Source organism: Pseudoalteromonas distincta (assembly GCF_000814675.1).
Taxonomy (GTDB): Bacteria; Pseudomonadota; Gammaproteobacteria; order Enterobacterales; family Alteromonadaceae; genus Pseudoalteromonas; species Pseudoalteromonas distincta.
The window spans coordinates 1-106,631 of sequence record NZ_JWIG01000023.1; the positions used below are offsets into that span (position 1 = coordinate 1).

The following is a 106,631-nucleotide window of genomic DNA, read 5'->3' on the forward strand; positions in this document are numbered from 1 at the left end:
TTACGGACAGTGCCTGGTGGGTAGTTTGACTGGGGCGGTCTCCTCCTAAAGAGTAACGGAGGAGCACGAAGGTTGGCTAAGTACGGTCGGACATCGTACGGTTAGTGTAATGGTAGAAGCCAGCTTAACTGCGAGACAGACACGTCGAGCAGGTACGAAAGTAGGTCATAGTGATCCGGTGGTTCTGAATGGAAGGGCCATCGCTCAACGGATAAAAGGTACTCCGGGGATAACAGGCTGATACCGCCCAAGAGTTCATATCGACGGCGGTGTTTGGCACCTCGATGTCGGCTCATCACATCCTGGGGCTGAAGTCGGTCCCAAGGGTATGGCTGTTCGCCATTTAAAGTGGTACGCGAGCTGGGTTTAGAACGTCGTGAGACAGTTCGGTCCCTATCTGCCGTGGGCGTTTGAGAATTGAGAGGGGTTGCTCCTAGTACGAGAGGACCGGAGTGAACGAACCGCTGGTGTTCGGGTTGTCATGCCAATGGCATTGCCCGGTAGCTACGTTCGGAACTGATAAGCGCTGAAAGCATCTAAGCGCGAAGCAGGCCTCGAGATGAGTTCTCACTAGACTTTTAAAGTCTCTGAAGGGCCGTTGAAGACTACAACGTTGATAGGCAAGATGTGGAAGTGGTGTGAGCCATTAAGCTAACTTGTACTAATTACCCGTGAGGCTTAACCATACAACGCCAAACGCGTTTTATGCGACAGTTTGACAGAAGTTAATATAACTAAAGTAGAAATTACTTAGAAAAACTTAAAAAATATTATCAGATATTTTCCAAATTCAGTTAATACGCAGAAATACGTATTAACGCCCAAATTTGCTTGGTGACAATAGCGTTTTGGACCCACCTGACTCCATGCCGAACTCAGTAGTGAAACGAAACAGCGCCGATGATAGTGTAGCATTTGCTATGTGAAAGTAGGACATTACCAGGCTTCAAATTGTAGAGAGCCCGAATCTAACGATTCGGGCTTTTTTACGTCTGCAGAAAAGTGAAATGTGCGCAATTAACATACACTCATATCGGGTCACAAAGAGAGTGTAGCATTTCACTGTGGCTCTCCACCGCTGTGGGGACTACGACATCCTATTGCGTAGCGCACAGGCTTCAAATTGTAGAGAGCCCGACTAGAAATAGTCGGGCTTTTTTACATCTGCAGAAAAGTCAAATATGGGGAAGTAACGGACATTACATACTCGATTCTTCTCCAATTCATCTAAATGTACGAGTTGAGCGGAATAGCTCATTATTCCAGTACTAAAGTTAATAACCAAATTTAAAGGCTATTTAAAATAGTCCATAAGCTTGGGTTTCTTCACTTTCGGATTCTTCTATTTGAGTTGGTTTAAATATTACGCTTGGATCAATTAATACACTGTGTTTTTGGGGGAGCTTGATTAATCCTCGCATCATATTTTTAGTTTGTGGGTCTAGATCAAAACCGACCTCAGTGAGCTTATCTAGTGGTTTAATGTCTTCTTTTTTATAGTCGATATTATCTTCGACTTTATCTACCAATAACCCTACATGTGGGTTTAAGCCGTCTTTGGTGGTGAAAACAATAATAGGTTTATAGTCTAAGGTTATTTGCTCTTTAGCTGATTCAAATAAACGCTCTAGCTGAATTAGGTTACTACGCTTAATTTTTTCGAGCAGAGCTGATACTTGTTTATAATCGCTTTGATTATGAGCTGATATAGCTTCCTTTACCGTTTCTAGCAATGATTGGAAAGGTTCGTTAAGCCGAGACATTGTTAGTTTTAAGTCTTCATTATCGGTGTTGAACTCTTTGTAAAACAGAATAAAATCTTGTAGTTCTGCATCATTGCTTGAAATAGAAGCCGAGCTATTTAATAAGTTACTTTGAAGGGTATTGAACCAGTTTAATAGTTTTTCTTGCCATATTCTTAGTTGTTTTAGTATATGCGCATTACTTTGTTCGGTTGAGATATTATTTAAAATAATACCTAAATCAAAAACAGGCGTTGGTATATCCATATAATCTTTAACACCAATAAAGCTTTTATTATTGTTGGGTAAAGTTGTTAGATTATTGTCAAAGCGCTCTGTTAATAAAATATCGAGTATTTTAAGTGAAATTGTTTTGCAGCCCACTTTAAAGTTTATTAATTCCATGCCTTTATCTTAATTTACCTATTAATGTTTTAAGGATAGAACAAATTAAATAAATAGCTTAAAGATGGATAAAATTTAACAGTGATAGGGCAACTAAAAGCTATTAGATGGTACTTGTGAGGTTTTTTATGGCACGTTTAAATTGATTCTCAAGCTGTTTTTTTCCTAATAAACCTAAGTGTTGAATCATTTTTTCATTACTTTCATTTTGAAGCACTAACTTTATTAAAAGTTGTTTATCCGACTCTGTTAATTGAGATATACAAGAAGGTGACTGGCTCAGTAACTGCCAAAGAGTTGCAGAGATACTAAATTGAGTGAAGTTACTTTTAGTGAGCAGCGCTAGTCGCTCGTGAGTCTCTAGGCTTATTAACTCGTCGCGAAATCCTTCAATTAGGATATTCACGAGTTGCCAATCTAGTGTTTTAAAGTGTGTTAAAAGCCCATAAAAAAAATCGTTTTTAAACTGCTTTTTCAAAGGTTGAATAATTGTACTTTTGTCACTTAAGCATTTAACCACAAGCGCCGAATGTTCAGCGGTGCTTTTATCGCGTTGATAACCTAATTTTACAGTATCAAACCCTCGGTTTTGCCAAAAATTAAGTAACTGCGCTGTTGCCCCAAAGCTTGCACCAAGCCAACTACATTGGCTTTTTACCTGCGATTCGCAAAAACTAAGTAGCTTTTTACCAAGTCCTATATTGTGGGAACTCGGATCAATCGCTATTCGTACAACGCGAGCGCTCAGTTGCGTTAAACAGTCATTATTAAAGCTAAGTTGTGAGAGTGCTTGCGCCATTAAATGCCCTTGCGGACGGCGCTCTCCACTTATAATCTGTAGGGCAAGTTCTTCACTCAAACCACCTTCTATGGCGATTAAGCATACGCCAACTAATTGATTATTAATTTTGCTAATAAATAGTCTTTGCGATGGTGCGTCTAGTAGTTGGCGTAAGTCGTTGACACTACTTTGATAGTGAGCCAGTGCAAGTAGGGCAATAACTTGCTGCAGTAAAGGCTCATTGTTTACAAGGGATTGCTGAGTTATTTCGCTATGTACTGGCTGCTCTAATTCATTACTACTTAACTCTATATATTGTGCATCGAGTGCTAGTAGTGTGCGAATGTGTTGCTCAAGAGGATCGTGTTTAGCAAAGCGCAGTGGCTCATCAAGTGTTACAACTTTAGAGGCTTTATAGTGTGCTTTAATATAGTTACTAAAGCGAATGGTATAACCCCTACCATTGCCTTCATACCCAACCAGAGTGCTTGCAAATACTATACGAGGGTAATGAGCTAGCATTTGTAGTAATAACGGAACAGGAATTGCTGCAGCTTCATCAACGAGTAGTAAATCGCACTCAGGTAGTGTGTTTAATAACGCGTCAGGTGCAACGTAGTGCAAATTGGCGAGCTGTTTATGTTCAGCGTTGTATTGAAGGCTTAACTCTTGGGCTAAATGTTTAAAGCTGCTATGGGTCGCTTTAAACTGAGTGCTGCAAATAATTACTTTTTTATCAGTTAGTTTTGCCGTTGCTAAGCCAAGTGCTGCCGACTTACCTCTGCCTCTATCGGCATTAATGAGTAAAGGCCTGTTGGCACGACCGTTAGCTACTTTTACTATTTGCTCAATACAGTTTTGCTGTGGCTCATAATCAATTTTATTATGCATTACATAGCTAGCGTTATTACTAATACAGCCATTTTTTTCACTAAAGTGAAAAGCGGGCAACGGTTTAATAATAGTCGCGAAACGCTGATTAAATATGCTGTAGTTAATGCTCTGACCGTGTGATTGCACTGTACTCAATGCTGGATCTTGCCAAGAGGCTAAATCATCCAGTTCAGGCAGTAATAAAAACAGTATACCGCCTGCTTTAACGGTGCCGGCAAGTGCTGCAAGTTTATCAGGGTGCAAACCACTAAAGCCATCGTAAACAGCATGAGCAAATTCTTGCCCTAAAATTTGGTGTGTGCGAGTAGGCCAGTACGAATCTTTAATCGCGCACTGCTTGGATACAACAAGTGTATTGTTTTCATCTATTAATGAGTTAAGTATTTCATAACACCAAGTTGAGCTGCCAGTAATTAGCACCAGCTGACGATGATACGCGCCAGCTAGTTGTTGTTTTAATTCATTTAGGTGTGTTTTATACCGCTTGTAATCGTGCATAAGCCGTTACTAACCATTTGCTACCAAGGTCGTCAAAGTTAACTTGTACGCGAGATTGCGCGCCACTGCCTTCGTAATTAAGTACGGTACCAACACCAAACTTAGCATGCAAAACTCGTTGCCCTAAGTTAAAGCCACTGTCTTCAAATGCTGCATGGCTAACTGATGCGCTAAAACGCCCGGCGGCAGGTGGACGAGAAACCTGTGTTTTAATACGGATTTCTTCTACGCAGTCTTCAGGGATTTCGCGTAAAAAGCGAGATGGGCTATGGTATTTTTCTTGCCCGTATAAGCGGCGACTCTCAGCATGGCTAATGTATAACTTATCCATTGCTCGTGTCATGCCTACATAACAAAGGCGGCGCTCTTCTTCTAAGCGACCCGACTCTTCGTTGCTTTGCTGAGAAGGGAACATGCCTTCTTCTACGCCTACCATAAACACTAGCGGAAACTCTAAGCCTTTAGCTGAGTGAAGCGTCATCATTTGTACGGCGTCTTCGTGTTCTTCTGCTTGTCCTTCACCTGACTCAAGTGATGTATGCGCTAAAAAGCCTTGTAGTGGTGAGCTGTATTCTTCGTCTTCAGGTAGCTCATACTGATCACACGCACTAATTAGCTCTTCTAAGTTTTCTACGCGAGCACGGCCTTTTTCACCTTTTTCGGCTTGGTACATTGCCATCAAGCCTGAGGTTTGAATTGTGTACTTAGCTTGCTCATGCAAAGTTAGGTCGCTAATTTTATCTTCTATTTGTTCAACGAGTTCTACAAACTTACTTACTGCACCAGAAGCACGACCAGATAAATGCTGTTGTTCTACAATTGCTTTGGCGGCATACCAAAGCGGTAACGATTCTGCTCGTGCACAATCGCGTATATGGCTCAATGTTTTATCGCCAATACCGCGTGCTGGCGTATTAATTACACGCTCAAACGCGGCATCGTCTTGACGATTACCTACTAGGCGTAAGTACGACAACGCATCTTTAATTTCTTGTCGTTCGAAGAATCGCATACCACCATAAATACGGTATTTTAAGCCTTCTTGTAGCATGGCCTCCTCGAGTACACGAGATTGCGCGTTACTACGGTATAAAATTGCGGCATCTTGTAGGGCATTACCTGCATTTAACCAGCTTCGTAGTTTGCTACTTACAAAGCGTGCTTCGTCTAATTCATTAAATGCTGCATAAATAGAAATTGGCTCGCCATCGTTACCGTCGGTCCATAAGCTTTTACCCATACGCTCTGAGTTATTTTGAATTAATGCATTAGACGCTTTCAAAATAGTTGCTGTTGAACGGTAGTTTTGTTCAAGACGAATGGTTTCTGCGCTAAAGTCAGTCAAAAATCGTTTAATATTTTCGATTTTAGCACCGCGCCAACCGTAAATACTTTGGTCATCGTCGCCTACAATCATGATACTGCTTGTATCGCCTGCAAGTAACTTTAACCATGCATATTGAATGGTATTTGTATCTTGGAACTCGTCTACGAGCATATGTGCAAAGCGTTGCTGGTAATGACGTAGTAACGTAGGGTTATTTTTTAACACTTCGTAGCTGCGTAGTAATATTTCGGCAAAATCTACTAGGCCTGCTCTATCACAGGCCTCTTGGTAGGCGGCGTAAACACGCAGCATCATTTGCTCGTTAATATCGTATGCTTGAATATCTTTAGGGCGAAGTGCTTCATCTTTTTTAGCGCTTATGTACCAGCCAAATTGTTTAGCAGGCCATTTTTTATCATCGATATTCATCGATTTTAATAAGCGCTTGATCATCCGAAGTTGATCGTCAGAGTCTAAAATTTGAAAGGCTTCAGGTAAGTTAGCTTCACGGTGATGAGCACGTAAAATACGATGCGACAAACCATGGAACGTACCAATCCACATACCACCTACAGGGGCTTTTAGTGTTTCTTCAACGCGGCTACGCATTTCTTTAGCCGCCTTATTAGTAAAGGTTACGGCAAAAATACTGTAAGCAGATGCTTGCTCAACTTGCATAAGCCACGCAATACGATGAACTAACACTCGTGTTTTACCAGACCCAGCACCTGCTAATACCAGCATGTTTTGTAGTGGGGCTGCAACGGCATCGCGTTGTTTGTCATTTAAGCCATCGAGTAATTGTGAAACGTCCATCGTTACGCCTTTTTAATCAATATTGTGGGCAGTATAACAGGTGTTTTTGTTAGGCTAAATAAAATACTGTTTTTATAAACAGCTATTTATAAAATAGCCTTAAAAACGAGTAACTTGATAATTTTTTGAACAAACAAAAAAGCGTAAACGCACAATAAAAATTGCTAATTTGACCTAAAGTTAGCAAAATTTACTAACTCTCTAAATCTAGGCTAATTTAACTATTTGATTTGTAAGCTTTAATAAATTGGCATAGAGTGTGTAGGTAAATAATTATAAAATCAAATAAATACAGAGGTTAGTATGGCAGATCAAGGTTCTGGCGGTAACGTAATCGCAGCATTATGTAATATATTTTTTCCTGGTTTAGGGCAGTTAGTGCAAGGGCGTATTTTAGCGGCTATATTTTTTGCACTCGCTATTATAATAAGTTACGCACTAATTTATGTGCTTGTAGGCTTTGTACTTGTGCCTATTATTTACTTATGGTCGATTATTGACGCAGCGCGTTATAGATCGCGAAGTTAACGGCTTTAAAGTTGAGTAAAATAGCGCCCTTGTGGCGCTATTTTACTTTATATGTCCTGTGGTTTGCGGGCGTTTACGTATATAATTACGCAATTAAAGATTTACAGGCAAACCCTATGGAATATCAATTTATTCGCGACCCTATTAGTGGGCTACGCATTAAAATAAGCAGTGAACACGCTATTATTGGTCGCTGGCTAAACGAAGAAATAGGCAAAGACAAAGTAGCTATGGTGCAAGCGCTTATTGCATCGGTGAGTTCAAGCTATGAGCCGCTAACGCTAAAAGGCCAAGAAATAGATTTAATATTAACCAAAGACGAAGCACTATTTGAAGCCCATGCGCTTCATCAAGATAGCGAAGACCTAATAGCGTATCAAGATGACGATTTAGCGCTTGAAGAAAATGGTTTAAGTAGTGGTTGTGGCTTTGAAGATTTCATTGATTTAATTGATTCATGGGCTGAATTTAGCGGCTCAAAGTAAACTACATATTAAGATAGTGCTGATGCGTTAAGCTTCCTTTATCTGTACTATTACACTAATCAAAAACGACAGGAATGAATATGTCTGCCAATTTAAACAAGCTAGTAGTTATGCTAGAAATGCAAAACGCCATGAACACTAAAGTACATGAGCAATGGTTTACTCAAGGGTTCGAATGGTACCGCGCTATTTGGGTTGAGTGCGCTGAAATGCTGGATCATCATGGTTGGAAATGGTGGAAAAAACAAACACCAGATACTGAACAAGTTATTTTAGAGTTGGTTGATATTTTTCATTTTGGTCTATCGCTTAGAATTGACGGAAAAACTAGCTACGAAGACTTAGCAAAGCAACTTGAAGCTGAGCTTAGTAATGCTCAACAAGCGGATGACTTTAAACAAACGCTAGAAATATTAGCGGCTTCCGCTGTTGCAGATAAAACGTTTAATGCCGCTGCCTTTGCCGGCTGTATGGCGCAAATGGGTATGGATATTGATGATTTATATCGCGGCTACGTAGGTAAAAACACGTTAAACTTTTTCCGCCAAGATCATGGCTACAAAGACGGTAGCTATATTAAAGAGTGGAACGGGCAAGAAGATAACGAGCATTTAGTTGAAGTAGTTAAAAGCCTTGATACAAAACATGCAGATTTTGCAAAGTTAGTATACCAAGGCCTTGAAGCCCGTTACCCAAAAATCTAGCCCACGTAAACTGAGTTAAATAATCTTACGATAGTCGGTAACACTCAGGTAATCGGCTATTTCGTTATGTGGTTGTTGGCTATCAGGGTTAGCAACTGCAAGTAAGTGCTCGATGCCGTATTCTCGTGCGGCATTCAATACCGGCACACTGTCATCTACAAACAAAGTGCGCTGCTTATTAAACCCTAAGTCTTTTTGTACTTGGTGCCACAAACTTTGCTGCTCTTTACTTACTCCATATTCATGAGTAGACACTACACCATCTAGGTAGTTATCAATTGCTGTATGCTCAAATTTCAGCATGACACTCTCAGGGTGGGCGTTGGTAAGTAAAATTAACTCTTTGCCTGCTTTTTTAAGCTCGGTTAAAAAATGAGGTACGTCTTCGCGCATTTTAATTAAATGCTGAGACTCTCGTTTAAGCTCCATTATAGGCAAGCTTAATTGCTGCTCCCAATAATCTAAACAATACCACTGTATTTGACCGCTCACAGCTTGATAGCGTTTTAAAATATCTGCTTTAGCTGCATCTAGGCTAATGCCTCTAGCTAATGCGTGTTGCGCAGGGATAACGTTAAGCCAAAAATGACTGTCGTAATGTAAATCGAGTAATGTTCCATCCATGTCGAGCAAAACGGTATCGATTTTTGACCAATTTAACATAGGAATTTCAACTTATAAGGTTTATTATTGAACTAACTGCCATGATAGCAAATTAACGCCAATGACACAGAAAAAGCACCCAACACCACCACAAATCCTCAGTAACAATGTTGTTGCTAAAAGTCGCCTGTTTACTGTGGAGTCTTTAGAGTTAAAGTTTTCTAATAACGAAGAGCGCCAGTATGAGCGAATTCGCGGCGGTGGCCGGGGAGCAGTGATGATTGTTCCGTTAAATGCAGATAATGAGTTACTACTTGTACGTGAATACTGTGCGGGCACAAACAATTACCAGTTAGGTTTTCCTAAAGGCTTAATTGATCCGGGCGAAAATCCAGAGCAAGCTGCTAACAGAGAACTTAAAGAAGAAATTGGCTTTGGTGCTGAGTATTTTAAACCATTAAGAACAGTAACAATGGCGCCGAGTTACTTTAATGCCACTATGCATATTTTATTTGCTAAGCAATTATACCCACAGACCCTTATTGGCGACGAACCAGAGCCGCTAGTTGTTGTTAAGTGGCCATTAACTCAGTGGCAGTCATTATTAGACCAAGAAGATTTTACCGAAGCACGCAGTGTTGCAGCTTTGCTATTATTAGATAAGTATTTAGCGTCTGGAGCTGCCGATGAATAAATTAATCGAACCGTGCATTGAATTAGCTGAGCGTGCTGGCGATGCAATTATGGCCATTTATAAAAAAGGCGATATTGGCCAACAAGAGAAATCAGATAATACGCCTGTTACCAAAGCTGATTTAGCAGCAAATGACGTACTGGTTGCTGGATTAAAAGCACTTGCACCCGATATCCCAATTATGTCGGAAGAAACACCTATACCAGCACTCGCCGACAGACAGGACTGGCAGCGTTATTGGTTGCTCGATCCGATGGATGGTACAGGCGAATTTATTTTAGAAAGTGGCGACTTTGCAGTAAACATTGCATTGATTGAAAATAATCATCCTGTGCTTGGAGTTATTCATTGGCCTGCAAAAGGTGTGACTTATTTTGCTACAGCTAAAAATGGTGCCTTTAAACGTGAAAACTCAATTGATAAGCAAATATCTGTAGCGCCGCCAGAGAGCTTGACGCTTGCAGTGAGCCGCCGCCAAAAAATAGAAGCGGTGAGTCAGTATTTAAATAGTCAGTTTACAACGATTGCTATTGGTTCGTGTTCTTTAAAAGCCTGTACTGTTGCAGAGGGCAAAGCAGATTGTTTTTTAAGAATTGGTCCAACGGGAGAGTGGGATACAGGTGCTTCACAAGTTATTGTTGAAGAAGCCGGTGGTTGTATTACCGATGCAGAATTTAACCCGCTAACGTACAACCAACGCGAGAGTACTGAGAACCCTGACTTTATAGTAATGGGACATCCAGACTGGGAATGGCAAAAAATGATTAATCCGCATCAAAGATTGAGCGCAGAATAGTAATTTGGTTGCTTTTTGTTCGGTTGAACAACTTTAATTAGTTTAGGTCTTGCATTAAATGTTTATTCCTATATAGTAGCGCTCTCTTCAAGGCAGGCTCGTAAATATTACGAAAATGTTTTAAAGAAATTACAGGCGCGGGATGGAGCAGTCTGGTAGCTCGTCGGGCTCATAACCCGAAGGTCGTCGGTTCAAATCCGGCTCCCGCAACCAATTTCCTTAGGGATTGAGGTTACTGTAAACTCTAACTTAAGAGATAAAATAAAGTAGTCGATAGACTTAAAATATACAGGCGCGGGATGGAGCAGTCTGGTAGCTCGTCGGGCTCATAACCCGAAGGTCGTCGGTTCAAATCCGGCTCCCGCAACCAATTCTTTAATTGGAAGCCAAGTTGTAATGTAAGCAACTTTAAACAAGTCTACAAATTTCAGGCGCGGGATGGAGCAGTCTGGTAGCTCGTCGGGCTCATAACCCGAAGGTCGTCGGTTCAAATCCGGCTCCCGCAACCACTGAAATAAATAAGAATGAAACGGCACGCTTAAAGCGTGTTTTTTTATGTCTAAAATTTAGTGTGTATATTGTGGCTCATAACCCGAAGGTCGTCGGTTCACCTTTTATAAGTTCAGGCTTCCGCAACCACTGAAATAAATAAGAATGAAACGGCACGCTTAAAGCGTGTTTTTTTATGTCTAAAATTTGGTGTGTATATTGTGGCTCATAACCCGAAGGTCGTCGGTTCACCTTTTATAAGTTCAGGCTCCCGCAACCACTGAAATAAATAAGAATGAAACGGCACGCTTAAAGCGTGTTTTTTTATGTCTAAAATTTAGTGTGTATATTGTGGCTCATAACCCGAAGGTCGTCGGTTCACCTTTTATAAGTTCAGGCTCCCGCAACCACTGAAATAAATAAGAATGAAACGGCACGCTTAAAGCGTGTTTTTTTATGTCTAAAATTTAGTGTGTATATTGTGGCTCATAACCCGAAGGTCGTCGGTTCACCTTTTATAAATTGGCTCCCGCAACCACTGAAATAAATAAGAATGAAACGGCACGCTTAAAGCGTGTTTTTTTATGTCTAAAATTTAGTGTGTATATTGTGGCTCATAACCCGAAGGTCGTCGGTTCACCTTTTATAAGTTCAGGCTCCCGCAACCACTGAAATAAATAAGAATGAAACGGCACGCTTAAAGCGTGTTTTTTATGTCTAAAATTTGATGAGTGTGGTGATTTAGCTTATAGGTTAAAGATCATCTGCACTGCATGAGGCATTCACTTCTCATAAGCGTAAGCTCCCGCCCCCTGAGATACACTTTAAAATGTTATAAACTTCTTAAAATAAATCGTTATTACTTAAAACCTTGTTTGGTTTGTGTTAAAACGGCACAAATATTTTTAGGTTGTTACAAATATGACTGAACTTTACCACTGGTTTGATTTAATAGGCATTGCGGTGTTTGCTGTATCGGGCACTTTGCTAGCGTACGAGAAAAAAATGGATGGCTTTGGGGTCGTAGTTTTAGCGACAGTAACTGCTATTGGTGGTGGTACAGTGCGAGATCTAATTTTAGATGTTCCTGTGTTTTGGTTACACGATCAAAGTTACTTTTTTGCCATACTCGCTTCAGTATTTGTTACAACACGCCTTATAAATAAACAAAAGCCGATACCTCATTATATTTTACAAACAGCGGATGCGTTCGGGTTAGCTTTTTTTGCAGTAATGGGGGCGCAAAAAGCACAGCTTGTTGGTATGCCCGATATGACTGCGGTAATTATGGCTGTAATTACAGGCTGCTTTGGTGGATTAATTCGAGATGTGCTTGCACGCGAGATCCCTATGCTATTAAAGGGTGAGCTTTACGCTATTACCTGTATAGCGGGTGGTACTGTTTATACGCTTGGTATTAGTTTTTCGTTAGCAACCGAAATGGCGATGGTATTAGGCATGTTAATGACCTTATTACTTCGTTTAGCCGCTATAAAATGGCAAATCACATTACACGTTTTTAAATATCCTGACTAAACTGGTGTAATCACACCATTTACTAGGATAAGGAATGTCGTTAGCTCGTATATTTTCTCGTGCTCAAGTGGGTATAAATGCCCCTGAAGTTATTGTAGAAGTTCACCTAGGAAATGGTTTACCCGCTTTTCATATTGTAGGCCTGCCCGAAGCGTCTGTTAAAGAGTCGAAAGACAGGGTACGTAGCGCACTCGAAAACTCACAATTTGGTTTTCCCGATCAACGAATAACTGTAAATTTAGCCCCAGCCGACTTGCCAAAAGATGGAGGGCGGTTTGATCTGGCTATTGCGGTGGGAGTTTTAGTCGCCTCTGGGCAAATAGTGTGTCCTGATATTCATAAGTACGAGTTTTATGGTGAGCTTGCTCTTAATGGTGAAGTGCGTGGTGTAAACGCTATTTTACCTTCGGTACTTGCTGCTAAAGAAGAAGATCGCTGCTGCTTTTTACCTCTTGCAAACGACAGCCTAGCAAGCCTAGTTAATGGCGTTAAACGCAAAGCCGTAAGCTCTATTCAAGAAGTATGGGGCGACCTACTTAATCAACAACCCTTGCCATTAAATATAGAGTACCCCGACTGCACGCAAGCCCCTGACTTTTTGCTCGATTTAAGCGATGTTAAAGGTCAGCCCGGCGCCAAGCGAGTATTAGAAATAGCCGCAGCTGGCGGGCATAATTTACTATTTTTAGGCCCTCCAGGTACTGGTAAATCAATGCTGGCCCAGCGAATGGCTACAATTATGCCTACTATGTCGGACGATGAAGCTATTTCAACAGCTGCGCTTTACTCTATTATTGGACAATCCATAGATTTAACTAATTGGCGACAGCGGCCATTTCGTAATCCGCATCATACGTGCTCAGCTGTTGCTTTGGTGGGGGGCTCTTCAAATCCCAAGCCTGGTGAAATTTCGCTGGCACACAACGGTGTGCTCTTCTTAGATGAGTTACCGGAATTCGAGCGTAAGGTGCTTGATTCACTGCGTGAACCAATGGAGACCGGCACAGTAACTATTTCACGTGCAGCTAGGCAAATGGAGTTCCCAGCGCAGTTTCAGCTTATTACAGCATTAAACCCAAGCCCAACGGGGAGCCATACTGATAAGCGGGCAACTCCCGATCAAGTTATGCGTTATTTATCACGCGTGTCGGGGCCTTTTATTGACCGTATTGATTTGCAAATAGAACTACCTCGTTTAACGAGTGTTGAGCTACAAAGTACCAAACCAGAGGAAACCAGTGCTGAGGTTAGAGCAAGAGTTGAGGCTGCTTATTATGTGCAGCTAAAACGCCAAGGTAAGGTTAATGCGAGACTTAATAATAAAGAAATGAGTGTGCACTGTGAACTTGCGCCTGCAGAGTTGCAATTTTTAGCTAGAGCAAGCGAGAAGTTGTCTTTATCGCCACGCTCTTACCATAGAGTAATTAAAGTGGCGCGGACTATTAGTGATTTAAAAGGCGCTGAAAACATTAGTTTAAATGAGCTTAAAGAAGCACTTAATTACCGCGCATTTGAGCGCCTTATTGCGCAATTAACTAAGTATTAAATAGAAAGCATATAGCCTTTACCGCGTACGGTAACGATGCGTTTTTGATCTTTTTCGTCATTTAATTTTTTACGTAAACGACCAATAAGCACATCAACAGTACGATCGTTTGGACTCCAATCGGGCTGGCCTATTTCTTCTGATATTTTTTCACGGGATGTGGCTTTACCTGCATTACTAATTAAACAAATAAGCACTTTATGTTCGGCTTCAGTTAAGCGTGACTCAACGCCCGCAGCAGTAATTAATGTGCGGTTATCAGGATGAAGCTTAAAGTCAGCATATTCTATAAACTCTTCGCTTTCGTCGTCTTCTAGGTTAACGGCAACACGCTTATAGAGCGCGCGCATGCGAAGCTCTAACTCAAGTAAATCGACGGGCTTACAAATATAGTCATCAGCACCTTGTGCAAGGCCAGCAATACGATCGGCTTGGGAGTCACGACTCGATAATACAATAACGCCAATATCGGTCAGTGTGTTTAATTCTTTTGCGAGCTGAAGCCCGTCGCGCTTTGGTAAGACAATGTCAATTATAGCTAATGATATAGCACCGCGCAGGTTTACCCGCTGCCTTACAATGTTAAGTGCATCAGCGCCAGTGGGGTCTACCTCTATTGTAAATTCGGTATCTGCAAAGTGATTTTGGATGCGTTTAACGAGTAGTTCATCGTCTTCAACCAATAAAACATTAATAGCCATAGTACTTTATTTTGAATGCTTATAGCTCTGTATGGTAGCACCAATAGGTAAATGCTGAGAAGGGGGTTTATTAGTTTTAAGTAACTTAATATTTCAAAGGGGTATAAGACGTTATTAGAGGATGAGGTTAGCACCTTTAGACTAATTAAAAGGTGCTAAATAATTAATTCTACTATTAATAAATCTGTATTAAGTCGTTATTTTAAAGGTTCAGGCTCAGTCATTTTTATACATTGAGTCCCACCATTGAGGCTCGTTTTTTAGCTTTTTATCAAAGTATGCGAGCATGGTGTTCCACCAATCAAATCGTTTATCGCGTGCAAAAATTTGGTGGTCGGCGCCTTTGTATTCGATTAACTCTACGTCCTTATTAAGCAGTTTAAGCGCAGTGTACATTGTTAAGCTTTCGCCAACAGGTACATTGGTATCGCTATCACCATGAAGAAGTAGCATAGGTGTTGTTACTTTGTCGGCATGAAATACAGGGCTATGTTGGCTGTAAAGCTCAGGGTTATTCCATGGGAAGCTATTTTTTGATGCTTCGCCAGAATATAAGTAGCCCCACCAACCTTCACCCCAATACGAGGTAATATTAGAAATACCCGCATGAGCTATTGAAGCACTAAATATATCGGTTTTAGTTGCCAATAACATGGTCATGAAGCCACCGTATGATGCCCCTAAATTTCCTACCTTTTCACTATCAACATAGTTGTATTTCTTTAAAAAGGCTTGCGTGCCTTCGATAATATCGTCTGCAGTGTAGTCGCCCCAGGCATTAACATGCTGCGCTGAAAACTTTTGTCCAAACCCTGTTGCGCCAGTAGGCTGTACTACATAAACAACGTAGCCATTTTCTGCCCATAAGTTAAACGGATAACGACCTGTAAAACCACGCGTAACTGGTGAAGTGCCGCCGTAGTAATACACGAGCGCCGGGTGCTTTTTAGTTTTATCTAAATTGCTAGGAATATAAACGCGGCCAGTTATTTCAACCCCATGTTTATTTTTAAAATTAAACTCCTCTAATGTAGGGAGTCGTGTATTTGCATAGCTACTTGGTTTTGAATCCCATATTAAATCTGTTTTATTTTTACTTACGTTCAAGCGCTTTAGTTGTTGTGGCGCTAAAGCGTTAGTGCCACTTAATAAAATTTCGGTATTACGGTCGTGTGAGTAACTAAATTGTTCAACAATATCTAATCCCGTATTTAACTTTTTAAAGCGCTGTTTACTTAAATCGAATAGGTAAAGTGGTTGAGTGTCTTGCTCTGTTACTTTAATGAGCGCATCGCCGTTTTCTAAAACGTGCAGTTGGCCAATAGCGGGGTCGAATTGTTTACTGAGTGCTTTTACGTTTTTACCGCTTTCAGTAAGTAGGTAAAGTTGCCCGTCGTAGTTATTAGCAAGCATTGCTTTTGGTAGTGCTCTGCCTGCGCCATTTTTAAAGTCAGGGCCTGCAACTACATAAACATCTTTATTTGCGTATTTGGCTAAATTAAACGTTTTGAATTTACCAAGCGATGAAAGCTTGTTTGATTTTAAATCGAGTTCAACTAACTCTGTCTCTGGGTGAGTTGATGCTTGCATTGCCATTACTGGGCGGCTCATTAATACTTTGCCACGGTTACTATTTGAATCTTCAAGGCTGTAAGAAAGAGGACCTTGGCTAAGTGCTTTTGTTAAACCACTTTTAGTATCAAGCATATAAATTTGGCTGATGGAACGTGCATACGACCAGCGATCTTGCAGACCTTTATAGTGCTTGGTTAAGCTGTTAGTGCTCTCAGGTGATTTAGACCAGCTAAACAAAAGACTGGTGTCGTTATAAAAGGTAAAGCCATTAGCTCCTTCTAAATCGTTTGCTAATGTTTTTATTGAGAAGTTTTTACGGTTAAGTTGTTTAAGCTCACCATTTAACAAATACACTAAATATTGGTTATCTGGACTCCAAATAATGTTACTTGGTTGGCCTGCTTCAAAGCGATAAAGCGTTTGATTGTCTGAATCTTTAAGTACAGTAACTGTATTTGCTTGATTTTGTGTTTTATCGCTATAAGTGCGAGTGGTAGTAACGTACTGCTTGGCATTAGGTGCGAGTGATAATTGGCTAATGGTAGGAGCATCAAACATTTGTTTTGCAGATAAACGTTTTATGTGTGAAGTGCTGAGCGTAATTTTATCAACCTCGCTTTTAGGTGCAAAATCAAGCGTTACATCGTGCCAATTAGTTACTTGCTGGGCTACTATTAAAACAGTGTGAGTACTGTTATTTAAAGCTAACTTATAGCTATTTTTATCGCCTGTTTGTAGTTCGCCATTAATAAATAACTGACCTTGCTCAATCCCTTTTAAGGTAAGCGTACCTTGCGTAAAGCGGGTTGTTTCAATATTAAATTTTAGTGCCTGTAACCCACCTAAAGTGAGCGCATTGATTTTATTAAATGGCTGCCAGTTTTGTTTTTTCCCAAATACAGAAAAACTATCTGTGTCTGCTTGTAGTTGTGGCAATAGGTTGTTAATAATCGCACTGCCATGAGGTGTCTGAAAAGGCTTTAACTGCATATCTTCGGCAAGTGGGCCGATAAACTGAATTTTTGATTTATCCAATGGTGCAGCTATTGCAGCAAAGCTTAAGCTGCTAAGCGTTAAAAGAGCTGCTGCGTACTTAAATAGCTTATTTTGATAACACCATGGTGCGCTAAATTTCATTATTATGCCTATTATTATTGGAAGTTTGGCCAAATATAGCATGTATTGTTACCATGCTCACATATCCAATATAGAGGAGAGAAAGTGACTTTACTGATAGTTTATATGGTAGTGGCGATTGTTATTTCGTTTTTATGTTCTGTGATGGAGGCTGTGTTATTAAGTATTTCGCCCAGCTATGTTGCATCACTTAGAAAAAAACACCCTGAGCTTGCTAAACAGCTCGAAAAGCTTAAAAACAATATAGATCAGCCTTTAGCTGCTATTTTAACTTTAAATACAGTTGCCCATACAGCAGGTGCAGCGGGAGTTGGTGCACAAGCGGCTGTCGTTTTTTCCGATGCGGCTGTAGGTATTGCATCAGCCATTATGACATTTCTTGTATTAATTCTTTCTGAAATTATACCTAAAACCTTGGGGGCTAATTACTGGCGAGCTTTAACCCCAAGTGTTACCTACGCTTTGCGGTTTTTAGTTATATCGCTAAAGCCTTTTGTATGGTTTGCTCAAAAGCTAACAAATTTAATGGGTCCAAAGCACGATGAGGCTTACTATATTCGTCAAGAGATAGAGGCAATGGCAGATATAGGCACGGAGTCGGGAGCATTACATCAAGATGAATCTGATATTATCCGTAATTTGTTGCATTTTAAGCATGCAAAATTATGTGATTTAATGACGCCGCGAACTGTTATTTTCAAAATCCATAAAGATTTAACAGTTAATCAGTATTTAAATGAACATGGATCGTCATCGTTTTCTAGAGTGTTGGTATTTGATAAAGATGCCGATGATATCGTTGGGTTTGTGCATAAAAACGATATTATGCTGGCATTTCACCGCTTAGGCACCGATTACAAAATTAGCAAATTGATTAAGCCTATTTATACGGTGCCAACCTCTCAGAACGTATCGTCGTTACTGCAAACACTTTTAACAAAGCGCACTCATATATGCTTAGTTGTTGATGAGTACGGTGACGTGCAGGGTATTGTAACGTTAGAGGATATGATTGAAGCTTTAATGGGGCTAGAGATTGTAGATGAGCGAGACCAATCTACTAATATGCGCGCAGTAGCAAGGCAGCGTTGGCACAAACGCTTAGCAAGCAGTGCGCATATAGTTAGTGAAGAAGATAAACACACTCGGGGTGATAATTAGCTAACAGGCCCCGAGTAAATATTAGTACCGCTTTAAGCGGGGCTGCCATCAGTTTTTAGCCAATCTTTAGCCCAAGATATAAATTCGTCTTGTGGTTTAGGGCGACTAAATAAAAAACCTTGTATGGCTAGGTTTCTTCTATAGTGCCTTAAATAATCGAGCTCTTCTGGGCGTTCAACGCCTTCTGCCACTAAATCTAAATGATCTTTATTCGTAATATTAAATAACGAACTTACAACCACTTGAGAAAATAAATCTGTTTCTATATGGCTAATGAGTGAACGGTCTATTTTAATTTCAGTAAAAGGAAGGTTTCGAAGCTGGTTCATATTAGTAAAGCCAACACCAAAGTCGTCTAGCGATATACCAAAGCCATGCATTCTTAATCTATTTAGTGTTTCTAATTGCATGAGGCTTGAGAGTGCATGTTGTTCTGTTATTTCTATAATTATATTACTAGGCGTGAGTTGGTTTAATTCTAAAATGAGCAGTAATTTATTTGGGCAGTTTAGGTCATCGAGCTGGGTTGGCGATAAGTTAAAGGCCATTTTAAAATCATGACCTAGTTGTGCTGTCATATTTTTGAATTCGCTGGTGGCCTTTTCAAAAAGAGAAAATGTAATTTGATTAATTAAGTTGTGTTGTTCGGCAGTATTTATAAAACGGCAAGGTAAAATAATATTGCCATCTTTACTTGATAAAATACGCGCTAACACTTCAACGCTTTCAATTTTATTGTTATCCGCGTTTATTTTTGGTTGGTAAAAAGGCGTTATTTCATCGTTTTTTAATGCATCAATAAGCTCATCTTTTGAAATGGCTGGCTCTTTTAATAAAGTGTGGCTGTTTAATTGCGCCACTTTAATAAGTAACCTACTAACCTGAGACAGTTGAACTGGCTTTGGAATATTACCAATGAGGTGAGCGTTATGTTGTTTCGCGAGATTGGCAGCTAAGCTAATAACTTTATGGTCCATTTCAGAAACAATTATTATACCGCCTTGATAATGTAGCTCTCCTAAGTGGCGGATTAATTCCATGCCGTCCATTTCGGGCATATTGAGATCAGTAAAAATAGCATCAAAGTAGTTGATATCCTCTTTAACTTTTTCAAGCGCTTCTTTTGCATTTAGGCACGTAGTTATAGTGTTGGATATACCCAATTCGTTAAGTATAGCTTCCATAACGATCAAAATTGCTTTTGAATCGTCAACAACTAAAATATTAGGCACTATCTTCTTCACTGTTATCCCTTTCAATGTATCGCTTGGAGTTACTATAAAAGTAGTAGTGTTTTTTTATTTTGTCAGTATCAAATGCTTTTATTTTGAAAATAGTTACCTAGCACCTTCCCTCGTGTTTTTAAGCTGATTAGGTATACTAGCGCCATTGTTTTAAACGGTCTTAATTATGATAAGAATAGATCTTACTTTAGCCGAGCAACCATTTTCGCTTATGGTGTCTGGGCAAAAAATTGTGCAGGTATTTCATGCGCAACAAGCCATTACCTTTGATAACCCTCGTGAAAACTACTATCAGTTTACTTACGACAACAAAAAAATAGGCATCGATACAGGGGCAGTCGAAGAGCAAAGCATTTCGCTTTTTGTAGATGATCAATTTGCAACACAACTAGCGCTACCAGCACCTACAAATGGCTCACCTAAAAAAGGCTTTTTAGGGCTAGCTGCATTAGGTTTTAAGCTTTTTAAAAGCGCTAAGGTAATTAAAGTAGTGCTTGCAGGGGCTTCTGTTGCAGGCTATGCGTGGTTATTTAGTATTGAATTTGCACTAATGCTAATTGGTTGCTTAGTGGTACACGAATACGGCCATGTGCGAGCAATGAAATACTTTGGCATAAAAACCAAAGGTATTTACTTAATCCCGTTTGTTGGTGGGCTTGCTGTAAGTGACGATAAAATAACGACTCGTTGGCAAGATGTCGTTATATCATTAATGGGGCCTGCATTTGGTTTAATTACCTCAGTGCTGGGTGTCGTTTTGTATTACGCCACCGAGATGGACATATTTGCAGGTGTAGCGGTTCTTAGTGCGTTATTAAATTTATTTAACTTGTTACCTATCTTACCGCTTGATGGCGGGCATGTATTAAAAAGTATTAGCTTTTCAATGCGTTCATGGATTGGCTTAAGTGTATGTTTACTCGGTGTACTGTTTGGTTTATGGCTGAGCTACACATTTGGCTTAATGTTACTGGTATTCTTTTTGTTTGTAGGTGCGCTGGAAATTGTATTTGAATGGCGAGGCCGACATTACTCCCATTTAATACCACTAGATAAATACGGACAAGGTTTTTCAGCGGCTATGTATGCACTGGTAGTTGCAGGCCATGTGGCAGTGATGATGCATTTTGCAGATTCTGACAATCCAATACTGAGTTTGCCGATGACGATTTTATCTAGCTAACAATAAAAAAACAGCATGGTAAGTTTGAAAAATGCTCAACCTGCTGTTTTTTTTGCTCGGTTGTTGTTGTTTTTAAAGGTTTTTGTATTTTTATTGTTGTTTTTTTGTAACTGAAGATGTAACGTACGGATATAAAGTTGTTCAGGGATTGTTCAGGGGTTGTTCAGGGATTGTTCAGGGATGTTGTTTAGAAAGGAAGCTGTCGCTCAGCAAAGTGAGCGTTTAACAGGGGCGATTACCCTCGCGCAACCGTTATCCATAAAATTAACTGTGTCTATTTTGGCTTGTGTGGCCGTCGCAGTCATTACATTCTTATTCACCGCTGAATACTCTCGTAAAGAAACCGTGCGCGGTTTTTTAATGCCTAATAAAGGGGTTATCCAAAGCTTTGCTAATCAAGGTGGTATGATTGAGCAGCTATTTGTACAAGAGGGTGATGCCGTTAATAAAGGTCAGCCGTTGGCGACTATTATTGTGCAGCAAAATAATAGCCAAGGTATTGCCTTAAGTACCCAGCTTGTTGAGCAGCTAAGTATGCAAATACAATTGCTTAATGACGAGATAGCACAAAACCACACCCTACAAAAGCAAGAGTCACTTAACTTGCAAGCGCAAAAGCATGCGCTAACTAATGAGCAAGTTGCATTACAAAGTCAACTTGCTCTGGCTGATGAAAAATTAGGGCTACTTAACCGCCAACAAAGCAACCTTAATAAACTTAATAAAAATGGCTTTTTATCAAATATTGAACGTGAGCAACAACAGCAAGCTTTGTTAGATGTTAAGCAAGAAAAACAAAACCTAGCGCGCTTGCTTATGCAGCAAGAAAATCAATTAAGTCAACTTAGTTTTAATATTGCTAACGTGCCCCAGCAGTATACTTTGCGTATAAATAGTCTTAAACGCCAACAAGCGGATATTCAAAACCAACTCACACAAATTAAAAGTAACTATCAATATACCATAACAGCCAGTAACAGCGGTGTTGTTACTGGCATTCAAGTGGTTGAAGGCGAAACACTTACCCAAGCCAAACCACTGTTGCATATTATTCCCGAAGGATCAGAGCTAGTAGCAGAGTTACTGCTACCAACACGTTCAGCAGGCTTTATACAGCTAGGTAACGATACGCGCCTGCGTTTTGATGCTTTCCCTTACCAACGCTTTGGTTTTATTAACAGTAAAATTAGCCGTATCGACAAGGCGCTCATTACTCCAAATGAAATACGCCTGCCTATCACCCTGCAAGAGCCAGTGTACCGTTTGCGAGCGACACTCAGCCAACAACAAATGCAGGCCTATGGTAAGGCGTTTGAGCTGAAAAGTGGCATGTTGTTTGAGGCAGATATTATGTTGGAGCAGCGCACATTAATCGAGTGGTTACTCGAGCCACTGTACAGCCTAAAAGGGCGCGTAAGTTAAGTGTAGCGTTTTATGAAATAAAGAAAAATTTGAAAGTTTTGGTGGTTTGCTAAATGCAAACAACCGAAAAAGACGGCCAGCTTTAGTTAACTTTAGCGAGCAGCTAAAGCCAGCCTATTAACCGCCCACCTAATTATAAAGGCTGGGCATATTAACAACCCGATAGCTTAACTAAAAAGCATCGGATTTATGGAGTATAACAAAATGCGTGAATTAAACGTAAAAGAAATTCAAGAAGCGAATGGTGGTTTTGGACCTGCAGGTGCTGGTTTGGGAGCTGTAATTGGTGCTGCTGGTTATTTAGGAAGTGCAGCGACTTCGGGCAATTTTAGTTGGGGTGGTTTAGGTGCTGCTACCGCTGCTGGAGGGTTATCTGGTGCGGTTGGTGGGCCGATTGGTTCAGCTGCAGCAAGGTTCCTTCTACCAAGAATCTCTTTCATGGGTGGCGCTGCTTCAAACGTATAATAAATAATTAGCATAGCTATTCTTATAGCTATGCTAAAAAGGACAGCTATGAAAGTATATAATGCAAGTCTTTTTGCTCTTATCGTATTCTTACCAATAGGAGTAGTTACAGATCACATAGAACTTTTTATTGCCCTGATTATGTCGTTATTACCAGTAAATATAAAATATGGAAATCGTAGCATAACCGATTTACAAAATGATAAAACGGCTTTTTCTGGAGTTAAAATCCTTATTTGGCCGCCTATTATCTTATTTTTCTTGATACTCACACATAACAAATGGGCTGGATATATTGATTTTTATTTGTAAATTATAACTTCAAACAGAACTGTAATTAAATAACGATTAATAAAAGTATAAGCTTTTGAGGATTATTATAACTCATAGGAATTTGAATTTTTATAGTTGTTACTTCAAACCTTACAGCACATGTATAAGTTTCATCAAGGAATACTTGCTTCATGGATAGCTTGAACTTTTCTGTATTAAAATCAGTACCTCTTATCCTCCAATCCGAAATAGCTGAGTGCGGCCTAGCCTCTATTGCTATGGTGGCAAGTTATCACGGTCATAGGCTGGATATGCCAGCCATGCGTAAGCGCTTTTCGGCTAATTTAAAGGGGATGAACTTACAACAGCTGATTGAGTTGGGTGATAACTTAGGGTTAGCTAGCCGTGCGTTACAATGCCCGCTTGAGGAAGTCCATAAACTACAAACGCCGTGTATTTTGCATTGGGATATGAATCATTTTGTGGTATTGACCAAAGTCTCTGGTAAAGGATCTTCAGCTAAGTTTGCTATAAACGACCCAGCTGTTGGTAAACGCAGTTTAAATAGTAATGAGTTTAGTAAACACTTTACCGGTATTTGTTTAGAGCTGACTCCAACCAGTCAGTTTGAAGCCAAACAAGAACAAGCGCAGATGAAGTTTACCCAACTTTGGAGCACCATGAAGGGCTTAAAAGCAGGGTTACTAAAACTGATTGCGTTGTCACTGGTATTGCAGCTATTTGCCTTGATGACCCCTTATTATATGCAGTGGGTGGTGGATGAAGTACTAATTAGTTTTGATGAATCGTTATTAACGGTACTCGCTATGGGGTTTGCGCTGATTGCGATTATTTAGGTGGTGACTAATGCGGTGCGAAGCTGGTTAATTTTACGGCTTTCCAGCCTTTTGAATATGCAAATGGGGGTTAATTTACTCCGGCACTTATTGCGGCTACCGATGAATTATTTTGAGTCACGCCATGTTGGCGATATTGTATCGCGCTTTGGCTCCTTGGCACAAATACGTGAACGCATTACCACAGGATTTGTCGAAACACTGGTCGATGGCGTGATGGCTATTACCGTATTGATTATGATGCTAATTTATTCGCTAAAACTCACTGCGGTAGTTGTTGGCGCAATTGTGCTTTATACCTTAGTGCGTTTGGCGCTGTATCGGCCGCTACATCAAGCCACTGAAGAAATGATTCAAAACTCTGCCAAAGAGCAATCCAACTTTTTAGAAAACATTCGTGGTATGCAAACTATAAAACTGTTTGGAAATGAATCGCAGCGCCAAGGTATTTGGCAAAACCGTTATGCAGAGGTAATAAACAGTGAAATTCGTTTAGGGCGTTTAAACATTAGCTTTGATTCATTTAACAAGCTGTTATTTGGCCTTGAAAATGTATTAGTGATTTACTTTGCTGCATTACTAGTTATGAGCAATAGCTTGTCTGTTGGTATGGTACTGGCGTTTATTGCTTATAAAAACCAGTTAACCAGCCGCTTTGCCAACTTAATTGAACAAATCATTCAATTCAAAATGATGCGCTTACACTTAGACCGTATTGCAGATATAGCACTCACGAAACAAGAAGTTAATCGTGACGGTGAAATGGCCTATACAGGTGATGACGAAGGTAAAGTGAGAGGTCAGCTTACGCTCGAAAATATTTGCTTTAGTTACAGTGAAGAGCAAGTGCCGATTTTAAACAATGTTAATTTAACGCTGAATTCCGGTGACTCGATTGCGATTACAGGGCCATCTGGCACGGGTAAAACTACGCTAATGAAAATTATGCTGGGGTTATTACAGCCGACCTCGGGTAAAGTGCTGCTGGATGGTAAAGATATCACCCAGCTTGGCCTTAAAAACTACCGCAAACAAATAGCTGCAGTAATGCAGGATGACACATTGTTAGCTGGCTCAATCGCTGATAACATCAGTTTTTTTGACCCTCAGCCGAATTATTTAAAAATAGAGACGTGTGCTCGTCATGCGGCTATTCATGATGATATTACCAAAATGACTATGGGTTATAACTCATTAGTAGGTGATATAGGATCAAACTTATCTGGCGGTCAAGTACAGCGTTTACTCCTTGCTCGCGCATTGTATCAATCGCCCTGCGTGTTGTTTATGGATGAAGCAACTAGTCATTTAGATAAAGACAACGAGGCGAAAATAAGTGAGCAAATTCAGCACTTACCAATCACACGGATTATGATTGCTCATCGCCAAGAAACCATTAACATGGCCAGCAAAGTCTATCAACTGAAAGAGGGTAGGTTGGTGGAGCTACAACAGCAGAGCGAGAGTGCATAAAACAATCAAGGCGTGTGTATTACACGCCTTTTTATTATGTTTACAGTTAATAAAAGCTCAATACCAGCGATATAAAAACCCCAGTTACAAACAACTGCACAACACAAAACCCCATAATATCTTTTGCTTTTAGGCCTGCTATAGCCAATACGGGCAACGCCCAAAAAGGTTGAATTAGGTTAGTCCACGCATCACCCCATGCAACAGCCATTGCAACGCGCGATATATCAGCACCTAGCTCTTGTGCTGCAGGTATTACAATAGGTGCTTGTACTGCCCATTGCCCGCCACCTGAGGGTACAAACATATTAACGAGTCCTGCACTTAAAAAACTAAAAAATGGCAAGCTATCAGCATCCGCAACGGCAATAAAGCCACGTGATATCTGTTGTGCTAATCCACTATCAACCATTACCGCCATAATGCCAGCATAAAAAGGAAATTGAATAACAATGCCAGCCCCGCTTGGAATTGCTTGTTGCAGACTATTAAGTAAATTATGGGGTGTTTGATGCAGCGTAATAGCTAAAAACAAAAATACAGCAATAACGCTATTAAGGTTTAAGTTTCCGCCAGTAATAAAAAAGTAATAACCTAAATATGCCAAACCTAATAAGCCAATTGCCATACCGAGTAGTTTACTTTGTTCCAAATGTTGGGCGGGTCTGGTTATTGTAGTGGGCTTAGGTGTTGTCTCTTGTAAAAGAGCTGGGTCGATATATACGCTTTCTTGCTCGCTTGGCAGCATATAGCGATTAACGAGCGGCATAATAATGAATAAACCAACTAATATGGCTATATTAAAGCCCGCAAATAAAGTGTGCTCTGTACTAATAATACCAATGCTGGCCTCTGAGAAGTGACCATCGGTTGCGATAGTTAAAGGAATCGAACCCGCTAATCCGCCATGCCATACAACAAAACCTGAGTAAGCGCTGGCTACTAATAATCGATAATCAACACGAGTATGTTTAGCAATTGCTTTGGCAAAAAGGGCACCAATAACTAAGCCAAATCCCCAATTTATCCAGCTCGCTAAAAGCGAAATAAGCGTTACCAATATAATTGCTTTAGGTGCTGTATTTGCGAGTGTTGCTAGTTTTTCTAATAACTTACTTATAGGTGGCGTACTTGCCAACATATAGCCTGTAATTAACACTAGTAGCATTTGCATAGCAAAGCTTAATAAGTTCCAAAACCCACCTCCCCACGCTTGTAATACTTCAATGTTAGTTGCGGTTGTAAATAAGCTCGCACTAATAAGGGTAATTATTGTAAGTAAAATTACAAATATAAAAGGGTCGGGAAGATAGCGCTCTACAATTTTAGTAAAAGGGCGGGCTATTTTATTAAGCATAAGCACAACTGTTTTGGTTATTTTTAAGCGCTAATTAATCATGAAAAATCACCATTGGCAAACAGCATTTAGTCTAATATTTGCGGTTAAAAGCTTAAACATTGCTTAAAAGCATCGCTTACAGTAACGTACTGTTTATAGATAATTTACTAACGAAGACTTTGTATTATGCCGGTGATATTTAAAAGGCTAGCGTTACTTGTTCGCGCTCATATAGATCAGTTGAGTTGGCAAGCAGTGGCATTAGCTATTTTGACTCATATGCTATTAACATGGAGCTTACTATTTATAGCGAATGAGAAAGCGTTAACCTCGCTTACTACTTTTTTTTACTATTACACAGTAACAACATCAACAGTGGGGTATGGTGACTTTAGTCCAACTACTGATCTTGGTCGTTGGGTGGTTGCATTAATACAAATTCCATTTGGTTTAGCTTTATTTGGTGTTTTGCTAGGAAAAGCAGGACAAACTGTTACTTACTTAATTAGGCGCGCTATGACTGGTGATAAAAACTTTGCCCACAGTAACCACCATATTATTATTTTTGGTTGGCACGACACTCGTACAAAAAAGATGATTGATTACATTTTGGCAGATACGAAACGTACAGACCGTCGTATTTTACTCGCGGTAACAGAGCAAATGGATCATCCTTTTTTAGCTAACGAAAGCGTTGATTTTGCACGTTTAACGAGCTTTACTAATTTAGCTGAGCTAGAGCGGGTTGCTATTCGTAGTGCTGATAAGGTGATTATTGATGGTCAAGATGACGATCAGACATTTACAACAGCCCTGCGCATTAGTCGCTTAGTAAAAGATGATTGTCATATAAGTGCTCACTTTTTAGATGAAACTAAAGTTGAGATGATGTTAGAGCATTGCCAAAATGTAGAATGTAGTAGTGCAAAATCAGCTGAGATACTCGTACGCTCAATGCAAGATCCAGGTTCGAGCCGTGTGCAAGAGGAGCTGCTATCTACTTTGCATGGTGATACACAATTTAGTTTGAAAATACCAAGCGGCTGCAAAGATATGGAGTTTGGTACTTTGTTTCATCATTTTAAGCTTGAGCATGATGCAATACTGTTGGGTGTTGCTCATAATTTAAGTGCGCAAAATATGGATTTAAATCCACCATTAGATTACAAAGTAAGTGAAGGCGATATTCTGCACTATATATCGGTAGATCGAGTATTAAGTAGTGAAGTAGACTGGTCGAGCCTAGAAAAATAATGAATGAAGTTGTATTTTTAATTGTTGTTTTAAGTGCTTATATATTACCTGTCGTTATTGTACTCAACAGTAAGCGTACACAGGGTCATGAAAAGAATGGCTGGCTAATGGGAATAATTATATTTTCTTGGTTAGGGTTAATGATGTACTTTGCCATTGTGCCCAAGTATGGGCACAAAAAGAAAAAGGCCAAATAGAGTAGTTGGCCTTTACAGCCGCTTTTACTGGCGTAACTACTCTTCTAGTTGCTTAATTTTATGCTCAATTAAAGGATCGTCAGGTACAAGTTGTTGAGCAACTTCTAATAACTGAATGGCATCATTAGGATGCTCGTCTTGATGCTTAAGGGCAACATCTATTAATGGCTGAATATCAATTTTTGCCTGATGTTCCTGTACGTGAACTTCTTTTTCATCAATCAAAATATTATGAGCTTTGCTTAATAGTGTTTGACGGTGAGCTGAGTTTACATTCGCTTTATTAAGGCTTTTGTAATAATCCTCTTTAAAGCGTAAGGTTTTAGTTTGCAGACGAAACTGCGCAATATCAATTTGCTGATGCTGGATAAAATCGACGGCTACTTGCTTATAAAATCCAAACTTATTCAAATATGTGGCATGTGTGCCATGTCCCATACCAAATACTCGTAAGTGAGTTAACTGCTTATAGCGCTTAGCGTGCATTCGGTCTATATGATTAGTAGGATCGTAAATAATATAGCCTTGGGCATCTCCTAAATCTAGATCGTGATAATCTTGCTGCCAATCAAACTGCTGAGCTATATCGGTACTAGAGCGGTCATCCCACGGTACTAATTCTTTATTTTTAGTACTTACCGGATGGAAGAACAACACCTGATTTAGCTTTAATAGTTTAGCAAAAGCGCCAACAGCAAATCCGCCACGACTTAAACCATAGCCAAGTCGACAATTAAACGGCGTAAGTAATGTTGATAATTGCTCGAGAAAAAAGATTAAATTACGATTACGAAACCAATTACTTTTACCTAAATGCTGAAAAGCGATTACGTTTACGTTTTGTTTTTGAGCTAAGTGATAACCCCATGGTGCAAAATCAGGGTGAAGATCTTGCTCTTGCACGTTAGTGCCTGCGGGTGAAAAGGTAAAAAGCAGGGGGTTATTAACGTCAACAAAATTATACTTAACAAATACATCGCCGAGTAAATCATTACCCGTCATGGGTAATCGAGTTTGTTGCTCATTGCGCGGGAGAGTTAACCATTCATCTAACCAATACAGTAATTTCATTAATCCTCCAGCTATAAGTCAATATAGATCATATCAAACTCAATGAAATTAGGTCAAACCGATAGGGTGTTACTGCGCCATTTTGATTATTTCATCCCAGTCATTTTTAGTAACAGGCATTATTGATAGTCGTCCGCCCTTTTTAAGTGCGATTTCAGTAATATTGTCATTGGCTTTAATATCTTTAAGGCTAATTAATTTTTTTAAATGGCTTTGATAAGTAACCTCAACAACAACCCAACGTGGTTTGTCGCTGGTGGCTTTTGCATCGTAATAGTCGCTGCTTAAATCAAATTGAGTGGGGTCTGGGTAGGCTTCTTTGGTAACCTCGGCAATGCCGGCTACGCCCACGTGTTTGCAGCTTGAATGATAAATCATGACTGAATCACCGACTTTGACGTCGTCACGCATAAAATTTCGTGCTTGGTAATTACGCACACCTTCCCAAAGAGTCGTTTGTTTTGGTGCGTTTTTTAAGTCATCTAATGAAAACGCATCGGGTTCAGTTTTAAATAGCCAGTAAGCCATAACAGTATTCCTAACAAATATTTACTTCCCACTATTGTATAGTATCATTTGGACACTAGGGTAATGAGGAAGAAATAATGAGCCAAGTATTAGATGATTTATTGTCGTTGTTAACACTTGAAGAAATTGAGCAAGGTTTATATCGAGGACAAAGCCAAGATTTAGGCTTTGGTGCTGTATTTGGTGGTCAAGTAATGGGGCAGGCGCTTTCTGCTGCCAAAGAAACCCTACCTGAAGGGCGAATAGTTCATTCATTACATTCTTACTTTTTACGCCCAGGCGATCCGGCTAAACCCATTGTTTATGACGTTGAAACTATTCGTGATGGTAAGAGCTTTAGTACGCGCCGAGTCAAAGCAATTCAGTACGGTAAACCTATTTTTTATATGACCGCGTCATTTCAGGGTGAAGAAAATGGGTTGTCGCATCAAGCGACAATGCCTGATGTTCCCGCACCTGAAGAATTACGTTCATCGCTTGAGTTTTACCAAGATAACGCTTCGCATATCCCAGAGGTTATCCGTAATAAGTTTACCCGTGAAATGCCTATTGAAATGCGACCGGTTACTTTTCATAACCCGTTTAAACCAGAAGTTATGGAGCCGGTAAAGCATATTTGGTTTAAAGCTAATGGTGAAATGCCGGACGATCAGCGTATCCATAATTACTTATTAGCGTATGCGTCTGATTTTGAGTTTTTACCAACTGCATTACAACCTCATGGTGTATCGTTTATGCAGCCAAATATGCAAGTAGCTACTATTGATCATGCAATGTGGTTTCATCGTCCATTTAGAATGGATGATTGGATTTTGTATTCAATTGATAGTCCAAGTGCGAGTAATGGGTGTGGTTTGGTACGGGGGCAGTTTTTTGATCGCCAAGGCAACTTGGTTGCCTCAACAATGCAAGAAGGGGTTATGCGTCAACGCTAACCCCTTCTGTAAATGCATTGCTAGTTACACTGATCTTGTACTATATCGCTGATTGACTGCCAAACGCGTGCTGGCAGTAATGTTTTAAGGTGTGCGTAGGTTTCACATAGTTGTGTGCTACCTACTAAGCCCTTATCACCCTCTGTTATTAATGACTCGCCACGTAAGTTTTCGATAAAACTAACAAGTACTTTTTTGTCAAAAAACTCAGGTGTTTTTATGCCGTGCAGTGTACCTAAACGTTGTGCGAGTACTTGGCTTTCTCTTTCAAGTTCTGCTTTTTCAATGCCATCACTTGTTTGAATAAAACCAATTACAATAGCGTAACGTTGTAGAGTAAAGCTAAGTGCTCGTCCAAGCATTTCAAGCTTAGCTAGGCAGTCATTACTGTTCGTTATATGAATGTTATCGCCATCAAACTCAATTAAATTTTGATCAGCAAAGTTAGCTAAAATACGCGTTATATAGTTTTCATCAAGAGGCTGTAAATACCACTCTTTAGCAAATAGCGGATAAAATGTTTTTACAAGTTGCTGGCATTGAGCAATCGTAGTGCTGTGTTGTTTAAATAGATGTAGTGCAATTAAGCTTGGTACTGCAAACAAGTGCAAAATATTGTTTCGGTAGTAATTAAACAGTACTTTTTCTTTATCGCTAATCGTAATAATTTCGCCAAACTCATCACTGATAACTTCAAACTTATTAAGCTTTAATGCATGCGTTAGTAATTGCTCTGGTGTTTCGTCTGGTGTAGTTACTTTATTACTGTAGCTTGCATCACGCTGTAAGCGCAGATAAAAATCAAGCTGAGCTAATAGCTTTGGTTTACTCAATGCTTGCTTATCATTAACCAGCAATATCATCGCTAGTAAGTTAACCGCATTAAGCGCCGCTGCATTATTAATTTTAACCATTACTTGGTCGGCAAGTTTAGTTACTTGTGGTGCTAACCATTGTGGCTTTTGCACGTCAGTTGGGTGTATTGAATCACGCCAATCAGGTTGGTTATCGTTTAAGTATTGGTTAATAGAGATTGGATCGCCAAAGTTTAAATTACCACGACCGTAGTTCTTAAGGTTTTTGATTGCCTTAAAAATACCAAATATAGATTCGCCTTTTTTATCTTTACCATCCAGCTCTTTAAGGTAGGTGTTAATTTCCATGACGTGCTCGTAGCCAATGTACACAGGTACAATAGATATTGGTCTGTCTATTCCGCGTAGCATTGCTTGTAATGTCATAGATAGCATGCCCGTTTTAGGCGGCAGTAAGCGTCCAGTTCGGCTTCGACCGCCCTCCGTGTAAAACTTAACAGAGTAACCTTTAATAAACAGTTGGCTTAAATACTCTTTGAATATGGCAGAATAAAGTTTATTACCTGCAAACGAGCGACGAATAAAAAACGCACCAGAGCGTCTAAATATGCCTCCGGCAGGGAAAAAGTTAAGATTTATACCTGCAGCTATATGCGGAGGTACTAAACCTAAATGATAAATAGAGTAAGTAAGCAGTAAGTAATCCATATGGCTGCGATGACAAGGCATATAAATTATTTCATGGCCTTTATCTGTTAGTTCATGAATTTGTTCGGCGTGTTTAATATCAATACCATTATAAAGCTTATTCCATAACCAAGTTAAAAACCTTTCGGCCACACGTATCATTGCTTCAGAGTAATTAGCGGCTATTTCATCAAGTAGCTTAAGTGCATTTTGACGAGCTTCTGTTTGGCTAATGTTTTTAGCGTTAGCTTCATCTTGAATTGCTTTTTTTATAGTAGGTGACGCTAATAATGAATTAAACAATTGCTCACGAGATGGCATTTTAGGGCCTGTAGCAGCTAGCTTTTGGCGCTTAAAGTGAACACGCGCTACGCGTAATAATTTATGAGGTAACTCACTTACGTCGGCTTTTTCATTGACTAAAAGTGATAAGTCGAGTGGTTGGCTAAAGCGAATAAAGTTATCGCGCCCTGAAAATAACACCACAAAAAACTTTCTAAACCAGCTTGGAGTAAGAGAGTGTGTAATTAAAGTACGTAGTCCTGGCTTTTCTTTACCTGGATCGCGCCCCCATAAAATAGTAACAGGCACCACTTGTACGTTTTGCTGACCGCTTTTTATTAAGTACTCAATAATTTGCTTGCCTTGGGCTAAAGCATTGGTTGGTTTTGCTTCATCACCAAATAACGGTGGAGGATTTTTAATACCAATAAAACGGTCTAAATTTTGAGTCCCTAGCACTTGCTCTTCTGTTGGGCTAGGTAGGCCATTCTTTTTACAAACATGCGCCAGCGCGGCTAAATCAAAACGTGAATTTAAACGCACTATGTAAAATGTAGGGTACTCAGGGTTTAGATCATACTGTTTAATAGGATTTTCTGGCAGCACTTTGCTTTTCACAAATAAGCGACTAAATCCAGCAGACATAACATTTAAACAATAATTAAAAATACGCATCGACTCACCATATTGAGAGTATTAAGGGCAAAATTAGCGCAACAGGATACCATAATATCTAAAAATCCCTTAGTTTGCGCAATTAAGATGTTTAGTTGTTTGTTGACTAGCATCAAAAGCATTAGTTCAAGTATAGCTATTGAACATGTATGGACGCATATTTAATCAAATTAGTATTCATTACATTGTTTCTAAATAGTTGTTGCATTTATCACCAATACCTCTATAATACGCAGGCTTTCAAAATTCCTCTGGGAATTAGAAAGGATAAATTAAGCTTGGATTTCAAGCTAATAAACAGGAGTTCCGATTTGGAACTCAACGTAGATATAATCAAACAGCCGACATCTTAAGTTTTAAGATTGTTTCGGTCGTTTTTTTATGCTCTTTTATATGCTCTTTATATTGAGGTTAAGAATGTCAAATCAACGCATTCGTATTCGCCTAAAAGCTTTTGACCACCGTTTGATTGACCAATCAACGGCAGAAATCGTGGAAACTGCGAAACGCACTGGCGCACAAGTACGTGGTCCAATCCCACTACCTACACGCTTTGAACGTTTTACTGTACTAACTTCACCGCACGTTAATAAAGATGCGCGTGATCAGTACGAGATCCGCACCCATAAACGTCTGATAGACATCGTAGAACCAACTGACAAGACTGTAGACGCGCTTATGCGTTTAGATCTTGCTGCTGGTGTTGATGTTCAAATCAGCCTGGGTTAATCGAAAGATTAGAGAGGTTTTAGGAAAATGGCATTAGGTCTAGTCGGTCGTAAAGTGGGTATGACACGAATCTTCACTGAAGATGGTGTATCTATCCCTGTGACAGTTATTGAAGCGACACCTAACCGCATTGCTCAGATCAAATCTGACGCAACAGACGGTTATAACGCGCTTCAAGTAACCGCAGGCACTAAAAAAGCAAGTCGTGTAAACAAAGCTAAAGCGGGTCATTTCGCTAAAGCTGGTGTTGAAGCGGGTCGCGGTCTGTGGGAATTCCGCCTTAACGGTGGTGAAGGCGATTTTGAAGTAGGCGCTGAGCTTACTGTTGAATTATTCAACGAAATCAACAAGGTTGACGTAACCGGTACTTCTAAAGGTAAAGGTTTCCAAGGTGGTGTTAAGCGCTGGAATTTCAGCATGCAAGACGCTACACATGGTAACTCTCTATCTCACCGTGCTCCTGGTTCAATCGGTCAAAACCAATCACCTGGTAAGGTGTTTAAAGGTAAGAAAATGGCCGGTCATATGGGTGCTGAGCGTGTAACGACTCAAAACTTAGAACTAGTTCGCGTTGACGCTGAGCGTAATTTGCTTTTAGTTAAGGGTGCAGTACCTGGAGCTATTGGCGGTGACGTTATCGTTAAACCAGCTGTTAAAGCATAAGTCCTGGAGATTTAGTGATGGAATTAGCAATTAAAGACGCTTCTGGCGGTCTTGAAGTTTCTGAAGCTACTTTTGGACGTGAGTTTAACGAAGCATTAGTACACCAAGTAGTTGTTGCATACGCAGCAGGTGCTCGTCAAGGTACTCGTGCTCAGAAGACACGTTCTGAAGTAAGCGGTGGTGGTAAAAAACCATGGGCTCAAAAAGGTACTGGCCGTGCACGTGCCGGTACAATCCGTAGCCCAATTTGGCGTTCAGGTGGCGTTAGCTTTGCAGCTAAACCACAAGACCACAGCCAAAAAGTAAACCGTAAAATGTACCGTGGTGCGATTAAAAGCATCTTATCTGAATTAGTTCGTCAAGAGCGTTTAATCGTTGTTGAAAGTTTTGCTCTAGCAGCACCAAAAACTAAAGAACTAGTTGCTAAGCTTAAAGAACTTGAGCTTAAAGATGTTCTTATCGTGACTGAAGAAGTAGATGAAAATCTTTTCTTATCGGCACGTAACCTTTATAAGGTTGACACACGTGATGTAGCTGGTATCGATCCTGTAAGCTTAATTGCTTTCGATAAGGTACTTATTACAGCCGCTGCTGTTAAGCAACTTGAGGAGGCGCTAGCATGATTCGCGAAGAACGTCTTTTAAAAGTGATCCTTGCTCCACATATCTCTGAAAAAAGCACAATTGCTGCTGAAGAAAACAATACTATTGTTTTTAAAGTAGTAAATGACGCAACTAAAGCTGAAATTAAAGTAGCAGTTGAGAAGCTTTTTGAAGTAGAAGTAACGGGTGTTCGCACACTTAACGTTAAGGGTAAAACAAAACGTACTGGCGCACGTTTCGGTCGTCGTAGCGACTGGAAAAAAGCTTACGTTACTCTTAAAGAAGGCAGCGAGCTAGACTTTGTCGGCGGCGCCGAGTAATAAGGGGATAGAATTATGGCACTTCAAAAGTGTAAGCCTACTTCTGCGGGCCGTCGTCACCTAGTTAAAGTGGTTAACTCTGATCTACATAAGGGTAAGCCATACGCACCACTTTTAGAGAAAAACTCTAAATCAGGTGGTCGTAATAACAATGGTCGTATTACGGTTCGTCATATCGGTGGTGGTCATAAACAACATTACCGTTTAATCGATTTTAAACGTACTAAAGATGGCATTCCAGCCACTGTTGAACGTTTAGAATACGATCCAAATCGTAGCGCAAACATCGCTCTTGTATTATATGCAGACGGTGAGCGTCGTTACATTATCGCACCAAAAGGCTTAAAAGCTGGCGATGCAATCCAGTCTGGTGTTGATGCACCAATCAAACCTGGTAATGCATTACCAATGCGTAATATGCCTGTAGGTTCGACTGTTCACAACGTAGAATTAAAACCAGGTAAAGGTGCTCAAATCGCACGTTCTGCTGGTGCATACGTTCAAATCCTTGCTCGTGATGGTCAGTATGTAACATTACGTCTTCGTTCAGGCGAAGTTCGTAAAGTTGAATCTGATTGTCGTGCGACACTAGGTGAAGTAGGCAATGCTGAGCATATGCTTCGTTCACTTGGTAAAGCAGGTGCAAATCGCTGGCGTGGTATTCGTCCGACAGTTCGTGGTGTTGCCATGAACCCGGTAGATCACCCACACGGTGGTGGTGAAGGTCGTACATCTGGTGGTCGTCATCCTGTGTCTCCATGGGGTAAGCCGACTAAAGGTGCGAAGACGCGTAAGAACAAGCGTACGGATAAATTTATAGTACGTCGTCGTACTAAGTAATATTGAGGAATAGCCATGCCACGCTCTCTCAAGAAGGGTCCTTTTATAGACCTACACTTGCTGAAGAAGGTAGAGAAAGCTTTGGAAAGCGGTGAGAAAAAGCCAATTAAAACTTGGAGCCGTCGTTCAATGATCATACCTAACATGATCGGATTGACCATTGCTGTCCATAATGGTCGCCAGCACGTACCAGTTTTCGTTTCTGACGAAATGATCGGTCACAAACTAGGTGAATTTGCACCAACTCGCACTTACCGTGGCCATGCTGCGGATAAGAAAGCGAAGAAACGATAAGAGGGGAAGATAAATGCAAGCATTAGCTAAACATAAATTCGCCTCTGGTTCGGCGCAAAAAGCACGTCTAGTTGCAGATCAGATCCGCGGGTTACCTGTAGATCGCGCACTAGAAATCCTGGCGTACAGCCCGAAGAAAGCGGCTGTATTAGTTAAGAAAGTACTTGAGTCTGCTATTGCTAACGCAGAGCATAACGAAGGTGCTGACATTGATGAGCTTCGTATAACAACGATCTTTGTGGACGATGGTCCTACAATGAAACGTATTATGCCTCGTGCTAAAGGACGCGCAGATCGCATCCTTAAGCGTACAAGCCATATCACTGTTATGGTTTCAGATAGCTAGGAGTATAAGTAATGGGACAAAAAGTTCATCCTACTGGTATTCGCCTAGGTATATCTAAACCTTGGGTTTCTACCTGGTACGCGAGTTCAAAAGATTTCTCTGCACAGCTTTTTGGCGATCACAAAGTTCGTACATTCCTTACTAAGGAATTAAAAACGGCTTCTGTGTCTAAAATCGTTATTGAGCGTCCAGCAAAATCAATCCGAGTAACAATTCACACGGCTCGTCCGGGTGTTGTTATCGGTAAAAAAGGCGAAGACGTAGAAAAATTACGTCAAGCGGTAACTAAAATCGCTGGTGTACCTGCTCAGATTAATATCTCTGAAGTACGTAAACCAGAACTAGATGCACAACTAGTAGCAGACGGCATTGCCTCTCAACTAGAACGTCGTGTTATGTTCCGTCGCGCTATGAAGCGTTCGGTACAAAATGCAATGCGCATCGGTTCTAAAGGGATTAAAGTTGAAGTTAGCGGTCGTCTTGGCGGCGCTGAAATCGCACGTTCAGAATGGTATCGTGAAGGTCGTGTACCTCTACATACTCTTCGTGCTGATATCGATTACGCAACTTCTGAAGCCTTAACCACTTATGGTATCATTGGTGTTAAAGTTTGGATCTTCAAAGGCGAAGTTATTGGTGGTTTACCACTAGTACAAGAGCAAGAGAAGCCAGCTAAACGCGCACCAAAGAAAGCCAAGAAAAGTGCTAAGTAGAGGTAGCGAGTAATGTTACAGCCAAAACGTACAAAATTCCGTAAAATGCACAAAGGCCGCAACCGCGGTTTAGCGCAAAACGGTAACAAAGTAAGCTTCGGTACTTTCGGATTGAAAGCAACTGGCCGTGGCCGTATGACTGCTCGTCAAATCGAAGCAGCTCGTCGTGCTATGACGCGTCACGTGAAACGTCAAGGTAAAATCTGGATTCGTGTCTTCCCTGACAAACCGATTACAGAAAAACCTCTTGAAGTTCGTATGGGTAAAGGTAAAGGTTCTGTTGAATATTGGGTTGCTGAAATTCAGCCTGGTAAAGTACTTTACGAAATGGAAGGTGTTTCAGAAGAGCTTGCTCGTGAAGCGTTTGACCTTGCTGCTCGTAAACTGCCATTCAAAACAACTTTCGTAACTCGGACGGTAATGTGATGAAAGCTAGCGAACTAAAAGATAAAAGCGTAGAAGAGCTTAATGCTGAACTTCTAGGACTACTTCGTGAGCAATTTAATATGCGCATGCAAGCTAGCACTGGTCAGTTAGCTCAGACACACACGCTAAGAACAGTACGCCGCGATATCGCGCGTGTAAAAACAGTTATTAACCAGAAGGCAGGTCAATAATGAGCGATAAAATTCGTACTCTTCAAGGCCGTGTAATCAGCGACAAGATGGAAAAATCTTTCACTATCGCTATCGCACGTTATGTGAAGCACCCAATCTATGGGAAATTCATTAAACGTACGACTAAGTTACACGTACATGACGAAAATAACACAGCAAAAGCGGGTGACGTAGTTACTATCCGTGAATGCGCACCAATTTCTAAGAATAAATCTTGGACTTTAGTAGACGTTATTTCTAGTCCAAAACAAGCTTAATTTTTAATTAAGTTAGTTTTGTAAAAAAGCCCTGGCATTAGCCGGGGCTTTTTGTTTTCTGGAACTGCCTTGTCTTGAAACGTGTTTACACATTTAGGACTTATACCAATCCGCAATAATACTTAATCATTTTGCGGGGCTAAACGTGTAGCTACCTGCGTTAAAAAATGTTCATTTAGAACAACTAAATAGCGAATTTTTTGCCTAGCTATCAACACGTTTTTCCAGCCTCAAAATAGATCACTTAATTAAGCGAATTGGTATTATTTTATGAAAATTCTTAAAACTAAAGACGTTAAGTTAGTTGGTATTATCTTTTTATCAGAAATACAAAAGCATGCAGGGTAGTTATTCTGGTTTGTGTCATCAACTCCGTTGTTGTTATATATTTTTGGTATCAGAACTAGTGGTTGAATCACAAAAGTTTGATTATAAGCTTACATATCTCAGTAACTTTAATACTTGCTATAGGCATCTCAGCCGTAGCGTTACTTTTCTCTTACTTTATTTCAATGTTACAGTTTTAAGGTATCGAAAATAGATATTCAAATAGAACTTTAATCATTCGCTTGTGTGGTTTTTTTATGTCTAAAACCTCAATTTATCGCCTTAAATGAATATTCTGGTATGATTAGCAAATATGCGCTTTTGAATGAATTTTTGAGGTAATAATGACGCGTAGTTTTGAATTTCATTTAACTGATGAGATTGCCACGGTTGCAATGGGTAATCGCGTTGCTGATATTATAGAGCAAGGTGCGGTTATTTATTTACGTGGTGATTTAGGTGCTGGTAAAACAACGTTTACACGAGGTGTAGTGCAAGGCTTTGGCCATACAGGTAAGGTTAAAAGCCCGACCTATACACTAGTAGAACCTTATGAGCTTGAGCGTGCAAATGTTTATCATTTTGACTTATACCGCTTAGGTGATCCTGAAGAACTCGAATACATGGGAATACGCGATTATTTCTCAGCAGACGCAATTTGTGTTGTTGAATGGCCTGAAAAGGGTGGTGAATTTATTCCTGTGCCTGATTTAGATATTACTCTAAGCTATGTGGGTAACGAACGTAAAATTGTTATAAATAGTGCGAGTGAGCGCGGTATAGCAATTGTCGAAAAACTAAATAATCAATAATAATATAGTTAAGGCAGTAATTATCCAATGAGCCGAGGTGTAGTTAAACTTTTTATTTATTTTATGGTTATTACCATAAGCTTGCCGCTATGGGCTAAAAATACAATCAATAGTGTGCGTGTATGGCCGTCTCCAGATAGTACGCGCGTGGTATTTGATTTAAATGATAAGCCCGACTTTAGCTATTTCATGCTTAAAAACCCTAGCCGCCTAGTGATTGATTTAGAAAATACTAGCGAGTTAAAAACATTGCCAGGTGTGCCCCCGAAACATCAAATAGTAAGCAAATTACGTTACTCAAAACCTAAAAATAAACAAAGCGTACGTTTAGTATTTGAATTAAGTGCGCCAATAAAGCCAGTGGTATTTGCCCTCGCACCTACAGGCCCTTATAAAAATAGACTCGTTGTTGATTTATACAATAAAAGCCAAGCTACTACAGTTGTTTCTCCTGCTCAAACAGCCGCTAAAAACCGTCAACTAAGCCAAGAGCGCGACATTGTTATTGCAATTGATGCGGGGCATGGCGGCGAAGATCCTGGTTCAATTGGGCCATCAGGCACCTACGAAAAAACAGTTACACTGCAAATTGCGAAACGTTTAGAGCGCATGATTGATGGCGAACGTGGCATGATTTCGCGCATGGTACGAAGCGGTGACTATTTTGTAAAATTAAATACCCGTACTAATCGAGCCCGTGAAAAAAAGGCAGATTTTTTTGTTTCTATTCATGCTGATGCATTTACAAGCCCTGGGCCAAATGGTGCCTCTGTGTGGGTTTTATCATTGAGACGTGCTAATTCAGAAATAGGTAAATGGATAGAAGATAAAGAAAAACACTCCGAGCTTTTAGGTGGCGCTGCTGATGTAATGAAAGATGCCGCCAATGAAAAATATCTAGCACAAGCGTTGCTTGATATGTCGATGGACCACTCTATGAAAACTGGCTTAAATGTAGCTGACGAAGTGGTTAAAGAGCTTCGTAAGGTTGCCAAACTGCATAAAAAAGATCCCCAGCATGCGAGCCTTGCAGTACTAAAATCACCAGATATTCCATCTATTTTGGTAGAAACGGGGTTTATATCTAACCCGCGAGAAGAAAAGCTACTTAAAAGCCCTAATCATCAAGAGCGTTTAGCTAAAGCTATATTTACTTCAATTAAAAATTATTATTTGAAAAATCCACCGGATGATTCTTTATTTGCTAAATTAAAGTCGCAATATCCAACAAAGCATAAAGTACGCCCCGGTGAATCTTTAAGTATGTTAGCGAGTCGCTATGGCGTTACAGTCAATAAATTAAAACAAGTTAATAAGCTTAGTTCCAATACCTTATTTATTGGACAAGAGCTCGATATACCTCAAAGTTAGTCATTATTATTAGCGCAATGTTTGCTAGGAAGTCTCATGAATATTGAAATATTACCCGCGCGTTTAGCCAACCAAATTGCCGCAGGCGAAGTGGTTGAGCGCCCAGCGTCGGTAGTAAAAGAGCTTGTTGAAAATAGCTTAGATGCTGGCGCAACGCGTATTCAAATTGATATTGAGCGCGGCGGCCACAAACTTATTCGTATTCGTGATAATGGCGCAGGGATAAGTAAAGATGAGCTAACGCTCGCACTTTCTCGCCACGCGACAAGTAAATTAAAATCACTTGATGACCTTGAAAACATTTGCTCACTTGGCTTTAGAGGGGAAGCACTTGCGTCAATTAGTTCTGTGTCGCGTTTAACGCTGAGCTCAAAACCAAAAGAGCAAGAAGCAGCTTGGCAAGCTTTTGCAGAAGGCCGCGACATGGCCGTTCAAGTAAAACCTGTAGCGCATCCCGATGGCACAACCATTGAAGTAAAAGATTTATTTTTTAATACTCCAGCACGTCGTAAATTTTTACGCACCGAAAAAACTGAATTTAGCCATATTGATGAGTTGATAAAGCGTATTGCGCTTAGTCGCTTTGATGTCTCTATTACACTAACTCACAACGAAAAAGTAGTAAGGCAGTATCGTGCCAAAACTGATCCCTCTCAGGCTATAACACGCGTAGCACAAGTTGCAGGCAAGGCCTTTGCCGAGCAAGGTTTGCATATTCAATCAGGAGAAGGCGGTTTACAGTTGCATGGTTGGGTGCTGCCTGTAGGCTCAGCGAATACGACTCAGTACACTTATGTGAATAATCGCATGATGCGCGATAAGCTTATTCTGCATGCTATACGCCAGGCATTTGAAGAAGTAAGTGGAACACAAGAATTACCCGGTTTTGTCATTTATATTGATATTGACCCACGACAGGTTGATGTAAATGTTCACCCTGCTAAGCATGAAGTGCGTTTTCATCAAGGGCGGTTAATTCATGATTTTATATTGCAAGCTATTAAGCAGGTAGTCGTGCCATTGCAAGGCGAATTCACTAACGAATCAGCGAGCACAGAAGCAGAATTCACGCCAGCGTTCATTGAGTCAACGCATAGCAGTGCTAATAATATAGAAAGCGAAGGAGTGTTTGATTACCCTAAATCGCAATTACAGCCCTCTTACTCTGGAAGTGCTGGTAGCTCAAGTTCGTCCTCAGGTACTAGAAGTATTGGCGGTGCATACCGTGCTGCACCAAGTACGAGCCATCATGACGTAAATGCGTTTTATCAAGGAGTGAGTGAGCAACACGCCGCGCATTTTGATAATGCAGCCAATATATCTGCAGCACAACACCAGTCCGTATCTGTGGATAATGTCTTAAAAGCTGTTTCTATTATAAGTGTTAGTGAAGGAGTGTGTGTCTTTAGTGAAGAACAGCAATTGTATTGCTCACATTTTAAATATGCATTAGTTGATGATTGGTATAGTCAAATTAAAGAGTTCGGAAGTTTAGAAGGGAAAGCCCTTTTGTTACCAGTGCGAGTAAACTTAGAAAAAGAAGATTGCTTACTTATAGAATCCCAGCAATCGTGGTTTACCTTACTTGGTTTTGAACTTGTAATAGAAAAACAATTTGTAATGGTTAAAAAATTGCCAGCGTGTTTATATTTACTTGACGTAAGTGCAGCGGTAGGTGAGCTACTTGATGCGTGTAAAGCAAAACTTGAAAATATAGAAAATTGGTTAGAATGGCAAATGAAATGCGTGCCGACCCGATTTTATTTAAGCAATGTATTTTTAGCGCAACAAATGCGCTTACAAAATAATCCACAAACTATTGAACGCTTGCGTAAAAAAGCAGTTAAAATAGAGCTAAATCACTATTTAACGCAATTAGATTAAGGTATCCGTGTTGAGTAATTTACCAGTTATATTTTTAATGGGTCCAACTGCAGCAGGTAAAACAGCATTGGCAATCTCGCTGTGCGAGCATTTAAATACAGAAATAATCAGCGTAGATTCAGCGCTAGTGTATAAAGGTATGGACATTGGTACAGCAAAACCTGATGCCGAAGAATTAGCCAAAGCTCCGCATCATTTAATTGATCTACTTGACCCGAGTGAAACGTATTCAGTTGCAGATTTTAGGCGCGATGCAGTGCAAAAAATTGACGAATTTCACAGACAAGGTAAAGTACCTGTATTGGTTGGAGGTACAATGCTGTACTTCAAATCTTTAATTGATGGTTTATCGCCTTTACCTGAAGCAGATACAGAGATAAGAGCAGAGCTAGAAGCGCAAGCTAAAGAATTTGGCTGGCCTCATTTATATAAAGAATTAGTTAAAGTTGACCCAAAAGCAGCCGAAAAAATAAGTGAAAATGACTCACAAAGAATTAATCGGGCTTTAGAGGTTTACAGGTTAACTGGTAAGACCATGACTGAGTTGCAAATGCAAAAACAGCCGGCTTTACCTTATACTTTTCATCAATTTGCAATTGCACCGCAAGAACGCAGTGAATTACACCGCCGAATTGAAGAAAGGTTTAAAATAATGATTGATCAGGGGTTTGAAAATGAAGTTTCGACCCTATATCTACGTAAGGATTTACACCCCAATATGCCTTCTATTCGTTGTGTTGGTTATAGACAAATGTGGGATTACCTTGCGGGTGAAACAAACCATGATGAAATGGTTTTTCGTGGCATCGCAGCAACACGTCAGCTGGCAAAACGGCAGTTAACGTGGCTTCGTAGTTGGCCTGATGTTACTTGGTTAACAACAGGCGACGAAGAAAACTTGCATCGTGTAGTAAGTTCGCTAAGCTAGTAGTAGTTGAATATTGTTTTTTATCAAATAAGTTCAGCCACTTAATTATAATAACACCTAGAACGAAGGAACAATAACATGGCAAAAGGCCAATCGTTACAAGACCCATTTTTGAATGCACTACGACGTGAGCGCATTCCAGTATCAATCTTTTTGGTAAATGGCATAAAATTACAAGGCAAAATTCAGTCATTTGACCAATTTGTTATTTTACTAGAGAACACCGTAAATCAAATGGTTTATAAGCATGCAATTTCTACAGTTGTCCCTGCTCGCGCAGTTAACTTCCAAGCAGTTCAAGGGAGTGAAGACACTGAAGAGGCAGAAGCTGGAAACTTTTAATTAGGAGCATAATGTTTGTTTGACCGCTATGAATCCGGCGAACAGGCAATTTTAGTTCATATCGACTTGCCTAAAGAAGGAGATCGTGAAGATCTTCATGAATTAGAAATGTTGGTATCTTCTGCTGGTGTTAGTAGTTTGGCGGTTGTGCAAGGCAGCCGTCAAGCACCACATCCGAAACTATTCGTCGGTACCGGTAAAGCAGAAGAAATAGCTGAGATTGTCAAAATCCACAAAGCAGATGTCGTAATTTTTAATCATCAACTCAGGCCATCACAAGAGCGTAATTTAGAGCGCGTTTGTCAATGTCGTGTGCTTGATAGAACGACGCTAATTCTTGATATTTTTGCCCAGCGCGCACGTACCCACGAGGGTAAGCTGCAAGTTGAATTGGCTCAACTTCGCCATATGTCGACTCGATTAATTCGAGGCTGGACTCACCTTGAACGTCAAAAAGGCGGGATTGGTTTACGTGGTCCTGGTGAAACTCAACTTGAAACTGACAGAAGATTACTTCGCGCCCGTATCCAAAATATTCGTGCACGTTTAGCTAAAGTTGCAGTGCAACGTGAACAAGGTAGGCGAGCTCGTACTCGCAACGAAATACCTACAGTTTCGTTAGTTGGTTATACCAATGCGGGTAAATCTACATTATTTAATCGAATTACAAATTCAGATGTATACGCGGCCGATCAGTTGTTTGCCACGCTTGACCCGACTCTACGTAAGCTTGAGCTAGGTGATGTTGGCCCTGTTATCTTAGCTGATACAGTGGGCTTTATTCGTCACCTACCACATGACTTAGTTGCTGCTTTTAAAGCAACGCTTACTGAAACTCGCGAAGCTGATTTGCAGTTACATGTAATTGATGCAGCAGACTCACGTCTGCAAGAAAATATTGAACAAGTACAATCGGTGCTTAAAGAAATTGAGGCCGATGAAGTACCACAGCTATTAATTTATAATAAAATTGATGCGCTGGATGACGTCAGCCCACGTATTGATCGAGACGACGAAGGCCAACCTATAAGAGTATGGCTTAGCGCTCAGACTGGTGAAGGGTGTGAATTACTTAGCGAGGCTATTAGTGAGCTACTAGCTAAGAAGATGTTTAACGAAACATTATTTCTTACGCCATTGTATGGTCGCTTAAGGGCTGCATTGTTCAGTTTAAATGCAGTGCATGAAGAGCAATTTGATGAGCAAGGTAATTGGCTGTTAGATGTTAGAATGCCAATGGTTGAGTGGAATCGTTTAATTAAAGAATTTGGTCCTGAAATTGCTGGTTTTATCAACCGTAATTAAAAATTGACGTTTTAATGTCGGTTTTTGTATGAGAAACGCGGTAGATTTGTTAGATTTAACACAATTTCCTAATTTATTTAGATAACAATGGAGTATAGCTATGGCCTGGAATGAACCGGGTAATAATGGCAATGACAAAGATCCGTGGAATAATAAAGGCGGACGTGATCAAGGCCCACCTGATTTAGACGAGGTGTTCCGCAAGTTTAGTAACAAGTTCAGCGGCTTATTTGGCGGGAAAAAATCCGGCAATGGTAGCGGCGGTGGACTTGGCGGAGCCGGTATTTCATTCATACTTATTATCGCCGTTATTGTATGGGCGTTAAGTGGTATTTATACGGTTAAAGAAGCCGAGCGTGGTGTGGTTCTACAGTTTGGTAAATATGACCGAATTGCTGATCCTGGTTTGCGTTGGAAAATGACTTTCATCGAAACGGTAATCCCAGTAGATATTGAAGCAGTTCGTTCATTATCGGCTTCTGGTTTTATGCTTACTGAAGACGAAAACGTAGTGAGCGTTGAGTTTCAGGTGCAATACCGTGTTATTGACCCATACCTTTATGAATTTAGCGTAACTAACGCTGATAGTAGCTTAGAAGAAGCGCTAGACAGTGCACTGCGTTATGTTGTGGGCCATGCAAAAATGGACCAAGTATTAACTAATGGCCGTGAGGTTGTTCGTCAAAATACATGGGATGAGCTTAATAAGATTATCGAACCATATAACTTAGGTTTAATTGTTACTGACGTGAACTTTAAAGACTCTCGTCCACCAACTGAAGTTAAAGATGCATTTGATGATGCAATTGCTGCACAAGAAGATGAAGAACGTTTCATTCGTGAAGCAGAAGCATATGCTCGTGAAATTGAACCGCGTGCTCGTGGTCAAGTAACGCGTATGACTCAAGAAGCGGAAGGTTATCAAGAGCGCATTACATTGGAAGCACAAGGTGAGGTAGCTCGCTTTGAAAAGCTTTTACCTGAATATCAAGCAGCTAAAGAAGTTACTCGTGAGCGCTTATACATTGATGCAATGGAAGAAGTGTTAGGGAGTAGTTCTAAAATATTGGTTGATGTTAAAGGCGGCAATAACATGATGTATTTACCTCTTGATAAAATCATGGACAAGCAAGGGACAGCAACACGAGTTGCACTTCCAAGTTCAAGTGATATTCAAGACTTACGTAATAAAGTTAATACGTCGCGCAATAGCTCTGTTAATAGTGGCAATGACCGCTTTAACAACGACCGCTTCAATGATGGGAGATAATCATAATGAAAAACTTTAGTTTAGTAATACTATTAGCTGCCATTGTTATGTCTTTCTCATCGGTATTTGTTGTACCTGAAGGGCAAAAAGCAATTGTAATGTTATTCAGTAAAGTACAAAAAGATAGCGACGATAAAGCGATTGTATATGGCCCAGGCCTACAATTTAAAGTACCATTTTTTAGCCAAGTACGTCGTATTGATGCACGTATTCAAACGCTAGATGGTGCGCCAGATCGCTTTGTTACTAGCGAGAAAAAAGACTTAATTGTTGATTCGTTTGTAAAGTGGCGCGTTAATGACTTTAGTGCTTTTTACTTACGTGCTCGTGGCGATAAGCAATATGCTGAAACGCTACTTAAGCAAAAAGTAAACAATGGTCTTCGTACAAACTTTGGTACACGTACAATTCGCGAAATTGTATCAGGTGAGCGTAGCGAGTTGATGGAAGAAGCGTTAGTACAAGCTTCTGAAAGTGCACGTGAGCTAGGTATTGAAGTACTAGACGTACGTGTTAAGCAAATCAACCTACCACAAGAAGTGAGTAGCTCTATTTACCAACGTATGCGCGCTGAGCGTACTGCGGTTGCAAAAGAGCACCGTTCTGAAGGTCAGGAAAAAGCAGAGACTATTCGTGCGGGAGTTGACCGTCGAGTAACTGTAATGCTTGCTGATGCTGAGCGTAATGCACGTTCTGTACGTGGTCAAGGCGATGCTGATGCTGCAGGCATTTATGCTAATGCGTACAACAAAGACCCTGAGTTCTTTAGTTTTGTACGTTCGCTTGAAGCTTACAAAAAGACGTTTAAAGATAAGCAAGATGTTATGGTGCTTTCACCAGATAGCGACTTCTTCCAATATATGAAAGGCGCTAAAGCTCAATAGACTTTACGTTAATTATTTAAAAGTTAAAAAGCCTCGCATTTGCGGGGCTTTTTGTTAAATACAAACTAGTGCGTTAAATCACTGTTATTTATGTGGTTATTGGTCAATATTTGGATATTACAATTGCCCGCAGAAAAAATAAGCTGAACAGGGGTGATCTTTACTTTAGTTTTCTGGTAAAATCTCGTCCTAATTTTCTCTAAGTGAATTTACGATGGGTAAAAACGTTGTTGTATTAGGCACCCAATGGGGTGACGAAGGAAAGGGTAAGGTAGTTGATCTCCTTACAGACAAAGCATCTTTAGTAGTTCGTTATCAAGGTGGCCACAATGCGGGTCATACTTTAGTTATCGAAGGTGAAAAGACGGTTCTACACCTTATTCCATCGGGTGTATTACGTGACAATGTTAAATGTGTGATTGGTAATGGTGTAGTTTTATCACCAGAAGCGCTAATGAGAGAAATTGGCATGCTTGAAGAGCGCGGCGTACCAGTACGCGAGCGTCTTTTAATAAGTGAAGCATGTCCGCTAATCTTGCCTTTCCATGTTGCATTAGATGTAGCCCGCGAAACAGCTCGTGGCGATAAGCCTATTGGTACAACTGGCCGTGGAATCGGTCCTGCGTACGAAGATAAAGTAGCACGTCGTGGTTTACGCGTAGGCGATTTATTTAATCCTGAAGTATTTGCAGCTAAATTAAAAGAAGTGCTTGAGTACCACAACTTCACTTTAGTTAACTACTACAAAGTAGATGCTGTAGATTTCCAAAAAACGTTTGATGATGCAATGGCTGTTGCTGATATCTTAAAAGCAATGGTTGTAGATGTAACTGAGCTTTTAGATCAAACGCGTTTAGCAGGCGAAAACATTTTATTTGAAGGTGCACAAGGTACGTTACTTGATATAGATCATGGTACTTACCCTTATGTAACATCTTCAAACACTACCGCTGGTGGCGTTGCGACTGGTGCAGGTTTTGGTCCATTAAACCTTGATTACGTTTTAGGTATTATTAAAGCGTACACAACACGTGTTGGTTCAGGTCCTTTCCCTACAGAGCTTTACGACGGTCTTGATAAACAAGATCCAGTTGGTAAGCACCTAGGTGATAAAGGCCATGAGTTTGGCGCTACAACAGGTCGACTTCGTCGTACTGGTTGGTTAGATGCAGTGGCTATGCGCCGTGCAGTTCAAATCAACAGTATTTCAGGTTTTTGTTTAACTAAGCTTGATGTTTTAGATGGCTTAGAAACACTTAAAATCTGTACTGGTTACAAGCTTGAAGATGGCACAGTTACTAACGTAACACCATTAGCGGCTGAAGGTTACGATAAAGTAACACCAGTATACGAAGAAATGCCAGGTTGGTCAGAAAACACTGTTGGCGTAACGAGTCTTGACGGTTTACCAAAAGCTGCGATTGACTACATCAAACGTATTGAAGAAATTACGGGTGTTCCAATTGATATTATTTCTACAGGTCCTGACCGTGTAGAAACTATGGTGCTTCGCAATCCGTTTGCGTAATTACCATTAGATTAAAAAAAGCTGCTTCGTGCAGCTTTTTTTGTGTCTAAAATTCACCTTGGAACGATCTTTGTATATTATTTAATAAGTTTATTTATATAAGTGGTGAACATGCGTTTATTTAATCGTAATTGCGTACTAAGGCTTTCGCTAATACCGCTGTCTTTATTTATAGCAACCAATAGCTTAGCTACAGAAAGCCCTGCTGCTGTGCCGCTGTATACAGAATCAGAGCTAATTGCGTTAATAAATAAAAATACGCATTTAGCGCGCGTAAAGGCAGATGATTGCCAGTTGGTGCAAGATATAGAAGCACGAGCCAATAAAATGGCATTGCCGTCTTATCAATTTTTATACGGCGATATGCTGGCTTATAACGTGTGCGTTGATCGCAATGTAGAGTTAGGTGTGTATTACATGCGAAAAGCAGCTGAGCAAGGCTTAGCGGCAGCGCTAGAGCAATTGGGACGATACTACGACACTGGTCGCTTAGTTCAGCAAGATAAAGCAATGGCAATTACGTATTTGCGTGAAGCCTCGTCGCAAGGCAATTTAAAAGCACAGCTACGTTTAGTTAAATTATTTAATGATGGTTATGGCAGCCCGCGTGATTTTGAAGATGCCTATCGTTGGCTATTCAATTCTATGGTGGCAGATAAAGCGACTCATAGAAAAATTGAGCGAGCGCTGACTAAGTTAGCGCAAAAAATGCCAGATAGTGTGGTTGCTCGAGCTCGCCTTCCTATTTAATGGCTTTTAAAAACAAAACCCTAACTTTTTAAGTTAGGGTTTTTTAGTTTTTACAGTTTGTAAAAGTATTTAACTGTCTTCTTTAGCCTTTGTTTGCGGGTCTTTTAAAACTGACATTTTAGGCGGCTGTAAAGCAACAACGCGTTCGCCTTCTTGCGGCGGTTTTTCCATGTTGATTGTAAACGGTCTTAGCTTAATTGGTGTATCGTCATCACTGTCTTTATCACCTTTGAGAATAAATAAAGGGATAGCCTCAGGGTTCATTTCTAAGTATTGTTCCCAGCTAAACTCATCCGAGATACGTGTTGAACTAACCTTACCGCCTTTAGCTATAATACTGCTTAAACGTGCATACGAGCCTTCGTCTCCAAACAGTATTTGTCTAGATAAAAACGTTGCGCTGTCTTTATTTGCTTTTGCATGCGACGTTGATGAGCGTAGCGAAAATACATTTTTTTCATTAAGTAAATGAGAAAAGTATTGAACACCTAACGCATTATGATGACGATTTGGCGATAACGCTAATACACTACGAATCGTTGTTAGAGGTAAGTAGCGTTCAGCATGCTCTGATTGCGGGTTACCATAATAACAAGCTAAACCATCCATACGTGCCATTCTGCAGTTTTCCCATGCAGGATCTGACAGGTGAACCGGAATGTTTTGCTCTTGCAAGCCTCGGCCGATTGCACGCGATACATGGTTTGCACCAATAATTAATATTGTATTTGGCGATGGCTGGCGTACACCTAATAGCTTGGCGACAGGAATGGCGGTTAAGCTCTGTAGTACAACGGTAATTATAATTACTGTAAATATAAGAGGTACCATTTTTTCAGCATCAGCAACACCAGACTCCATCATGCTAAGCGCAAATACCGACCCAACGGCTGCGGCGACTATACCGCGTGGAGCTATCCAGGCAAGTACTAAACGAGACTTCATTGGCAAGTCAGTACCAAAGGTCGAAATAGCAATACACAGTGGGCGAGCAACAAAAAGCACGATAGCTAAAAATATAAATACATCGCTGTCGAGCATCATTAAATCAGAGAGCTGTAAGCGTGCTGCAAGTAAAATAAACAGCGTTGATATTAATATCATCGACAAGTCTTCTTTGAACTCAAGTACAGAATCTATTTCTAAATCGTCTTGGTTAGCAAGCCAAATACCAAATACAGTCACTGCTAATAGGCCTGATTCATGGCTTAAATAGTTTGATACAGAAAAACTAATGAGTACTAATGCCAATATACCAAACTTATGTAATTCAAATGGTAGCCACTCGCGGCGCATTAATAGTGTTGTTAACCAACCAGCAGCAACACCAATACTTAATCCAACACCTAGGGTTTTAACTAAAGCAATAATAGTGTGGCTAAATACTTCGCCTTGGCCTACCAGCATTACGGCTTCAAATACTAATACAGCGAATAATGCGCCGATCGGGTCTATTACAATACCTTCCCATCGAAGTATGCGGTCAATGTCTTGTGTTGGGCGCATTGAGTTTAATAGCGGTGCTATAACAGTAGGGCCTGTTACAACTAGCACTGCACCTAATACCGCAGCTACACGCCAATTAAGTTCAAGCAACCAATAGGCGCTGAGGCTAATAATAATACAGGTAGTAAGCATGCCGATGGAGCAAAGGTTCCTTACAACTTTTCCGATTCCTTTTAGCTCTCTGAAATGCAGAGTTAAGGATCCTTCAAATAAAATGATGGCAACACTTAGTGATACAACTGGAAACAGTAAATCACCTAACAATGCATCAGGGTCTAAAACACCACTAAATGGCCCAAGTAAAAGACCAGTAAGCAATAAGAAAAGAATAGCGGGCACTCTAAAAGCCCACGCGACCCATTGGGCAAGCACAGAGCAAAGTGCGATACCGGCTATGTAAATTGCTGACATAGATTAAGAATTCCTTATTTATGACGGTTTGTTTAGAAAGTATAACTTTTGTTAATTATTAATACAGGGGTATACACGGGAAATTCAAATATTACTAATCAATTTTAGCTGCTTATAGAAGATTAGTAGGCTTAAATTATTTTGCGCGTGTTAAGCCGCCTTATTTTAAGCGGTATTAATTGTTTAATTGGTTGAATTTTAATAACAATCTAACACCACAAACGAGGAGGAATTAGCTTCGCTCGAATTTTAACCTTGATTTTTAAGGGGTATTTAGTGTAATATGCTTCGTGTTCTAATAATTAGTTATCTAATGAAGTTTATTGGAAGTAAAAGTGGTTTGTTAATCTTAACGTCATTTTTAATCTTTATAATCATGCATTAGTGGTGTTACTAGTATTCGAACACTACATAATTTCATTTGCCGAACTCTTGGTATGGTTTTGCTAAACAAGTTTATTTAATTATTTAAGTAAATAAAGGTTTGAGTTGAACTATTACTTTCAATGTTTAACCCCCATCGTGGCGGTTAAATCTCGGTCCTTTGGTCTTCACCCTATCTGTTGGTGTATCAGACTTTAGAGGCTCTATGTATGTTGTTAATAAAAAAGCCACACACAGCTTTTTACAGCGATGCATAAACAACACTTTTAAATTTTTTGATTAGTGCTGCTCAATATTATTGGGTTGTTGCTACTTTATACTTAACCTTAAATCTAAGCTTATTGTTTTAGATATGGTTTTCGCGTGTGTGTAAAAAAAGTGTTGCCTAAATGAAAGACAAATTCGAAGCTATGTTTTAAACCTAGCTACTTAGTTTTAGCTCGTCTAATTAAGGTGAGCGCAGATAAAATGGAAAGTTGAGCATTTATGCAAAAGTTAAATTGGCGACGTATCGTACTTAAAGTAGGCAGTGCATTAATTGCACCAGATCAAGATGGCTGCCGTTCGCGTTACATATTAACCATCGCACAGTTCATTGTTCGTTGTCGTGCCCGTGGAATCGAGGTGATTTTAGTATCATCGGGTTCTGTAGCGGCTGGTGCGCATTTATTCCCATCAGACAAACCACGCTCTGTGGTAATGAAAAAAGCAATGGCGGCAGCAGGTCAAACAGAAATGATTGCCATGTGGGACCGCTTTTTTGACTTTCCATCTGCACAGCTATTATTAACGCATGGCGATTTACGAGACCGCGAGCGTTACCAGAGCATTCGTGAAACCGTGTTCACTTTACTTGAACATGGTGTACTTCCTATCATTAATGAAAACGATGCCGTAACCACCGACGATTTACGGGTAGGAGACAACGATAACTTATCAGCAATGGTCGCAGCAGCTGCCGATGCCGATGCTTTATTAATATTCTCAGACGTAGATGGGTTATATGATAAAAACCCTAACTTACATGACGATGCGGTGTTACTGCCTGAAATAAAATCAATTGATGAATCTATTTATGCTATGGCAGGATGTGCTACAAGTGCGGTAGGTACTGGTGGTATGAAAACAAAAATAGAAGCGGCAGAAAAAGCAACGTCACATGGTATAGCGACTTATATTATAAATGGCTTTAAAGAAGAAACATTTACAAAACTGCTAGCTGGGGAAAACCCAGGTAGTGTATTTTTACCGTACGAAAAACCGATGCAGGACTCTATTCATTGGATGACACATACAGCAAATGAGCAAGGTGAAGTTGTTGTTGATGGATCATTTGATGAATCTCTTGAAGGTGAAAGTGGATGTATTCGTGGTGACGAAATCATGGAAGTTCACGGTGAATTTGCCGTGGGTGATACCATTTTAGTACGAAGTGAAGACGGTACGCGTTTAGCTAAAGCGACCGCAAATTATAGTAGCTGTTTGTTAAACTTTATTGCAGACAACGAACAGAGTGAATTCAGCGAAAAAATGCAGGATTCAATTGGACCAGTTATATCTGAAAAACATATCGCATTATTGGAGAAGTCATGAGTTTAATTACGGACATTTCACGTCAGGCAGCTAAAGCTGCACATACACTTGCTTTACTCGATACCGAGACTAAAAACCAAGTATTAGTTGAAATGGCAGCGGCACTAAGAGAGCAAAAAGCATTTATAATAAAAGAAAATGAAAGTGATTTAAGCGCAGCACGCGACAATAACTTAGCAGCCTCAATGATCGACCGCTTAACGTTAAACGATGAGCGTATTGAATCAATGGCAGAAGGTATTGAAGTAATCGTAAGCCTTGATGATCCTGTTGGTCAGCTGCGTGATATTACTGAGCGCCCAAATGGTATTAAAATTCGCAAAATGCGAGTACCTCTTGGCGTTGTATGTATGATTTACGAAGCACGTCCGAATGTGACAGCAGACGCTGGTGCACTATGTTTTAAATCAGGTAATGGCGTAATTTTACGTGGCGGCAAAGAAGCACTTAGAAGTTCACAAGCTATCGCAAGTGTAATGCACAGCGTACTTGAGAAGCACAACTTACCGGTATCACTTATTTCAGTGATTCCAGACCCAGACCGTGCGCTGTTAATGGAACTGATGCAGCAACGCGAAAGCATTGATTTAATCATTCCACGCGGCGGCGAGGGTTTAATTAACTTTGTTACTGAAAACAGTACGATCCCAGTAATTCAGCATTACAAAGGCGTTTGTCATCTATATGTAGATAAAGATGCCGACCTAGAAATTGCGCTTAACTTACTGCTTAACGGTAAAACCCAGCGTACCGGTGTTTGTAATGCACTAGAAGGTTTAGTTGTGCATCAAGATGTGGCAGATGAGTTTTTAAATTTGTGTGCAGTTGTATTACGCCAAGAAGGTGTAAAAATAAATGCTGACAGCTTTGCAGCTAAATACTTTGATAACGCAACAGTCCTAGCTGATAACGAATTTGGTGAAGAATATCTAGACCTAGAAATCGCTATTCGCGTTGTACCAAACTTTACGGCAGCGGTTGAACACATTGCACAGTTTGGTTCAAACCATACAGAAGTAATTTGTACTAAAAATGAAGCTGCTGCAGAGTTATTCCAACGTAGTGTTGATGCTTCTGTAGTAATGGTTAACGCATCGTCTCGTTTTTCTGATGGCTCACAATTGGGCCTAGGCGCAGAGATTGGAATAGCGACATCCAAGCTACATGCATACGGTCCTATGGGCCTCGAGTCACTAACGACAGAAAAGTATTTAGTTAATGGAGTTGGCCAAGTTCGCGAGTAACCGCAAAAATTAAGTCCATAAAAAGCCGAGCATATTCATGCTCGGCTTTTTAGTTTATAAATCACGCTACAGTTACTTTAACTTTTTAAACCAATCTCTTGCAGGTTCTGGTCTATGCAAATAATAGCCTTGCAGAATAACCTCAGGATACTCCTGTAGTAAATCAAAGTGGGACTGGTTCTCTACGCCTTCAGCAACTATCTCGAGTTCAAATAAACGACCTAAGCTTACAATCATATCAATAATTAGTTTATCGTTGTTATCGGTAGGCGCCTCTAACACAAAAGAACGATCAATTTTAAGTTCTTGTATTGGTAATTGTTTTAGGTAGGTTAAGCTCGAATATCCAGTACCAAAGTCATCAATTGATACTCTAATACCTAGTTTCTTGAGAAAGTGAACAGCTTCAATAGCTGCTTCCATATGATTAAGCAATGTACCTTCAATTATCTCAATAGTGAGTTGTTGAGGATTAATGTTATGTTGCTTTATCTGTTGGCTAATAAAGTTTAAAAAACGCGCTTCATGAAAGTGCCTGCCACTTATATTAATTGATAAGTTTAACTCAGGGTTGGTTTTACTAAGTTGCGTTAGTATTTCAAGTGCATTTGAAGTTACCCAGCAATCTAAATCATAAATTATGTCTGACTCTTCCGCTATAGATATAAACTCACCAGGGCTTATAAAGCCTTTTTGAGGGTGCTCCCATCTTAATAAAACCTCAGCGCCCTTAAGGGTTTGGTTTCGATCAAATTGGGATTGTAAATATAGCGATAGCTCATTATTAGAAATAGCTTTACGTAAATCTTGTTCTATTTCAAAACGGCGTTTTGCTTGCTCGCCAAATGAAGTATCAAAAAAGGTAACTCTATTGCCGCCTTTCTCTTTTGCTTTGTAACAGGCCGCTTCACAGTTACGAATAGTCTCAATAGCGCTTTCCCATTGATCTTCTCGTGGAAAAATATACGTACCAATACTGACCGTTAAGCTAACCTCTTGCTCATCCACTTTAAATGGATGGTTTATACCTATAAGTAGCTCTTGGGCTTTATTTTCAGCCATAGCTTGAGCTCTAATCCTGCCAACGCCTTTTTCAACTGTACATAGTACTGCAAATTCATCACTACCTAAGCGAGCAATAACATCTTTTTTATTCACGTGAGTATGGATTCGTTTAGTTAATTCTTTAAGGATACTGTCGCCAGCGAGTAGGCCTAATCCATCATTTATTGAGTGGAAGCTGTCTATGTCAATAATATAAATATAGGCATAACTATTTTCGGTACTGCAAACCTGAAGTTGCTGCTCTAACTGTTTTAAAAAACCATTTCGGTTTGGTAAACCTGTAAGTTCATCATGCCATGTTAGGTAGTCAATTCTTTCTTGGGTTACTTTAACATTCGAAATATCACTAAATACACCAATATAGTGCACGTTAGTATCTTGATCGCCTTTAACCATACTGAGAGTTAGTAGCTCTGGATAAAGTTCGCCATTTTTTCGTCTGGTTACAAGCTCACCACTCCAATAGCCTGCTTGATTCGCATGTTCCCAGACTTGGTCAAAGCTAATACTAGGATGGTTATTTTGTTTAATATCGTGCAACTGCATTTGCAGTGAGTCTGATTCACAGTAACCGGTTATACGGCAAAATGAAGGGTTTACGGCTATAATTTTGCCATTACTATCGGTAATAACAACACCATCGGCGGTTCCCGTTAGGGCTTGGTAAAATAACTTTTGTTTTGATGAGAGTTCTTTTAGCTCTTCTTCACGCTGGCTTAGCTCTTGTATTAGCGATTCTATTTCGAGTAGCTTGTCGTGCAGATCAAAGTTTTTTTCTATTAACCTGTCTAGCATGCCTTGCGCTGTAATGTGTGTACGTATACGCGCTCTAACTAGAGCTAGTTTATAAGGCTTATGTATGTAATCAATTGCGCCCATAGCAAAGCCTTTTTCTTCAGACTCTTCTTCTGTAAGCGCTGTTACAAATATGACAGGGATCCCTTTGGTATTTTGTTTCGCTTTGAGTATATTACATACTTCGTAGCCGTCCATGCCGGGCATCATTATGTCTAATAAAATCAAGTCAGGCCGAGTTGACTCAACAAATACTAATGCTTGTTCGCCACTAGTAGAAATACGTACATCGTAGTCAGTTAAAAGTCCTTCAACTAATACGTGTAAATTACTAGGTTCGTCATCAACAATAAGAATTAAAGGTTTATGCTTTTTCTCTGTAGTTAATCCATTACTGTTTGCGAGATAATTTGAATGCACTATCTATCCTTCTTTGCGTTCTTTGCAATATTAAATCTAGTTCAGGTTAGTGGTTATGCCTAATTTTTATTATCGTTTCTATATTTATCAATCAGCTCTATTACTAGCGCGTAGTTAAAATGATCAATTGCTTCTTTGAGCTTAAATAGAGAGTGGCCTCTCTCATATTGATTCATTTCTAGCTGTCTAACCAAACTGCTAGGTACGGGGCGAGCCGTTAGTGCTAATGAGTATATATTATCGATAACCGAGTCTTCGTTTTCTAGTTGATGTAGCTGTATATGTTCTTTTTTAAAGTTATCAGCTATCAAAAATTGTTTTACGGCAACAAGTGTAAGTGTTAATTGTTCGTTAAAATGAGATAAGTTAATACTTTTATTATCTATTAAGCTTTTCTCAACACTTTGCGCGCTTTGTTGTAGTAGCTCCAAGCCTAATGTGCCGGTCAGCCCTTTGAGTGTGTGTACTAGTCGAATTAAGCCTTCTAACTCTCCATTTTTGATTAATATATCAGCTTTAATCGAAAAGTCATTGTAATCGTTTACAAACTGTGTAAATAATTTGCTTAACAATTCGTCATTGTTTTCTAGGTTTTCCTTTGCTAAAGGCCGATTTATAGTGCTCAGAGGTTCACTACTTTGCAGATGCTTTTCTATACTTTCGTAAAGTGCATCAAAAATAATCGGTTTTACTAAGAAACCATCCATACCCGCTCTAAACGCTGCTTTTTTATCATTAGGATCTGCGGCTGCCGTAATGGCAATTATGGGAGTTTTATAGCCTCGCTCTCTTAATATGTTTGTTGCTTCAAGCCCATCCATAACTGGCATTTGAACATCCATAAAAATAATATCGATGTCATTTGTCTCTACTTTATCTAATGCATCATGTCCATTATCAGCAATGATCACGGTCATATCTAATCTGGCTAAAAGAGCGGAAGCTATTTCTTGATTAATTTTATTGTCGTCAACAACTAATGCATTAAAATCTGAGAATTTAGGATGGGGCTTTAATTGCTTTTCTTTAAAATTATTTGGTGCGAGTGCTCTTAAAATTTCTACTTCACTATTTTTATTACCAATAATTATAATGTTTATATTTTCATTTTTTGCAATTGGTTCTGGAGACTCTTCATCGGTAATTAATAAAATAAGTGTCAATTTTTCATTACCGTTTTTATTTTGAGCATACAGTTGTTGTAAAATAAAGTTATCGTTGAGCTCTTTTTTTTCTACCGACAATATTACAATACTAAATGGGCTACTAGGCTGAGACATTTTTGCAATGGCTCTTAATGGTTCTTTTGTTGTTTCTGTCGTTATGTCTATACCACTTAGCAAGTCCATTAATTTTTTAATTTGCTCATTATCGGGGCTAATTAATAAGGCGTGTTTTTTAAGCTTTTGTTGCTCAGATAAAGTAAAGGGTAGAGTAAAGAAAAACTCGCTACCTTGATTAATCGTGCTCCTTACTTGTATATCTCCGCCTAGCAATTTAGTTAATTGTTTGCTTATAGTGAGTCCTAAACCGGTCCCACCATACTTTCTTGTTGTGCTTGAGTCGCCTTGCGAGAAAGACTGGAATATAATTTTTGATTGCTCTTCAGTCATCCCAATACCCGTGTCTTTTATACTAAAGCGAAGGTTTATTGTTTTTTCGTGTTGAGATGTCGCTTCTATAATTAATGATATTTCACCATGCTCAGTAAACTTAATTGCGTTACCTACACAGTTATTTATTATTTGGCTTAAGTGCATTGGGTCGCCAATAAGTTCAAGTCCTGCATCAACGTGTAAAGTAAAATTTAGTAGCAAGCCTTTTTGCTTGGCATTTGTTGAGAATAAATTTTGAACGTTAGAAACAATAGTATGTAAGGTAAAAGGGATTTGCTCTAACTGGACTTTTTCCGATTCTAGTTTAGAAAAATCCAGAATATTATTTAAAATCTGCAACAAATTTTGAGCACTTGAAAAAGCTTTATCTGCATAATGTTTTTGCCTTGAGGGAAGCTCACTGCTTTGTAAAAGCTGCAACATACCTAATATGCCATTCATTGGAGTGCGAAGTTCATGACTCATATTGGCTACAAAATCTATTTTTGTTTTATTGGCTTTATCGGTTTGCTCCATAGCGCTCGTCAAGTCGGCATTCATTGCTTCCATTTGGGAATTTAATACGCGGGTTTCATTGAGTAGCTCTTTGGTTTGCTTATTTTTTAAATATAAAGCGTTGGCTGCTTTTATTACCGATGCTATTTCAGTTTGATTTTGGCTGGTATTTGAAATAATTACTGGCTTTTCGCTATTCATATCTTTAAGTAATAAAGTGAGCTGGGTAATCGGTTTTATAACCGATCTAAAAATAAAATAGCTTAATAATAAAATGATTAACATAATTAAAACGGCAAATATATTTGCCTGTTCTGTATTTTTTGTTAAGTGGCTACTTAGTAGCTCTTCTGTTTCGGTTAGTTTATTTTTTTCTATATTTTTAATTTCATTAGTTAAATACAGCAATTCGTTTTCTATGCCTGTTAGCACTACATTTACAGAAAAAGTGTAGCTGCGGGTAAGCAATACAAGTTTGTTATAAGCTTGTTTTAAGCTTATTGCTTTATTGGAGAGGGACTCATTTATTACAGACGTACTCGTTAGTTTTTTATGTAAGTAATCTAGGTTTTGTTTTACATTTTGCGCTTCATCAAAGTTAGGCTTATAAAGGTAGCTTACAGCAGCGTGCTTTAAATTACTTATTGTGAGTAAAACATCGTTAAAAATAACTTTATTGTCATTGTTTGAAGACTCTTCTAAATCAATAATTGTTACTTGTAAGTCATCAATAGGTTTTTTGAACTGAGTGGTGTAAAGGTGTTCGCGTTTTTGTCTGTTTATGACAACTTGGCCAAATGTATCTTGGTAATTATTTAAATATTCGCCAAGGCGTATTAGTGAATTTTGATACTCAGGGGTCAGGTTTAGAGTGTTTGTTTTTAGCTGCTCAAGATTTAAGTTTGCCTTATTTAAATAAAAATTAAATTTGGTAATCGTATTTTCATTAGCATTGTCAATAAATGAGACAGCATGGGCTTGCAGGGAGATAATATCGTTTTCTAAGTTAGTTACAGCTTCACTTTGAATAAGTGCGTTATGCTGCGATTTTTGCAAGTTAAGTAAAGACGTTTGCGAATAGTTAAACAAATAGCTCTGTAAAAGAAGTAATCCAATCAGCGAACACAGAGCTAATATTATTTTTGATTTAATTGAGTTTATTATCATTATCGGCTAATCAACTCATACCATTTTTGCAGGCTGTAGTCATAGGTTGGCATAACTGTATTCCACACTGCTACATTACTAAAGCGCTTATGGTAACTACCGCCATTACGTTGCCCACCTGCTTTTACTGCTACATCGCCATTGGTATTTAATAAATCTATGTTTGTTGCTTTTCCACCGTACCAGTAATCCCATTCCGGCGGAGATAGGAGTAGTTTAGAGCGCTGCGGGTTACTAATGTAATAACCTTGGCGAGCAATAAATGCACCAGGCCAGCCTGAAAGCCACCAATTCATATAATCGTACGCAGCATCTTTTGCGCTACTTTGTATTTGTGACGATAAACACATAACACCATGCCAGCCTCGGTAGCCTTCTTTTGGCGCGGCAAATCGTACATTAATATTTTGGCTGTTTAATGCAGAAACTGCAGGCGAAAACATACTTTCTATGTGGGCTCGTTTACTTTTCATAAATTCAATCGACTCAGGAACCGAGTTCCAATAGCCACTAAAGTGACCTTGGCGTTTAAAATCGAGTAATATACTAAACAATCTATCAAGTTCTGAACGGGTCATTGCACCTATATCGTTAAACTTTATAAGCCCTTTACTTTGTGCTGCTAGGGCTAGGTCAAATAATCCAATGGTAGGCGCATTTACAATAGCTACTTTACCTCTGTTCTCGTCATTAAGCAGCCAACTCCAGCTTTCTGTTTCGTATGCTATACCGGGCTTAATAAAGTCGGTGTTGTAACCAAAAGAGTCAACATTATGCACATAAGGTAAAAAGCTAAGATGATCGCTTTCTTGTGCGCTTAATGTGCCATCGGGTTGAACATTTAATAATTTATAGGGGGCATCACCTGCACCAATACTTGCAGTTTCGGTTAGTTTTCCCGTTTTAGTAAGTGGATTTATCTCGTTAAAGTAGGTGAGTCGTTTTTTTTCTATTGGCTGAATGGAACCTGCATCCCAAAGCACATTAATGCTGTCTGACCATTGTTCGTATAAATCAAAGGAGCTAGGGTCCATTGATGCCTTTTGCAAAACAGCAGCGCTGCCTGCGGGAGTAAATTCTATATTAATACCCAAGTCACTCATCGCTTGCTTGCGGATAGCCTCTTGGAGTGTTACATGCGTACCAAGCACTCTTAATGTGACTTTTTTTCGGGCAAAAACATAAGGCGCATGTGTTATTGCACCAGCTGTTAAACCTATTGCAGCTAGCTTTTTTAGCGTTGAACGCTTAGGGTTGTCCATGTTAAGCCTAAAGTACTAATATATGACATTATGTATAGCTAAGAACTTGTAAAGACACAAGTTGAATGGATAGATTTAAAATTATATAGAATGAAAAATTAGAATATTAGGGTGTCAAAAAATAATAAAAACAATGGAAAAATAGAAGAGTAGAAGAGTAGAACGAATTTGAAAAGGAGTAGGAAAGTGGTGGAGCTAAGCAGGATCGAACTGCTGACCTCCTGCGTGCAAGGCAGGCGCTCTCCCAGCTGAGCTATAGCCCCACATTCCTAAGTTACATATAATGTAACTGCTTGACTGCTGAGTTCCAAGCGGGACGAACTTTAAGTTTTTTTATAAATTTGGTCAAGTATTTTTTCGTAAATTTTCACTGTTTACGTCAATTTTTGTTAGACTCGGCTTAATTCAAAACTAAAACGATAAAAAACAATGAAAAAATGTGTTCTAGCGCTTATGGTTTTACTCGCTGGCTGTGCCTCAAATGATGAGCCGCCTTTTGAAATAAATAATAAACAGTTTCACGAAAAGCAAGATGAGCAAGGTAATAAGCTTTTTGCTTATGTTGTTTCGGTAAAAGCTAAGCATCGTGAAAACTTTAACATTGACCGTGGTCCTAATAAGAGACCAAGTCGTGGTGAGGTTAAGCAGTATATAGAGAAAGAGCATTTTGAAGAATCGAGCATTCTGAAGTTACAGCTAGAAGACCAAGCAGTTGAATTATTAAATCAGGAGCTAAAAGATCGTAAGTATTGCGACAATAAGCATGAAGTTAATGATGTTTTATGGCGAGATTTGAGTGTACAACTAAGAGGGCGTTGTTTGTAATATGTTGGCTGATAAAACTAAGTTAGCAGAGCTTTTGGCGCACCTAGATATTAATTACGATGTAATAGAGCATCCGCCGCTACATACTAGCTTAGCGGCAGATGAGTTTATGATTGAGCGCCCAGGTACTCGTCTTAAAAACCTATTTTTACGCGATAACGAAGGCAAGCGACACTTTTTAGTTATTACAGCGCACAATAAGCAACTCGATTTAAAGGCACTATCAAAGCAACAAGGGCTTTCGCGTTTAGGGTTTGCATCGAGTGAACGCTTAGCAACGTATTTAAAAGTGGCTCCTGGGTGTGTATCTATGCTGACTCTTTTAAATGATAAGCAAAACGAAGTGAGCTTATGGGTCGACCAAGATATTTGGGGTGGCGATTTGTTCCATTGTCATCCATTTGAAAATACCCAAACATGGTTGCTTAGCAAAGCTGACTTAGAAATATTTTTTAATCACACAAAGCATCAACCGCGCGTTGTATTTTTACCCTCAAAATAAGCCCACATAATTAACGATAAACCGCATAAACAAACCGCGAGCAGCGTAAACATAAACGCTGTTTGCCCATGATGTTGGTATACCACACCGGGTAATAACGACCCCAATGCACCGCCACTGTAATAAAACGATACATATCCGCCATTGGTTACACTTGGTGGGGCTTTACTGATTTTATTAACGAGCGGTGCGGCAGTTGAATGAATCACAAACATAGCACCACAAAACAAAGTAAATGCGATTAAAAATAAGCTAAGCTGATGGCTCATTAATAAAATAATACTCACACTATAAAAACTAAATACCGCAGTTAATAAATGCCAAGGCGAAGGGACTTTTTTAAGTAACCAAGGTGCAGCAATAGAGGCGAGGGCACCAATTAAATAACCACTGTAAACTAAACCTATGTCACGAGTATTGGTAATTAAAAACGTGTTTTGTAATATAAACGGTAAGTAATTAAGTAGTGCAGCGAAACAAAAGAACATACAAAAAACGGCGCCGTAAACTTTAAGTACAGCGCCTTCTTTAAGTTGTTTAATGTAATCGAGTGGGGAGAGTTGCGACTGTGTAGCTGGGTTTGTAAAGCGAGAATGCTTAATTGTCAAAGCTAAGCAAATAAGCATAAAAGCAATTACGTAATAAAAGCTCTGCCAATTCCATAAGTCGCTAAACAAAGCGGCAAGCACACGTCCAAAGTAACCACCAACTATACTGCTACCAATATATAGGGTCATATTTTTTTGAAGTGTATCGGCGCTATAACTCATGCCTATATAGCTAGTCATTGCTGTTAAAGCTGCGGGGAGCGTTAAACCTTGTAAAAATCTGACTAATAATAAAAGCTCAAAGCTAGGTACATAAATAAAAAGTAAGCAGCTAAGGCCTAAAAGTACCATTGCAATACGTAGTATGAGTAGTGGATTTATTTTTGCTAAAAATAAACCATACACGAGCGGGGCAATGGCTAAGGGCAGCATAGTTGCAGTCATTAAGCTGCCAGCTACCGCAGGTGCTACATTAAATTCGCTCGCAAAAAGGCTAAGTAGGGGTTGCGGTGCATAAAGCACAAAAAATATAAATACCGAGCAAACGAGTAGATGAGGTAAACGCATTATATGGCTTGTGCATTTGCTGATTGGTTGTCTGGTATTGTATTAAAAATTGCTTTTAATTCATAATTAAAACCATAGCCATTGCGCTATATCATGGTTTGTTTTAACTAGTTTGCTAGATTAATGTCGATAGCGCTGTTATTTGAACTCGTTGGTGATTAAAATAGCGATAATATTAGTTTTTAGTGGAACAAAGTCATGGGTTCATTACAAGACCAATTGCTTCAAGCAGGATTAACAACATCGCATAATGCTAAAGTTGCTAAATCAGAAAAGCGTAAGCAACAAAAAAAGCAAAAGAAAGGGGCTACTAGCAACCCAAGTGATCTGCAAAAGCATATTCAACAAACCAAGCTAGAGCAGCAAAAAAAAGCTGAAGAGCTTAACCAAACACGCCAAGTGAGCTTAAAGCAGCGCGAACAAGAAGCGCGTGTTAAACAAATTTTAGAGCACCACAACCAAGACGCTATTCGTGGTGAGCGCACATTTAATTTTACTTATCAAAACAAAGTAAAAAATATCGACGTGAACGAGAAAACGCAAAAAGCGTTATCGGGCGGTCGTTTAGCTATTTGTGTACTCGAAGGGCAATTTTACGTATTAGACGACGAACCAGCACGCAAAGTGGCTGAAGTTGACGAAAAGTATATTGTTTTTCATGTAGAGCCAGAAAACAAACCAAAAGATGAAGATGACCCATACGCAGACTTTGAAGTACCAGATGATATAGTGTGGTAATAGTTATTAAGGGTAAGCTCATTTTTATTTGCTAAAGTATATAGAAGTGAGATGGAAACGAGTTAGCGGTTTTTGGTTAAGTTGATCGTCTAGCGTCGTTTCGTACGTATGCTTTTTATTTGATTGTTTACTACAATCAATAGAACAGTTTTTCTAACCGTCAAAAAAGAAGAGTAAATACAATGAGCAAGATGAAAACACTACTATTAGGCGCGGGTATTACTTTAGCCGCAAGCTTCTCGTTTAATGCAGCTGCTGCCGATGGCGCTGCACTTTATACCGCTAAGAATTGTCAAACTTGTCATGGCGCTGAAGGTAAAGCACCAATTATGGGTATGTACCCTAAACTAAACGGTCAAAACAAAGACTACTTAGTAGCGCAAATGAAAGATATTAAGTCAGGTGCACGTAATAACGGTATGACCATGGCAATGAAAGCAATGGTTGCAACGGTAACTGATGAAGAGTTTGAAGCAATTGCAGATTACCTAGCTAACGTAAAATAATTTACGCAGTTATACCATTTTAATGCAATTGGTATTTTAGTTTTACAAACAGCCACACAATAGTGTGGCTGTTTTGTTTGGTGTTTGCTATAAAATAGAGACTGCTTTAGACTTCTAAACATCTGTTCGTACAGGTTAATAATGTACGTTTTTAAAAGGCTCATTATGTTTGATTTACCCCAACTCGATTTAAAAAATAAAGTATCAGCACAAGAGTGGCAACTTCGTGTTGATTTAGCCGCGTGTTATAGACTGGTAGAGCACTTTCGTTGGGGGGATTTAATCTATACGCATTTATCAGCACGTTTGCCTGGCACCGACCACTACTTAGTGAATGCGTTTGGTTTAACCTTTGATGAAGTAACTGCCTCTAATTTAGTAAAGGTCGACTTAGACGGCAACATTATTGACGATACGCCATTTAGTATTAATCCAGCTGGATTTACTATTCACAGTGCGATTCACGAGGTACGCGAAGACGCTCATTGTGTTATTCACCTTCATACCAAAGAAACAATCGCAGTCGCTACACAAAAAAATGGTTTATTACCGCTTAGCCAATATTCAATGTTTTCACTGCCATCGCTTTCTTATCATGGCTACGAAGGGCTTGCAGTAAACGACGACGAGCGAAAAGTGCTGCAAGATGATTTGGGCAGCACTAACCATATGTTATTGGTAAATCATGGTGGCTTAACAGTAGGTCCAACGGTAGGCGATGCGTTTATGCGCTTTTATGATTTACAGCGAGCGTGTGAAATTCAACTAGCGCTACAATCAAGCTCGCAAGAGGTGATTGAAGTACCGCAACCTATAATCGACAATATTTATAATCAAGCAAACGTAGTACACAGTGGCAGCACCGGCGGGCAACTTGCGTGGCCTGCAATGTTACGTAAAGCGTATCGACTTGACCCTAGTTTTGCAAAATAACCCATAGCGGTTAATAAGGAATTTTAATGAAAGTAAATCGCGTTGAAGTATTTGATATTCACTGTCCTGATAGACCTTCTTGGACACCTGTGTTTGTACGAATTCATACTGACGAAGGTATTAGTGGTGTTGGCGAAGCCGGCCTTGCATACGATTTAGGTCACAGTGCTGCAGCGGCTATGATTAAAGAAATGGCCGACGCCTTTTTAATCGGCCACGACCCATTTCAAACAGAAAAACTATGGTCTCGTATGTTACGTGAGAGCTTTTGGGGTTTAGGCGGCGGACCTGTTGTATATGCTGCAATGAGCGCAATTGATACCGCACTTTGGGATATAAAAGGTAAAGCGCTTGGTTTACCTGTATACCAGTTATTAGGCGGTAAAGTTAACGACAAACTACGCACTTACGCATCGCAATTACAGTTTGACTGGGATAGCGAATTTAAAGCGCTAGTACAACCGCAAGAATATGCAGAAGCGGCTTTAAAGGCGATGGCCGAAGGTTACGATGCAGTAAAAGTAGATCCAATTCAGTACGATAAAGACGGCAATACTTATTACGATCGTACAAAAATAATTTCACGTACTGAAATGAAGTTATACCGTGCGCGCATGCAAGCTATTCGCGAAGCAGTAGGCGACGAAGTAGACATTATTTTTGAATGCCACAGTTTACCTGGCGTGACAACAGCCATTCAGTTGGGTGAAATTGCAGAAGAATTTGACTGTATGTACTTTGAAGAGCCAGTTAACTATTTAAACCATTCATTGCATGCAAAAGTAGCAGATAAAGTTAATGTGCCAATTGCTGGTGGTGAACGTTTGTATAATCGCTGGGGTGTGCGCCCGTACTTAGAAGATCAAAGTATTGATGTTCTGCAACCTGATATTGGTTTATGTGGTGGCTTTACCGAAACTAAAAAAGTATGTGATTACGCAGATATCTTTGATGTGCGTATTCAAGCTCACGTATGTGGCGGGCCTGTTGCAACAGCAGCATCACTGCACTTAGAAACGGCTATCCCTAACTTTTTGATTCATGAGCACCACACTTATGCGATTAAAAAGTGGAACCGCGAGTTATGTTTACAAGACCCACAACCTAAAAATGGTTTCTTTGAAGTGTCAGAAGAGCCAGGGTTGGGTATTGAATTAAATGATGAGATTGTTATGCGTTCTCAACGCGTAGAAATAAAATAATAGTCTTTTAACCTAACTTTAGGACATGCATTAAAAAGCCGGTAAGTGATTAGTCACTTACCGGCTTTTACTTGTTTGGTAAAGTTTTAGCTTGTTATAACTCGTTAATTCTACATTCTACGTCTTTAAGCTCAATAGTGGCTTTACTATCAAGGTGGCGTATATAGCATTGCTTGCCTTTAATCATCAATTCAAACTGATCGGGTGTATTGCGACTTTGCGTGTCGATAATATTATTACCATCCACATTGCTAAGGGTTACTGTGCTGCTGGTAGTAAATACATTATCAGCTAATTGAGTTTCTTGTATATGTACAAGTGTTTTAATTGCTTTGCTAACGGCTGTTTTATTTGGCTTTGACAGTAGAGCATGTTGCAGCTTAGGTGTCGGATCTGGATTTTGAGATATGCAGCCATTGAGAAAAAACGCAGAAAATACAACGATTAGTAAAAAGTACATTTTCATAAATTGGCCGTATTATTATAAAAAGAGAGTTTAATATAACTAGTTTTACTTAAACTTGGTAGTAGTGCTTAGCGTTTGCATAGCTAAGGTTATGCCATGTCTTATCGTTTGAGCATAACGCCTTATGGCAGTGCCATAGAGTGTTGTAGCTTGTATTTATTTGGCACACAGGAAAGTTGCTTGCAAACATAATACGCTGCTGGCCAAAGTGATTAAAAAGAATATTAAAACACGCTGCTTGTTGCTCACTGGTAAGTTGTAGTAATTCAAAACCAGAGAATTTAATTGCTATGTTGTCGTGCTGAGCAAGTAACTCAGCACCTTGTTGCCAGTCATTTAAATTACTTGGCAGTCCTGCATGATTAATTATAATTTGAAGCTGCGGTAGCTGCTTAGCGTAGTAAGCTATTTGATTGGTTATTTCGCTATTTTCAATATCAAATTGAGCTTCAAAATGCAGTTTATTTGTAGCCAATAAATTAAGGTTATTAATACAATGAGGGCTTTTTAGTCTCACTGCATCATCGTCTTCGGTTATATCTCTTATACCACAAAGGCTTGAATGAGCCAGTGCATTTAGCGCGTGATTAAATTGCTCTGCGGGCGCATCAATTTGGTTGTAACTAATAGCCTTAAATGAAAGGTTTTTTAAATGCGAGCTTAGCCAGTTTAACTCGTTTATAGGTGATTGATTATCAAACCCAGCCTCAATGTGCACAATACCCGCAAGTTCAAAATCAGTACTTTTAACAAGTTGCTCTGCACTTATTGGTTGTTTGATTTTTTCTAGGTTAGGCCATGCTGGTGGGTTTTCGCCTTGTAGCCAAGTATATTGCCCCTCGGCAAGATTAAAAAAATGCACATGAGGGTCAATAATTTGCATGCTCATTGGGCAGTGTAACCACCGTCAATACTTTGTAGGCTGCCAGTAATAAAGCTGGCATCGTCACTTGCTAAAAAGCTCACAAGGGCAGCAACCTCATCGGCTTGACCTAATCGGTTAAGCGGTTGAAGACTTGCTTCCTCGGCAACTATTTCAGCTTTGTTTGCGCCACTTTTTGCGCAGTACGCATCTATCGCGTTATGAAATAGCGGGGTTTCTATTGTGCCAGGGCATACCGCATTTACTCTAATATTAAAGCTCGCGTAATCAAGCGCCGTTGTTTTGGCCATTGAGGCAAGGGCATGTTTTGTTAGGTTATACGCAAAAGAGTTTTGCTTACCTATAATTGCTTGATCGGATGCGACTAATATAATAGCGCCGCTATTTTGCGCTTTCATGCTTGGCAATACGCTTTGTACTGCGGCATAGGCGCCTTTAACATTAAGCGCAAAAAGTGCATCGAGAGTTTGCTCGTCGGTGCTTTCTATATTTGCGCTTAAGTGTTTTCCAGCATTAGAAACAAGTACATCAATACGTTTACTTTGTTCACAGATAGCGTTGATGCAGCTTTGTACCGCCGGTACATCACTTACATCACACTGATGAAATATACCAGTTTCGCTTGGCTCTATATCAAGGTTATGTACTTTATAGCCATTACTTAGCAAACGCTTTACAACGGCTAGACCAATTCCTTTTGTACCACCTGTAACTACTGCAACTTTAGACATACTTACTTCCTTTATTGCTAACTAGTGAGAGTGACCGCAGCCGCCTTCAGCGTGCACATGTCCGTGAGAAACTTCTTCACTCGTCGCTTCACGTACAGATACAACTTCAACGTCAAACGTTAGTGTTTTGCCCGCAAATGGGTGGTTTAAATCACAATCTGCGTTAAAACGACCAACCTTAACAATAGTAACCTGATGACGACCTTGGTTAGAGCTAACCATTGCTGTCATACCTGGTTTCCATACTTTAACGTCGCCTTGTAGGTGCTTAAGCGGAATACGTTGAATTAAATCATCAACACGCTCGCCGTACGATTCACTTGGCTCTAGCGTTACACTAAATTTTTCGCCGGCTTCTTTACCTTCAAGTGCTTTTTCTAAACCAGGAAGCATGCCTTCGCTGCCATGAATGTAAGTAAGTGGCGCTTCGTTTGTGCTACTTTCAATTTGTTCGCCCGCTTCGCTAAGGGTGTAATGAAATTCAACTGCTGAATTTTTGCTAATTTGCATGCTTGTCTCTTCAAATAATAACTATGTTAGGGCGCAATTTTACGCGAAATATACTTGTTTATAAACTTAACGTGGCTGATTTAGTGTTTTTTGTAAATCTAGCAGTAAATCTTTTTTTATTGGTGCTGCTTTTTGCTTTTCAGCCTGTGGTATAAACAGTACTAATTGAGTGCCAGGCTTTAAAATACTTGATGCAGAGAGTTTGTTCCATTTTGCTAAGTCGCTATGAGGTACATCATAAAGCTGACTTATACTCCAAAGGCTATCGCCTGACTTAACTTCGTAATCTATTTCAATGGTGGGAATCGCAATCTCTTGGTGTTCTAAATAAGGGCTGATTTTGTAATCAACAGTTAATGTGCTTGGCAGAGTTTTAGGTTGTCCAACTAATAACTTTTCTCCAACACCTATTAAATTATTATTTTTATTATTAAGTTGTTTTAAAGCTTTTACAGACATACTAAAACGCCTGGCGATACTGTAAAGCGTATCGTTTTGTTTAACGATGTACTCTCCAGCAAAGTTTGATTTGAAGAACTGACTTTTTAATAATGCTTCTTGCCCTATAGGCAGCAGTAAAGTATGCGGCCCGTTAGGTGAGCTTTGATTTTTTAAATATCCCTGATTAATAGCATGTAACTGCTTTGAACCTATACCAGAGAGCTTGGCAATGACTGAAAAGTCGAACTGCTGGCCTATGTTCATCTGTGTTGTAAATGGTTTATATGCAAGCTTTGGGCGTTTAATGCCCTTTTGTGGGTGTTTAACTAAATAGCTTAAAGCGAGTAATTTGGGTACATAATCAGCGGTTTCTTTTGGCAGGCTGAGCGACCAGTAATCGGTGCTTTTACCGCGTTTTTTATTTTTTTCTATTGCGCGTTTAACACGGCCTTCACCACTATTATAAGCGGCCAAAGCATGTAGCCAATTACCATCAAAGCGTTTATGTAAGTAACTTAAGTAATCAAGTGCAGCATCGGTTGAAGCAAGTACGTCTTGGCGCCCGTCATACCATTGGTCTGACTTAACACCAAAGTGATGCGCCGTTGCGCCAACTAACTGCCAAACACCAACAGCTTGCTGTGATGAGGCTATTGTTGGTCTAAAATCGCTTTCTACAAATGGTAGTAATGCGAGCTCCATAGGTAATTGCTTTTGCTCAATTTTTTTTACGATGTGATACAGGTAAGGCGCTGCGCGTTTGCTCACCGTTTGTAAGTAGTTAGGTTGCTTTGCATACCAGCTGATACGCTTTTTTAAAGCGCGATTTTGATAAATCGTAAAGTGTAGATTATTGGCTATATGCACCCACAGATCGGTGGTTTTTGGTGGGCGCTTTTTTACGATTGTTTTTTTGAATTGAAGTGGCGTAACTGGCTCATTAACTTGAGGCGTTTGAGCTACTTCATCGTCAATATCATAAGTATAGTCAGGCTCAAAATGAGTAAATATTTGTGGAGCTTCTTGTGGTTCTTGCTCCGTTGATTGACAACCAAATAACAAAATACCCAAACAACATAAAACCAAACTGCGCATAGTGATCACTTTTGTAAATTCCTTTTATTATTTTAACACAATCCGTTGTGTTGAGTTATTCTGCGCTTTTTACACGATTTAGGCCTGCTTGTAAAAAAAAGTTACTCGATTTTATATTAAGCGCTTCTTGTTGATAAGGCTCAATAACTGATTCAGGAAACGACAGCATTAACTGCTCAATACTTTGATCTTTATTGTTTTTAACATGCTCCGTTATGGCTGTTAAAAATGATAGCGGCTGTTTCAGCTGCTCTTTTGTTAATGTGCCGCCGTGACCAGGTATAATAATAGCGAGCTTTTCATCGTTAATATATTGCTTAAGCAACGTTTGCCAACTTTTAAGTTCACCGTGTCCAGGGTAAGGAAGCCAGTCAACGATATCGCCACCAATCAGCACACTGCCATTATTAGTAGTAATAGTTAAATCACCGTTAGTATGGGCTTGCTGCGGCTCAAGCGTTACCTCAAAACCACCAAGGTCGATAACTTTACGACTATTAATGACTATTTCGGGTTTGCTAAGCTGATACTCCTGCCAGCGAAAAAGTCGCTTTTTTGCAAGCTTTAACTTATCACGCCATTTAGCTTGCTCTTCTTTAGGGACATTCGCTAATCGTTGGTAGCTCAGCTCAATGCTCTTTTCATAGGTGTCTAGTTTGTCGGTATATGCTGTTTGGTAAAGGCTAAAATTTTTATTTACTTGCTGATGAACAACGAGCTTGGCATCAGGATAAAAATCTTGCATAACCGCCATACCTAGCAAGTGATCGTCATGGTAATGCGTGGCAACCAAATAGCATAAAGGTGTTTTCAGGCGTTTTTTTAAATCTTCAGCAAGTTGTTCAACTGCAGCAAAATTGGCACTCGTATCAACCAGTAGGGCACATTTTTCGCCTTCAATTAATACTTGGTTAGAGTCGTAAAAACGAAGCTTGTCTTGTTGCTTTAAAAACTGAACATGAGGGTTTATTGTATTCCAAGTAACGGCAGCGTAGGTGTTAGGTGCTATTGATAATAAAGTGCATGCCAATAGTAAGTGCTTACATGAAGAGGTTATGTTTGAAAGTTTTAACTTCATTTATTATCTCTACGCTGAGGTTTAATTACTTTAATAATAAACAAAAAGCGCAGTATGCGCTTTTTATTTTTGGTGTTTGGGGTCATTTGCCAAATGCTGACTGAGTTTATCAATCAATTGGTCTTGATGCTGTTGTTCAACTGTAGCCTGTGTTTTTGCTTCTAGCAATTCGTGGCTTAAGTTTAATGCTGCCATTAGTAGGGCTTTTTGATCGTTTCTAACGGTTGAGCGTTGTTTCATTTGCTCAACTAAGTCATTTAGATTTTTAGCTGCTGCTATTAATGCATCTTCCTGCCCTTCGGGGCAAGCAAATTGCTGCTCTTTACCTAGCAACTCAACAGTGACCCGCTGGTTTTGCAGCTCAGACATTAGCTAGCCTGTTGTGCGCTTTGTAATTTATCAAGAAGACCAGATAAAGTAGTGCTGGCATCTTTTTGCTTTTCTTCATTTTCTAAAGCTTCAAGCTGTAGTAATTCGTTTTCATCGCTTAGTTTAGTGTTCTGTTCTTTTAAAGTAGCAACATCTGTTTGTAATTGATTATTACGTTCGATTAAAGAATCGATCAGTTGTTCGAGTTGTTGAAGAGTAGTGTTGTTCATAAAGGCGCTCATATAACTGTAATTAATGTCATGCAAATGTAAAGCAAAGTGTGTTGATTTGCCAGCATTTACGGTGGTTTTAGCTGATTTTTCTTCTGCGTTAAGGGATAATTCAGCATATGAGCTTTTTCATTCAGAAATGGTTCACTTTAACACTCTCTTATCTTGGTGTAAGTTGCCAAAGCCTAGTGCTTATGGTTCACTTACGATATTAAATTGCGTATGGCGAAAATAAATAATGCTTAGTTACAGACACTCATTTCATGCGGGTAATCCTGCCGATGTACTTAAACATTTAGTACTGGCACAAGTACTAAATTATCAAACAATTAAAGATAAACCGCTTGATTATATAGACACGCATTCAGGTGCTGGCTTTTTTGAACTGGCAGCTGCTGATGCGCAAAAAACGCAAGAGTATCAAGATGGTATTGAAAAACTTTGGCAACATAAAAGTGAGCATGCAGCGCTTAATGAGTACATTGAATTAATTAAGTCATTTAACGACACTGACGAACTTGCATTTTATCCAGGTTCACCAAAAATTGCAGAGCATTACTTACGCCGCCAAGATAAGGGCTGGTTTTTTGAACTGCACCCGCGCGATTTATTATTACTTGAAGAAAACATGCAAGGTAAGCGCTCTATTCGTGTACGTGGAGAGGATGGTTTTACCGGTTTAGTTGGTTTATTACCACCAGCATCTCGCAGAGCGTGTGTGTTAATTGACCCACCGTACGAAATTAAAGATGACTACGAAACGGTTGTAAAAACTTTAGTTAAAGCTCACCAGCGTTTTGCTACAGGTACTTACATGATTTGGTATCCGGTAGTAGACAGAGAGCGCATTGATAATATGGAGCAGGGCTTAATTGATTCAGGAATGCGCAACATTCAGTTATTTGAATTAGGCACTGAAGCGGATACTGACGTACACGGCATGACAGCATCGGGCATGATTGTAATTAACCCTCCATGGAAGCTAAAGCAAACAATGGATGCAATAATGCCTGAACTTGTTGATTTGTTAAGTGAGCCAAGTGGTTTTTACAGAAGTGAACAACTCGTTGATGAGTAGCTTTAAATAGCGCTTATAATGAATGATAAAATGCCCAGCTTTGCTGGGCATTTTATTTAAAATCAATACGAATGTGTTAGGTAACACATATATTAGGGAGCTAAATATTAATTAAAATAAACTGCGTTAAAAGTAGCAAGCGTATTACCGCTGTTGTTTTTAAGTTTCAGTGACTCGCCTGTAATTTCCCACTTTGAAGTATTGTTAAGTACGTTAGACATAGCTGCCTCTTGGTCCATATTCTCCGAACACATCTTTTTTGTACTCGCTAATTGACTAAGTGTAATTGTGTGCTGCTCGGTACTATAGCTTCCGCTAAAATTATTACAGCCTAAAAAGCCATTAACACGGTAGTCTTTATCGAACTGAATAAACGGTTCTTTAGTAGTAACATTTACTGTTTGAGCATTGATTGTTATTGCTTTCCAGTACGTGTTTGTAAGCGTTACGTCTGGCTTTTCAACGGATACTTTTGAAAGCTCAATTTTATAAGGGCCAGTTAGCTGTGACTCTCTAAATGGGTCGTTATTTGTTGTACTTGTGTAAAGTACTTTGTCTTTATTTATGATTCTGGCGCTTAGGCTATAGCGGTGTTTATCGTTAACTTTACTGGCATCATAAGTTAGCTCTACAGTAAATGGTGGAGCTTGGGTTATATCAATCACTTCTTGGGTTATTATATCTGCTTTTACATCCATTTTAGATACATCCGAAAGCGTAACGATTAACTGTGAACCGGGGCGAAGCATACTGCGATCTTTGTAGCTAACTTGGGTAGTTAGAGTCGATATTGATTTTGCTTGCTCTGTATTTTCAGTCGGCTTAGGTTGTTGATCACAACCGGTTATAGCAAAAGCGCTTAGTGCTAATAAACTAAGTCCTGTAAGTGCTTTTTTACGTGAATGTACTGCTTGATGCTTTTCCATGTTTGTTATCCTTACTCAATATTATCCCCCTAGTGTATTACCTAGTGACTTAATCATTCCTTAACTTATTTTAAACATAAAAAAAGGCGCATGAGCGCCTTTAATAATTAAAAACAAACGATTATTTTTTAACAAACTTAGTTAAAATAACAATGCGTTGGCCGTCAACTCGCCCTTCAATATGCTCAGGGTTGCTGGTTAGGCCAATATTACGAACAGCTGTTCCACGTTTAGCTGTAAGGCTACTACCTTTAACGTCTAAGTCTTTAATTAGGGTTACAGTATCGCCTGCTTGAAGTACTACACCGTTGCTATCTACATGCTTTAAATCGTCATCTTCAGCAAGTGCTTTTTTAGCCCACGTTAGCGTATCTTCTTCAAGGTAAATCATGTCTAGCGCATCTTGTGCCCAGCCATTATCAGGCGCTAAACGCGAAAGCATTCTGTAAGCTACAACTTGTACTGCAGGAGTTTGGCTCCACATGCTATCGTTTAAACAGTGCCAATGCGTAGGCGTTATTTCGCTGTTATTCTCGATTTGATCTTTACATGTTTGACACGTGTAAATACATTTATCTGAGTGGGTTTCAGTTACCGGTGGTACTTCATAAACAGATAAGTTCTCGGTGGCTGCACACAATTCACATTGATTATTACTACGTTCGATTAAGGCTTTTTCAATACTCATGGGGCTCTTTCTGATTCTGGTCGAGTTAACATTTGCTGCTATTGTACTCCAAAACACGAGCTCTGCGCCATTAGTCCCTTAATTTTGTGTGGGTATATTACTCATATACTTATCTTCAATAGTTTTTATATATCCTTGAGCGTGAAGGTTTTTAATTGCTAGGTTTATTTGGGGCAATAATTCTTTATGTTTGCTCAATAAGCGAATTCTTAAAAAACCATGGGAATGCTGTGCGCCAAAGGCAATGTTTATCCCTAACTGCTTTGCCCAATAGAGCGCAGTTAACTTACCTACTAGTGCCGCTTCTACACGGTTTCTTGATAGAGCTGTCATAAGTTCTTTTTCGGATGGAAAGTCAACACGCTCAAAGGTGTTGTCATTAAAGTAATAGTAACCTAGTACCGTTCCTATATTTTTACCCTTCAAGCTATCAACGCTTTGCCAGTGCTGGGCATTTTTAGGCAAGGTAACAATCATTTCTGTGGCATAAATGAGCGGCTCTGAAAAAACATAACGAGGGTCATTTCTCTCACTCTTTGAGAGCCATTCTAATGAAATAACATCAAAATCGATTATTTCATCTTGTAAATATTTGGTAATACGCTTTGTAGGTAGGCCGATATGAGAAGCTGCAATATTGGCATCATCGAGTACTTTTTCAATAATTTCGGGTAATATGCCAGGCTTTTCTGGATCATTTGTATAATATGGATAATGACTCCCTGACGCGCTAACATTATATTTGAGGGGAGTAGGGTTAATGCTGGCATAGCTAAAAAATACAAATAGCAGAGGGCTCAGTACTAATAACCGAATAAAGTTAGTCAAATCTCTACCTTTTATATTAATATTTTATATTAGTGTTGTGTAATTTTAACATTTTTGCAATGACGACTATATTTATCTTATGCGTGTTGCATTAAAGTACACATATTATTGGCTGTTTTGCCATCTTTTATTTATAGGTTTAGAGCCAAGTGAAATTACATAACATACCTGATGAAGTACAAAAAATAACTCAGTTTGTTGCGCGGCAACCTATTTTTGATATAGACCAGAATGTTTTCTCGTACGAATTGCTTTATAGAGACTCAGCCAATAATGCGTTTCCTGTAGGCACTTCTGATGTCCATGCGACAAGCCGCCTATTTTTTAATGCATTAATGTTGGTTGGTTTAGATAGACTTACCGCACATCATTTAGCTTTTATAAACTTGTCATCAGAAACTATTCTCGATAACTTCCCCAAACTTTTATTGCCAGAAAATAGTGTTATTGAAATAGTGGAGCGCACGGGTAATATTCCTGCGGTGGCTGAGCGTGTGCAAGAACTTAAAAAAGAAGGGTATGTTTTTGCGTTAGATGATTACGATGGCGATCCAAAATGGGAGCCACTGTTAGCACATGTTGATTACATAAAAATTGAGATAGATGATCCGGTTATTAAAACCAATATGCGCATTAAAAAAATAAAACGCGCAAATCCACATGCAAAAATAATTGTTGAACGAATAGAGACGCATGAACAATTTAATGTATTAAAATTGGCTGGCTGCGATTTATTTCAGGGGTTCTTTTTTTCTCGCCCAGAAATGATTACGTATAAAGGTGTAGAGCCTTCAAAGCTAACCGTTTTTGATCTATTGCGTTTTACAGCAAAAGAAACACTTTGCTTTAAAGAAGTTCATCAACGAGTGGCCAGAGATGTCGCCATAACAGCGAGGGTTGTAAAGCTAGCTAACGCGCGTTCAGGCAAAGCAAATTTAGTCATTACGTCTATTTCACAAGCGGTTATTTATTTAGGTGAGGACACAATAAGACAATTTGTTCGCGTATTAGCAATTAGTGAGTTGGGGGTCGAAAAACCAACCGAATTAACTAAGCTTGCTTTAACGCGGGCTCAATTTATGTCGCTAATATTGGAGCAAAATAATAAAGAGTTGACCGAGCAAGGGTATCTGGTGGGTTTGTTCTCGGTGCTTGATGCTATTTTAGATGCTGAATTAAAAGATATAGTTAAAGAGTTTACTTTAGATGCTGCAATATCTGATGCGTTACTATTAGAGAGCGGCATTTTAGGGAACTGTTTATCGCTTATAAAAGAGTTTGAATTAGATAATATAGATGAAGCTATGGTCCATTTGGCCAACATAAACTCAGAGCTGCATATTGGCGATATATTTAATTTTTTATTGGATGCTGTTTTATACAGTGATGACATTATTGAGGCAATAGCAGAATAAATATGCGTAATTGGTTGTCGGTTATAAGTGTAGTGGTTGCTCTTTGTTTATTGTTTCCTGGTATTACAAAACCAGTATTAACAATAGAGGGCAACATAGATAAATCAAAACTAGCGCAAGCGGGCATTGAAATGCTTGCTGAAGAGGGCGATGGTCGAACTCGCAGTATGCTAATGATGTTCTCGAATATGCTAGGGCTTGATAAGTTAGAGGGCGAGATTAGCGCCTATAACAAAACACAAAGTATTTTAGGCACAGTTAAAGAGCTTGCTAGCAATAATAATTTATTTGTAGCTGCTTTAGTGGGTTTGTTTTCTATTGTTATTCCAAGCTTGAAGCTGCTATTACAATTGCTTTATTGTTGCCTACCTTTGAATGGGTTGAAGCAAAAGCTCGGTCTGGTTATTTGTGCATTAAGTAAGTGGAGCATGGTTGATGTATTTGTTATTGCATTAATAGTGACTTACCTAGCAGGTAACGCTCATGGTAAAAGTGGTGAGCTACTTGTTATGAATGCCCAATTTGGTGAGGGCTTTTGGTATTTTAGCGCATATTGTATATTTGCAATTATAGCGAGTAACTTAATTAAAACACCTGAAAAACCGCAGTCTACATAATTAAAGTATTTGTGGTTGCCGTTAGGTTATCTTACAATCATTTTAAAATTTATTAAAAGGCATAATGTTGCAACGTTTTTACTCTAGTTTACTCATGATAACTTTACTGCTCACTTTTGTGGGTCAGGCAGTTGCGTCTGTAGCTATGGTATGCGAAATGCCACATATGCCAACGAAAACAGCAATGCATGCCCAAATGCCAATGACACAAAGTAGTGATACAACAGCTGTCGCTAGCATGTCGGAAAATATGATGCAGATGGATTGTTGCGACGACGAAAGTACGCCACAAAATGATTGCAAATGCCCTATCAGTGGCTGCGCTGCTAATTCAATGCTTAATGTTGATACTTTATTTAGCGTTACTTTACTTGAATCTGAAAAAGTAAATATAAGTGTATTTACTACACAAATTAATATACCTCGTTCACTCTACCGCCCTCCCATGTCTGCTTAATAGCAGGATAGGTGTAATATCAATTTTATTGAAAACATGCTCATTCTAGCGAGTTAAATACCTCTCTAACTGCGTTAAAAATTACTTATATAAAGCAACTATACTGCGTAATTTTTTCCTTGTTATAGAGCTATTTCCCTACCGCAATAATAGATCATTAATTCAATGCAATTGATATAAAAGGTTTTTGTAAAACTCCTAAACACCTTTTTTGCTTCCTAATTTAAGAATTTCTTTTATTTTTAGATGGAGCAGGTGATGAACCACGCTGTAAGTATTAAAGCCGTATTATGTAGTGTTGTGTTATTTAGCACAGCTGTTAATGCGCAAAACAATTCAAATAACCTAAATATCGATACGCTAAAGCAAGCCCGCAATGAGCAAACGCTTAGCTTAACGCAAGCGCTTAATTATGCACTAACGCATGAGCCATGGCTAAAAGCGAGTGGCTACCAAGAAGATGCCACAATAGCGCAAAGTATTGCCGCAGGCACCTTACCCGATCCTGTTTTAACGGTTGGCTTACTTAACTTACCTACTAACGGTTATGCGTTTGATCAAGAAGGGATGACGCAGCTTAAAGTCGATTTGAGCCAAAAGTTTAGCCGAGGGGATAGTTTAGCACTTAAACAAAAGGCATTAGCTCAGTCTGCTCAACAATATCCTTGGCAGCGCGCCGATCGCTTAGCACAAGTAAAAGCAATTGTGATTGAGTCGTGGTTAAACGCGTATCGTGCTCAGCGAAGTATTGCTTTAATTGAGCAAGATAAAGGGCTATTTACTCAGCTTATTGAAATTACCGAAGCAAGCTACGCAAGTACCTTAGGTAAAACACGCCAGCAAGATATTATTCGTGCGCAATTAGAGCTCACTCGCCTTGAAGATAAGCTGGTTATGCTTGAGCAGCAATTTGAAAGTGCTAAAAACCGTTTAGCACAGTGGTTACCTATGAATATGCTTATGCAGCCTTTAAACACCGAGTTTACTAAAACCACAGGGCTTGTTGATTTTGAAAACCTTGAATTTGATAAATTAATACAGTTGCTTATGGCGCACCCCGCAATTATTGCGATAGATAAAACCGTCACCGCAAAGCAAACCGAAGTTGCACTCGCCAAGCAAAGTTACAAACCTCAAATGGGCGTTAATGTGGGTTATGGTTACCGAGATGATACGCCTATGGGGGAGTCGCGAGCTGATTTACTTTCAGTAGGATTTAGCATTGATTTGCCATTGTTTACTGATAACAGACAAGATCAACAGGTTAAATCGGCTATTGCTAGTGCAGAAGCTACTAAAACACAAAAGCTGGTGGCGCTTCAAAAACTCAAAGGCATGTACTTTAAGGAGTTTAGCCAACTCGCTCGTTTGCAAAAACGCGATGCGCTTTATCAAAATACGTTATTACCGCAAATGTCAGAGCAATCTCAAGCAACACTAAATGCTTATACGCGCGACGATGGGGATTTTTCTGACGTGATGCGCGCGCGTATTAGTGAGCTTAACGCCAAAATAGACGCGCTTAATATTCAAGTAGATCAGCATATTATTACCGCTCGCCTTAATTATTATGCAAGTAGCTTAGACCCCCAAATAATGAGCGATAAAACTGGAGAATTACATAATGAATACTAATTTAAAGTTATTTGTTGCCGCCTTAGTCGGTGCGGGCGCATTTGCGTTAATTGGCGCCTTAGTAATGCAGTTTTTACCTAGTAACTCGGCAATGCATGAACAGCAAAGCGCTGAAAAACAGCCCTTATATTGGGTAGCCCCTATGGATAGTAATTACAGGCGTGACGCGCCAGGGCTGTCGCCAATGGGAATGGATTTAGTCCCTGTATATGAAAACGATAGCAACGCTCAGGATGGACCAGGTGCAGTAACTATTTCGCCTGCAGTCATTAATAACTTGGGTGTAAGAACTGCCAAAGTAGAGCTTAAAACACTTCACAGCGATATAAATACTGTGGGGTATGTGCAATATAACCAAGACCAACTTATTCACATTCATCCGCGTGTAGAAGGCTGGATTGAAAGCTTGTACGTTAAAGCGCAGGGTGCACAAGTTAAAGCCGGTGAGCCTTTATATACTTTGTATTCACCACAATTGGTGAATGCACAGGAAGAGTTTTTATTGGCAGTGAATCGTAATAATACCGTGTTAATTCGCGCAGCAAAGGCACGTTTAGAGTCGTTAAATGTGTCTGATGGATTTATTGAACGCTTACAAAAAAATAAAAAGATAATGCAAAATATTACTTTTTACGCAAAGCAAAGTGGTGTGGTAGATGAGCTAACAGTACGAGAAGGCTTTTACGTTAAACCAGGCACATCAATGATGAGTATTGCCCAGCTTGATGAAATCTGGGTAGAGGCCGAAGTGTTCGAGCGCCAATCAGAACAAGTGAGCGTTGGTTTACCTGTAACGATGACGCTTGATTACTTAAAAGGTCAAAAGTGGGAAGGTAAGGTTGATTACATTTACCCCGCGCTTGATGCTAAAAACCGGACTCTGCGTGTAAGGCTCAGGTTTGAAAATGCAGATCATCGGTTAAAACCAAATATGTTTGCACAAGTGAGCATTCACGCTAAAGCGAGTAAGGCGCAATTTACAGTCCCTAAAGAAGCGGTAATTCGCACGCAGCATCAAAACCGTGTGGTTATTGCATTAGGTGAGGGTCGTTTTAAATCGATAGAAGTCGAAGTTGGGCAAATTAATAGTAATGAAGCGGTCATTTTGTCAGGTGTGACGACAGGTGACACGGTAGTGACCTCAGCGCAATTTTTAATAGATTCTGAGTCAAGTAAGAGCTCCGACTTTAAACGAATGGAAATGCCTAGTTCTAGCATTAGCTCAGGTATGAGCTCGGATTCTGGTTCAGGCTCTAATATGAACATGGATATGCTGCCACAAAGCGCCACGGTTAACGGCACTATTAATGCCATAGATACACAAAATCGCATTATTAATATTAGCCGAGAAGCCATTGAAAAATGGAATCGAGAACCCGCCACAATGGACTTTGTATTAGCGCCAGATATTGATATTACTCAGTTTGAAAATGCCCAGTATATTAATTTTACTTTTAGCATTATTAATGATGAATTTGTAATTACTAAAGCGCAAAACGCAGAGCCGATTGATCATTCTACTATGCAACCTATGCAACACAGTTCTCACTAGGAGCCATTATGATAACTGCCATTATTCGCTGGTCTGTTGGCAATCGCTTTTTTGTGTTGTTGCTTACATTAATTTTACTAGGTGGAGGGTTGTTTGCGATAAAAAATACGCCCGTGGACGCCTTGCCTGACTTATCTGATGTTCAGGTCATTATAAAAACTACTTATCCGGGGCAAGCGCCGCAAGTAGTGCAAGACCAAGTTACATTTCCGCTCACCACTGCAATGCTTTCTGTGCCGGGGGCACAAACTGTAAGGGGGTTTTCGTTTTTTGGTGACTCGTACGTTTACGTTATTTTTGACGAAAAAACTGATTTGTATTGGGCGCGTAGCCGAGTACAAGAATACCTAAGCCAAGTAGCGAGTAGATTACCCGATAGCGCTACGCCAGAGCTTGGTCCTGATGCAACAGGCGTAGGTTGGATTTACTTATACGCACTAATTGATAAAACAAATAAACACGATATTAGTCAGCTACGAAGCTTACAAGATTGGTTTTTAAAGTTTGAGCTACAAACCGTACCAGGAGTCTCTGAAGTGGCTGCTGTTGGTGGCATGGTTAAGCAATATCAAGTTAATGTTGAGCCTGATAAATTACGTGCATATGGTATCCCGCTTAGCCTTATTCAAACGGCGATTCAACAAGGCAACCAAGAGATGGGCGCCTCGGTAGTTGAAATGGCTGAAGCTGAATACATGGTAACAAGCACAGGCTACATTAAAAGTGTTGCCGATTTGGAAGCTATTCCGCTTGGTGTAAACGCTAATGGTACTGCGCTGCAATTGCGTGATGTAGCCGATATTAGAGTCGGGCCGCAAATGCGCCGTGGTATTGCAGAGCTAAATGGCGAAGGCGAGGTAACCGGCGGCATTGTTATTATGCGCTATGGCGAAAATGCACAAAAAACTATTGAGCTGGTAAAAGCAAAATTAGAATCGCTTAAAAAGGGATTACCAGAGGGCGTTGAAATAGTCCCTGTGTACGATCGCTCCAACTTAATTAATAACGCGGTAGATAATCTAACAAGTAAGCTAATTGAAGAGCTGATTGTAGTTGCTTTAGTGTGTGTGGTGTTTTTGTTTCATGTGCGCTCATCGCTGGTGGCGATTATTACATTACCGCTTGGGATTTTAACGGCATTTATAATTATGTATTGGCAGGGGATTAACGCCAATATTATGTCTTTAGGGGGAATTGCAATAGCGATAGGCGCAATGACTGATGGCGCTATCGTCATGATTGAAAATATGCACAAACATATGGAAAAAACGCCACTTACCAACGAAAACCGCTGGGAAGTTGTGGCTAAATCGGCGAGTGAAGTGGGTCCTGCATTATTTTTTAGTTTATTAATTATTACCGTCAGCTTTATGCCGGTATTTATTTTAGAAGCGCAAGAAGGACGTATGTTTGCGCCACTGGCTTACACTAAAACCTATGCTATGGCAGCGTCTGCTGGGCTTGCGATTACCTTAGTGCCGGTATTAATGGGTTACTTTATTAGAGGTAAAGTTATTTCGGAGCAAAAAAATCCAGTTAACCGATTACTCGTCGCAGCGTATCGCCCACTACTTAACTGGGTGCTTAAATTTCCAAAAATGACATTGGTACTCGCGGTGGTTGTTTCTGTTATTGGCTTTTACCCGGTAAACAAAATAGGCAGTGAATTTATTCCGCCACTTGATGAGGGCGATTTAATGTATATGCCCACAACGTATCCTGGTTTATCGGTAGGTAAAGCGCGCGAAATACTACAGCAAACCGACAAGCTAATAGCCACAGTACCTGAGGTTAAAACAGTATTTGGTAAAGTTGGGCGAGCAGAAACTGCAACAGATCCTGCGCCGCTTACAATGATAGAGACGTTTATTCAGTTAAAACCAAAAAACGAATGGCGCGAGGGGATGACTCTTGAAAAACTTAAAAAAGAACTCGACGGTTTGGTTAAGTTTCCGGGGTTGACGAATGCGTGGGTAATGCCAATTAAAACACGTATTGATATGCTCGCAACCGGTATTAAAACTCCCGTGGGCATTAAAGTTGCGGGACCAAAGTTGAGTGAAATTCAAAAAATTGGTCAACAAATAGAAGTGCTTTTAAAAGATGTGCAAGGCACCGCATCGGTTTACTCAGAGCGAGTAGCGGGTGGGCGTTATATAAAAGTAGATATAAATCGTGAAAAAGCGGCGCGTTATAGTTTAAACATTAGCGACGTACAGCAAGTTGTATCTACTGCAATAGGTGGTACAAACGTAACACAAACCGTAGAAGGGCAAGAGCGCTACCCAGTTAATTTACGTTATCCGCAAGCATACAGAGACTCGCCAGAAGAGCTAATGTTGTTACCCATTGTAACGCCTACAGGGCAGCGTATAGCACTTGGTGATGTAGCCGATGTATTTATTGAAGATGGACCGCCTGGTATAAAAAGCGAAAATGCACGTTTAAACGGTTGGAGTTTTATTGATATAGATGGCGTTGATATCGGTACTTACGTTGAGCACGCTCAGCAAGTGCTCGATAAAGACCTAATACTACCTGCTGGCTACTCAATTACGTGGGCTGGGCAGTATGAATACATGCAGCGCGCTAAAGACAAACTGACTTATGTATTACCACTTACATTAGCGATTATTATTGTATTGCTTTATCTTAATTTTAGAAGCTTTGCTGAGGTCACTATTATTATGGCCACGTTGCCACTGGCAATGATTGGTGGCGTATGGCTAATGTATTTAGAGGGCTTTAACTTTTCAGTTGCAGTGGGTGTAGGTTTTATTGCCTTAGCTGGGGTAGCGGTAGAAATTGGGGTCATTATGTTGGTGTATTTAAACCAAGCCTATCAAGAAAAATGCATCGAAGCAGAGCAGGCAGGTAAGCCACTTAGTTTAGTGCAATTACAGCAAGCTATTATTGAAGGTGCAGGGCTTCGAGTACGCCCGGTTATGATGACTGTCGCGACAATTATTATCGGTTTATTACCTGTACTTTATGGCACGGGCACCGGAAGCGAAGTAATGAGTCGAATAGCTGCGCCTATGGTTGGCGGTATGGGTAGTGCAATTGTACTCACCTTACTTGTTATTCCTGCTGTTTACTTGCTGTGGCGCAAACAAGGACTTAAATAATATAAAACAACAAGACGATAGAGCAATGCTGTTACTACTCACGCATTGCTCTATAAAAATTACCTATAATTTGTAAGTTATTCTATTAAATTGCTAATTAATATTCGCTTTAAAATTAACCTTCTGTTTTTAAATGGTTTTTTAATTGGCACGCTTTACGCAATGTAGTACCTATACAGTCAACTAAGTAAGGAATGCACATGCAAGTTAAAACAATTAAAGAGGTATACGATTGGACCGTTTTGTTTCATACGCAAATGGCGGCTAATTTTCATAGCGTAAAGGATTTACTCGATGAACATAATGCAATGCTGGTGGACTACTACCTAAATTACGAAAAAAAACTCGCTGAAGATTTAGTCGGGTTTAAAGCGATAACCGAAATAAATACGCTCGATACGTACTGTTATGAATACTTTGCTAAAAATCCTGAGCTAATTACTTTCGAAGACATTAGTAAAGACCAGCAATTTGATGAGAAAGTTATTCAAGCTTACTTATCAGAGCAGCATCAAAAGGTAATTGAATTATACGAATACTTACTTGAGCGCGCTGAAACTCAAAGTGGCCAAGAAAAGCTGCAACAAATACTAGAGCTGGAAAAGCAAGGTATAAAGCAAATGATGCAAAGTACGAATCGTCATATGGATATGTAGCTTTATAAGATAACCATTTAAAATAGCCGATGCTTGTATCGGCTTATTTTATGTCTGCGTTAAATAACCCGCAGAGGGCTTTGATAGACTGGCTAGAATAATATGCGTGTCAACGTGTGGCACGCACCTAGGGATGTCAAACTTCTTCTGTATCAACAATTAAATCACTTGTTATTGATTCCAATGCTTCAATGACTTCATCTTTATTCATACCATTGGGTAAAGTAACGGTAGCAACAGCACTAAAAATAGGCACCCCCCAATTAGGCGCACTTTGCTGCCTTGAATTTAAATGAGTAATGTTAGCGCCTTTGTGGCGTATTACACTCGCCAACTCTTGAACAATACCTGGGCGATCGTTACCTGTAATAACCAGATTGATTTGTTCTAATGTTGATGGTTCAATTTCTGTGTTTCCGGTTTCAATTCGAACGTCTAACTTAGGTAACTTATTTAAAGCGCTTTGTAATGATTGAAAGTGTTCCTCAGCAACTTCAAGTTGAATAATACCTGCAAAATGACCTAATAAATGGCTTAAGTTACTGCTTAGCCAGTTGCCATGATTTTGTAACACGACGGATGAGATACTCTCTACTAAACCAGGGCGATCTTGCCCTAGAATAGTTATAACCAACTGCTTCATAAATAATTCTCTTTTTAAGCCCAAAGAAAGTAAATGCATAGGCATTAAGTGTATTGTCTAATCTAAATTGTGTGTTGTTGCACTTTTTATAAATCGTTGATTTTAAAATAATAAAAATGAATATGGTTGTGTTGACTATACGTGGTATTAATAGTCATTCTTATTTAGTAAGTACTCTTTTAGTATTGACCTCGATAAATGCTTTGTCCAATTATTTTATAATTTAGTTCACTTAAAAATCATCTATATGAAACTTATTTAGCGATTTTCTTCGCCAGTTTTATTTAAAACCGTTTTAACGTGCTTATTATTACTGCTGTAACATTACTGTCATCTTGATGAAATATAATTTATACAACGTTAAGATTTAAGGGTGTTTTGATGACTTCAAATCCGAATAAACCGACTTTTAATACGGATCGAAGCCGTCTATTTAAAGATCGGTTTGCCAAATTTGGTATAACCGCAGGTGGGATAATGGTATTGGTAGCACTGCTATTAATATTCTTTTACCTTCTTTATGTAGTACAGCCAATTTTTGAATCAGCAAAAGTAGAAAAACGCGATAGCTTTCAGGTCGCTAATTCGCAGCAAATAGCAGGCCTAGGTGTAGAAGAGCAAACTGAAGTTGCTTATTTACTCAGTCAGCAAGGGCAGGTTGATTTTTACAGTGTGCAAGATGGCAGCTTTGGTAAAAAGCTTAAAACATTAAACGCCGAGCTACCAAGTGATGCAACAAGCTTTGCCACTAGCGCGCCTTTTCAAGGGCATTATGCGTTTGGTTTAAAAGATGGCACTGTAATGGTCGTAGCACCTAAATTTTTGGTCACCTTTCCTAATAACGAGCGTAAATTAACGCCCCGTTTAGACTTTCCTCTTGGGGAAATGGCTCTGGAAGTAGATGAACAAGGCGCAGCTATTAAACGCTTTGCATTTAGCCACTATGAAGACAGAACAGCTGTTGTCGCACTTACAGAAGACAAACGGGTGCTGTTTAGCAGTTTTGTTGCTGAAGAGAATATGTTTACTGGCGAAGTTGAGTGGGTTGTTGAGCGCACAGAGCTAGATGTTGAAGGGCGTGTAGATGAGCTATTAATGTCGCCAGATACAACCCGTACTTTTGTACGTTCTGCTAATCAAGTTTATGTATACGATACACGTGACCCAAGTGATGTAGAGCAAATTCAGCTACTTTCAGCTAACGAAGAAAATGCCAATATTGTATCTGCACAATTACTAGCAGGTGCAAACTCATTAATGCTTGCAAATGATAACGGCGAAGTTTCGCAGTGGTTTGAAGTTAACACTGACACTGGCCGCGAATATCAAAAAATACGTTCATTTGAAACGACTAAGCAAAGTAAATTAAATGTATTTACAGAGTTCTACCGTCGTACTTTTTTTACGACCAGCAGTAACGGTGAGCTTGGGGTGTACTACACAACAAGCGAAGCAAAATTATGGCAAGGTAAAGTAAGTGAAGGCGCAATACAAAACTTTGCAATTTCACCGCGTTCAAATGCTGCATTAATTTTAGCGGATAACAAACTAACAGTATTAGAAATACATAACGAGCATCCAGAAGTTACTTGGTCAGCGCTTTGGCAAGAAGTGTGGTACGAAGGTTACCCAGAGCCAGGTTATATATGGCAGTCAACATCAGCCAGTGATGACTTTGAATCTAAGTTTTCATTAGTGCCAATTTCGTTTGGCACATTAAAAGCAGCCCTTTATGCGATGTTATTTGCTGTGCCTATTGCGCTTTCGGCGGCAATTTACACGGCATACTTTATGTCGAGTAAATTACGTAAGGTAGTTAAGCCTACTGTTGAAATAATGGAAGCTTTACCCACCGTTATTTTAGGTTTTTTAGCCGGTCTTTGGTTAGCTCCATTGATAGAAGAGCACTTACCTGCAATTGTTGGGTTACTCATATTATTACCTTTAGGTATGTTAGCGACAGGTTTAGCTTGGACTAAATTACCAACCAAAATTCGTCATCGAATTCCTGAAGGATCTCATTCAATTATCCTTATTCCGGTCGTTTTACTTATTGGCTGGTTTTCGTTTGCGATGAGTGAATTTGTTGAGCTTTGGATGTTTGACGGCAATGTACGTCAGTACTTAACAAATGAGCTGGGCATGACATTCGATCAACGTAACTCGCTTGTTGTAGGTATTGCGATGGGGTTTGCAGTTATTCCAACTATATTCTCAATTGCAGAAGACGCCGTATTTAGTGTTCCAAAGCATTTATCAAATGGCTCATTAGCATTAGGTGCAACACAGTGGCAAACACTAATACGTGTTGTATTACTAACAGCAAGCCCTGGTATTTTCTCTGCGGTAATGATGGGACTTGGCCGCGCCGTTGGCGAAACCATGATTGTACTTATGGCAACGGGTAATACACCAATTATGGATTGGAGCATCTTCCAAGGTATGCGTACGCTTGCAGCAAATATTGCAGTTGAAATGCCTGAGTCAGAAGTAGGTAGTTCGCATTACAGAATATTGTTCTTAGCGGCCTTTGTACTATTCATATTCACATTCATTTTTAACACAGTCGCTGAATTTGTTCGCCAGCAACTGCGTGAAAAATATAGCTCAATGTAAGCGGAGAGACATGACATGGTAAAGCAGTGGTTTAAGTCTGGTTCTCCTTGGATTTGGATGACCGGTGGTGCAGTGAGCATCAGTTTAATTTCAGTTCTAGGCTTATTAGCAATGATAGCCTGGAAAGGATTAAGTTTTTTCTGGCCTTCAGAAGTTGTGCAGTTTGAACTTGAAGGGTCAATTTCAAAACAAACCGTTATTGGCGAAGTTTATGACCGTGAATTAGTACCAAAAACGCGTTTAGCCGCGACAGGTATTGACGTTAGCGGATTTGAAAAAGAAGAAATAGAGCGCTTACTTATTAAAACAGGTAATCGTGAGTATGTAGATTTAGACTTTCGTTGGATATTAGAAACCGACATTAAAAATAAAACAACGCCTGCAACGCTTGCTGTATTTGAGCGTAGTAAAAACGGTAATTTTTATGGTTATGTTGAAAGTGTAATTAAAGATGGTAAACCAGTCGAAGGCGATAAAATTGAAGCTCTACATGAACTTGTAGAGCGTGCCGTGGATTTAAACGACGAAGCACTTGATTTACAAAATGGTGACATTGGGCATATTAACTATGAGCTTGAGCGTCTTCGTTTAAAAGAAAAGGGCTACTTACTAGATAACGCACTCACTGATGAACGTGTTGCTGAGCTTGCTCAAGAGCGTGCTGAATTACGTGCGCAGTATGGTGTACTTGAAAAAGATTTATTTGCACTACGTAAACAAGCTAAACGTGACCACGTAACTGTAAAAGATATGCGCGGTGAAGTAGTTACGATTCCAATGTATCAAGTACTTGATGTTTGGTTTCCAAATGATATGGGCTTTTTTGCAAAGCTAGGGCACTACTTTGTACAGCTAGGTAAGTTTGTATCTGATGACCCACGTGAAGCAAATACAGAGGGCGGTGTTTTCCCTGCTATATTTGGTACTGTGTTTATGGTTATGCTGATGGCTGTAATAGTGACGCCGTTTGGTGTTGTTGCTGCAATTTACTTACACGAGTATGCCGCTAAAAATGCAGTCACTAAGATGATTCGTATTGCGGTGATTAACTTGGCCGGTGTGCCTTCAATTGTGTACGGTGTATTTGGCCTCGGCTTTTTTGTATACATGTTAGGTGGTAGCTTAGACCAATTATTTTACCCTGAAGCGGCACCAACGCCAGTATTTGGTACGCCAGGTGTAATGTGGTCGGCGTTAACGCTTGCTATATTAACTTTGCCAGTTGTTATTGTATCGACTGAAGAGGGCTTATCTCGTATTCCAAGTACCGTACGTGACGGTTCGCTAGCGCTTGGCGCAACAAAGGTTGAAACGTTATGGCGCATAATTATTCCAATGGCAAGCCCTGCAATTATGACTGGTTTAATACTGGCAGTTGCGCGTGCTGCAGGTGAAGTTGCACCATTAATGTTAGTAGGCGTTGTAAAAATGGCCCCTACATTACCACTTGATGGTAACTTCCCGTATTTTCACTTAGATAGAAAGTTCATGCACTTAGGCTTTCATATATACGATGTTGGCTTCCAAAGCCCTAATGTTGAAGCGGCACGTCCGCTGGTATACGCCACTGCCTTTTTATTGGTGTCGGTGATTATTACCCTAAACATAACGGCCATTGGTATACGTAACCATTTACGTGAAAAATTCAGATCGCTTGAACACTAATTAGTAAAGATTTTATAGGTAACAAAAATGATTACAGTCGCTCCACAAGTAAACCAAGCTAATATTGGTCAAAAGTTAGACCTAGAAAATTTAACGGATGATCAAAAAGCGCTAGAGATTAAAGACCTCGATCTTTACTACGGTGATAAGCAGGCGCTTAATAAAGTAAATATGAACATTCCTAAAGGCCAAGTAACTGCGTTTATCGGGCCGTCTGGGTGTGGTAAATCAACATTACTGCGTTGTATTAATCGCATGAATGATTTGGTTGATATTTGCCGTATTGAAGGTGAAATATTACTCCATGGTCAAAATATTTACGATAAGAGCGTAGATGTAGCAGCACTTCGTCGTAATGTAGGCATGGTGTTTCAGCGCCCTAATCCATTTCCTAAATCAATTTATGAAAATGTAGTTTATGGCTTGCGCTTACAAGGCATTAAAGAGAAACGTAAATTAGATGAAGTGGTAGAGCAATCACTTCGTGGTGCTGCTTTGTGGGATGAAGTAAAAGATAGATTGCACGATAGCGCGTTTGGCTTATCGGGTGGTCAGCAACAACGTTTAGTTATAGCTCGCTCAATTGCAATTGAGCCTGAGGTACTTTTACTTGATGAACCAACATCAGCACTCGACCCTATTTCTACTTTGGTAATCGAAGAGCTAATAAACGATTTAAAAAACAAATTTACCGTTGTTATTGTTACACACAACATGCAACAAGCAGCGCGTGTATCTGATCAAACAGCCTTTATGTATATGGGCGAATTGATTGAATACTCAGACACAAATACCTTATTTACTACACCAACGAAGAAAAAGACTGAAGATTACATTATCGGTCGTTACGGTTAATTAGCCCGTTATAGCGTGTTGTACAAGATTAAGAGAGAAGGTAACTATGGAACATAATATTAATAAGCATATTTCTGGGCGCTTTAACCAAGAACTAGAAAATGTACGTAACCATGTATTGAGTATGGGTGGCTTAGTTGAGCAGCAATTAAATAGCGCGCTTGATGCGGTGAGTCGTAACGATGCTGAGCTTGCTCAAAAGGTACGTCAGAACGATTACAAAGTAAATGCAATGGAAGTCAGCATCGATGAAGAATGTACGCGTATCATTGCTCGTCGTCAGCCTGCAGCAAGTGACTTACGTTTAGTGATTGCAATTGCAAAAACTATTGCAGATTTAGAACGTATTGGCGATGAAGCTGAGCGAATTGCTAAAGTTGCACTAGACTCATTTACTAAAGATCAACAAGACTTGCTAGTAAATATTGAGAATATGGGCCGCCAAGTTTTAAAGATGTTACATGATGTACTAGACGCATTTGCACGTATGGATGTGCAGCGCGCATTTCAAGTACATAAAGAAGATGCAAAAGTTGACCGTGAATATGAAGCTATCACACGTCAAATAATGACTTATATGATGGAAGATCCACGCTCAATCCCTAAAATTATGGACTTAGTTTGGTCTGTTCGTTCATTAGAGCGCATAGGGGATCGCTGTCAAAATATTGCGGAATACATTATTTATTTTGTAAATGGCAAAGATATTCGTCATACATCTCAAGAAGATATAGAAAAATCGCTATAATTTTTTACCTATTTTTCTTTTTTATTAAAGCGGCTTAGTGCCGCTTTGTGCATTGCAAGCCTTAGTGAAGTAATAAAAAGCGTTCACAATCTTGGTTAATACTGTAAAATTCATGCTGCAAAGCATATCAATTTGATTAAAGGGTCAGTTATGCCTACAAACGCGTTTTTAGGAGTATTTGCAAAATCTCCTATCAAACCAATGGAAGAACACATCAAGAAGGTTCATCAAGCAAGTAAAGCCTTGATACCTTTTTTTAATCACGTATTTAAAGAAGAGTGGGTACAAGCTGAAGAGCTTCGCATCACTATTCGCAATTTAGAACGTGAAGCTGATGATATGAAAAGAGATATACGCTTACAATTGCCACGTGGTTTATTCATGCCGGTAGAGCGTACAGATCTTCTCGAATTAGTAACTCAACAAGATAAAATTGCCAATAAAGCAAAAGATATTGCAGGACGAGTGATTGGTCGTGAAATGACCATTCCTAAAGTTATGCAAGCTGATTTCTTAGCTTACTTAACCCGTTGTGTAGATGCGACTAAACAAGCATCTAAAGCAATTAACGAATTAGAAGAATTGCTAGAAACGGGTTTTAAAGGTCGAGAAGTCACCTTAGTAGAAAAAATGTTAGTTGAATTGGATGCCATAGAACAAGACACGGACGAAATGCAGATAAAAGTACGCCGCCAGCTACGTGATGTAGAGGGTGAGTTAAACCCAATTGATGTGATGTTTTTATATAAAATCATTGAATGGGTTGGCGAGCTTGCAGATATTGCAGAGCGCGTAGGATCACGTCTTGAGCTGATGTTAGCTCGTTAATTTAAAATCAGTTCAAACACGAAAGATTAAGGTTTTACAATGGATATCATTGCATCTTACGGCACGGTATTAATTTTAATTGCCGCAGCAGTCGGCTTTTTTATGGCTTATGGTATTGGCGCGAACGACGTAGCGAACGCCATGGGTACATCTGTAGGTTCAAAGGCGCTAACAATCAAACAAGCTATTTTTATAGCGATGATTTTTGAATTTGCAGGCGCCTATTTAGCAGGTGGTGAGGTTACATCAACAATTCGTAAAGGAATTATTGATGCAGCACCATTTGCAGATATTCCGGAATTAATGGTTCTGGGTATGATTTCGTCTTTATTTGCAGCCGGTGCTTGGTTATTAATGGCCTTGTTCTTAGGTTGGCCTGTATCTACAACTCACTCAATCATTGGTGCAATCATAGGTTTTGCGTTAGTTGCAGTAGGTACTGAGGCGATTCAATGGGATAAAGTAGGTGGTATTGTAGGTAGTTGGATTATAACACCTGCCATATCAGGCTTTATTGCATACTTAATATTCATGAGTGCACAAAAACTTATTTTCAATACAGATGCACCACTAAAAAATGCTAAACGTTATGTCCCTCTTTATATGGGCTTAGCAGGTTTTATCATGGCATTGGTTACAATTAAAAAGGGCTTAAAGCACGTTGGTATAGACCTAGGCTCAGCTGAAGGCTATGCACTGTCAGTAGGTGTTGCAATAGTTGTTGCTGTGATTGGTAAAATTGCCATATCTCGCTTAAATATTGATCCAAAAGCAGATAAACAAATGCAGTTCAACAATGTTGAAAAAGTATTTGCTGTTCTTATGGTACTAACAGCATGTTGTATGGCATTTGCACATGGTTCTAATGACGTTGCTAATGCAATTGGTCCACTAGCAGCTGTTGTAAACATTGTTGAAAACAATGGTGAAATTGCTAAAAAAGCAGCTATTGCTTGGTGGATTCTACCTCTAGGTGGTTTTGGTATTGTTGCTGGTCTTGCTATTTTAGGCAAAAAAGTAATCAAAACAATCGGTGAAGGTATTACACATTTAACACCTAGCCGTGGTTTTGCTGCTGAACTAGCTGCTGCTTCTACCGTTGTTATTGCCTCAGGTACTGGTATGCCAATCTCTACTACTCAAACCCTAGTGGGTGCGGTATTAGGTGTAGGTATGGCACGTGGAATTGGCGCGCTTAACATGGGTGTTATCAGAAACATTGTAGTTTCTTGGGTAATTACATTGCCAGTTGGCGCTGCCCTTGCTATTGTTATTTTCTACGTACTAAGAACCGCATTTGGGGTTTAATAAAAAAGTACTCAAAGACTTTTAGCTTGAAAAGATCTCAATGCCCTAGGTGTTGGGGTCTTTTTATTTGTGGAAAGAAAAAATGACTAACCTTCCAAGTATTAAACAACTACAGTATTTATTAGCTGTTCATCAACATCAGCACTTTGGCAGAGCCGCTAGTGCCTGCTTTATAGGACAATCTACTTTAAGTAGCGCTATTCAAAATCTTGAAGAAACACTAGGCTGTCAGCTAATTGAGCGTGAAAATCGCAGCCTTATGTTTACCAGTATTGGTGAAGAAGTTGTTGAGCGTTCTCGTAAAATAATTAACGATACAATTAGTTTAAAAGAGCTTACAAAAAGCTTTTTAACACCACTAAGTGGTAAGCTGACTGTGGGTGTTATACCTACAATTGCAAGCTTTATAGCGGCTCCGCTTTATCATTTTTGTAAAGAAACCTTTTGTGATTTAGAGCTGGTATTAATTGAAGATACGAGTGACAAGCTACTGGATAAACTTGAACATGGGCATATTGATTTAGCGCTACTTGCACTGCCGTACGAAACAGATAAATTTCATACACAAGTATTGGCAAAAGATCAGTTTAGTTTAGTGCACCATAAGGATTACAGCGCTGCAAAGGGCGTAGTCGACTTTAATCTATTACCAGAGGCTAGCGTATTCTTATTAGAGCGCGAGCACTGCATGACGGGCCATGCGCTTAGTGCATGTCATTTAAACCGTGCCAGTTGTATTAACCCATTTGAAGCTGCAAGCTTACATACTCTATTAAGCATGGTTGAGCATCAGCTCGGGGTGACTTTTTTACCACAGATGGCGATTAATGCGGGTATTTTAGATAATAAAAATATGGTGGCTACACCATCACAAAGTGATGCATATAGAGATATTGGTATCTTGTGGCGTAAAACTACGGGCCGAATTCGAGACTTTAGGCTATTTAGCCAACAGCTTGAGGTGTTTTTAAAGCGTCAATGTAGTTTAGATTTTTCTAAAGCAGAATAATAAGTGAACTAAAGCAGCCTACAAAGGCTGCTTTTGATTTTGAAGATGACTTTCAAAAGGCTCAAGTTCAGGTAAAAATAATAAATAAATCCATACCACCAAGTTAAAGTAAGGCACGCAGCCTAATACAGTAAAAACCTTAACTGGGTAGCCTTTAATATTCGCGTAGCGGTAGCACTGATACGCGATTGCAAAATGTATAATCAGTAATAACATAACTAGTTGTGTCATACCTTCTTCCTTAAAAGCTTAAATAGCTTTGAAACCCACTATAAATATCGGTACTACGCCGCCAAAAGGTAATGTCATGTTTTTAAAGTGAAATACATAAAAAGTCACGACATTTTTTATTTGATGCTGAAAGTATAGGCAAGAAAGGTAATATTGGTAGTAATAAAATGATTAAAATTGTTTAATTTTGTTTATTTTGGGCTAGCTTGTTGTTGGTAAAACGTTTTATTTTTAGAAATTTTTTCGAGTTCATCTTTTACTTTTTCAACAGGTATTGGGCGTGCAATAAAGTAGCCTTGCCCATAATCAACACCAATTTCTTTTAGTGCAAAAAATATCTCTTCGTTTTCAACGTACTCAGCTACAGAGCGCTTATCGAGAGACCGACTAATATCATTTATTGCTTTTACTAACGCTAAATCTATAGGGTCATTGAGCATATCACTGACAAATGAGCCGTCAATTTTCACATGCTGTGCTGGTAGCTGTTTTAAATAATTAAATGTACTAAATCCAGTTCCAAAATCATCGATAGAAAAATGACAGCCTAAGCTATTAAGCTTCTCAATCATTTTACGAGTGGCCTTTAGGTTATTAATACTCGCAGATTCAGTTATTTCAAAAATTATCCGCGAAGCAGGCACGTTATACTTTTCAAGGTTTGATTCAATTAATGGCAATAAGCGTTCATCTAAGAACGATTGTGCAGACAAATTGATAGCAACTTGGTTTAACTCTGGGTGCTTAGATACACAAGCAATAGCATTACGTATAACGCATTGATCCATCAAAAATGTGTCGTTAAGCATTTCTAAAGAGGGAATAAACTGATTTGGGTATACGAGTTCACCTTTTAGTTTTAAGCGTAAAAGCGCTTCAAAATAAGCAACTTTACACTCTTTAAAATCCCAAATAGGTTGGTAATGTAGTTCAATATTATCTTGCTGTAGTGCTTGGCGAATTTCGTGGCCCCATTCAAGCCCTGTTTGTAGTGTATTGTTTTGAGCATCTTCTTTTGAATAGCAATGTACTAAGTTACGCCCTAGGTTTTTGGCAATATACAAAGCAATATCGGCTTGTTTTAAACACTCATTAGGGTCGTTATTTTGTGTCGTGATTTGAGTTAAACCAATAGAGCAGCTAATAGTGTATATCTGATCTTCTGATTTAAAAGCATGTTTTTCTATCGCACTACACACACCTTCTGCAATAAGGTGTGCATCCAGTAAATTCATATTAGTAAGTATGACTGCAAATTCATCCCCACCAATTCTGCATACCAGGTGATCGTCGCCAATATTTGCTTTAAATAATTGCGCCACTTCTTTTAAAACTATATCGCCCTGATGATGGCCTTTACTGTCGTTTATTATTTTAAAGTGATCGAGGTCAATATAAATAACAGCATGCTCTATGCCATCATAGGTGTATTTATCTTGGCATATTTTATTAAGCTGTTGATCAAAATAATAACGATTATGTAAACCAGTTAATGGGTCATGGTGTGCTAAATGACGTAGTTGAATCTCAGCTTGCTTTCGTTCGTGTATATTGTCGATAGTTGCGGTTATAGTCGCGTTATTACGACTATTTTTTATTAGCTGCAATCTGCATTCAACCCAAATTAAATTGCCATTTTTGTGGGTTAACTTTACTTCTATTTGTTGCTGTTGCTCGCCACCATGTAAAATATCGTTGATAGTGTAGTCAAGCCTTCCTTTATCTTCGTTATTACAATAAGCGCTTAATGGGTTTTGTAGTGATGATTTAACACCAAAACCGCTTAATGTTTCCCATGCGGGGTTAATAAAACGAATATTACCTTGCTGATCGAGCTCTAAAACAACTGTATTTAAGTGCAATAAAATACGCTGATGAGCTGAAAATAACTCTTTGTAACGCACTTCGCTCACGCTTAATTGTTCTACTTTGTAAGCAAATTCAGCATAACTCACCATAAAATCTTCACGCCGTGCGGCGTGGTCACACACTTTGTTTAAAAATGAAGGATCGTAAGGGGCTCTAATAAAGTCGGTAACACCCGAAAGCAAAAGCTGCTCAGCGTAATCGGCATCGTCACTTTCTATAATTGTAACAATAGCTTGTTTAGAATTGTGCTGGAGGATTTCTTCAACGAGTACACTCGAGCTCTCTGCACTTGATGTAGTGGCATCGAGTAGCACAATTGAAAACTGCTGTTGGTTATAAGCGTTAAGTGCCGCTTTAGCTGAAGTTACGTGAGTGATAGCAAAGTTTAACTTTAACTGTTCACTTATTTTGTCGGCCGTATTTTGAAGTGGCTCTAATAATAATAAGTTTAGCCGGCTACTTTTTTCTAAGTGAGTAGATAAAACATTCGCAAGTACTTGAGGGAGCATATCTTTGTGCTCAAACGGTAGTACAGCATCTATCCCATAGCTTCGGGCTGTTGTTTCGGCAATCCGCTCACAGTAAATTGGCGGAATAAGTAAGATTGGTGTGTTTTTTGGTGTTTTTAATAACCCTGAGCGGATCATCCTAGAAAAGCGCCAGCCATCAATTTTACCAACATTAATGCCCGTTATTATAATATCAACAGGGTGTTGTTTTAAAAGCTTTAAAGCTTGTTGGCTGTCTTGGGCATCAATAAAGGTAAATACATTTAAGCTCTCTAAAGTGCCCTTAATCGCGCGACGTTCAGCACTACTTGCGTTTAATATTAGCAATTTAAGCTGGTTTGGCACGAGTTGAACACCCCTAATATAACTTATAATAATTTAGCCGAACAAGAATAGTGACATTTAACCATAAGAACAAGAGAATTTAATGGCAAACACGCAAACAGACATTATAAGTTTGGCTGATTTCTTGAGCTTAATATCCGATACATATACACTTGGCGCGATTTTAAATGATGTGGATTACTAATTATGCGCGTGGCTGACTTTAGCTTTGACTTACCTGATGAATTAATAGCTCGTTTTCCTAAAGCGGACAGAACCAGCAGCCGTCTACTCACTTTAGATGGCCCAAGCGGAACTTTAGAACATAAAGTGTTTAGCGATATACTTGATTTAGTAAACGAAGGCGATTTATTGGTCTTTAACAATACACGCGTTATTCCAGCACGTATGTTTGGTCAAAAAGCTTCAGGCGGAAAAGTTGAAGTACTTGTAGAGCGGGTATTAGATGAGCATCGCGTACTTGCGCATGTACGGGCAAGTAAGTCGCTTAAGGTCGGTAACGAAGTTATTTTAGAAGGCAAAGCCAAGGCAATAATGGTTGCACGCCACGATACTTTATTTGAGCTTGAGTTCGATCATAGCCAAAACGTGTTAGATATACTTAATGATATTGGCCATATGCCACTGCCTCCTTATATTGACCGACCTGATACCGATGCTGACCGTGAGCGTTATCAAACTGTTTATGGTGAAAAACCAGGTGCAGTTGCAGCACCAACTGCAGGTCTACATTTTGACGATAAGTTAATGACAGCACTCAAAGGTAAAGGTGTAAACATGGCTTTTGTTACGCTACACGTTGGCGCTGGTACTTTTCAGCCGGTACGAGTTGATAGTGTTGATGAGCATGTAATGCACTCAGAATACATAGAAGTACCTGATGACGTAGTTGCAGCTGTTGCGCAAACTAAAGCAAATGGTGGGCGTGTAATTGCGGTAGGCACAACTTCAGTTCGCTCATTAGAGTCGGCTGCTAAAGTTCACGGCGGCAAGTTAGATACGTATTTTGGTGATACCGATATATTTATTTTTCCGGGTTATCAATTTAATGTTGTTGATGCCATGGTCACAAATTTTCACTTACCAGAATCAACGCTTATAATGTTAGTCAGCGCATTTAGCGGCCAAGACAATATTATGGGCGCTTACAATACTGCAATAGAGCAGCAGTACCGCTTTTTTAGTTATGGCGACGCCATGTTTTTAACACGTAAGTAACAAAATATTGTTTAATACTCAGTAGAATATATTAAAACCCCCAGCTTAGTTGCTGGGGTTTTTGTTTGCGGCAATTGGCGAAACTGAATTTATCGCAGCTAATAGTATTAGTGAGGCAAAAAGGGTAGAATCAGGCGGTTAAATTATAGCTTGTTGGACTGTTTTTCCGACATTGAGGATGATATGAAATTTGAATTAGATTGTACTGACGGAAAAGCGCGCCGCGGCCGCTTAATTTTTGACCGTGGTGTAATAGAAACACCTGCTTTTATGCCTGTTGGTACTTACGGTACTGTAAAAGGTATGACGCCAGATGAAGTTAAAGCCACTGGTGCGCAAATATGTTTAGGTAATACCTTTCATTTAATGCTTCGCCCAGGTACTGAGATCATTAAACAACATGGTGATTTACACGACTTTATGAATTGGGACTTCCCAATTTTAACTGACTCAGGCGGTTTTCAAGTATTTAGCTTAGGCGCAATGCGCAAAATCACTGAAGAAGGCGTTTTATTTCAATCTCCAGTAAATGGTGATGAAATTATGATGTCGCCTGAAAAGTCGATGGAAGTACAGCGTGACTTAGGTTCAGACATCGTTATGATTTTTGACGAGTGTACGCCATACCCAGCGACTGAAAAAGAAGCTAAAGATTCTATGGAGTTATCTCTTCGTTGGGCTAAGCGCTCAAAAGAAGGGCATGGCGATAATCCATCTGCTTTATTTGGTATTATCCAAGGTGGTATGTACCCAGAATTACGTGCACAATCACAAGCTGGTCTTGAAGAAATTGGTTTTGACGGTTATGCATTAGGCGGCCTATCAGTAGGTGAGCCTAAAAACGAAATGATGAATATCCTTGATCATTGTGCGTTTAAAATGCCAGAAGACAAGCCTCGTTACCTTATGGGTGTAGGCAAGCCAGAAGACTTAGTTGAGTCGGTTCGCCGTGGTATTGATATGTTTGACTGTGTTATGCCAACACGTAATGCGCGTAACGGCCATTTATTTATTACCACGGGTGTAGTAAAAATACGTAACGCAGTGCATAAAACAGATACAGGGCCACTTGACCCTGAGTGTGATTGCCATACGTGTAAAAACTATTCACGAGCTTATTTGCATCACCTTGATAAATGTAACGAAATTTTAGGTGCGCGACTAAACACAATTCATAACTTACGTTACTATCAACGTGTTATGGAAGGTTTACGTAATGCAATTAGCGAAGGTAAATTAGAAGAATTTGTACAAGATTTTTATGCTCGCCGAGGCCAAGATGTGCCAGAGTTAGCAGATATAAAAAATTAAACTTTAAAATTAAAGAGGAAGTATCATGAGTTTATTTATTTCAAATGCACACGCAGCAGCTGGTCAACCTGCGGCAGGCGGTGGTTGGGAAATGCTAATAATGTTAGCTATTTTCGGTTTGGTTTTTTACTTTTTAATCTACCGCCCACAAGCTAAGCGCGTTAAAGAGCACAAAAGCCTAATGAGTATGATGGCTAAAGGTGATGAAGTACTTACCCAAGGCGGTTTAGTGGGCAAAATTGTGAAAATTTCTGAAGAGAAAGATTTCATAGTTATCTCTTTAAACGAGCAAGCAGAAGTTACAGTACAAAAATCTGCAGTATCTGCAGTATTGCCAAAAGGCACAATGAAGTCGCTATAAAAATAATAAGGACGACCCCGTGTTAAACAAGTTTCCAGTTTGGAAGTATTTACTTGTTTTAGCTGTGGTAGCCATTGGCCTTTTATATGCCTCTCCAAACTTGTATGGTCGCGATCCGGCCATACAAGTTTCAGGTGCTAAAGGCGCTGATGTCGATCTCAGTGTTGTAGACAAAGTAAACGCAATCCTTAAAACAAATAATGTAACCGCTAAATCGACAATACTTGAAGATGGACAAATTTTAGTTCGTTTAAAAAATGTTGAAGAGCAACTTAAAGCGCATGACTTACTTCGTGATTCGCTGAGCGATGATTACATTTCTGCTATTAATATGGCACCTGCTCAACCAGCTTGGTTAAAAGCGGTTGGTGGTAACCCTATGAAGCTAGGTCTTGATTTAAGTGGTGGCGTACATTTCACCATGGAAATCGACATGGCAACAGCGGTTGATAACCAGCTTGAGCAAATGGAACAAGATTTTCGCAGTGACCTGCGCGAAGAAAAACTACGTTATCGTAGTGTTCGCCGCGTAGCAGGCTCCGATCGTATGCGTGTAGAAATGCGTACCGAAGAAGACAAAAATGCTGCAGAGAGTTTCTTAGAAACTCGCTACCCGCTAAATGTCTACATTGATGACAGCAGTAACGATAAAGCATTTTTTGCGACAATGAGTGAGCAAAAACTCAAAGAGATTCGTGACTACGCTATCAAGCAAAATGAAACGATTATTCGTAACCGTATCAACCAAATTGGTGTTGCAGAGCCTAACGTACAACGCCAAGGCGCTGAGCGTATTATTGTTCAACTACCAGGCATTCAAGATACTGCACGTGCTAAAGAAATTTTAGGCGCGACAGCAACACTTGAATTTCGTGAAGTAGACGAAAACGCAGATATTAGCGCTGCTGCCCAAGGTCGTATCCCAGCGGGTACTGAAATGATCATGAGCCGCGATGGTTACCCTGTTGTACTTAAAAAGCGTATTATTTTAGAGGGCAGCCATATTACGGGCGCGCAATCTGGCGCTGATGAATACCAACGTCCGCAAGTAAGTATTACGTTAGATAGCAAAGGTGGGGCAAAAATGAATGCCTTTACCAAGCGTGCTATTGGTAAGCGTATGGCAACGGTATTTATTGAGTACAAGCCATCGGGTAAAAAAGATGCAGACGGTAAAGCGCTTCCGCCTATTAAGGTTGAAGAAGTTATTAACGTAGCAACGATTCAAGCCCGTCTTGATCGCTCGTTCCGTATTACCGGCATTGATAACCCAGCAGAAGCACATAACTTAAGCTTACTACTTCGTGCTGGTGCACTTGTAGCGCCAATTCAAATTGTTGAAGAGCGCACAGTAGGTCCAAGCTTAGGACAAGAAAATATTGAAGCGGGTATGACTGCGGTTGCACTTGGCTTTGCGTTTGTACTTGTATTTATGCTTGTGTACTACAAAGGTTTTGGTATGGTTGCAAACCTTGCGCTTGCGGCTAACTTAGTACTAATTGTAGGTGTTATGTCTTTAATTCCGGGCGCTACACTTACGCTACCTGGTATTGCCGGTATTGTATTAACGGTAGGTATGGCGGTTGATGCTAACGTACTTATTTTTGAACGTATTCGTGAAGAGCTGGCCGATGGCCGTAGCCCTCAACAAGCGATTCATTTTGGTTACGATAGCGCATTTAGTACTATATTTGATGCCAACATCACGACACTAATTGCTGCCATTATACTGTTTGCAGTGGGCACTGGTCCGATTGCGGGCTTTGCAGTGACACTTGCGATTGGTATTTTAACTTCAATGTTTACAGCCATCGTTGGTACCCGTGCGGTAATCAACTTATTTGTTGGTGGTAAACGCATTGATAAACTTTCGATTTAAGGAGCAGACATGCAAATTTTAAGTTTGGGTAGTAGAACCCTTCGTTTCATGTCTCTTCGAAAAGTGGCTATGGGTTTCTCGACGCTACTAATTTTAGCGTCGTTTGTATCAATTTTTATCAAAGGCCTAAACTTTGGTTTAGATTTTACCGGCGGTACTGCGGTAGAAGTGGGTTTTTCACAACCGGCTGACCTTAAAAAAGTACGTGATGCACTAGCTGATAATGGTTTTGCTGATGCATCAGTGCAGCTATTTGGTTCAAGTCAAGAAATTTTAGTTCGCTTAGCACCACGCGGTAGCGATGTAAAAGCTGAAGTAATTGGTAACCAAGTAATCGATGCACTTAAAAAAGCAGACGACAGCGTAGTAATGCGCCGTATTGAATTTGTAGGCCCAAGTGTAGGTGAAGACTTAAAAGAGCAGGGTGGCCTTGCCATGTTAACTGCGCTTATTTGTATCTTAATCTACGTTGCGTTTCGTTTTGAATGGCGCTTTGCAGTAGGTGCGGTAGGTGCACTACTACACGATGTTATCATTACTGTGGGTTTATTTTCGGTATTAGGTTTAGAGTTTGATTTAACTATATTAGCGGCAATTCTTGCGGTAATTGGTTATTCACTCAATGATACGATTGTTGTATCAGACCGTATACGTGAAAACTTCCGTAAGGTACGCATTGACGATACGATAGAAATTATTGATATTTCACTTACGCAAACACTTAACCGTACACTTGTAACATCAATCACGACTATTTTAGTATTGATTGCCTTGTTTGCATGGGGCGGACAAACCATTCATGGTTTTGCAACTGCATTACTGTTTGGTGTGTTTATTGGTACTTATTCTTCGATTTATGTTGCAAGCTCTGTTGCTATAGCAATGGGCGTAAGCAAAGAAGATTTAATACCTGAAGTGATAGAAAAAGAAGGCGCAGACCAAGACGCTATGCCGTAATGGTTTTGTAACTACTTTAAAAACCGCTCATTGAGCGGTTTTTTATTGCCTGTAATATATTTATGCTCACGATTGTTTTAGCTTTACTGTGCAAGTATGAATAAACAGTGCTAACTTTGTAGAGCACGCCATGAGTGTAACGTCGTACTATGTATTTAAGATAAGTATTAATAGCGCGGTTATTAATAAGTACAGTTACATAATATCGCCATCTTTTATTTAGGCGCTGGAAGCTGTTTAGCTTAAATAACGCGATAATTTAAACTATCAATAATAACTATTAAAACTACCGATAATAACTAGGGTGATAATTATGTTGCCATTAAAGTATTTGATTAACGTAGTAAGTTTGTTTGTATGCAGCGCTTTAGCGAGTGAGGTAAATATCGTAAATGTAGCGCAGGAGCAGCGTGTGCAATATGCTCGTGATGACTACCTTAACGAGCTATTAGAAAAAGCATTGGTGAGCGCACAATACCCTGCAGAGATTAACCCCGTTTTAATTCATCCCCATCAACAACGTACTTTAATAGCACTAGATACAAAAAATTTAGATTTATACTGGAGTATGAGCAGCCCCGAAAGAGAGTCTTTAGCTATTGCGATTAAAATCCCATTATTTAAAGGCTACATAGGTAAAAGGGCACTATTAACAAGTAAGAACAGCATTGCTAGATTTAAAGGTATTACTAGCTTAGAGCAGTTAGGCAGGCTTTCTGCGGTGCAAGGTCATGATTGGCCTGATACAAAAATAATGGCGTTTAATGGCCTGCATATAAGGCCGTTTGCAAATTATCAGGCTATGTTTGCCTTAACAAGTGCAGGGCGTATTGATTACTTCCCACGTTCATTTATCGAGGTTAATTCAGAGCTAGCGGCAAATAAACAAAGTAACCTAGTGATAGTACCTAATTTATATATGAGTTATCCAACAGGGTTTTATTATTTTGTATCAAATAGTAAGCCAGAGCTTGCAGTGGCAATTAAAAAAGGGCTTGGGATAATGCAAGAAAATGGCGAGTTTGATGCTTTATTTGATGAATATTTCGCAAAAGATTTAAACTCGTTACCTTACGAAAAAGGTAAAACAGTAGAGTTGAAGCTCGATAACCCTTATTTTTAGGCACAAAAAAGGAGCCTGGGCTTAATGCCAGTCAGTTAAGCTGACTGGCATCTTTCTTTTTATGGGGATACTTAGATGGTTTTGGCTTAACCCATCGGGGATATCTTCTATCCTCTCGTCTAGCTGGCAGCTTAAATAAGACCAGTGTATCGAGTAAGTGCTGCCAGTGTATTGGAATGTTCCCTGGGCTCATTATAGATACTGACGAGAAATACTGAATGACAGCCATCGAACTGCTAGAGAAACTAAGCTGGTTAGGCCATATCCCTGTGACTGTCGCCGCCATCGTCATTATTCTTCGTATTAAATTATAGGCGAGTAACACGGCCCATAGCTCCTGACGCACCATGTCTGGACGCTTACTTCTTAAATGGTATGCGCTATCAAGCATGGTTTGTTTGATTTCTCTAAACCCAAGTTCTATCTCCCAACGATGACAATATAATTCAACAATTTCATTACCTGGATAACGCAATCTATCCGTCATCGAGGTTAATATACGGTAGCTTTTGCCCTTTATTGTTTTGCTGATTAATCTCGCTTTAATCGTTTCAGGAACATCGGGAAAGTTTTTTTGTGCATGCTTTGTGGTTTTCAATTCAATGATATGGTCATTTTTACCCGCGCTGGAGATGATTTCATACTGTAAGTCGGGCCTTGCTGGTATCAGCCAGTGCCTCATCTCCCCAGTTTG

The 106,631-nt window shown here is 39.6% G+C and carries 96 protein-coding genes, 4 tRNA genes, 2 rRNA genes and 1 pseudogene; 71 read left to right on the top strand and 32 right to left on the bottom strand.

Annotation, left to right across the window (positions count from 1 at the left end):
• Together QT16_RS14665 and rrf are read left to right on the top strand one after the other, a co-directional pair.
• Positions 1-686 (top strand): 23S ribosomal RNA (locus QT16_RS14665); the annotation flags it as partial.
• Positions 687-830: 144 nt separating this feature from the next.
• Positions 831-945: ribosomal RNA gene (rrf, locus tag QT16_RS14670) — 5S ribosomal RNA — on the top strand.
• Positions 946-1,298: 353 nt separating this feature from the next.
• On the opposite strand, the gene QT16_RS14675 is transcribed toward rrf, so the two are convergent.
• The 3 genes from QT16_RS14675 to uvrD form a co-directional block, all read right to left on the bottom strand.
• Positions 1,299-2,147 (bottom strand): hypothetical protein, encoded by an 849-nt coding sequence (locus QT16_RS14675; RefSeq protein ID WP_039488976.1) that lies wholly within the window; start codon positions 2,145-2,147, stop codon positions 1,299-1,301.
• A gap of 103 nt (positions 2,148-2,250) precedes the next feature.
• Positions 2,251-4,320, bottom strand: a complete 2,070-nt coding sequence (locus tag QT16_RS14680; RefSeq protein ID WP_039488979.1) for a tRNA(Met) cytidine acetyltransferase TmcA domain-containing protein — start codon at positions 4,318-4,320, stop codon at positions 2,251-2,253.
• Positions 4,298-6,463 carry a DNA helicase II gene (gene uvrD, locus QT16_RS14685; RefSeq protein ID WP_024596422.1) on the bottom strand — a complete coding sequence of 722 codons (2,166 nt, stop codon included), beginning with the start codon at positions 6,461-6,463 and terminating at the stop codon, positions 4,298-4,300. The genes QT16_RS14680 and uvrD overlap by 23 nt, the downstream gene beginning before the upstream one ends.
• A gap of 303 nt (positions 6,464-6,766) precedes the next feature.
• Here uvrD and QT16_RS14690 point away from each other — a divergent pair, with 303 nt between their 5' ends.
• From QT16_RS14690 to QT16_RS14700, 3 genes are all read left to right on the top strand, one after another.
• On the top strand, positions 6,767-6,991 hold the full coding sequence (locus QT16_RS14690) for a hypothetical protein (protein ID WP_002963009.1): 225 nt from the start codon (positions 6,767-6,769) through the stop codon (positions 6,989-6,991).
• A 116-nt stretch (positions 6,992-7,107) separates the two neighbouring features.
• A complete protein-coding gene (locus QT16_RS14695; RefSeq protein ID WP_002963010.1) occupies positions 7,108-7,476 on the top strand; it encodes a YacL family protein in 369 nt (122 codons plus the stop codon).
• Between the two features lie 80 nt (positions 7,477-7,556).
• Complete coding sequence (locus tag QT16_RS14700; RefSeq protein WP_039488982.1) at positions 7,557-8,180, top strand: dUTP diphosphatase; 624 nt, start codon at positions 7,557-7,559, stop codon at positions 8,178-8,180.
• A gap of 15 nt (positions 8,181-8,195) precedes the next feature.
• Here QT16_RS14700 and yrfG read toward each other — a convergent pair whose 3' ends face one another.
• The gene (gene yrfG, locus QT16_RS14705; RefSeq protein WP_007378908.1) at positions 8,196-8,843 is read right to left on the bottom strand and encodes a GMP/IMP nucleotidase; all 648 of its coding nucleotides are present in this window, start codon (positions 8,841-8,843) and stop codon (positions 8,196-8,198) included.
• Positions 8,844-8,904: 61 nt separating this feature from the next.
• Here yrfG and nudE point away from each other — a divergent pair, with 61 nt between their 5' ends.
• From nudE to QT16_RS14740, 7 genes are all read left to right on the top strand, one after another.
• Positions 8,905-9,477: an ADP compounds hydrolase NudE gene (gene nudE / locus QT16_RS14710; protein ID WP_039488983.1), complete on the top strand. Its 573-nt coding sequence runs from the start codon at positions 8,905-8,907 to the stop codon at positions 9,475-9,477.
• Complete coding sequence (gene cysQ / locus QT16_RS14715; RefSeq protein WP_002963016.1) at positions 9,470-10,273, top strand: 3'(2'),5'-bisphosphate nucleotidase CysQ; 804 nt, start codon at positions 9,470-9,472, stop codon at positions 10,271-10,273. The genes nudE and cysQ overlap by 8 nt, the downstream gene beginning before the upstream one ends.
• A gap of 136 nt (positions 10,274-10,409) precedes the next feature.
• Positions 10,410-10,486: transfer RNA gene (locus tag QT16_RS14720), tRNA-Met, on the top strand.
• An 80-nt stretch (positions 10,487-10,566) separates the two neighbouring features.
• Positions 10,567-10,643: transfer RNA gene (locus tag QT16_RS14725), tRNA-Met, on the top strand.
• Positions 10,644-10,705: 62 nt separating this feature from the next.
• Positions 10,706-10,782, top strand: a tRNA-Met gene (locus QT16_RS14730).
• A 901-nt stretch (positions 10,783-11,683) separates the two neighbouring features.
• Positions 11,684-12,298, top strand: coding sequence for a trimeric intracellular cation channel family protein (locus QT16_RS14735; RefSeq protein WP_002957915.1), 615 nt, complete (start codon positions 11,684-11,686; stop codon positions 12,296-12,298).
• 34 nt (positions 12,299-12,332) lie between these two features.
• Positions 12,333-13,844, top strand: a complete 1,512-nt coding sequence (locus tag QT16_RS14740) for a YifB family Mg chelatase-like AAA ATPase (RefSeq protein WP_039488984.1) — start codon at positions 12,333-12,335, stop codon at positions 13,842-13,844.
• Here QT16_RS14740 and QT16_RS14745 read toward each other — a convergent pair.
• A complete protein-coding gene (locus tag QT16_RS14745; RefSeq protein ID WP_002957913.1) occupies positions 13,841-14,545 on the bottom strand; it encodes a response regulator transcription factor in 705 nt (234 codons plus the stop codon). The two genes, QT16_RS14740 and QT16_RS14745, sit on opposite strands and share 4 nt — an antisense overlap.
• A gap of 216 nt (positions 14,546-14,761) precedes the next feature.
• On the bottom strand, positions 14,762-17,257 hold the full coding sequence (locus QT16_RS14750; RefSeq protein ID WP_039488985.1) for an alpha/beta hydrolase family protein: 2,496 nt from the start codon (positions 17,255-17,257) through the stop codon (positions 14,762-14,764).
• 84 nt (positions 17,258-17,341) lie between these two features.
• Here QT16_RS14750 and QT16_RS14755 point away from each other — a divergent pair, with 84 nt between their 5' ends.
• Complete coding sequence (locus QT16_RS14755) at positions 17,342-18,418, top strand: hemolysin family protein (RefSeq protein ID WP_002957910.1); 1,077 nt, start codon at positions 17,342-17,344, stop codon at positions 18,416-18,418.
• Positions 18,419-18,450: 32 nt separating this feature from the next.
• Here QT16_RS14755 and QT16_RS14760 read toward each other — a convergent pair whose 3' ends face one another.
• Positions 18,451-19,662, bottom strand: coding sequence for an EAL domain-containing response regulator (locus tag QT16_RS14760; RefSeq protein WP_002957909.1), 1,212 nt, complete (start codon positions 19,660-19,662; stop codon positions 18,451-18,453).
• Between the two features lie 166 nt (positions 19,663-19,828).
• Here QT16_RS14760 and QT16_RS14765 point away from each other — a divergent pair, with 166 nt between their 5' ends.
• From QT16_RS14765 to QT16_RS14785, 5 genes and pseudogenes are all read left to right on the top strand, one after another.
• The gene (locus QT16_RS14765) at positions 19,829-20,845 is read left to right on the top strand and encodes a metalloprotease (RefSeq protein WP_039488986.1); all 1,017 of its coding nucleotides are present in this window, start codon (positions 19,829-19,831) and stop codon (positions 20,843-20,845) included.
• 180 nt (positions 20,846-21,025) lie between these two features.
• Positions 21,026-22,267 (top strand): beta-barrel domain-containing protein, encoded by a 1,242-nt coding sequence (locus tag QT16_RS14770; protein ID WP_039488987.1) that lies wholly within the window; start codon positions 21,026-21,028, stop codon positions 22,265-22,267.
• A 204-nt stretch (positions 22,268-22,471) separates the two neighbouring features.
• On the top strand, positions 22,472-22,732 hold the full coding sequence (locus QT16_RS14775; protein ID WP_149603306.1) for a hypothetical protein: 261 nt from the start codon (positions 22,472-22,474) through the stop codon (positions 22,730-22,732).
• Between the two features lie 48 nt (positions 22,733-22,780).
• Complete coding sequence (locus tag QT16_RS14780) at positions 22,781-23,044, top strand: hypothetical protein (RefSeq protein WP_039488988.1); 264 nt, start codon at positions 22,781-22,783, stop codon at positions 23,042-23,044.
• Positions 23,045-23,196: 152 nt separating this feature from the next.
• Positions 23,197-25,335 (top strand): annotated as a pseudogene (locus tag QT16_RS14785) (peptidase domain-containing ABC transporter).
• 46 nt (positions 25,336-25,381) lie between these two features.
• Here QT16_RS14785 and QT16_RS14790 read toward each other — a convergent pair.
• Positions 25,382-26,692: a short-chain fatty acid transporter gene (locus QT16_RS14790; protein WP_039488995.1), complete on the bottom strand. Its 1,311-nt coding sequence runs from the start codon at positions 26,690-26,692 to the stop codon at positions 25,382-25,384.
• A gap of 168 nt (positions 26,693-26,860) precedes the next feature.
• On the opposite strand from QT16_RS14790, the gene QT16_RS14795 reads away from it, so the two are divergent.
• Positions 26,861-27,928 (top strand): potassium channel family protein, encoded by a 1,068-nt coding sequence (locus QT16_RS14795; protein ID WP_024597278.1) that lies wholly within the window; start codon positions 26,861-26,863, stop codon positions 27,926-27,928.
• Positions 27,928-28,125, top strand: a complete 198-nt coding sequence (locus QT16_RS14800) for a PLDc N-terminal domain-containing protein (protein WP_002957905.1) — start codon at positions 27,928-27,930, stop codon at positions 28,123-28,125. Before QT16_RS14795 ends, QT16_RS14800 begins: the two co-directional genes overlap by 1 nt.
• Positions 28,126-28,161: 36 nt before the next feature.
• Here the strand turns inward: QT16_RS14800 and QT16_RS14805 are convergent, their stop codons facing one another.
• The gene (locus QT16_RS14805) at positions 28,162-29,196 is read right to left on the bottom strand and encodes a hypothetical protein (RefSeq protein ID WP_039489008.1); all 1,035 of its coding nucleotides are present in this window, start codon (positions 29,194-29,196) and stop codon (positions 28,162-28,164) included.
• A gap of 69 nt (positions 29,197-29,265) precedes the next feature.
• Positions 29,266-29,724, bottom strand: a complete 459-nt coding sequence (locus tag QT16_RS14810) for an EVE domain-containing protein (protein WP_024597276.1) — start codon at positions 29,722-29,724, stop codon at positions 29,266-29,268.
• Positions 29,725-29,801: 77 nt separating this feature from the next.
• Between QT16_RS14810 and tesB the strand changes: the two genes are divergently transcribed.
• Positions 29,802-30,659: an acyl-CoA thioesterase II gene (tesB, locus tag QT16_RS14815; protein ID WP_002957902.1), complete on the top strand. Its 858-nt coding sequence runs from the start codon at positions 29,802-29,804 to the stop codon at positions 30,657-30,659.
• 20 nt (positions 30,660-30,679) lie between these two features.
• Here the strand turns inward: tesB and plsB are convergent, their stop codons facing one another.
• A complete protein-coding gene (gene plsB / locus QT16_RS14820; protein ID WP_039489010.1) occupies positions 30,680-33,118 on the bottom strand; it encodes a glycerol-3-phosphate 1-O-acyltransferase PlsB in 2,439 nt (812 codons plus the stop codon).
• A 417-nt stretch (positions 33,119-33,535) separates the two neighbouring features.
• Between plsB and rpsJ the strand changes: the two genes are divergently transcribed.
• The 21 genes from rpsJ to QT16_RS14925 all read left to right on the top strand — a co-directional run bounded on the left by rpsJ (position 33,536) and on the right by QT16_RS14925 (position 49,900).
• The gene (gene rpsJ, locus QT16_RS14825) at positions 33,536-33,847 is read left to right on the top strand and encodes a 30S ribosomal protein S10 (protein ID WP_002957900.1); all 312 of its coding nucleotides are present in this window, start codon (positions 33,536-33,538) and stop codon (positions 33,845-33,847) included.
• Positions 33,848-33,874: 27 nt separating this feature from the next.
• On the top strand, positions 33,875-34,510 hold the full coding sequence (gene rplC, locus QT16_RS14830) for a 50S ribosomal protein L3 (RefSeq protein WP_002957898.1): 636 nt from the start codon (positions 33,875-33,877) through the stop codon (positions 34,508-34,510).
• A gap of 17 nt (positions 34,511-34,527) precedes the next feature.
• A complete protein-coding gene (gene rplD, locus QT16_RS14835) occupies positions 34,528-35,133 on the top strand; it encodes a 50S ribosomal protein L4 (protein ID WP_002957897.1) in 606 nt (201 codons plus the stop codon).
• Complete coding sequence (rplW, locus tag QT16_RS14840) at positions 35,130-35,432, top strand: 50S ribosomal protein L23 (RefSeq protein WP_002957896.1); 303 nt, start codon at positions 35,130-35,132, stop codon at positions 35,430-35,432. The genes rplD and rplW overlap by 4 nt, the downstream gene beginning before the upstream one ends.
• 15 nt (positions 35,433-35,447) lie before the next feature.
• Positions 35,448-36,272 carry a 50S ribosomal protein L2 gene (rplB, locus tag QT16_RS14845; RefSeq protein ID WP_002957895.1) on the top strand — a complete coding sequence of 275 codons (825 nt, stop codon included), beginning with the start codon at positions 35,448-35,450 and terminating at the stop codon, positions 36,270-36,272.
• A 15-nt stretch (positions 36,273-36,287) separates the two neighbouring features.
• A complete protein-coding gene (gene rpsS / locus QT16_RS14850; protein ID WP_004588689.1) occupies positions 36,288-36,566 on the top strand; it encodes a 30S ribosomal protein S19 in 279 nt (92 codons plus the stop codon).
• Between the two features lie 13 nt (positions 36,567-36,579).
• Entirely contained in the window at positions 36,580-36,912 is a 333-nt protein-coding gene (gene rplV / locus QT16_RS14855) for a 50S ribosomal protein L22 (protein WP_002957892.1), read from the top strand.
• An 11-nt stretch (positions 36,913-36,923) separates the two neighbouring features.
• Positions 36,924-37,625, top strand: a complete 702-nt coding sequence (rpsC, locus tag QT16_RS14860) for a 30S ribosomal protein S3 (RefSeq protein ID WP_002957891.1) — start codon at positions 36,924-36,926, stop codon at positions 37,623-37,625.
• 12 nt (positions 37,626-37,637) lie between these two features.
• Positions 37,638-38,051, top strand: coding sequence for a 50S ribosomal protein L16 (rplP, locus tag QT16_RS14865; RefSeq protein ID WP_002957890.1), 414 nt, complete (start codon positions 37,638-37,640; stop codon positions 38,049-38,051).
• Entirely contained in the window at positions 38,051-38,242 is a 192-nt protein-coding gene (rpmC, locus tag QT16_RS14870; RefSeq protein WP_002957889.1) for a 50S ribosomal protein L29, read from the top strand. Before rplP ends, rpmC begins: the two co-directional genes overlap by 1 nt.
• A complete protein-coding gene (gene rpsQ, locus QT16_RS14875; protein ID WP_002957888.1) occupies positions 38,242-38,499 on the top strand; it encodes a 30S ribosomal protein S17 in 258 nt (85 codons plus the stop codon). The genes rpmC and rpsQ overlap by 1 nt, the downstream gene beginning before the upstream one ends.
• 671 nt (positions 38,500-39,170) lie before the next feature.
• Positions 39,171-39,638 (top strand): tRNA (adenosine(37)-N6)-threonylcarbamoyltransferase complex ATPase subunit type 1 TsaE, encoded by a 468-nt coding sequence (gene tsaE / locus QT16_RS14880; protein WP_039489017.1) that lies wholly within the window; start codon positions 39,171-39,173, stop codon positions 39,636-39,638.
• 27 nt (positions 39,639-39,665) lie between these two features.
• Entirely contained in the window at positions 39,666-41,009 is a 1,344-nt protein-coding gene (locus tag QT16_RS14885; RefSeq protein WP_039489018.1) for an N-acetylmuramoyl-L-alanine amidase, read from the top strand.
• Positions 41,010-41,045: 36 nt separating this feature from the next.
• Entirely contained in the window at positions 41,046-42,893 is a 1,848-nt protein-coding gene (gene mutL, locus QT16_RS14890) for a DNA mismatch repair endonuclease MutL (protein ID WP_039489019.1), read from the top strand.
• A gap of 10 nt (positions 42,894-42,903) precedes the next feature.
• On the top strand, positions 42,904-43,821 hold the full coding sequence (gene miaA, locus QT16_RS14895; protein WP_002957884.1) for a tRNA (adenosine(37)-N6)-dimethylallyltransferase MiaA: 918 nt from the start codon (positions 42,904-42,906) through the stop codon (positions 43,819-43,821).
• Between the two features lie 78 nt (positions 43,822-43,899).
• Positions 43,900-44,163 carry an RNA chaperone Hfq gene (hfq, locus tag QT16_RS14900; RefSeq protein WP_024597268.1) on the top strand — a complete coding sequence of 88 codons (264 nt, stop codon included), beginning with the start codon at positions 43,900-43,902 and terminating at the stop codon, positions 44,161-44,163.
• A gap of 15 nt (positions 44,164-44,178) precedes the next feature.
• Positions 44,179-45,468: a ribosome rescue GTPase HflX gene (gene hflX, locus QT16_RS14905; protein WP_039489023.1), complete on the top strand. Its 1,290-nt coding sequence runs from the start codon at positions 44,179-44,181 to the stop codon at positions 45,466-45,468.
• 100 nt (positions 45,469-45,568) lie between these two features.
• Complete coding sequence (hflK, locus tag QT16_RS14910) at positions 45,569-46,738, top strand: FtsH protease activity modulator HflK (protein ID WP_002957881.1); 1,170 nt, start codon at positions 45,569-45,571, stop codon at positions 46,736-46,738.
• A gap of 5 nt (positions 46,739-46,743) precedes the next feature.
• Positions 46,744-47,622: a protease modulator HflC gene (gene hflC, locus QT16_RS14915; protein WP_002957880.1), complete on the top strand. Its 879-nt coding sequence runs from the start codon at positions 46,744-46,746 to the stop codon at positions 47,620-47,622.
• 214 nt (positions 47,623-47,836) lie between these two features.
• The gene (locus QT16_RS14920) at positions 47,837-49,150 is read left to right on the top strand and encodes an adenylosuccinate synthase (RefSeq protein WP_024597266.1); all 1,314 of its coding nucleotides are present in this window, start codon (positions 47,837-47,839) and stop codon (positions 49,148-49,150) included.
• A 111-nt stretch (positions 49,151-49,261) separates the two neighbouring features.
• Positions 49,262-49,900, top strand: coding sequence for a tetratricopeptide repeat protein (locus tag QT16_RS14925; protein ID WP_039489024.1), 639 nt, complete (start codon positions 49,262-49,264; stop codon positions 49,898-49,900).
• Between the two features lie 69 nt (positions 49,901-49,969).
• Here the strand turns inward: QT16_RS14925 and QT16_RS14930 are convergent, their stop codons facing one another.
• Positions 49,970-51,817, bottom strand: coding sequence for a cation:proton antiporter (locus QT16_RS14930; protein WP_002957877.1), 1,848 nt, complete (start codon positions 51,815-51,817; stop codon positions 49,970-49,972).
• 870 nt (positions 51,818-52,687) lie between these two features.
• Here QT16_RS14930 and proB point away from each other — a divergent pair.
• Together proB and QT16_RS14940 are read left to right on the top strand one after the other, a co-directional pair.
• Complete coding sequence (proB, locus tag QT16_RS14935) at positions 52,688-53,794, top strand: glutamate 5-kinase (RefSeq protein WP_002957876.1); 1,107 nt, start codon at positions 52,688-52,690, stop codon at positions 53,792-53,794.
• Complete coding sequence (locus tag QT16_RS14940; protein ID WP_039489026.1) at positions 53,791-55,038, top strand: glutamate-5-semialdehyde dehydrogenase; 1,248 nt, start codon at positions 53,791-53,793, stop codon at positions 55,036-55,038. The genes proB and QT16_RS14940 overlap by 4 nt, the downstream gene beginning before the upstream one ends.
• 72 nt (positions 55,039-55,110) lie before the next feature.
• Here QT16_RS14940 and QT16_RS14945 read toward each other — a convergent pair whose 3' ends face one another.
• From QT16_RS14945 to QT16_RS14960, 4 genes are all read right to left on the bottom strand, one after another.
• A complete protein-coding gene (locus QT16_RS14945; protein ID WP_039489028.1) occupies positions 55,111-57,318 on the bottom strand; it encodes a two-component system response regulator in 2,208 nt (735 codons plus the stop codon).
• 59 nt (positions 57,319-57,377) lie between these two features.
• Positions 57,378-60,596, bottom strand: coding sequence for an ATP-binding protein (locus QT16_RS14950; protein ID WP_039489030.1), 3,219 nt, complete (start codon positions 60,594-60,596; stop codon positions 57,378-57,380).
• Entirely contained in the window at positions 60,596-61,858 is a 1,263-nt protein-coding gene (locus QT16_RS14955; protein WP_039489032.1) for an ABC transporter substrate-binding protein, read from the bottom strand. Before QT16_RS14955 ends, QT16_RS14950 begins: the two co-directional genes overlap by 1 nt.
• Positions 61,859-62,045: 187 nt before the next feature.
• Positions 62,046-62,121 (bottom strand) — tRNA-Ala (locus QT16_RS14960).
• A gap of 166 nt (positions 62,122-62,287) precedes the next feature.
• Here QT16_RS14960 and QT16_RS14965 point away from each other — a divergent pair.
• Together QT16_RS14965 and QT16_RS14970 are read left to right on the top strand one after the other, a co-directional pair.
• Positions 62,288-62,683 carry a putative periplasmic lipoprotein gene (locus QT16_RS14965; RefSeq protein WP_039489034.1) on the top strand — a complete coding sequence of 132 codons (396 nt, stop codon included), beginning with the start codon at positions 62,288-62,290 and terminating at the stop codon, positions 62,681-62,683.
• Position 62,684: 1 nt separating this feature from the next.
• Positions 62,685-63,185: a prolyl-tRNA synthetase associated domain-containing protein gene (locus QT16_RS14970; RefSeq protein ID WP_039489036.1), complete on the top strand. Its 501-nt coding sequence runs from the start codon at positions 62,685-62,687 to the stop codon at positions 63,183-63,185.
• Here QT16_RS14970 and QT16_RS14975 read toward each other — a convergent pair.
• Positions 63,152-64,300, bottom strand: a complete 1,149-nt coding sequence (locus tag QT16_RS14975; protein ID WP_039489038.1) for an MFS transporter — start codon at positions 64,298-64,300, stop codon at positions 63,152-63,154. The genes QT16_RS14970 and QT16_RS14975 overlap by 34 nt on opposite strands.
• A gap of 198 nt (positions 64,301-64,498) precedes the next feature.
• Between QT16_RS14975 and QT16_RS14980 the strand changes: the two genes are divergently transcribed.
• The 4 genes from QT16_RS14980 (at position 64,499) to QT16_RS14995 (ending at position 67,679) form a co-directional block, all read left to right on the top strand.
• Positions 64,499-65,038, top strand: coding sequence for a DUF2058 domain-containing protein (locus QT16_RS14980; RefSeq protein ID WP_002957867.1), 540 nt, complete (start codon positions 64,499-64,501; stop codon positions 65,036-65,038).
• Positions 65,039-65,220: 182 nt separating this feature from the next.
• Positions 65,221-65,544: a c-type cytochrome gene (locus QT16_RS14985; RefSeq protein ID WP_002957866.1), complete on the top strand. Its 324-nt coding sequence runs from the start codon at positions 65,221-65,223 to the stop codon at positions 65,542-65,544.
• 165 nt (positions 65,545-65,709) lie between these two features.
• Positions 65,710-66,477 carry a class II aldolase/adducin family protein gene (locus tag QT16_RS14990; protein ID WP_010554363.1) on the top strand — a complete coding sequence of 256 codons (768 nt, stop codon included), beginning with the start codon at positions 65,710-65,712 and terminating at the stop codon, positions 66,475-66,477.
• Positions 66,478-66,503: 26 nt separating this feature from the next.
• The gene (locus QT16_RS14995; RefSeq protein WP_007375956.1) at positions 66,504-67,679 is read left to right on the top strand and encodes a mandelate racemase/muconate lactonizing enzyme family protein; all 1,176 of its coding nucleotides are present in this window, start codon (positions 66,504-66,506) and stop codon (positions 67,677-67,679) included.
• Positions 67,680-67,773: 94 nt separating this feature from the next.
• Here QT16_RS14995 and QT16_RS15000 read toward each other — a convergent pair whose 3' ends face one another.
• The 8 genes from QT16_RS15000 to QT16_RS15035 all read right to left on the bottom strand — a co-directional run bounded on the left by QT16_RS15000 (position 67,774) and on the right by QT16_RS15035 (position 73,482).
• Positions 67,774-68,145 carry a hypothetical protein gene (locus QT16_RS15000; RefSeq protein WP_039489041.1) on the bottom strand — a complete coding sequence of 124 codons (372 nt, stop codon included), beginning with the start codon at positions 68,143-68,145 and terminating at the stop codon, positions 67,774-67,776.
• A gap of 49 nt (positions 68,146-68,194) precedes the next feature.
• Positions 68,195-69,034, bottom strand: a complete 840-nt coding sequence (locus QT16_RS15005; protein WP_039489042.1) for an amidohydrolase family protein — start codon at positions 69,032-69,034, stop codon at positions 68,195-68,197.
• Entirely contained in the window at positions 69,031-69,759 is a 729-nt protein-coding gene (locus QT16_RS15010) for an SDR family NAD(P)-dependent oxidoreductase (RefSeq protein WP_039489044.1), read from the bottom strand. Before QT16_RS15010 ends, QT16_RS15005 begins: the two co-directional genes overlap by 4 nt.
• 21 nt (positions 69,760-69,780) lie before the next feature.
• Positions 69,781-70,269 (bottom strand): FKBP-type peptidyl-prolyl cis-trans isomerase, encoded by a 489-nt coding sequence (locus QT16_RS15015; RefSeq protein ID WP_002957860.1) that lies wholly within the window; start codon positions 70,267-70,269, stop codon positions 69,781-69,783.
• Positions 70,270-70,335: 66 nt separating this feature from the next.
• A complete protein-coding gene (locus tag QT16_RS15020) occupies positions 70,336-71,805 on the bottom strand; it encodes a LysM peptidoglycan-binding domain-containing protein (RefSeq protein WP_039489047.1) in 1,470 nt (489 codons plus the stop codon).
• A gap of 55 nt (positions 71,806-71,860) precedes the next feature.
• The gene (locus QT16_RS15025; protein ID WP_039489049.1) at positions 71,861-72,883 is read right to left on the bottom strand and encodes an MBL fold metallo-hydrolase; all 1,023 of its coding nucleotides are present in this window, start codon (positions 72,881-72,883) and stop codon (positions 71,861-71,863) included.
• A 63-nt stretch (positions 72,884-72,946) separates the two neighbouring features.
• Positions 72,947-73,252 (bottom strand): cell division protein ZapA, encoded by a 306-nt coding sequence (locus tag QT16_RS15030; RefSeq protein WP_002957856.1) that lies wholly within the window; start codon positions 73,250-73,252, stop codon positions 72,947-72,949.
• Positions 73,252-73,482, bottom strand: coding sequence for a cell division protein ZapB (locus QT16_RS15035; protein WP_002957855.1), 231 nt, complete (start codon positions 73,480-73,482; stop codon positions 73,252-73,254). The genes QT16_RS15030 and QT16_RS15035 overlap by 1 nt, the downstream gene beginning before the upstream one ends.
• 238 nt (positions 73,483-73,720) lie before the next feature.
• Between QT16_RS15035 and QT16_RS15040 the strand changes: the two genes are divergently transcribed.
• Positions 73,721-74,560, top strand: a complete 840-nt coding sequence (locus QT16_RS15040) for a 23S rRNA (adenine(2030)-N(6))-methyltransferase RlmJ (protein ID WP_039489052.1) — start codon at positions 73,721-73,723, stop codon at positions 74,558-74,560.
• Between the two features lie 107 nt (positions 74,561-74,667).
• On the opposite strand, the gene QT16_RS15045 is transcribed toward QT16_RS15040, so the two are convergent.
• The 3 genes from QT16_RS15045 to QT16_RS15055 all read right to left on the bottom strand — a co-directional run bounded on the left by QT16_RS15045 (position 74,668) and on the right by QT16_RS15055 (position 77,002).
• Positions 74,668-75,486: an META domain-containing protein gene (locus tag QT16_RS15045; RefSeq protein ID WP_002957853.1), complete on the bottom strand. Its 819-nt coding sequence runs from the start codon at positions 75,484-75,486 to the stop codon at positions 74,668-74,670.
• A 121-nt stretch (positions 75,487-75,607) separates the two neighbouring features.
• Complete coding sequence (locus tag QT16_RS15050; protein WP_007586451.1) at positions 75,608-76,174, bottom strand: PhnA domain-containing protein; 567 nt, start codon at positions 76,172-76,174, stop codon at positions 75,608-75,610.
• A gap of 78 nt (positions 76,175-76,252) precedes the next feature.
• The gene (locus tag QT16_RS15055; RefSeq protein ID WP_039489054.1) at positions 76,253-77,002 is read right to left on the bottom strand and encodes a substrate-binding periplasmic protein; all 750 of its coding nucleotides are present in this window, start codon (positions 77,000-77,002) and stop codon (positions 76,253-76,255) included.
• A 149-nt stretch (positions 77,003-77,151) separates the two neighbouring features.
• Here QT16_RS15055 and QT16_RS15060 point away from each other — a divergent pair, with 149 nt between their 5' ends.
• From QT16_RS15060 to QT16_RS15090, 7 genes are all read left to right on the top strand, one after another.
• Positions 77,152-78,417 (top strand): EAL and HDOD domain-containing protein, encoded by a 1,266-nt coding sequence (locus tag QT16_RS15060; RefSeq protein WP_052201176.1) that lies wholly within the window; start codon positions 77,152-77,154, stop codon positions 78,415-78,417.
• 2 nt (positions 78,418-78,419) lie between these two features.
• The gene (locus tag QT16_RS15065; protein WP_002957849.1) at positions 78,420-79,034 is read left to right on the top strand and encodes a paraquat-inducible protein A; all 615 of its coding nucleotides are present in this window, start codon (positions 78,420-78,422) and stop codon (positions 79,032-79,034) included.
• Positions 79,035-79,128: 94 nt separating this feature from the next.
• Positions 79,129-79,491, top strand: coding sequence for a hypothetical protein (locus QT16_RS15070; RefSeq protein WP_307734244.1), 363 nt, complete (start codon positions 79,129-79,131; stop codon positions 79,489-79,491).
• Positions 79,492-79,749: 258 nt separating this feature from the next.
• The gene (locus QT16_RS15075; protein ID WP_039489056.1) at positions 79,750-81,126 is read left to right on the top strand and encodes a TolC family protein; all 1,377 of its coding nucleotides are present in this window, start codon (positions 79,750-79,752) and stop codon (positions 81,124-81,126) included.
• On the top strand, positions 81,116-82,678 hold the full coding sequence (locus QT16_RS15080) for an efflux RND transporter periplasmic adaptor subunit (protein ID WP_039489058.1): 1,563 nt from the start codon (positions 81,116-81,118) through the stop codon (positions 82,676-82,678). The genes QT16_RS15075 and QT16_RS15080 overlap by 11 nt, the downstream gene beginning before the upstream one ends.
• An 8-nt stretch (positions 82,679-82,686) precedes the next feature.
• Positions 82,687-85,806, top strand: coding sequence for an efflux RND transporter permease subunit (locus QT16_RS15085; RefSeq protein ID WP_039489060.1), 3,120 nt, complete (start codon positions 82,687-82,689; stop codon positions 85,804-85,806).
• Between the two features lie 200 nt (positions 85,807-86,006).
• Positions 86,007-86,462 (top strand): hypothetical protein, encoded by a 456-nt coding sequence (locus QT16_RS15090; RefSeq protein ID WP_002957844.1) that lies wholly within the window; start codon positions 86,007-86,009, stop codon positions 86,460-86,462.
• A gap of 136 nt (positions 86,463-86,598) precedes the next feature.
• On the opposite strand, the gene QT16_RS15095 is transcribed toward QT16_RS15090, so the two are convergent.
• Positions 86,599-87,105, bottom strand: a complete 507-nt coding sequence (locus QT16_RS15095) for a glycine cleavage system transcriptional repressor (RefSeq protein ID WP_002957843.1) — start codon at positions 87,103-87,105, stop codon at positions 86,599-86,601.
• A 381-nt stretch (positions 87,106-87,486) separates the two neighbouring features.
• On the opposite strand from QT16_RS15095, the gene QT16_RS15100 reads away from it, so the two are divergent.
• The 7 genes from QT16_RS15100 (at position 87,487) to QT16_RS15130 (ending at position 96,134) form a co-directional block, all read left to right on the top strand.
• Positions 87,487-89,721, top strand: coding sequence for an ABC transporter permease subunit (locus QT16_RS15100; protein WP_033020494.1), 2,235 nt, complete (start codon positions 87,487-87,489; stop codon positions 89,719-89,721).
• A gap of 15 nt (positions 89,722-89,736) precedes the next feature.
• A complete protein-coding gene (gene pstA, locus QT16_RS15105) occupies positions 89,737-91,386 on the top strand; it encodes a phosphate ABC transporter permease PstA (protein WP_002957841.1) in 1,650 nt (549 codons plus the stop codon).
• 27 nt (positions 91,387-91,413) lie between these two features.
• Complete coding sequence (pstB, locus tag QT16_RS15110) at positions 91,414-92,241, top strand: phosphate ABC transporter ATP-binding protein PstB (RefSeq protein ID WP_039489064.1); 828 nt, start codon at positions 91,414-91,416, stop codon at positions 92,239-92,241.
• A 46-nt stretch (positions 92,242-92,287) separates the two neighbouring features.
• Entirely contained in the window at positions 92,288-92,989 is a 702-nt protein-coding gene (gene phoU / locus QT16_RS15115) for a phosphate signaling complex protein PhoU (protein WP_007586465.1), read from the top strand.
• 150 nt (positions 92,990-93,139) lie between these two features.
• On the top strand, positions 93,140-93,817 hold the full coding sequence (locus tag QT16_RS15120; RefSeq protein WP_002957838.1) for a TIGR00153 family protein: 678 nt from the start codon (positions 93,140-93,142) through the stop codon (positions 93,815-93,817).
• Between the two features lie 39 nt (positions 93,818-93,856).
• Positions 93,857-95,125: an inorganic phosphate transporter gene (locus QT16_RS15125; protein WP_039489068.1), complete on the top strand. Its 1,269-nt coding sequence runs from the start codon at positions 93,857-93,859 to the stop codon at positions 95,123-95,125.
• An 82-nt stretch (positions 95,126-95,207) separates the two neighbouring features.
• On the top strand, positions 95,208-96,134 hold the full coding sequence (locus tag QT16_RS15130) for a hydrogen peroxide-inducible genes activator (protein ID WP_002957836.1): 927 nt from the start codon (positions 95,208-95,210) through the stop codon (positions 96,132-96,134).
• Positions 96,135-96,152: 18 nt separating this feature from the next.
• Here QT16_RS15130 and QT16_RS15135 read toward each other — a convergent pair whose 3' ends face one another.
• Positions 96,153-96,365, bottom strand: coding sequence for a hypothetical protein (locus tag QT16_RS15135; RefSeq protein WP_002957835.1), 213 nt, complete (start codon positions 96,363-96,365; stop codon positions 96,153-96,155).
• 191 nt (positions 96,366-96,556) lie between these two features.
• Complete coding sequence (locus QT16_RS15140; protein WP_039489071.1) at positions 96,557-99,088, bottom strand: two-component system response regulator; 2,532 nt, start codon at positions 99,086-99,088, stop codon at positions 96,557-96,559.
• Positions 99,089-99,274: 186 nt separating this feature from the next.
• On the opposite strand from QT16_RS15140, the gene queA reads away from it, so the two are divergent.
• The 6 genes from queA to QT16_RS15170 all read left to right on the top strand — a co-directional run bounded on the left by queA (position 99,275) and on the right by QT16_RS15170 (position 105,937).
• Positions 99,275-100,306, top strand: a complete 1,032-nt coding sequence (queA, locus tag QT16_RS15145; protein WP_039489073.1) for a tRNA preQ1(34) S-adenosylmethionine ribosyltransferase-isomerase QueA — start codon at positions 99,275-99,277, stop codon at positions 100,304-100,306.
• A 183-nt stretch (positions 100,307-100,489) separates the two neighbouring features.
• A complete protein-coding gene (gene tgt, locus QT16_RS15150) occupies positions 100,490-101,617 on the top strand; it encodes a tRNA guanosine(34) transglycosylase Tgt (RefSeq protein WP_002957831.1) in 1,128 nt (375 codons plus the stop codon).
• Positions 101,618-101,642: 25 nt separating this feature from the next.
• Positions 101,643-101,978 carry a preprotein translocase subunit YajC gene (yajC, locus tag QT16_RS15155; protein ID WP_002957830.1) on the top strand — a complete coding sequence of 112 codons (336 nt, stop codon included), beginning with the start codon at positions 101,643-101,645 and terminating at the stop codon, positions 101,976-101,978.
• A gap of 19 nt (positions 101,979-101,997) precedes the next feature.
• Positions 101,998-103,857, top strand: a complete 1,860-nt coding sequence (gene secD / locus QT16_RS15160; protein WP_002957829.1) for a protein translocase subunit SecD — start codon at positions 101,998-102,000, stop codon at positions 103,855-103,857.
• 9 nt (positions 103,858-103,866) lie between these two features.
• Entirely contained in the window at positions 103,867-104,814 is a 948-nt protein-coding gene (gene secF, locus QT16_RS15165) for a protein translocase subunit SecF (protein ID WP_039489075.1), read from the top strand.
• 313 nt (positions 104,815-105,127) lie between these two features.
• Complete coding sequence (locus QT16_RS15170) at positions 105,128-105,937, top strand: substrate-binding periplasmic protein (RefSeq protein ID WP_039489077.1); 810 nt, start codon at positions 105,128-105,130, stop codon at positions 105,935-105,937.
• 31 nt (positions 105,938-105,968) lie between these two features.
• Here the strand turns inward: QT16_RS15170 and QT16_RS15175 are convergent.
• On the bottom strand, positions 105,969-106,631 hold a 663-nt coding region (locus QT16_RS15175; protein ID WP_039486445.1), incomplete at its 5' end, for an IS4 family transposase.

Excerpts from the sequence above, each read along its gene's own strand:
- QT16_RS14980 (WP_002957867.1), top strand. The coding sequence starts at position 64,499 with ATGGGTTCATTACAAGACCAATTGCTTCAAGCAGGATTAACAACATCG.
- QT16_RS15085 (WP_039489060.1), top strand. The coding sequence starts at position 82,687 with ATGATAACTGCCATTATTCGCTGGTCTGTTGGCAATCGCTTTTTTGTG.
- QT16_RS14925 (WP_039489024.1), top strand. The coding sequence starts at position 49,262 with ATGCGTTTATTTAATCGTAATTGCGTACTAAGGCTTTCGCTAATACCG.
- QT16_RS14700 (WP_039488982.1), top strand. The coding sequence starts at position 7,557 with ATGTCTGCCAATTTAAACAAGCTAGTAGTTATGCTAGAAATGCAAAAC.
- QT16_RS15045 (WP_002957853.1), bottom strand. The coding sequence starts at position 75,486 with ATGGAAAAGCATCAAGCAGTACATTCACGTAAAAAAGCACTTACAGGA.
- QT16_RS14885 (WP_039489018.1), top strand. The coding sequence starts at position 39,666 with ATGAGCCGAGGTGTAGTTAAACTTTTTATTTATTTTATGGTTATTACC.
- QT16_RS14975 (WP_039489038.1), bottom strand. The coding sequence starts at position 64,300 with ATGCGTTTACCTCATCTACTCGTTTGCTCGGTATTTATATTTTTTGTG.
- rplD (WP_002957897.1), top strand. The coding sequence starts at position 34,528 with ATGGAATTAGCAATTAAAGACGCTTCTGGCGGTCTTGAAGTTTCTGAA.
- QT16_RS14740 (WP_039488984.1), top strand. The coding sequence starts at position 12,333 with ATGTCGTTAGCTCGTATATTTTCTCGTGCTCAAGTGGGTATAAATGCC.
- rpmC (WP_002957889.1), top strand. The coding sequence starts at position 38,051 with ATGAAAGCTAGCGAACTAAAAGATAAAAGCGTAGAAGAGCTTAATGCT.
- QT16_RS15005 (WP_039489042.1), bottom strand. The coding sequence starts at position 69,034 with ATGAGCATGCAAATTATTGACCCTCATGTGCATTTTTTTAATCTTGCC.
- QT16_RS15050 (WP_007586451.1), bottom strand. The coding sequence starts at position 76,174 with ATGAGTATTGAAAAAGCCTTAATCGAACGTAGTAATAATCAATGTGAA.
- QT16_RS15080 (WP_039489058.1), top strand. The coding sequence starts at position 81,116 with ATGAATACTAATTTAAAGTTATTTGTTGCCGCCTTAGTCGGTGCGGGC.
- QT16_RS14955 (WP_039489032.1), bottom strand. The coding sequence starts at position 61,858 with ATGGACAACCCTAAGCGTTCAACGCTAAAAAAGCTAGCTGCAATAGGT.
- QT16_RS14805 (WP_039489008.1), bottom strand. The coding sequence starts at position 29,196 with ATGAAATTACTGTATTGGTTAGATGAATGGTTAACTCTCCCGCGCAAT.
- QT16_RS14770 (WP_039488987.1), top strand. The coding sequence starts at position 21,026 with ATGTTGTTTAGAAAGGAAGCTGTCGCTCAGCAAAGTGAGCGTTTAACA.
- QT16_RS14790 (WP_039488995.1), bottom strand. The coding sequence starts at position 26,692 with ATGCTTAATAAAATAGCCCGCCCTTTTACTAAAATTGTAGAGCGCTAT.
- QT16_RS14810 (WP_024597276.1), bottom strand. The coding sequence starts at position 29,724 with ATGGCTTACTGGCTATTTAAAACTGAACCCGATGCGTTTTCATTAGAT.
- QT16_RS14775 (WP_149603306.1), top strand. The coding sequence starts at position 22,472 with ATGCGTGAATTAAACGTAAAAGAAATTCAAGAAGCGAATGGTGGTTTT.
- QT16_RS15070 (WP_307734244.1), top strand. The coding sequence starts at position 79,129 with ATGATAACTTTACTGCTCACTTTTGTGGGTCAGGCAGTTGCGTCTGTA.
- QT16_RS14990 (WP_010554363.1), top strand. The coding sequence starts at position 65,710 with ATGTTTGATTTACCCCAACTCGATTTAAAAAATAAAGTATCAGCACAA.
- cysQ (WP_002963016.1), top strand. The coding sequence starts at position 9,470 with ATGAATAAATTAATCGAACCGTGCATTGAATTAGCTGAGCGTGCTGGC.
- QT16_RS14690 (WP_002963009.1), top strand. The coding sequence starts at position 6,767 with ATGGCAGATCAAGGTTCTGGCGGTAACGTAATCGCAGCATTATGTAAT.
- rpsJ (WP_002957900.1), top strand. The coding sequence starts at position 33,536 with ATGTCAAATCAACGCATTCGTATTCGCCTAAAAGCTTTTGACCACCGT.
- QT16_RS15125 (WP_039489068.1), top strand. The coding sequence starts at position 93,857 with ATGGATATCATTGCATCTTACGGCACGGTATTAATTTTAATTGCCGCA.
- QT16_RS14940 (WP_039489026.1), top strand. The coding sequence starts at position 53,791 with ATGAGTTTAATTACGGACATTTCACGTCAGGCAGCTAAAGCTGCACAT.
- secF (WP_039489075.1), top strand. The coding sequence starts at position 103,867 with ATGCAAATTTTAAGTTTGGGTAGTAGAACCCTTCGTTTCATGTCTCTT.
- uvrD (WP_024596422.1), bottom strand. The coding sequence starts at position 6,463 with ATGGACGTTTCACAATTACTCGATGGCTTAAATGACAAACAACGCGAT.
- nudE (WP_039488983.1), top strand. The coding sequence starts at position 8,905 with ATGACACAGAAAAAGCACCCAACACCACCACAAATCCTCAGTAACAAT.
- QT16_RS15130 (WP_002957836.1), top strand. The coding sequence starts at position 95,208 with ATGACTAACCTTCCAAGTATTAAACAACTACAGTATTTATTAGCTGTT.
- rpsQ (WP_002957888.1), top strand. The coding sequence starts at position 38,242 with ATGAGCGATAAAATTCGTACTCTTCAAGGCCGTGTAATCAGCGACAAG.
- QT16_RS14695 (WP_002963010.1), top strand. The coding sequence starts at position 7,108 with ATGGAATATCAATTTATTCGCGACCCTATTAGTGGGCTACGCATTAAA.
- hfq (WP_024597268.1), top strand. The coding sequence starts at position 43,900 with ATGGCAAAAGGCCAATCGTTACAAGACCCATTTTTGAATGCACTACGA.
- tgt (WP_002957831.1), top strand. The coding sequence starts at position 100,490 with ATGAAATTTGAATTAGATTGTACTGACGGAAAAGCGCGCCGCGGCCGC.
- QT16_RS15170 (WP_039489077.1), top strand. The coding sequence starts at position 105,128 with ATGTTGCCATTAAAGTATTTGATTAACGTAGTAAGTTTGTTTGTATGC.
- QT16_RS15000 (WP_039489041.1), bottom strand. The coding sequence starts at position 68,145 with ATGAAAATGTACTTTTTACTAATCGTTGTATTTTCTGCGTTTTTTCTC.
- rplW (WP_002957896.1), top strand. The coding sequence starts at position 35,130 with ATGATTCGCGAAGAACGTCTTTTAAAAGTGATCCTTGCTCCACATATC.
- QT16_RS15010 (WP_039489044.1), bottom strand. The coding sequence starts at position 69,759 with ATGTCTAAAGTTGCAGTAGTTACAGGTGGTACAAAAGGAATTGGTCTA.
- QT16_RS15065 (WP_002957849.1), top strand. The coding sequence starts at position 78,420 with ATGCGTAATTGGTTGTCGGTTATAAGTGTAGTGGTTGCTCTTTGTTTA.
- QT16_RS15035 (WP_002957855.1), bottom strand. The coding sequence starts at position 73,482 with ATGAACAACACTACTCTTCAACAACTCGAACAACTGATCGATTCTTTA.
- hflK (WP_002957881.1), top strand. The coding sequence starts at position 45,569 with ATGGCCTGGAATGAACCGGGTAATAATGGCAATGACAAAGATCCGTGG.
- QT16_RS14765 (WP_039488986.1), top strand. The coding sequence starts at position 19,829 with ATGATAAGAATAGATCTTACTTTAGCCGAGCAACCATTTTCGCTTATG.
- QT16_RS15020 (WP_039489047.1), bottom strand. The coding sequence starts at position 71,805 with ATGCGCAGTTTGGTTTTATGTTGTTTGGGTATTTTGTTATTTGGTTGT.
- QT16_RS15135 (WP_002957835.1), bottom strand. The coding sequence starts at position 96,365 with ATGACACAACTAGTTATGTTATTACTGATTATACATTTTGCAATCGCG.
- QT16_RS14950 (WP_039489030.1), bottom strand. The coding sequence starts at position 60,596 with ATGATAATAAACTCAATTAAATCAAAAATAATATTAGCTCTGTGTTCG.
- QT16_RS14675 (WP_039488976.1), bottom strand. The coding sequence starts at position 2,147 with ATGGAATTAATAAACTTTAAAGTGGGCTGCAAAACAATTTCACTTAAA.
- rplB (WP_002957895.1), top strand. The coding sequence starts at position 35,448 with ATGGCACTTCAAAAGTGTAAGCCTACTTCTGCGGGCCGTCGTCACCTA.
- QT16_RS15090 (WP_002957844.1), top strand. The coding sequence starts at position 86,007 with ATGCAAGTTAAAACAATTAAAGAGGTATACGATTGGACCGTTTTGTTT.
- hflC (WP_002957880.1), top strand. The coding sequence starts at position 46,744 with ATGAAAAACTTTAGTTTAGTAATACTATTAGCTGCCATTGTTATGTCT.
- QT16_RS15040 (WP_039489052.1), top strand. The coding sequence starts at position 73,721 with ATGCTTAGTTACAGACACTCATTTCATGCGGGTAATCCTGCCGATGTA.
- QT16_RS14920 (WP_024597266.1), top strand. The coding sequence starts at position 47,837 with ATGGGTAAAAACGTTGTTGTATTAGGCACCCAATGGGGTGACGAAGGA.
- QT16_RS14970 (WP_039489036.1), top strand. The coding sequence starts at position 62,685 with ATGTTGGCTGATAAAACTAAGTTAGCAGAGCTTTTGGCGCACCTAGAT.
- proB (WP_002957876.1), top strand. The coding sequence starts at position 52,688 with ATGCAAAAGTTAAATTGGCGACGTATCGTACTTAAAGTAGGCAGTGCA.
- phoU (WP_007586465.1), top strand. The coding sequence starts at position 92,288 with ATGGAACATAATATTAATAAGCATATTTCTGGGCGCTTTAACCAAGAA.
- QT16_RS15120 (WP_002957838.1), top strand. The coding sequence starts at position 93,140 with ATGCCTACAAACGCGTTTTTAGGAGTATTTGCAAAATCTCCTATCAAA.
- QT16_RS15030 (WP_002957856.1), bottom strand. The coding sequence starts at position 73,252 with ATGTCTGAGCTGCAAAACCAGCGGGTCACTGTTGAGTTGCTAGGTAAA.
- pstB (WP_039489064.1), top strand. The coding sequence starts at position 91,414 with ATGATTACAGTCGCTCCACAAGTAAACCAAGCTAATATTGGTCAAAAG.
- tsaE (WP_039489017.1), top strand. The coding sequence starts at position 39,171 with ATGACGCGTAGTTTTGAATTTCATTTAACTGATGAGATTGCCACGGTT.
- QT16_RS14985 (WP_002957866.1), top strand. The coding sequence starts at position 65,221 with ATGAGCAAGATGAAAACACTACTATTAGGCGCGGGTATTACTTTAGCC.
- rplV (WP_002957892.1), top strand. The coding sequence starts at position 36,580 with ATGCAAGCATTAGCTAAACATAAATTCGCCTCTGGTTCGGCGCAAAAA.
- rpsS (WP_004588689.1), top strand. The coding sequence starts at position 36,288 with ATGCCACGCTCTCTCAAGAAGGGTCCTTTTATAGACCTACACTTGCTG.
- QT16_RS14930 (WP_002957877.1), bottom strand. The coding sequence starts at position 51,817 with ATGTCAGCAATTTACATAGCCGGTATCGCACTTTGCTCTGTGCTTGCC.
- QT16_RS15025 (WP_039489049.1), bottom strand. The coding sequence starts at position 72,883 with ATGAAGTTAAAACTTTCAAACATAACCTCTTCATGTAAGCACTTACTA.
- rplC (WP_002957898.1), top strand. The coding sequence starts at position 33,875 with ATGGCATTAGGTCTAGTCGGTCGTAAAGTGGGTATGACACGAATCTTC.
- QT16_RS14780 (WP_039488988.1), top strand. The coding sequence starts at position 22,781 with ATGAAAGTATATAATGCAAGTCTTTTTGCTCTTATCGTATTCTTACCA.
- plsB (WP_039489010.1), bottom strand. The coding sequence starts at position 33,118 with ATGCGTATTTTTAATTATTGTTTAAATGTTATGTCTGCTGGATTTAGT.
- QT16_RS15075 (WP_039489056.1), top strand. The coding sequence starts at position 79,750 with ATGAACCACGCTGTAAGTATTAAAGCCGTATTATGTAGTGTTGTGTTA.
- rpsC (WP_002957891.1), top strand. The coding sequence starts at position 36,924 with ATGGGACAAAAAGTTCATCCTACTGGTATTCGCCTAGGTATATCTAAA.
- QT16_RS14735 (WP_002957915.1), top strand. The coding sequence starts at position 11,684 with ATGACTGAACTTTACCACTGGTTTGATTTAATAGGCATTGCGGTGTTT.
- yajC (WP_002957830.1), top strand. The coding sequence starts at position 101,643 with ATGAGTTTATTTATTTCAAATGCACACGCAGCAGCTGGTCAACCTGCG.
- QT16_RS14795 (WP_024597278.1), top strand. The coding sequence starts at position 26,861 with ATGCCGGTGATATTTAAAAGGCTAGCGTTACTTGTTCGCGCTCATATA.
- queA (WP_039489073.1), top strand. The coding sequence starts at position 99,275 with ATGCGCGTGGCTGACTTTAGCTTTGACTTACCTGATGAATTAATAGCT.
- QT16_RS14750 (WP_039488985.1), bottom strand. The coding sequence starts at position 17,257 with ATGAAATTTAGCGCACCATGGTGTTATCAAAATAAGCTATTTAAGTAC.
- QT16_RS14745 (WP_002957913.1), bottom strand. The coding sequence starts at position 14,545 with ATGGCTATTAATGTTTTATTGGTTGAAGACGATGAACTACTCGTTAAA.
- QT16_RS14995 (WP_007375956.1), top strand. The coding sequence starts at position 66,504 with ATGAAAGTAAATCGCGTTGAAGTATTTGATATTCACTGTCCTGATAGA.
- mutL (WP_039489019.1), top strand. The coding sequence starts at position 41,046 with ATGAATATTGAAATATTACCCGCGCGTTTAGCCAACCAAATTGCCGCA.
- pstA (WP_002957841.1), top strand. The coding sequence starts at position 89,737 with ATGGTAAAGCAGTGGTTTAAGTCTGGTTCTCCTTGGATTTGGATGACC.
- QT16_RS14800 (WP_002957905.1), top strand. The coding sequence starts at position 27,928 with ATGAATGAAGTTGTATTTTTAATTGTTGTTTTAAGTGCTTATATATTA.
- rplP (WP_002957890.1), top strand. The coding sequence starts at position 37,638 with ATGTTACAGCCAAAACGTACAAAATTCCGTAAAATGCACAAAGGCCGC.
- QT16_RS15095 (WP_002957843.1), bottom strand. The coding sequence starts at position 87,105 with ATGAAGCAGTTGGTTATAACTATTCTAGGGCAAGATCGCCCTGGTTTA.
- tesB (WP_002957902.1), top strand. The coding sequence starts at position 29,802 with ATGAGCCAAGTATTAGATGATTTATTGTCGTTGTTAACACTTGAAGAA.
- yrfG (WP_007378908.1), bottom strand. The coding sequence starts at position 8,843 with ATGTTAAATTGGTCAAAAATCGATACCGTTTTGCTCGACATGGATGGA.
- QT16_RS15015 (WP_002957860.1), bottom strand. The coding sequence starts at position 70,269 with ATGCAAATTAGCAAAAATTCAGCAGTTGAATTTCATTACACCCTTAGC.
- QT16_RS15100 (WP_033020494.1), top strand. The coding sequence starts at position 87,487 with ATGACTTCAAATCCGAATAAACCGACTTTTAATACGGATCGAAGCCGT.
- QT16_RS14965 (WP_039489034.1), top strand. The coding sequence starts at position 62,288 with ATGAAAAAATGTGTTCTAGCGCTTATGGTTTTACTCGCTGGCTGTGCC.
- QT16_RS14680 (WP_039488979.1), bottom strand. The coding sequence starts at position 4,320 with ATGCACGATTACAAGCGGTATAAAACACACCTAAATGAATTAAAACAA.